The 112722-nt window shown below is 59.1% G+C and carries 97 protein-coding genes, 2 tRNA genes and 2 pseudogenes; 54 read left to right on the top strand and 47 right to left on the bottom strand.

Going from position 1 to position 112722, the window contains the following annotated elements:
- Positions 1-57: 57 nt before the first annotated feature.
- Positions 58-720, bottom strand: a complete 663-nt coding sequence (gene yrfG / locus IAI51_RS13425) for a GMP/IMP nucleotidase (protein ID WP_187678920.1) — start codon at positions 718-720, stop codon at positions 58-60.
- Positions 721-808: 88 nt separating this feature from the next.
- Here yrfG and nudE point away from each other — a divergent pair, with 88 nt between their 5' ends.
- Together nudE and cysQ are read left to right on the top strand one after the other, a co-directional pair.
- Positions 809-1378, top strand: coding sequence for an ADP compounds hydrolase NudE (nudE, locus tag IAI51_RS13420; protein ID WP_095190590.1), 570 nt, complete (start codon positions 809-811; stop codon positions 1376-1378).
- Between the two features lie 7 nt (positions 1379-1385).
- The gene (gene cysQ, locus IAI51_RS13415; RefSeq protein WP_187678922.1) at positions 1386-2213 is read left to right on the top strand and encodes a 3'(2'),5'-bisphosphate nucleotidase CysQ; all 828 of its coding nucleotides are present in this window, start codon (positions 1386-1388) and stop codon (positions 2211-2213) included.
- 76 nt (positions 2214-2289) lie between these two features.
- On the opposite strand, the gene IAI51_RS13410 is transcribed toward cysQ, so the two are convergent.
- The 4 genes from IAI51_RS13410 to rfbC are packed head-to-tail and all read right to left on the bottom strand — an operon-like array spanning position 2290 to position 6520.
- Positions 2290-2745 carry a YiiD C-terminal domain-containing protein gene (locus IAI51_RS13410; RefSeq protein WP_187678919.1) on the bottom strand — a complete coding sequence of 152 codons (456 nt, stop codon included), beginning with the start codon at positions 2743-2745 and terminating at the stop codon, positions 2290-2292.
- Positions 2742-4127, bottom strand: a complete 1386-nt coding sequence (locus IAI51_RS13405; RefSeq protein ID WP_187678918.1) for a sigma-54-dependent transcriptional regulator — start codon at positions 4125-4127, stop codon at positions 2742-2744. The genes IAI51_RS13410 and IAI51_RS13405 overlap by 4 nt, the downstream gene beginning before the upstream one ends.
- Entirely contained in the window at positions 4124-5932 is a 1809-nt protein-coding gene (locus IAI51_RS13400) for an ATP-binding protein (protein WP_187678917.1), read from the bottom strand. The genes IAI51_RS13405 and IAI51_RS13400 overlap by 4 nt, the downstream gene beginning before the upstream one ends.
- 42 nt (positions 5933-5974) lie before the next feature.
- Positions 5975-6520, bottom strand: a complete 546-nt coding sequence (rfbC, locus tag IAI51_RS13395) for a dTDP-4-dehydrorhamnose 3,5-epimerase (protein WP_047299314.1) — start codon at positions 6518-6520, stop codon at positions 5975-5977.
- A gap of 147 nt (positions 6521-6667) precedes the next feature.
- On the opposite strand from rfbC, the gene IAI51_RS13390 reads away from it, so the two are divergent.
- The 4 genes from IAI51_RS13390 (at position 6668) to IAI51_RS13375 (ending at position 12242) form a co-directional block, all read left to right on the top strand.
- Complete coding sequence (locus tag IAI51_RS13390; protein ID WP_187678916.1) at positions 6668-9580, top strand: aminotransferase; 2913 nt, start codon at positions 6668-6670, stop codon at positions 9578-9580.
- A 213-nt stretch (positions 9581-9793) separates the two neighbouring features.
- Positions 9794-10672 carry an N-carbamoylputrescine amidase gene (gene aguB, locus IAI51_RS13385; protein WP_187678915.1) on the top strand — a complete coding sequence of 293 codons (879 nt, stop codon included), beginning with the start codon at positions 9794-9796 and terminating at the stop codon, positions 10670-10672.
- 5 nt (positions 10673-10677) lie between these two features.
- Positions 10678-11784 (top strand): agmatine deiminase, encoded by a 1107-nt coding sequence (aguA, locus tag IAI51_RS13380; RefSeq protein WP_187678914.1) that lies wholly within the window; start codon positions 10678-10680, stop codon positions 11782-11784.
- A gap of 245 nt (positions 11785-12029) precedes the next feature.
- Complete coding sequence (locus IAI51_RS13375) at positions 12030-12242, top strand: hypothetical protein (protein WP_187678913.1); 213 nt, start codon at positions 12030-12032, stop codon at positions 12240-12242.
- A 97-nt stretch (positions 12243-12339) separates the two neighbouring features.
- On the opposite strand, the gene IAI51_RS13370 is transcribed toward IAI51_RS13375, so the two are convergent.
- The gene (locus tag IAI51_RS13370) at positions 12340-14433 is read right to left on the bottom strand and encodes a TonB-dependent receptor (RefSeq protein WP_187678912.1); all 2094 of its coding nucleotides are present in this window, start codon (positions 14431-14433) and stop codon (positions 12340-12342) included.
- Between the two features lie 256 nt (positions 14434-14689).
- Between IAI51_RS13370 and IAI51_RS13365 the strand changes: the two genes are divergently transcribed.
- From IAI51_RS13365 to IAI51_RS13340, 6 genes are all read left to right on the top strand, one after another.
- Entirely contained in the window at positions 14690-15358 is a 669-nt protein-coding gene (locus tag IAI51_RS13365; RefSeq protein ID WP_187678911.1) for a DsbA family protein, read from the top strand.
- A 297-nt stretch (positions 15359-15655) separates the two neighbouring features.
- On the top strand, positions 15656-16942 hold the full coding sequence (locus tag IAI51_RS13360) for an OprD family porin (RefSeq protein WP_187678910.1): 1287 nt from the start codon (positions 15656-15658) through the stop codon (positions 16940-16942).
- Positions 16943-17174: 232 nt separating this feature from the next.
- Entirely contained in the window at positions 17175-17921 is a 747-nt protein-coding gene (locus IAI51_RS13355; RefSeq protein ID WP_187678909.1) for a 2OG-Fe dioxygenase family protein, read from the top strand.
- A gap of 79 nt (positions 17922-18000) precedes the next feature.
- Positions 18001-18378, top strand: a complete 378-nt coding sequence (locus tag IAI51_RS13350) for a GNAT family N-acetyltransferase (RefSeq protein WP_016986309.1) — start codon at positions 18001-18003, stop codon at positions 18376-18378.
- Complete coding sequence (locus tag IAI51_RS13345) at positions 18375-19091, top strand: AzlC family ABC transporter permease (RefSeq protein WP_123529786.1); 717 nt, start codon at positions 18375-18377, stop codon at positions 19089-19091. Before IAI51_RS13350 ends, IAI51_RS13345 begins: the two co-directional genes overlap by 4 nt.
- Positions 19070-19387: an AzlD domain-containing protein gene (locus tag IAI51_RS13340; RefSeq protein ID WP_007909127.1), complete on the top strand. Its 318-nt coding sequence runs from the start codon at positions 19070-19072 to the stop codon at positions 19385-19387. Before IAI51_RS13345 ends, IAI51_RS13340 begins: the two co-directional genes overlap by 22 nt.
- Here IAI51_RS13340 and IAI51_RS13335 read toward each other — a convergent pair.
- Entirely contained in the window at positions 19304-20230 is a 927-nt protein-coding gene (locus tag IAI51_RS13335; RefSeq protein ID WP_187678908.1) for a LysR family transcriptional regulator, read from the bottom strand. The genes IAI51_RS13340 and IAI51_RS13335 overlap by 84 nt on opposite strands.
- A gap of 332 nt (positions 20231-20562) precedes the next feature.
- Between IAI51_RS13335 and IAI51_RS13330 the strand changes: the two genes are divergently transcribed.
- The 4 genes from IAI51_RS13330 (at position 20563) to IAI51_RS13315 (ending at position 24817) form a co-directional block, all read left to right on the top strand.
- A complete protein-coding gene (locus IAI51_RS13330) occupies positions 20563-20973 on the top strand; it encodes an MbcA/ParS/Xre antitoxin family protein (protein ID WP_187678907.1) in 411 nt (136 codons plus the stop codon).
- A complete protein-coding gene (locus IAI51_RS13325; RefSeq protein WP_187678906.1) occupies positions 20970-21650 on the top strand; it encodes an RES family NAD+ phosphorylase in 681 nt (226 codons plus the stop codon). Before IAI51_RS13330 ends, IAI51_RS13325 begins: the two co-directional genes overlap by 4 nt.
- 437 nt (positions 21651-22087) lie before the next feature.
- Positions 22088-24073 carry an ATP-binding protein gene (locus IAI51_RS13320; RefSeq protein WP_187678905.1) on the top strand — a complete coding sequence of 662 codons (1986 nt, stop codon included), beginning with the start codon at positions 22088-22090 and terminating at the stop codon, positions 24071-24073.
- Positions 24074-24562: 489 nt separating this feature from the next.
- Positions 24563-24817, top strand: coding sequence for an ogr/Delta-like zinc finger family protein (locus IAI51_RS13315; RefSeq protein ID WP_187678904.1), 255 nt, complete (start codon positions 24563-24565; stop codon positions 24815-24817).
- Positions 24818-24850: 33 nt separating this feature from the next.
- Here IAI51_RS13315 and IAI51_RS13310 read toward each other — a convergent pair whose 3' ends face one another.
- From IAI51_RS13310 to IAI51_RS13265, 10 genes are all read right to left on the bottom strand, one after another.
- The gene (locus IAI51_RS13310) at positions 24851-25234 is read right to left on the bottom strand and encodes a DUF6124 family protein (protein ID WP_187678903.1); all 384 of its coding nucleotides are present in this window, start codon (positions 25232-25234) and stop codon (positions 24851-24853) included.
- A 444-nt stretch (positions 25235-25678) separates the two neighbouring features.
- Positions 25679-25915, bottom strand: a complete 237-nt coding sequence (locus tag IAI51_RS13305; protein WP_187678902.1) for a hypothetical protein — start codon at positions 25913-25915, stop codon at positions 25679-25681.
- A gap of 127 nt (positions 25916-26042) precedes the next feature.
- The gene (locus tag IAI51_RS13300; RefSeq protein ID WP_187678901.1) at positions 26043-27200 is read right to left on the bottom strand and encodes an AAA family ATPase; all 1158 of its coding nucleotides are present in this window, start codon (positions 27198-27200) and stop codon (positions 26043-26045) included.
- Between the two features lie 237 nt (positions 27201-27437).
- Positions 27438-27513 (bottom strand) — tRNA-Thr (locus IAI51_RS13295).
- A 76-nt stretch (positions 27514-27589) separates the two neighbouring features.
- Positions 27590-28405 (bottom strand): FkbM family methyltransferase, encoded by an 816-nt coding sequence (locus IAI51_RS13290; protein WP_187678900.1) that lies wholly within the window; start codon positions 28403-28405, stop codon positions 27590-27592.
- A gap of 345 nt (positions 28406-28750) precedes the next feature.
- Positions 28751-29986, bottom strand: coding sequence for a methyltransferase (locus tag IAI51_RS13285; RefSeq protein WP_187678899.1), 1236 nt, complete (start codon positions 29984-29986; stop codon positions 28751-28753).
- Positions 29967-30656 carry an ABC transporter permease gene (locus tag IAI51_RS13280; protein WP_187678898.1) on the bottom strand — a complete coding sequence of 230 codons (690 nt, stop codon included), beginning with the start codon at positions 30654-30656 and terminating at the stop codon, positions 29967-29969. Before IAI51_RS13280 ends, IAI51_RS13285 begins: the two co-directional genes overlap by 20 nt.
- A complete protein-coding gene (locus IAI51_RS13275) occupies positions 30653-31348 on the bottom strand; it encodes an ABC transporter permease (RefSeq protein WP_187678897.1) in 696 nt (231 codons plus the stop codon). The genes IAI51_RS13280 and IAI51_RS13275 overlap by 4 nt, the downstream gene beginning before the upstream one ends.
- A 78-nt stretch (positions 31349-31426) precedes the next feature.
- Positions 31427-32173, bottom strand: coding sequence for an ABC transporter substrate-binding protein (locus tag IAI51_RS13270; RefSeq protein ID WP_187678896.1), 747 nt, complete (start codon positions 32171-32173; stop codon positions 31427-31429).
- Positions 32174-32186: 13 nt separating this feature from the next.
- On the bottom strand, positions 32187-32960 hold the full coding sequence (locus tag IAI51_RS13265) for an ABC transporter ATP-binding protein (protein ID WP_187678895.1): 774 nt from the start codon (positions 32958-32960) through the stop codon (positions 32187-32189).
- A 554-nt stretch (positions 32961-33514) separates the two neighbouring features.
- On the opposite strand from IAI51_RS13265, the gene gabP reads away from it, so the two are divergent.
- Positions 33515-34906 carry a GABA permease gene (gene gabP / locus IAI51_RS13260; RefSeq protein WP_187678894.1) on the top strand — a complete coding sequence of 464 codons (1392 nt, stop codon included), beginning with the start codon at positions 33515-33517 and terminating at the stop codon, positions 34904-34906.
- Between the two features lie 70 nt (positions 34907-34976).
- Here the strand turns inward: gabP and IAI51_RS13255 are convergent, their stop codons facing one another.
- From IAI51_RS13255 to IAI51_RS13190, 15 genes and pseudogenes are all read right to left on the bottom strand, one after another.
- On the bottom strand, positions 34977-35420 hold the full coding sequence (locus tag IAI51_RS13255) for a hypothetical protein (RefSeq protein ID WP_187678893.1): 444 nt from the start codon (positions 35418-35420) through the stop codon (positions 34977-34979).
- 6 nt (positions 35421-35426) lie between these two features.
- Positions 35427-35840 (bottom strand): hypothetical protein, encoded by a 414-nt coding sequence (locus IAI51_RS13250; protein ID WP_187678892.1) that lies wholly within the window; start codon positions 35838-35840, stop codon positions 35427-35429.
- Positions 35841-35868: 28 nt separating this feature from the next.
- On the bottom strand, positions 35869-36843 hold the full coding sequence (locus IAI51_RS13245) for an alpha/beta fold hydrolase (protein WP_187678891.1): 975 nt from the start codon (positions 36841-36843) through the stop codon (positions 35869-35871).
- A gap of 199 nt (positions 36844-37042) precedes the next feature.
- Positions 37043-37270 (bottom strand): annotated as a pseudogene (locus IAI51_RS13240) (DUF1016 N-terminal domain-containing protein); the annotation flags it as partial.
- Between the two features lie 85 nt (positions 37271-37355).
- On the bottom strand, positions 37356-37703 hold the full coding sequence (locus tag IAI51_RS13235; RefSeq protein WP_187678889.1) for a hypothetical protein: 348 nt from the start codon (positions 37701-37703) through the stop codon (positions 37356-37358).
- Between the two features lie 27 nt (positions 37704-37730).
- Positions 37731-39209, bottom strand: coding sequence for a PLP-dependent aminotransferase family protein (locus IAI51_RS13230; RefSeq protein ID WP_187678888.1), 1479 nt, complete (start codon positions 39207-39209; stop codon positions 37731-37733).
- Between the two features lie 27 nt (positions 39210-39236).
- Positions 39237-40661: an L-lactate permease gene (locus tag IAI51_RS13225; protein WP_187678887.1), complete on the bottom strand. Its 1425-nt coding sequence runs from the start codon at positions 40659-40661 to the stop codon at positions 39237-39239.
- Between the two features lie 17 nt (positions 40662-40678).
- Positions 40679-41293, bottom strand: a complete 615-nt coding sequence (locus IAI51_RS13220; RefSeq protein WP_187678886.1) for a glutathione S-transferase family protein — start codon at positions 41291-41293, stop codon at positions 40679-40681.
- Positions 41290-43071 carry an FAD/NAD(P)-binding protein gene (locus IAI51_RS13215; RefSeq protein WP_187678885.1) on the bottom strand — a complete coding sequence of 594 codons (1782 nt, stop codon included), beginning with the start codon at positions 43069-43071 and terminating at the stop codon, positions 41290-41292. The genes IAI51_RS13220 and IAI51_RS13215 overlap by 4 nt, the downstream gene beginning before the upstream one ends.
- The gene (gene sbnB, locus IAI51_RS28260) at positions 43065-44096 is read right to left on the bottom strand and encodes a 2,3-diaminopropionate biosynthesis protein SbnB (protein ID WP_410458003.1); all 1032 of its coding nucleotides are present in this window, start codon (positions 44094-44096) and stop codon (positions 43065-43067) included. The genes IAI51_RS13215 and sbnB overlap by 7 nt, the downstream gene beginning before the upstream one ends.
- A gap of 6 nt (positions 44097-44102) precedes the next feature.
- Positions 44103-45077 (bottom strand): 2,3-diaminopropionate biosynthesis protein SbnA, encoded by a 975-nt coding sequence (gene sbnA, locus IAI51_RS28255; RefSeq protein WP_410458002.1) that lies wholly within the window; start codon positions 45075-45077, stop codon positions 44103-44105.
- A 409-nt stretch (positions 45078-45486) separates the two neighbouring features.
- Positions 45487-45562 (bottom strand) — tRNA-Phe (locus tag IAI51_RS13205).
- Positions 45563-45665: 103 nt separating this feature from the next.
- Complete coding sequence (locus IAI51_RS13200; protein ID WP_187678884.1) at positions 45666-45938, bottom strand: oxidative damage protection protein; 273 nt, start codon at positions 45936-45938, stop codon at positions 45666-45668.
- Positions 45935-47002, bottom strand: coding sequence for an A/G-specific adenine glycosylase (gene mutY / locus IAI51_RS13195; protein WP_187678883.1), 1068 nt, complete (start codon positions 47000-47002; stop codon positions 45935-45937). The genes IAI51_RS13200 and mutY overlap by 4 nt, the downstream gene beginning before the upstream one ends.
- On the bottom strand, positions 46999-49221 hold the full coding sequence (locus IAI51_RS13190) for an AsmA family protein (protein ID WP_187678882.1): 2223 nt from the start codon (positions 49219-49221) through the stop codon (positions 46999-47001). The genes mutY and IAI51_RS13190 overlap by 4 nt, the downstream gene beginning before the upstream one ends.
- A gap of 492 nt (positions 49222-49713) precedes the next feature.
- Between IAI51_RS13190 and IAI51_RS13185 the strand changes: the two genes are divergently transcribed.
- The 7 genes from IAI51_RS13185 to IAI51_RS13155 all read left to right on the top strand — a co-directional run bounded on the left by IAI51_RS13185 (position 49714) and on the right by IAI51_RS13155 (position 55529).
- Entirely contained in the window at positions 49714-51378 is a 1665-nt protein-coding gene (locus IAI51_RS13185; protein ID WP_187678881.1) for an OFA family MFS transporter, read from the top strand.
- Between the two features lie 269 nt (positions 51379-51647).
- Positions 51648-52241, top strand: a complete 594-nt coding sequence (hisB, locus tag IAI51_RS13180; RefSeq protein ID WP_042557195.1) for an imidazoleglycerol-phosphate dehydratase HisB — start codon at positions 51648-51650, stop codon at positions 52239-52241.
- Positions 52241-52879, top strand: a complete 639-nt coding sequence (hisH, locus tag IAI51_RS13175; RefSeq protein WP_187678880.1) for an imidazole glycerol phosphate synthase subunit HisH — start codon at positions 52241-52243, stop codon at positions 52877-52879. The genes hisB and hisH overlap by 1 nt, the downstream gene beginning before the upstream one ends.
- Positions 52880-53140, top strand: a complete 261-nt coding sequence (locus tag IAI51_RS13170; RefSeq protein WP_187678879.1) for a DUF2164 domain-containing protein — start codon at positions 52880-52882, stop codon at positions 53138-53140.
- 42 nt (positions 53141-53182) lie between these two features.
- The gene (gene hisA, locus IAI51_RS13165; protein WP_007909210.1) at positions 53183-53920 is read left to right on the top strand and encodes a 1-(5-phosphoribosyl)-5-[(5-phosphoribosylamino)methylideneamino]imidazole-4-carboxamide isomerase; all 738 of its coding nucleotides are present in this window, start codon (positions 53183-53185) and stop codon (positions 53918-53920) included.
- Positions 53921-53929: 9 nt separating this feature from the next.
- On the top strand, positions 53930-54700 hold the full coding sequence (gene hisF, locus IAI51_RS13160) for an imidazole glycerol phosphate synthase subunit HisF (RefSeq protein ID WP_007897430.1): 771 nt from the start codon (positions 53930-53932) through the stop codon (positions 54698-54700).
- A gap of 73 nt (positions 54701-54773) precedes the next feature.
- Positions 54774-55529: a substrate-binding periplasmic protein gene (locus IAI51_RS13155; RefSeq protein ID WP_187678878.1), complete on the top strand. Its 756-nt coding sequence runs from the start codon at positions 54774-54776 to the stop codon at positions 55527-55529.
- Here IAI51_RS13155 and IAI51_RS13150 read toward each other — a convergent pair.
- The 5 genes from IAI51_RS13150 to gpmI form a co-directional block, all read right to left on the bottom strand.
- On the bottom strand, positions 55510-56883 hold the full coding sequence (locus IAI51_RS13150) for a Vps62-related protein (RefSeq protein WP_187678877.1): 1374 nt from the start codon (positions 56881-56883) through the stop codon (positions 55510-55512). The genes IAI51_RS13155 and IAI51_RS13150 overlap by 20 nt on opposite strands.
- Before the next feature lie 119 nt (positions 56884-57002).
- Entirely contained in the window at positions 57003-57779 is a 777-nt protein-coding gene (locus IAI51_RS13145; protein ID WP_187678876.1) for a divergent polysaccharide deacetylase family protein, read from the bottom strand.
- 2 nt (positions 57780-57781) lie between these two features.
- The gene (locus IAI51_RS13140; protein ID WP_187678875.1) at positions 57782-59101 is read right to left on the bottom strand and encodes a S41 family peptidase; all 1320 of its coding nucleotides are present in this window, start codon (positions 59099-59101) and stop codon (positions 57782-57784) included.
- Between the two features lie 35 nt (positions 59102-59136).
- Complete coding sequence (locus IAI51_RS13135; protein ID WP_187678874.1) at positions 59137-60423, bottom strand: murein hydrolase activator EnvC family protein; 1287 nt, start codon at positions 60421-60423, stop codon at positions 59137-59139.
- Positions 60424-60676: 253 nt separating this feature from the next.
- Positions 60677-62206 (bottom strand): 2,3-bisphosphoglycerate-independent phosphoglycerate mutase, encoded by a 1530-nt coding sequence (gene gpmI / locus IAI51_RS13130; protein ID WP_187678873.1) that lies wholly within the window; start codon positions 62204-62206, stop codon positions 60677-60679.
- Positions 62207-62359: 153 nt separating this feature from the next.
- Here gpmI and IAI51_RS13125 point away from each other — a divergent pair, with 153 nt between their 5' ends.
- Genes IAI51_RS13125 through secB form a run of 3 tightly spaced genes read left to right on the top strand, consistent with a single transcriptional unit; the run spans position 62360 to position 63571 of the window.
- On the top strand, positions 62360-62773 hold the full coding sequence (locus tag IAI51_RS13125; protein WP_187678872.1) for a rhodanese-like domain-containing protein: 414 nt from the start codon (positions 62360-62362) through the stop codon (positions 62771-62773).
- A gap of 1 nt (position 62774) precedes the next feature.
- Positions 62775-63029 (top strand): glutaredoxin 3, encoded by a 255-nt coding sequence (gene grxC, locus IAI51_RS13120; RefSeq protein ID WP_038359971.1) that lies wholly within the window; start codon positions 62775-62777, stop codon positions 63027-63029.
- Positions 63030-63085: 56 nt separating this feature from the next.
- Positions 63086-63571 (top strand): protein-export chaperone SecB, encoded by a 486-nt coding sequence (secB, locus tag IAI51_RS13115; protein WP_095190086.1) that lies wholly within the window; start codon positions 63086-63088, stop codon positions 63569-63571.
- A 101-nt stretch (positions 63572-63672) separates the two neighbouring features.
- Here secB and IAI51_RS13110 read toward each other — a convergent pair whose 3' ends face one another.
- Positions 63673-64128 (bottom strand): tRNA (cytidine(34)-2'-O)-methyltransferase, encoded by a 456-nt coding sequence (locus tag IAI51_RS13110; RefSeq protein WP_003220777.1) that lies wholly within the window; start codon positions 64126-64128, stop codon positions 63673-63675.
- Between IAI51_RS13110 and IAI51_RS13105 the strand changes: the two genes are divergently transcribed.
- Together IAI51_RS13105 and IAI51_RS13100 are read left to right on the top strand one after the other, a co-directional pair.
- Positions 64127-64567: a hypothetical protein gene (locus IAI51_RS13105; protein ID WP_187678871.1), complete on the top strand. Its 441-nt coding sequence runs from the start codon at positions 64127-64129 to the stop codon at positions 64565-64567. The genes IAI51_RS13110 and IAI51_RS13105 overlap by 2 nt on opposite strands.
- Positions 64568-64803: 236 nt before the next feature.
- The gene (locus IAI51_RS13100) at positions 64804-67275 is read left to right on the top strand and encodes a leucine-rich repeat domain-containing protein (protein ID WP_187678870.1); all 2472 of its coding nucleotides are present in this window, start codon (positions 64804-64806) and stop codon (positions 67273-67275) included.
- Positions 67276-67779: 504 nt separating this feature from the next.
- On the opposite strand, the gene ntrC is transcribed toward IAI51_RS13100, so the two are convergent.
- The 5 genes from ntrC to glnA form a co-directional block, all read right to left on the bottom strand.
- Positions 67780-69216 carry a nitrogen regulation protein NR(I) gene (gene ntrC, locus IAI51_RS13095; RefSeq protein WP_187678869.1) on the bottom strand — a complete coding sequence of 479 codons (1437 nt, stop codon included), beginning with the start codon at positions 69214-69216 and terminating at the stop codon, positions 67780-67782.
- Complete coding sequence (gene glnL, locus IAI51_RS13090) at positions 69213-70298, bottom strand: nitrogen regulation protein NR(II) (RefSeq protein WP_187678868.1); 1086 nt, start codon at positions 70296-70298, stop codon at positions 69213-69215. The genes ntrC and glnL overlap by 4 nt, the downstream gene beginning before the upstream one ends.
- 231 nt (positions 70299-70529) lie before the next feature.
- Positions 70530-71153 (bottom strand): DUF4124 domain-containing protein, encoded by a 624-nt coding sequence (locus tag IAI51_RS13085; protein ID WP_187678867.1) that lies wholly within the window; start codon positions 71151-71153, stop codon positions 70530-70532.
- Positions 71150-71662 (bottom strand): DUF4124 domain-containing protein, encoded by a 513-nt coding sequence (locus IAI51_RS13080; protein ID WP_187678866.1) that lies wholly within the window; start codon positions 71660-71662, stop codon positions 71150-71152. The genes IAI51_RS13085 and IAI51_RS13080 overlap by 4 nt, the downstream gene beginning before the upstream one ends.
- A gap of 210 nt (positions 71663-71872) precedes the next feature.
- A complete protein-coding gene (gene glnA, locus IAI51_RS13075; protein ID WP_150604017.1) occupies positions 71873-73279 on the bottom strand; it encodes a glutamate--ammonia ligase in 1407 nt (468 codons plus the stop codon).
- A gap of 327 nt (positions 73280-73606) precedes the next feature.
- On the opposite strand from glnA, the gene thiI reads away from it, so the two are divergent.
- Together thiI and typA are read left to right on the top strand one after the other, a co-directional pair.
- Positions 73607-75061: a tRNA uracil 4-sulfurtransferase ThiI gene (gene thiI, locus IAI51_RS13070; RefSeq protein WP_187678865.1), complete on the top strand. Its 1455-nt coding sequence runs from the start codon at positions 73607-73609 to the stop codon at positions 75059-75061.
- A gap of 139 nt (positions 75062-75200) precedes the next feature.
- The gene (typA, locus tag IAI51_RS13065; protein WP_187678864.1) at positions 75201-77021 is read left to right on the top strand and encodes a translational GTPase TypA; all 1821 of its coding nucleotides are present in this window, start codon (positions 75201-75203) and stop codon (positions 77019-77021) included.
- Between the two features lie 188 nt (positions 77022-77209).
- Here typA and IAI51_RS13060 read toward each other — a convergent pair whose 3' ends face one another.
- Positions 77210-77647, bottom strand: coding sequence for a YkgJ family cysteine cluster protein (locus IAI51_RS13060; RefSeq protein WP_064117051.1), 438 nt, complete (start codon positions 77645-77647; stop codon positions 77210-77212).
- Between the two features lie 260 nt (positions 77648-77907).
- Between IAI51_RS13060 and IAI51_RS13055 the strand changes: the two genes are divergently transcribed.
- The 5 genes from IAI51_RS13055 (at position 77908) to IAI51_RS13035 (ending at position 87424) form a co-directional block, all read left to right on the top strand.
- Entirely contained in the window at positions 77908-80358 is a 2451-nt protein-coding gene (locus tag IAI51_RS13055) for a glycogen/starch/alpha-glucan phosphorylase (protein ID WP_187678863.1), read from the top strand.
- Between the two features lie 166 nt (positions 80359-80524).
- A complete protein-coding gene (locus IAI51_RS13050) occupies positions 80525-84115 on the top strand; it encodes a DUF2339 domain-containing protein (protein WP_187678862.1) in 3591 nt (1196 codons plus the stop codon).
- The gene (locus IAI51_RS13045) at positions 84112-85476 is read left to right on the top strand and encodes a DUF3999 domain-containing protein (RefSeq protein ID WP_187678861.1); all 1365 of its coding nucleotides are present in this window, start codon (positions 84112-84114) and stop codon (positions 85474-85476) included. Before IAI51_RS13050 ends, IAI51_RS13045 begins: the two co-directional genes overlap by 4 nt.
- Positions 85477-85807: 331 nt before the next feature.
- Positions 85808-86818, top strand: a complete 1011-nt coding sequence (locus IAI51_RS13040; protein ID WP_187678860.1) for a class 1 fructose-bisphosphatase — start codon at positions 85808-85810, stop codon at positions 86816-86818.
- A gap of 3 nt (positions 86819-86821) precedes the next feature.
- Positions 86822-87424: a DUF924 family protein gene (locus IAI51_RS13035; protein WP_187678859.1), complete on the top strand. Its 603-nt coding sequence runs from the start codon at positions 86822-86824 to the stop codon at positions 87422-87424.
- A gap of 107 nt (positions 87425-87531) precedes the next feature.
- Here IAI51_RS13035 and IAI51_RS28250 read toward each other — a convergent pair whose 3' ends face one another.
- Entirely contained in the window at positions 87532-88296 is a 765-nt protein-coding gene (locus IAI51_RS28250) for a methyl-accepting chemotaxis protein (protein ID WP_410458004.1), read from the bottom strand.
- 93 nt (positions 88297-88389) lie between these two features.
- Positions 88390-89412 (bottom strand): annotated as a pseudogene (locus IAI51_RS28245) (cache domain-containing protein); the annotation flags it as partial.
- 293 nt (positions 89413-89705) lie between these two features.
- Here IAI51_RS28245 and IAI51_RS13025 point away from each other — a divergent pair.
- Together IAI51_RS13025 and IAI51_RS13020 are read left to right on the top strand one after the other, a co-directional pair.
- Positions 89706-89960: a hypothetical protein gene (locus IAI51_RS13025; protein ID WP_007952486.1), complete on the top strand. Its 255-nt coding sequence runs from the start codon at positions 89706-89708 to the stop codon at positions 89958-89960.
- Positions 89961-89990: 30 nt separating this feature from the next.
- Complete coding sequence (locus IAI51_RS13020) at positions 89991-90560, top strand: lipocalin family protein (RefSeq protein WP_099757755.1); 570 nt, start codon at positions 89991-89993, stop codon at positions 90558-90560.
- A 122-nt stretch (positions 90561-90682) separates the two neighbouring features.
- Here the strand turns inward: IAI51_RS13020 and IAI51_RS13015 are convergent, their stop codons facing one another.
- On the bottom strand, positions 90683-92047 hold the full coding sequence (locus IAI51_RS13015) for a formimidoylglutamate deiminase (RefSeq protein WP_187678857.1): 1365 nt from the start codon (positions 92045-92047) through the stop codon (positions 90683-90685).
- A gap of 145 nt (positions 92048-92192) precedes the next feature.
- On the opposite strand from IAI51_RS13015, the gene hutC reads away from it, so the two are divergent.
- From hutC to IAI51_RS12935, 16 genes are all read left to right on the top strand, one after another.
- On the top strand, positions 92193-92903 hold the full coding sequence (gene hutC / locus IAI51_RS13010) for a histidine utilization repressor (RefSeq protein WP_162130175.1): 711 nt from the start codon (positions 92193-92195) through the stop codon (positions 92901-92903).
- A gap of 9 nt (positions 92904-92912) precedes the next feature.
- Positions 92913-93482: a HutD family protein gene (locus tag IAI51_RS13005; RefSeq protein ID WP_187678856.1), complete on the top strand. Its 570-nt coding sequence runs from the start codon at positions 92913-92915 to the stop codon at positions 93480-93482.
- Between the two features lie 453 nt (positions 93483-93935).
- Positions 93936-95621, top strand: coding sequence for a urocanate hydratase (gene hutU / locus IAI51_RS13000; protein ID WP_187678921.1), 1686 nt, complete (start codon positions 93936-93938; stop codon positions 95619-95621).
- A 131-nt stretch (positions 95622-95752) separates the two neighbouring features.
- Entirely contained in the window at positions 95753-97225 is a 1473-nt protein-coding gene (locus IAI51_RS12995) for a purine-cytosine permease family protein (protein WP_187678855.1), read from the top strand.
- A gap of 69 nt (positions 97226-97294) precedes the next feature.
- On the top strand, positions 97295-98263 hold the full coding sequence (locus IAI51_RS12990) for an ABC transporter substrate-binding protein (protein ID WP_187678854.1): 969 nt from the start codon (positions 97295-97297) through the stop codon (positions 98261-98263).
- A 70-nt stretch (positions 98264-98333) separates the two neighbouring features.
- Positions 98334-99185: an ABC transporter permease gene (locus IAI51_RS12985; RefSeq protein WP_042557230.1), complete on the top strand. Its 852-nt coding sequence runs from the start codon at positions 98334-98336 to the stop codon at positions 99183-99185.
- Positions 99182-100012 carry a glycine betaine/L-proline ABC transporter ATP-binding protein gene (locus IAI51_RS12980; protein WP_187678853.1) on the top strand — a complete coding sequence of 277 codons (831 nt, stop codon included), beginning with the start codon at positions 99182-99184 and terminating at the stop codon, positions 100010-100012. The genes IAI51_RS12985 and IAI51_RS12980 overlap by 4 nt, the downstream gene beginning before the upstream one ends.
- A 133-nt stretch (positions 100013-100145) precedes the next feature.
- The gene (hutH, locus tag IAI51_RS12975) at positions 100146-101669 is read left to right on the top strand and encodes a histidine ammonia-lyase (protein WP_187678852.1); all 1524 of its coding nucleotides are present in this window, start codon (positions 100146-100148) and stop codon (positions 101667-101669) included.
- 117 nt (positions 101670-101786) lie between these two features.
- Positions 101787-103319, top strand: a complete 1533-nt coding sequence (hutH, locus tag IAI51_RS12970) for a histidine ammonia-lyase (protein WP_187678851.1) — start codon at positions 101787-101789, stop codon at positions 103317-103319.
- Positions 103320-103421: 102 nt separating this feature from the next.
- Positions 103422-104627, top strand: a complete 1206-nt coding sequence (hutI, locus tag IAI51_RS12965; protein WP_187678850.1) for an imidazolonepropionase — start codon at positions 103422-103424, stop codon at positions 104625-104627.
- A 10-nt stretch (positions 104628-104637) separates the two neighbouring features.
- On the top strand, positions 104638-105441 hold the full coding sequence (hutG, locus tag IAI51_RS12960; RefSeq protein ID WP_187678849.1) for an N-formylglutamate deformylase: 804 nt from the start codon (positions 104638-104640) through the stop codon (positions 105439-105441).
- A gap of 110 nt (positions 105442-105551) precedes the next feature.
- A complete protein-coding gene (gene pip, locus IAI51_RS12955) occupies positions 105552-106523 on the top strand; it encodes a prolyl aminopeptidase (protein ID WP_187678848.1) in 972 nt (323 codons plus the stop codon).
- Positions 106520-106957 carry a D-aminoacyl-tRNA deacylase gene (dtd, locus tag IAI51_RS12950; protein ID WP_187678847.1) on the top strand — a complete coding sequence of 146 codons (438 nt, stop codon included), beginning with the start codon at positions 106520-106522 and terminating at the stop codon, positions 106955-106957. Before pip ends, dtd begins: the two co-directional genes overlap by 4 nt.
- 351 nt (positions 106958-107308) lie before the next feature.
- Positions 107309-109093: a glucan biosynthesis protein G gene (locus tag IAI51_RS12945; RefSeq protein WP_187678846.1), complete on the top strand. Its 1785-nt coding sequence runs from the start codon at positions 107309-107311 to the stop codon at positions 109091-109093.
- Positions 109086-111656, top strand: coding sequence for a glucans biosynthesis glucosyltransferase MdoH (gene mdoH / locus IAI51_RS12940; RefSeq protein WP_187678845.1), 2571 nt, complete (start codon positions 109086-109088; stop codon positions 111654-111656). Before IAI51_RS12945 ends, mdoH begins: the two co-directional genes overlap by 8 nt.
- Positions 111657-111845: 189 nt before the next feature.
- Positions 111846-112643: a transporter substrate-binding domain-containing protein gene (locus IAI51_RS12935; protein WP_187678844.1), complete on the top strand. Its 798-nt coding sequence runs from the start codon at positions 111846-111848 to the stop codon at positions 112641-112643.
- Positions 112644-112722 lie beyond the last annotated feature (79 nt).

Below are 112722 nucleotides of genomic sequence, written 5' to 3'. Positions count from 1 at the left end.
CTTTTGATTTTAAAAACAAGATCAAAAGATCGCAGCCTCCGGCAGCTCCTACAGGAGTCAAAGGCCTGAGATCAGATCCCGATAATCCTCGACCGCTGCAAACTCCGCAGTATCTTTCGGCCCTTTGCGGCTGTCCGGTTCTTTGACCGCCAACAAGTGCGCCACGCCGAAATCCCGCGCACTGCGCAGAATCGGCAAGGTGTCGTCGATAAACAAACTGCGCGCCGGATCAAAACCGATATCCGTCTGCAAGGCATCCCAGAACTGCGGGTTCTCCTTGGGGTAACCGTAATCGTGCGAGCTGATCAACCGTTCGAAATAGGGCGCCAGTTCAATCCGCTCCAGCTTCAACGACAGCGAATCACGGTGCGCGTTGGTGATCATGATCACCCGTTTGCCGGCCCGTTTTATCGCCGCCAGAAAGGTATCGGCATCCGGGCGCAGGGCGATCAGGTGCGCGGTTTCCTGCTTCAATTCACGCACTGACAACTTCAGCTCCGTGCTCCAGAAATCCAGGCAATACCACTGCAATTGACCGGCATGGCGCTCGAACAGCGGCTGCAATTCCATCTCGGCCATGGCCCGGCTGATCCCGTGGAGATCGGCGTAACGTTGGGGCAGATGTTCCAGCCAGAAATGGTTATCGAAGTGCAGATCCAGCAACGTGCCGTCCATGTCCAGCAGAACGGTATCGATGTCGGACCACGGTAATGAAGGCATGGCAACGTCTCGAACGGTGAAAAGATATCCGACGTAAACAATCGGGAAAGCCGCGTTATAGTAGCGCGTTCACGCCAAGGAGCTTTGCATGCGCCAGAAACCCACTGTACTTGCCCGCGAAATCGTCGCCACCAGCCGCCTGTTTTGCGTCGAAGAACTGAAGCTGCGTTTTTCCAACGGCGTGGAGCGCACTTACGAGCGGCTGGTCGGCAAGGGGGCGGGATACGGCGCGGTGATGATCGTGGCGATGCTCGATGCCGAGCACGCGGTGCTGGTCGAGGAATACTGCGGCGGCACTGACGAATATGAGTTGTCCTTGCCTAAAGGTTTGATCGAGCCGGGCGAAGATGTGTTGGCGGCGGCCGAGCGTGAACTCAAGGAAGAGGCGGGTTTCGGCGCGCGGCAACTGGAACATCTGACCGAGCTGTCGCTGTCGCCCGGTTACATGAGCCAGAAGATTCAGGTGGTGCTGGCCACCGATCTTTACGAGGAACGTCTGGAGGGCGATGAGCCCGAGCCGATGCGGGTCGACAAGGTCAACCTGCGTGAGTTGTCGGCGCTGGCGCTGAATCCGCAGTTTTCCGAAGGGCGCGCCTTGGCGGCGCTTTATTTGACCCGCGACCTGCTGAGCCAGCGCGGTGTTTTCAGTTATGAGTGAGCGTTTGATGAATTTCCCGCACCCGTTGATGGCGCCAGTGATCGAGCTGGCATTGCAGGCAGGCGAAGCGATTTTGCCGTTCTGGCGCGCAGGCGTTGAAGTCACGGCCAAGTCCGATGACTCGCCGGTGACCGCTGCGGACCTGGCCGCGCATCACCTGATCGTTGCGGGTCTGACGGCGCTGGATCCGAGCATTCCGGTGCTGTCCGAAGAGGACGCCAATATCCCGCAAAGCGTGCGCGCCGGCTGGCAGCGCTGGTGGCTGGTGGATCCGCTGGATGGCACCAAGGAGTTCATCAGTGGCAGTGAAGAGTTCACCGTCAACATCGCCCTGATCGAAAACGGCCGGGTGGTGTTTGGTGTGGTGTCGATGCCGACCAACGGTCGTTATTACGTCGGTGGTAACGGGTTGGGCGCGTGGCGCTGTGACAAGGGCGGCACACTGGTTTCGATTCAGGTGCGCGACGTACCGGCGCCGGGCGAAGCGTTCACCGTGGTTGCCAGTCGTCGGCATTCCAGTCCTGAGCAGGAGCGCTTGCTCGCAGGACTCAGCGCCAGTCTGGGTGAGCTGCAATTGGCCAATATCGGCAGTTCGTTGAAGTTCTGCCTGCTGGCCGAGGGTGCGGCGGATTGTTATCCGCGCCTGGCACCGACTTCGCAGTGGGACACGGCGGCGGCGCAGGGTGTGCTGGAAGGTGCGGGCGGTGAGGTGCTGGATTTGCGTGGTGACGCGTTCTGCTATCCGGCGCGGGAATCGTTGCTGAACGAGTTCTTTTTGGCGCTGCCGGCGAAGGCAGCGTGGCGAGCGAGGTTGTTGGAGCTCGCTCGCGGTTAAGATCAAAAGATCGCGGCCTGCGGCAGCTCCCACATGGATAAGCCTGTAGGAACTGCCGCAGGCTGCAATCTTTGCTTTAACGATGCAAAACGTACTGCCCGCTAAACGTCACGGCGTCCTCATCATTCCCGGAATTGACGATCCGCGTATTCAACGTCAACCGCGCCCGTCCATAACGCTGATACATCGCCAGAAACTTCTTCCACACCGCCGCCTCCGGCGCCGGGCAAATCGCTGTGGCATCCCCCGTCACCGGCAGGGGATAACTGATCTGCCCCTCCTGAATCACGATGTGCCCGTCCTCGATCCCTTCTTCCTTCAGGCGCAAATGCAGCCAGCCCCAACCGGCCAGCACTGCCCCGCAGTAGAGACTGCCACCGAACATGGTGCTTTTGTGGTTGACGTTGGCATCCAGCGGCAAGTGCAGACTCAGCTGCTGCGCCTGCCAGTCGAGCACTTTGAGGCCCATCGCCTGAGTCAGGGGAATGTCGTGATGCAGGACCGATTCCAGATAGCGACTGTCGCGGTTCATTCGGCTTCATCTCCGTGGGCGCCGCTGTCGGCAAAGCTCAAGCCGTGCTTGCGCAGTTTGTCGTGCAGCGTCTTGCGCGGAATGCCCAGCGCTTCGGCAAGGCTGCGCACGGAGCTGTGGGCGCGCGACAGTTCGGCGGCGATCAGCGACTTCTCGAAGTTTTCCACTTGCTCGCTGAGGCCTCCGGCGATGACTTCAACGGTCGCGCCACCCCCTTCGGTGCCGGTGTTATCCAGCGCCAGTTCCAGGCCAAGGGCGAAACGTTCTGCCGCGTTCTGCAACTCGCGCACGTTGCCAGGCCAGGTGTGACGCAGCAGCAGGGCGCGTTGTGCCGGTTGCAGTTCGTGGGGCGGCAAGCCGTGGCGGGCGCTGGCTTCATCGGCGTAATGCTGGAACAGCACCAGCGCATCTTCGCCACGTTCTCGCAGCGGGGGAATGCGTAATGGCGCGACGTTAAGACGGTAATACAAGTCGGCACGGAAGCGGCCCTGATCAGCGGCCTGGCGCAGGTCTTCCTTGGTCGCGGCGATCACGCGGATATCCAGCGGAATCAGCTGATTGCCGCCCAAACGTTCAACGACGCGCTCCTGCAGCATGCGCAGCAACTTCACCTGCACGTCCATGCTCATGCTTTCGATTTCATCGAGGAACAACGTACCGCCATTGGCGAATTCGAACTTGCCGATTCGGCGTTTTTGCGCGCCAGTGAACGCGCCCGGCTCATGACCGAACAGTTCACTTTCCACGACTGATTCAGCCAGCGCCCCGGCATTGATCGCCACGAACGGGCCGTTGCGGCGGCTCGATAGATCATGCAATGCCCGAGCGACGACTTCTTTGCCAGCCCCGGTTTCGCCAAGTATCAGCACGTCAGCCTTGGTCGCCGCCAACGCGCCGATCTGCTCGCGCAGGCGCAACATCGGTGTCGAGTGGCCGACCAGACGCGCGCTCAGTTCATTGCGATCGCTGAGGGCCAGACGCAGACTGCGGTTGTCCAGCACCAGGCGGCGCACGGCCAGGGCGCGGCGCACGCTGTCGAGCAGAGCATCGCTGGCGAACGGTTTTTCGAGGAAGTCATAAGCCCCGGCACGCATCGCCTGCACGGCCAGCGGCACATCGCCGTGGCCGGTGATCAGCAGCACTGGCAGCTCGGGATCCTGGGCGTGCAACTCGCTCAGCAATTCGAGACCGTCCATGCCCGGCATGCGGATGTCGCTGACCACCACACCCGGCCAGTCGCGCTCCAGTTGTCCGGCCAGCCCTTTGGCTTCAGACAGCGGGAGGATTTTCAGCCCGGCCAGATCCAGGGTCTGGCCGAGGGCCTGACGCAGGTGCGGATCGTCGTCGATCAACACCACCTGAATGCGATTGTCGATGGTCATGCACTTCGATCCTCGGACGGTTGCAGGCTGACCCCGGGCGCGCCGGCGCGCAGCCGCAGGGTGATCAAGGCGCCACCTTGTTTGTGGTTGGAGAACGACAGTTCACCACCGAAGGCGCGCATCAGGGTTTCACAGATCGCCAAACCCAGACCAAGGCCTTGAGTACGGGTCTTGGTGGTGTAGAAGGGCTCGCTGGCGCGACCGAGGGCTTCCATACAGAACCCCGGGCCGTTGTCGCGAATGTACAGATTGACGCCTTCGGCAGTGGATTCGGCACTCAGCCACAATTTGCGCGGCGGGCCCTTTTCGGTGAGGGCGTCGAGGGCGTTGGCCAGCAGATTGCCGAGTACCTGGCGCAGGCGGGTTTCCCCGGCTTCGACCCACAGGGTGGCGGCGGGCAGGTCGCGGATCAGCTCGACTTCCATGCTGCGCCGACGCTTGGCCAGCAAGGCCAGAGCATCGTCCAGCGCCGGTTGCAGGGCGACGCTTTCCGGGGCGTGGCGATCGCGGCGGGCGAACGCACGCAGGTGGGCGATGATCGACGCCATGCGCCCGGTCAGTTCGCTGATCAGTTTGAGGTTGCCGCGCGCGTCGTCAGTACGCTCATGGTCGAGAAGCACTTCAGCGTTCTCCGCGTAGCTGCGGATCGCCGCCAGCGGCTGATTGAGTTCGTGGCTGATGCTTGCAGACATGGTTCCCAACGCTGACAACTTGCCGGCCTGTACCAGATCATCCTGAGCACGAACCAGTTCTTGTTGCGCCTGTTCGCGCTCCAGCACTTCCTGTTTCAAGCGGCGGTTGAGGCCTTCGAGGTCGCTGGTGCGTTCGGCGACGCGACCTTCCAGTTCACGACGGGCCTTGGCTTCAAACGCGATGCGCTCCAGATAGTGGCGACGGCGCTGCATCATCAGGCCGAGAAGCAGCATCATAACCAATAGCGTGGCGCCACCGATGGCGACCACCGTACGCACCGGGCGGTCGATCAGCGTGCGCGGCGCAAGAATGCTGACGCTCCAGCCGGTTTCGGCGATGTCGTGGGTTTGTGTCAGCCAGGCATCGGGGCTGAGGTTCAGCGGACGCGGTTCACGGGTCGGGTAGGGCTGGATTGCGGTGATCGCTGCGCGCTCGGTATCGCTCAAGACGCGGGTCGAGCGGAAGCGCCATTCAGGACGCGAGGTGAGGATGACCACACCGTTATGGTCGGTCACCAGCAGTTGTTCCGGGGTTTTGCCCCAGAGACTTTCGGTGTGGTCGAGATCGACTTTGATCACCAGCACGCCAGTGATCTTTTCACCATTACGCACCGCAGCGGCGAAGAAGTAGCCGCGCTTGGCCGATGTCGTTCCAAGACCGAAAAAGCGCCCGAGACGCCCGGCCATGGCTTCGCTGAAATACGGGCGGAAGGAGAAATTGCGGCCCACGAAGCTATCGTGTTTGTCCCAGTTCGACGCCGCGAGTGTTTTCCCGGTAGTGTCCATCAGGTACATGACTTCGGCGCCAGTCTGTGCGGCGATGTTTTTCAGCAGACGGTTGGCATTACCTTGGGTAACACCATCGTCTGGCGCTCCAAGCACGGTACGCAGGGCCGGCAGGTCGCCGAGGATCTGCGGCAACACTTCATAGCGGTGCAGGGTGCCCAGCAGGTTGGCGACGTAGAGGTCGAGGGTCTGGCGATTCTGTCCGGCCAGTTCGCTGCGGTAATAGCGCTCGGCCAGATGCTCCAACGGCCACAGTAAAGGCGCCAGACACAGGGCCAGAAGGGCGAGGCTGCGCCAGCGGGGTCTGCGGGGAAGGGATGGTTTCATGAGCCGGATGCGCCTGAGGGAACAGGCGCATTATGCCCGGCCTCAGGAAAAGACGTCAGCGTCCTTGAGCAACGCTGCAGCTTGATCCTTCGCCGAGAGTTTCGGCGCTTCGTCCAACTGCCAGTCGATACCCAGAGCAGGGTCGTCCCAGCGAATGCTGCGCTCGGACGATGGGTCGTAGTAGTTGGTGGTCTTGTAGAGGAACTCGGCGAACTCGCTCAGCACTACGAAGCCATGGGCGAAACCTTCCGGTACCCACAGCTGACGATGGTTTTCAGCCGACAGGCGCACCGCCACCGACTTACCGAAGTGCGGCGAGCTGCGGCGAATGTCCACGGCCACATCAAGCACTTCACCGACCGTGACGCGCACCAGTTTGCCCTGGGTGTTTTCCAACTGATAATGCAGGCCACGCAGCACGCCTTTTTGCGAGCGCGAATGGTTGTCCTGAACGAATTGGGTGTCCAGGCCGGTCGCGTCCTGGAACGCCTTGGCGTTGAAACTCTCGTAGAAGAAACCGCGCTCGTCACCGAACACCTTGGGTTCGATGATCAGAACACCGGGCAAATCGGTGGTGATTACATTCATTGGGATTTCCATAGGCAGGTGTGAATGGTCGACATTCTTGCGCAAAGTGCCGGCGGATGCGAGCGCTCGAATAACCACGATCAGGGGTTGCGTATCCTCCGAAGCAGTGGCGATATAAGCGCCTAATAAAATTTCAGGGGTCGTTTCATGCCGCTCGCCACGTTGATTCATCGCGCCAGTTTGCCCAGCCCGCAGGTTTCAGAGGCGCAGGCCTTGCAATGGCTCGCCGAACATTACGGGCTCGGCGGCACGTTACAGGCCCTCGGCAGTCAGCAAGATCTTAACTATCGCGTAGACAGTGAGCGCGGGCGGTTTGTGCTGAAAATCTGCCGTGGCGATTACGCCCTTGTCGAGTTGCAAGCCCAGCATGCCGGCCTAAAGTATCTGGCCGAACACTGCACAGTAAATGTGCCGCGGGTGATTGCCGCCAATAACGGTCAGGACCTGCTGACGCTGCAAGTCGATGGCGAGCCGGTACATGTGCGGCTACTCGATTACATCGAAGGTCAGCCGCTGACCCATCTCGATCACTTGGGCCATGACGTGGTGGCCGGGTTTGGCCGGCTCTGCGGTGAGATGGACCTGGCACTGGCCGGATTCGACCACCCGGGCCTTGAGCGCACATTGCAATGGGACGCGCGCCATGCCAGCGCACTGATCAGTCATTTGCTGCCAGTGATCAAGGACGACCAGCAGCGCGCATTGATCGCCGACGCCGCCGAGCAGGCCGAGCGCCGCTTGCAGCCACTGGTGGACAAACTGCCGGTGCAGGCGATTCACATGGACATCACTGACGACAACGCCGTCTGGCAGCGCGACGCACAGCGCCATTGGCAATTGCAGGGTGTGATCGATTTCGGCGACCTGATCCGCACCTGGCGCATTACCGATCTGTCGGTGACATGCGCCGCATTGCTGCATCACGCCGACGGCGATCCGTTTGTGATTCTGCCGGCGGTTCAGGCTTATCACGCCGTCAATCCGCTGCAACACGAAGAACGGCAAGCCCTGTGGCCACTGATCGTCGCCCGGGCGGCGGTGCTGGTGCTCAGTGGCGAGCAGCAGGTCAGTATCGACCCTTCCAATACCTACAGCCGCGACAACCTCACCCACGAGTGGGAAATCTTCCGCGTCGCGACATCCGTGCCGCTGGCGTTGATGGAGGCGGCGATTCTCAGCGCGGTCGGGCAACCCTTGGCGGCGATCAACGGCGAAGACTTTGCGCCGTTGCTGCCAAGTCTGGTCGGGCGTGAATTTGCTCTGATCGACCTTGGCGTTCTCAGTCCGCATTTCGAGGCCGGCAACTGGGAGCAGGAGGGCATCGACCAGCGATTGCTGAATGAAGCGGCTGCCGCGCATGGTCTGGCGGCGAGTCGTTATGGCCAATACCGTTTGTCGCGTACTCAACCGGACAGTGCCGCTGAGCCGGACACCTTCCCGCTGCACGTTGAATTACGCGTGCCCAATGGCACGCCTGTGGAATCGCCGTTTGCCGGTGTGGTTCATCAGCGCCCAGAGGGTGCGCTGCAACTGGACGGCCCACAGCTCAGCGTACGTTTGTGGGGCGTGACACCATCGCTGCAAAGCGGGGCGGCGCTGGTCAAAGGTCAGGTGCTGGGTTCGGTCAGCGGGCCGTTGATTGTACAACTGAGTCGCGGTGCGCAATGGGATGCGCCGCTGTTCTGCACGCCGTCCCGTGCGGCCGCCTGGCAGGCGCTGTGTCCGTCACCGGCAGCTTTGCTTGGATTGGCCTGCGATGCCGAGCAGGAGCTGGATGCGAAGACCTTGCTTGAGCGCCGCGACGCCAGTTTTGCCCGCACGCAAAAACACTATTACGTGGATCCGCCGCGCATTGAGCGCGGCTGGCGCAATCACCTGATCGACATGCAGGGCCGTTCCTACCTCGACATGCTCAACAACGTGGCGGTGCTCGGTCACGGTCATCCGCGCATGGCGGCGGTCGCTGCCCGGCAGTGGTCGCTGCTCAACACTAACTCACGCTTCAACTATGCGGCGGTGGCCGAGTTCTCCGAGCGCTTGCTCAAGCTGGCGCCGGAAGGCATGGATCGGGTGTTTCTGGTCAACAGCGGCAGCGAGGCCAATGACCTGGCGATCCGTCTGGCGTGGGCCTACAGCGGCGGTCGCGACATGGTCAGCGTGTTGGAGGCTTATCACGGTTGGACGATCGGTGCCGATGCGGTGTCGACCTCGATTGCCGACAACCCGAAAGCCCTTGAAAGCCGTCCGGACTGGGTGCATCCGGTGATCGCGCCGAACATTTATCGTGGCGAATTCCGTGGCCTCGATTCGGCGCCGGACTATGTGCGCAGCGTCGAGCATCATCTGGCGAAAATCGCTGAGCAGAAGCGTCAACTGGCCGGGTTTATCTGCGAGCCGGTGTATGGCAATGCCGGCGGCATCTCGCTGCCACCCGGTTACTTGAAGCAGGTGTATGCGTTGGTCCGCGCGCAGGGCGGTGTGTGCATCGCCGATGAAGTGCAGGTCGGTTACGGGCGCATGGGCCATTTCTTCTGGGGTTTCGAAGAACAAGGTGTGGTGCCGGACATCATTGTCATGGCCAAAGGCATGGGCAACGGCCAGCCACTCGGTGCGGTCATTACTCGCCGGGAAATCGCCGAAGCGCTGGAGGCTGAGGGTTACTTCTTCTCGTCAGCCGGCGGCAGTCCTGTGAGCTGCCAGATCGGCATGGCCGTGCTGGATGTGATGGAAGAAGAAAAACTCTGGGAGAACGCCCAAGTGGTCGGCGGCCACTTCAAGGCGCGGCTCGAAGCGTTGATCGATAAACATCCGCTGGTGGGCGCGGTGCACGGCTCCGGTTTTTATCTGGGGGTTGAGCTGATCCGTAATCGCGACACACTGGAACCGGCGACAGAAGAAACCACATCGCTGTGCGATCGCCTGCGCGAGCTGGGGATTTTCATGCAACCGACCGGCGATGACCTGAACATCCTCAAGATCAAACCGCCGATGGTGACCTCGCGGCGCAGTGTGGATTTCTTTGTCGACATGCTGGATCGGGTGCTTACCGAAGGCCTGTAAGCCACGGATTCCCAACCGCTCCTACACAAAGCAGATTTATATCGGCTATTTGTGATTATTTTTCGATGAAAGGTTGGTAGATAGCTTCTAAAGCCGATATTTATCGGCTATAAAGTCGCCATTGCTCCGGCATGGCGATTTTTTGTCCGGTGCGCGCGTTTTTTCTCTTCGGTCGAATCCTCGACCGTCAAAGCACTTGCCCGGAGATGATTCATGAGCCGTATCGTTACCGTCGCCGCCACGCAGATGGCCTGTTCGTGGGATCTGGAAGCCAACCTCGAAACCGCTGAAAGACTGGTGCGCGAAGCTGCCGCAAAAGGCGCGCAGATCATCCTGATCCAGGAGCTGTTCGAAGCGCCGTACTTTTGCCAGAAGCCGAACCCGGACTATCTGCAACTGGCCACTACGGTGGAAGAAAACGTCGCGATCAAACATTTCCAGAAAATCGCCAAAGAGCTGCAAGTGGTGCTGCCGATCAGCTTCTACCAGCTGGCCGGTCGTGCGCGTTTCAACAGCATCGCGATCATCGATGCCGACGGCAGCAACCTCGGGATTTATCGTAAAAGCCACATCCCGGATGGCCCGGGTTACCACGAAAAGTATTACTTCAACCCGGGCGATACCGGCTTCAAGGTCTGGAATACCCGTTACGCAAAAATCGGCGTGGGCATCTGCTGGGATCAGTGGTTCCCGGAAGCGGCGCGGGCGATGGCGCTGCAAGGTGCGGAAATCCTGTTCTACCCGACCGCCATCGGCAGCGAGCCGCACGACAAGAGCATTTCGTCCCGCGATCACTGGCAGCGCGTGCAGCAGGGCCATGCCGGCGCCAACCTGATGCCGCTGATCGCCAGCAACCGCATCGGTAACGAAGAACAGGACGGCTACGACATCACGTTCTACGGCTCATCGTTCATCGCCAACCAGTTCGGCGAAAAAGTGCAGGAGCTGAATAAAACCGAAGAAGGTATTCTTGTGCACACTTTCAACCTCGACGAGCTGGAACATATTCGCAGCGCGTGGGGTTCATTCCGCGACCGCCGGCCGAATCTGTACGGCGCGTTGAAAACCCTCGACGGTTCCCTGGAGTCCTGATCCCGATGACCACATTGAAAAGCACCCCGCGCGCCGACGGCTTCCACATGCCGGCCGAGTGGGCACCCCAAACGCAAACCTGGATGATCTGGCCCGAGCGCCCGGACAACTGGCGCCTGGGCGGCAAACCTGCACAAGCAGCCCACGCGGCGGTGGCCAAGGCCATCGCCCGTTTTGAACCGGTGACCGTTGCGGTGTCCGCCGGCCAATACGAAAACGCCCGCGCCCGTCTCGACGTGTCGAATATCCGCGTGGTCGAGATGTCCAGCGATGACGCCTGGGTTCGCGACAGCGGTCCGACCTTCGTTATCAATAACAGCGGCGAAGTGCGCGGTGTGAACTGGGACTTCAATGCCTGGGGCGGCTTTGACGGCGGCTTGTACTCGCCGTGGAACCGCGATTCGCAGGTCGGCGGCAAGATCCTCGAGATCGAGCGCAGCCCGCGTTATCGCACCGAAGGTTTTGTGCTGGAGGGTGGTTCGATTCACGTCGACGGCGAAGGCACGCTGATCACCACTGAAGAATGCCTGCTCAACCGCAATCGCAACCCGCACCTGAGTCGCGAAGAAATCGAAGCAGTGCTGAGCGCCAATCTGGCTGTGGATAAAATCATCTGGCTGCCGGACGGTTTGTTCAACGACGAAACCGATGGCCATGTGGATAACTTCTGCTGCTACGTGCGTCCGGGCGAAGTTCTGTTGGCGTGGACCGATGATCCACAGGATCCGAACTACCCGCGCTGTCAGGCCGCGATGAAGGTGCTGGAAAGCAGCATCGACGCCAAGGGGCGCCCGTTCACGGTGCACAAAATGCCGATTCCGGGGCCGTTGTTCGCGACCGAAGAAGAGTGCGCCGGGGTCGATCCGGTGGATGGCACTCAGGAGCGCAATCCGAGCGTGCGTCTGGCCGGTTCCTACGTGAATTTCCTGATCGTCAACGGCGGCATCATCGCACCGAGCTTCGACGATCCGATGGACGCCCCGGCTCGGGAAATCCTGCAGAACCTGTTCCCGCAACACGAAGTGGTGATGGTGCCGGGCCGCGAACTGTTACTGGGTGGCGGCAATATTCACTGCCTTACCCAGCAGCAACCCGCGCCGCACAAAGAGTGAGTTGAGTCGTAACAGCCTGAGTTGATTAATAAATCAGCCGGGCGACGATTAGCGCGCGATGTACCTGAAGAAGCCCGCAGCCCGGTTGGACTGCGGGCTTCTTTGTATCCGCTTGTCGACAAATCGGAAACCTTGGCATAGCTCTTGTATCGGACAAAGGGCACTAGGGAGGGAGGCGAACTTCAACAGTTCTGTCATAAACCTTGGATAACGTAGCCGCTCATGACCGGGGAGAGAGCGCTGAAATGAACGCCGAAGTGAACGTAGTCAGCGAGCGGACGTTGCATCCCATGGCCGTAAAAGGCGAATCGCTCCAGATTGTCGCGCACTTTTTGAAGTCCAATGGAACGCGTCAGATCAGGGAACCTGATCCGCGCCGGATGATGATCGAGCGCTACCCCGCTGACCTGTTCAGCGAGGCCGAACTGGAAGCGTTGTGGGCTGTGATGCAGGGATAAGAAAAACAACAGGGATTGGTAAAAGCGCTGCCGGGATGGCGGCGCTTTTTTATGCAAAACCGAAAAGATCGCAGCCTGCGATCTTTTGATCCCGCTTTTAAAAACTATAGGTGCCCGTCATCACGACGCTACGGGGCGCGCCCGGCTGGATTTGATACTGGCTCGTCGCCGATTCGTAATACTCGCGATCGCTGATGTTGTTCAGCGCTGCGCGCAAATCCCAGTCCTTGAAGCGATAACCGACCAGCGCATCCCAACGGCCATAACCCGGCAGCACGGTGGTGTTGGCGTTATCGGCATAACGCTGGCCAACCAGGGTCAGACCGGTTTCGCCGTACCAGCCCATTTCCGGCTTCCAGGTCAGGAACAGGCTGCCGTTGCGTTTGGCAACGTTGTTGATGCGTTTGCCTTCCAGACCGTTGTTGTCCTTCTCGATCTTCGCATCCTGCACACCGACGCCACCGCGCACGTACCAGTTGCCGACGATGTTGCCGGTGGCGGTCAGCTCGATCCCGCGTGAGCGCTGTACGCCGGTCATGATGGTCAGGGTCGGATCATTCGGATCGGTGGTGCGGCGGTTGTAGAGTTCAAGATCATAGATCGCCAGGGTGGTGCTCAAACGGTCATCGAGCCAGTCACTCTTCACGCCGATTTCTTTCTGCTTGGTCAGCTCGGGGCTCAGATCGTTGGTGTTGCCGGCCGCGCCCGGTGTGATGCCGATCAGGCCTCCGCCCACCGGCGAGAAAGTTTTCGACCACGAGGCGTAGAAGGAGTGATTCTGCAGCGGCGTCCAGACCAGACCCACGCGCGGGCTGGTACTGTGGCTGTCGCGATCTTCGGAAAGGTTCCTGAGCTTGTTGGTCGACTCGATATCAAAGGTGTCGTAGCGCAACCCGGCGAGCAGTTGCCATTGATCGTTCAGGCGCAGTTGATCCTGAACATAGACCGCGCGGCTTTCGACCTCGGTGTGGCTGCTGCTGTTGAGCTGCATGCTGCCGGTGTGGCGCAGGTCGCGGTTGGGGTTGAACAGGTCCAGCGACGGCACAGGTTGCGCACCCGGTGTTCTGCCGGTGGCGGCGTTATACAGTTTTGGATCGCGGCGCTGACTGCCGATCTCGACACCGGTCAGCAGGCGATGCTCAAGGCCGAACGTATCGAAACCGCCTTCAAGTTCGAGGTTGTTGTAGACGTTGCGGGTGTTCAGATCCTGCTGCCAGTGCTGACGCGTGACCTTGTTGGTCGCTGGGGTGTAGCCGGTGAGGTAGGTGTTGTCGAAATCACTGTCGAGCTTGAACACGCCTAGGGTCTGGCGCAGTTGCCAGTTGTCGTTGATCTCGTAGGTGAGTTTCGAGCGCAGGGATTGCGACTTGTCGTCGATGAAATCGTGATCATTGCCGTAGGTTGTGTCGCGGCCGACATCCGCCGGACGCCCGTTTACCCCAGGAATGCCGCGATCCGGTGTGCGGTTGTAACGGCTGTATTCGTACTGCACCAGCCAGTTCAGGTCGGGCGTCAGTTGCCAGCTCATCGACGGCGCGAACAGTTGGCGGTTGCCGCTAACGCCGTCGCGGAAGCTGTTTTCATCCATGTTGCCCATGTTCAGGCGCAGGCTGATGTTCTCGCTCGGGTCGGTGCTGAGGTCGGCGTACAGGCTGCGCAAGTCTTCGCTGCCGGCCTGGGCTTCTATGGTTGAGCGACGTCCGGCCTCAGGCGCTTTGCTCACCCGATTGACGATCCCGCCCTGACTGCCACGGCCATACAGCACGGCGGCCGGACCTTTGAGCACTTCGACGCGCTCGATGTTGTGCAGGTCGCGCTTGTATTGGCTGTCGTCGCGGATGCCGTCCAGATAAAAGTCGTTGCTGGCGTCGAAGCCACGAATGCGCAAGCTGTCGAAGCGGGTGTCGGCGCTGCTGCTGACGTTGGGCATGCCACTCAGGGCATCGCCGATGTCATTGGTGCCGTAGTCGGCGACGTTCGACGTCTTGATCGAATCAATGGCCTGCGGCACATAACGCACTGGGGTCGAGGTGCGGGTCGCGGTATTACTGACTTTGACGCGCGGGTCATCGGCTTGCGCTTCGGCGCTGATGGCGGTGGCGGGCAACTCAGTGGCCGACCAGGCAAAACCGCTGGACAGGAAAGCAGAAAGCCCAAGGGTGACGGGCGTAAGACGGAACGGGGCAGGCATTGAAAAGCGCATCCGAAAGGGTGGAAGAATTCGATCGTGCGAATGGTAATGCTTTGCATTTGCTCCCGTTAATTATTCCTTAAAAGTTCCCTTGTCTGATTGTTTCAAGTTGTGTCGGTCTGGACACAATCTGACCGTTCAGACAATTCGACCGATTCACGAAACAGTCTGAAAGCCATTCCAGCGTTTTTCCCCCACGCTCCGAGGACTAGTCTGCCGGCATTGATTTTTCCCACTTTCAGGCCGGAGTTTTCCGATGATCCTTCATTACATCTATGACCCGCTGTGCGGCTGGTGTTATGGCGCCAAACCGCTGGTACAGGCCGCGCAGCAAGTGCTGCCGGTAATCGCTCATGCCGGCGGGATGATGAGCGGTGCCAACCGCCAGCGTGTTTCCACGCAATTACGCAATTACGTCTTGCCCCACGACCGGCGCATCGCTGAATACACCGGGCAGCCGTTTGGCGAGGCCTATTTCGAAGGCTTGCTGCGCGATCACACGGCTGTGTTCGACTCGACGCCACCCATTGCTGCCGTCATGGCGGCCGAGGCAATCGATGACCGTGGTTTGCAGATGCTCGGGCGGTTGCAGACCGCACACTACGCAGAAGGGCGGCGGATCGCCGATGAATCCGTACTTTTGCTGTTGGCGGATCAGATGGGCTACGCCGAGGAAACTTTCCGGGCCGCGTTTAAATCCGTTGATACCGAGCAGCATGTAAAAACCAGTCGCGCATTGTTGGCGCGCCTTGGCGGTCAGGGGTTTCCGACGTTCGCCTTGGAGCAGGACGGCCAGTTCACCTTGATCGACATCAGTGCCTGGCTGGGCAAACCGCAGGCCTTTGCCGATTGGTTGGGACAGGCCTTGGAGATTAATGAGAAGGGTGAATCGTCAGCGCTCTGCGGCCTCGACGGCTGCTTTTGATAGGCGCTGGATTCACTAGCTGCCGGCATTTCCGTGCAAGGAGTCAGCGCAAAATTTACGTTTCTTAGACGATTTTTGCCTATTTAAAGACGATTCTTGAAATTGACACAATGTTCAAGGCGCGGCTACGATTCGGCCCAACGCCTGTGGCCAACCGCCATGACTCAAAAATAATAAGAAGGCCCGCCACGACTTTGTCGTGGGCGGGCCTTTTTGTTTCGGGGTGAAAAAAGAGTGCATCAGCGCCGTTTCAGCCGTTCGACACAGCGCGTTTCAACCCGTAATAAGGAAAATAAAATGTTGAACAAGCGTATCAGCCTGATCGCTCTGGGGATGTTGAGCGCCACACAGGCCATGGCTAACGACCAGGCCGAATCCAAGGGTTTTGTAGAAGACAGCAGCCTGAAAGTGCTGCTGCGCAACGCCTACATCAATCGAGATTACAAAGACGGAAACGACGACAAGGCCGAATGGGGCCAAGCGGCCATCGGTACGTTCTCGTCCGGTTTCACCCAAGGCACCGTCGGTGTCGGCGTTGACGCCTTCGGTCTGTACGCACTGCGTCTGGACGGTGGCAAGGGCCGCAGCGGCGCTGGTGGTATCGACTTCTTCAAACAGGGCGACAGTGGCAACGCGGCGGACGATCTGTCCAAGTTCGGTGCAGCGGTCAAGTTCCGCGTGTCCAACACCGTGCTGACCTACGGTGACCAGATGCCGGCCCTGCCGGTGCTGAGCTACGACAACGTGCGTCTGCTGCCGGAAAGCTACACCGGTACTTTGATCACCTCCAAAGAGATCAAAGGCCTGGAACTGAACGCCGGTCGTTTCACCGCCGAATCGCGTAAGAGCGCTGAAGGCCGTGACAGTGGTGGCCTGAAGTCGATCAACGTGATTGGCGGTAGCTACCAGTTCACCGAACAGTTCAAGGCTGCGCTGTACGCTTCCGACGTCGAAGACGTCCTGAAGAAGCAATACGTGAACGCCAATTACGTTTTCCCGATCGATAAGGATCAGTCCCTGACCCTGGACTTCAACGGCTATCGCACCAAGCTGGACAACTCCTATGTCCGCGAAAACGGTGTGACCGGTGACGACAACAAGATCTGGAGCCTGGCTGCGACTTTCGCCACCGGCCCGCACTCGTTCACCGTGGCGCACCAGCGCTCCACTGGCGACAGCAACCTGGGCTACGCCTACGGCGGCTATCAGAAAGGTCAGGGTCGCGTCGGCGATGGTGGCAACTCCATCTACCTGGCCAACTCCTACTGGTCGGACTTCAACGCCGAAGACGAACGCAGCTGGCAGTTGGGTTACGGCCTGGACTTCGGCGCATTCGGCGTACCGGGTCTGAGCTACAACTTCGCTTACGTGCGTGGCGACAACATCACCACCTCCACCAGCGAAGGCGGCACCGAGCGCGAAATCTTCAACCAGTTCAAGTACGTCGTGCAAAGCGGCCCGGCCAAAGACCTGAGCGTGAAACTGCGCAGCTCGATCCTGCGTGTTTCGCAGAAATCCAGCGAATACAACGTCAGCGGCAACGAGCTGCGTGTGTTCGTGGACTACCCGATCAACATCTTCTAATGCCTGATAGGGTGTAACAGATGTGAGAAAAGTCCCGACTGGTTCGGGATTTTTTTTCGTCGATTTTTCAGTGAAAACCGGAAAAAACCCGTGTTTTTGTCATGTAAAAGTTGTTTTTAAGTCGCTTCAAACGCCGTTTCAAATAGCCCTTTAAATGCCTGAAATTCTTTCTCATGGACGCAAATTCTCCACCTAATAGATTAGGCCGCTCAACGCAGCGGAGAATTTGGTAATGATCGTTTTGAACAGAGAAGTGGGCGAATCGCTACGGCGCGACAAATATGTCAACGTCCAGGGTGGTGACTTCAATCTCTACGGTCATTTTGCCGACTTCGTCAGACTGACCAAAAGTTGGGAAAACATGGAGCCTGACAGTTACTACGGTCAGGCCGAAGCCGGCATGCGTTACCGTCGTTACAGCGACTTTGAGTACAACCCCAAGACGCGCGAACTGAAGCAACTCGAACATCGCGCGTATGTGCAATCCAAGGAAAACAACGCCTATGTGGGCGGCCTTTTGCGGCACTTCCAGGACTTCTCCGATGAAGTCATCAAGTCGCCGGTGATGCGCAGCCTCATCGACACCGATTTTGAAGTGTACAAAAGCGTGTTGCCGGAAGAATTGCACGATGAAATCTGGCAGTGCCAGATCCACCAGATCCGCATCGAGATCAAACCGGGCAAACAGCTTGAGATCACACCTGAAGGAATTCACTGCGACGGCTACCCGTTCAGCGGTGTGCACTTCTGGGGCCGCAACAATGTCGAGGGTGCCGAGAGTCGTTTGTATGACATCCACGAGCATCAATTGGCGTCGACCACCTACCAGGAGATTCTCGACACCACCTACTTCCTCGATCGTGACATGCGTCACTACGTGACCCCGGCGCGCAATACGCACACCCATGCCATGGCGTACCGGCAGATTCTGGCGATTTCCTTCTCGCGGCCCGGGACCGCTTTCGACATTGTTCGCTAATCAGATCACCCCAATCGACGGCGTCGAGTGCTCGACGCCGGTGGTGCTGCGCCGCGCCACGGCCAAGGATGCGCAGCGCATGGAGCGCTTCTTCCGTCAGTTCGACGAAGTGTCGTTCTGCGAATGGCAGGATGCCAAATGCCTGCGCGGCGTATTGATCCAGAAAACCACCACGGCCTATCTGGCCTTCGACGTGGCGGGTGAAATCGTCGGCGCGGTGTTGGGCGGCATGCTCGGCAGTCGTGGCACGATCAATCATCTGGCGGTCAGCCCGCGTTATCGCAGCCAGGGCGTTGGTCAACGTCTTGTTGAAGCGGCGTCGTCCGACATGAAGCGGGTCGGTGTGCTGCGGATGTTTCTGTTCGTCGACGATGCTAACCTCGCGGGCAAGCGATTCTGGGCTGCCCAGGGTTTTTGCGAGCCTCATGGCGAACGGACATTTGAGAGGGATCTATGAATGAAACGTCCGGCAGCGCGCCGCTGATGGTCAACCATCAGCCGTCGCGTACATTTGCCGAAGCCAGCCCGGTGGTGGCCGGTTACTTCACGGTTGCGTTTGTGTTCGGCTTGATGGCCGTCAACGCCGGGCTGCCATTGTGGCTGCCGGTAGCGATGTGTTTATTCGTGTATGCCGGCGCTTCACAATTCGCCGCGCTCGCGCTGATCTCCAGCGGCGCGTCGCTGACCACCATTGTGCTAACCACTTTCCTGATCAACGCACGGCACATGCTGATGTCGGTGTACATGGCCAAGGCCCTGCGCGCGTTGGGGCTCAGCCGCATGGAGCGCTGGTGCTACGCGGGTGGCCTGACCGACGAATCCTTCGCCTTCCACAGCGTGAAACTCGGCACTGGCGCGCCGGTCAACGTACGCTACCTGATTGGCTTCAACCTGTTCTGCCACACAGCGTGGGTACTCGGCGGTTTGCTGGGCGCGGTGTGCGCGCAATACGCAGCACACTTGATCAAATACCAACTCGACTACGCGCTGACCGCGATGATGCTCTACGTGCTGGTGTCGCTGTGCAATACCCGCAACAAGCTGATCGCCGCCGCCGCGGCCGTCATCTGCATGGGCGCACTGAGCCTGGTCGGCAACTCGCCGTTTAATGTGTTTATCGCCACGTTTGTGGGCTGCGGAGTGGGTGTATGCCTGACCAAACGTTCCTGATTCTGGTGGTCGCGCTGATGATGGCGGTGACTTTCCTGCCACGCGCCTTGCCACTGCAAGTGAATACCGAGCACTGGCCGCCGTTCATCGCGCGCGCGCTGGAATACCTGCCGGTGGCGATCGTCGCTGCGATCAGCCTGACACCCTTGTTGATCAAGGATCAGCACATACAGCTCGATCGCCCGGAATTTTATGCAGCCATTCCGACGCTGTTATGTGCGTATTTCAGCAAAAACCTCTTTCTCAGTGTGGCGGTTGGGACGGCTGCGTACATTGCGCTCGGCTCGTTCATGTAACGGCAGATCGACGACGTCGCTCAACGCCTGATTGGACAACTCCGGATTGTTCACCGCCAGGCGTACTTCGAGGAAATCCTCGAACCCGGGGAAAATCGTCAGGCCGTTTTTCTGCGCGGCCTCGCGCGAGACCATGCCCACCGCATCCATCTGTGTGATCAGCGACAGCGTCAGGGTTTCGCTGCACGAGTAGACCATGCGCTGGCCGTTCTCGTGATTGCCCAGCCCGGCGTCGAGAAAACGCAAAAAGCTGTGGGAATACGGACAATCTTCTGCAGGACGCACCTGAAATTTGTTGCCCAGCAACGTCAACGGATCGTTTTCCTGCCCGCAATGCGCGCCAACCACCTGCACCTGCACATCCGGCAGGACGATGCTCGGCAAACCCGGACGCTGCGGGCCGATCAGCACCGCCAGATCAAAGTCTTCATTCTTCAGCTTGCTGAGGTTTTCCATCGACTCGGCGTAGCTGAACTCCATCTGATAATCGGGAAACACCTCGATCAGGCGTCCGATCATTCGCCGGTTGAAGTCAGGCGCCAAGGTGTTATTCAACGCGACCTTCAACGTGCGCTGCCCGGGCACTTTCAGTGCCTCGACTTTTTCTTCCATCTGTCGCGTGGCAATCAGCACTTTGTCGATATACGGCGTCAGCTCAGTGCCTTGCGGCGTCAGCGTCAGCCCTTTGTTGGAACGACGAAACAAGCGGAAACCGAACTGCTCTTCGACCTTGTTCAACTGCGCGGCCAACGCCTGCACAGTCAGGCACGAATGCTCGGCTGCGGCCGACAACGAGCCGGTCTGCACGATGCGCATGAGGTTGCGTAAGGTTCTGCTATCCATGGGTAATGCCCTCTGAAGTGGGCTGGGTATTGTTGTTTACGAGACTGCCGATCCGGCGCCATATGCCGGCTATATTCCTGCACCTGAGCATAGTTGTCGCGGGTTTAGTAGCGAATTGATGTCCCTGCCGATGGCTGGAAGCTGACACAGGATCGGGTTTTTTGATGACTTGGGGGTGATGAAGGTCAAAAAAACTCACGCGAAATAACAAATCACGGCGTTTTTAACATGCATATTGGGTTAACGAGCTGATTCGTTAGCGGATTAAAAGAAAACAAATATCCGTATCTGTACTAGGCTTGAAGTCATGTCAGCTAACAATGGAGGCGGTCATGCCCACCTCAACCCCAGCCCTCACCCCACGCGAACAACTCGACGCCCCCGAAGCCGGTCGCGTCGCACTGAAGTTTTTCTTCAACCTCATGGAGCGATGGGGCTGCAATGCCGATCAGCAACGCACGTTGCTCGGTGGAGTCGGCAACACCACGTTCTACAAGTACAAACACCTGCCGCCGAACGTGCGCCTGCCCCACGACACCCTTGAGCGCATCTCCTATCTGATGGGGATTCACAAGGCGTTGAGCATCATCTTCAGCAACAGCCGTGAGCGCGCTTATACGTGGGTCAGTAGTCCAAACACCGCCGCGCCTTTCAATGGTCGAACCGCGCTGGATTACATGCTGGCCGGGCGCGTTGTGGACATTGCCGATGTACGGCGCTACCTCGACGGAGTGCGCGGTTGAACGCGCCAGCGCTGGCCGATCCGCAGTGGCCGCGGGCTTACCGGATCGTCAACAGCAGCTTCCCGCCGATTGCGTTGTTCGAAGACGTACTCGACCCCAAAGACCTGGAAATCGCCTACGCCATCGAGGCACTGACCAATGATCGCCTGACCGAACAGGCCGGCGTGCTCGCCCGAGTGCGCCCGGAAGATCGACTTTCCGGCCTCGGCTCGACCCCGGTCATGGCTGCGTTCACCCACATCGGCAAAAGCAGCCGCTTCTGCGACGGCACCTTCGGCGTCTACTACGCCGCCAGCAGCCAGGCAGCCGCCATCGCCGAAACCTGTTATCACCAGGAGCGTTTTCTCGCCGCGACGCAGGAAGCGGATCTTGAGTTGACCATGCGGACTTACGTCAACACGGTCGTCAAACCGCTGCACGATATCCGCCACGATTACCCGGACCTGCACAACCCGGATCCCGACGCTTACAGCCCGTCCCAGGCATTCGCCCGGCAACTGCGTGAGGCCCAATCCTGGGGGCTGCTCTACAACAGCGTGCGCTTACCCGGCCACGAATGCGTCGCCGCGTTCCGGCCACCGGCGGTATCGATTCCCAAGCAGGGCAAGCATCTGCGTTATGTGTGGAGCGCGAGCCAGCGCAGGATTTCGTTTGTGTTTGAGGTCAGTGAGATTTGACTATTCACTGTGGACGAAAAGTGGACACCCCAGAAACAACAAAGCCTCTGCATTTCTGCAGGGGCTTCGTTTTGTATGGTGCGGCACCAAGAGTCGAAAAAGAACGTAAACTTATGATACTAATACATTAATTATTAGGCTCATTGCTAGGCTATCTCTAAAAATATCCTTCTTTTCTTCCTGGACTCCCGGGTGTGATCAACTTAAGCAGTCGAAGGAGATATTTACAATGTACGCCCAGCAGATTAATACTATTGAATTCCGCAACTTTATTACGTTTTTATGTAGTGGTGCGTATTTCTACATGCCTAGAGATGGATGGAAAAGTTGTAGTTGTTAAGTGTAGGTGTGGCCAAGGCTTCAAGGTGGTGCTATATTTGCACGCATATAACGTCGTGCTATGTTGTCTATATCAGTGAGAGTGTAAGGCGGGGATAATGGCTAAAGTTGAAGTCAAAGCAAAAGGGATTAAAAATAGGCTTAAGGCTATCAAGCCCTATAGGACTGTAGCTGAATATATATGGAATGGCTTTGATGCGGGTGCGACTTCTGTTGATGTTAGGTACGAAGTTGATGATCTGGGGGGAGTCAAATATCTCACTGTGCAGGACAATGGATCGGGAATTCCACACCTTCAGGTTGAGAATAAGTTTAAGCCTATTCTATCTTCTGAAAAAAGAGATCTTGAGGTGCAACACTCGCTTGTGCATGGTAAAAATGGCCTTGGGCGCTTGACCTTTTTCCATTTTGCACAAAGAGCAATATGGAGAACCCGATATGCCAGCGGTGATGAAGTATATGAGTATGAAATTAAAGTAAGCGATGATGATATTGATAACTACAGCTTCTCTTCTGAGGAAAAAGTTTCCGGTAGAGAGGTAGGTACGTGTGTTAGTTTTGAAAATATTATCGGCCTGTCTGAGTCTTACATTAAGGATGAGTTGACTTCATATCTGATTAAGGATTTCGCATGGCTGTTGGAACTGAAAAGAGATCAAGGTTTTGCGATTCGCATTAATGGCGCTGATATACCCTGTGAGTCTCTCGTTAGAGATTCGGAGAAATTTACTCTAAATATTACTGATCACCTCTTTGATGTTAAGTTTGTAAGGTGGTCTAGAAAGTTGAATCGCCATTTCTCCAGGTTCTATTGTTCAGATCTTGTGGGTGGATTTAAGTACTCACGTCCGACGACTCTTAATAATAAAGGTGATGAGTTTTATCATAGTGTTTTTGTGGTGAGTGATTACTTCAAAGATTTTAGTGTTGGCAAGGAATGCGGGCAAATTGATCTGTTATCCTCTAGGACGGATCAATCTGAGGAGTTCAAGGAGCTGATAAAGAACATTAATTCATTTTTGAGAAGTAAGCGTAAACCTTTCATTGTTGATCATGCTAAGAAACTAGTAGAAGAGTTTGAGGCTAAAGGCTACTTTCCTGATTTTAATTCGAAGAATAATTGGGAGCTAGCGCGGCATGAAGATTTAAAAGAGATCATTACTCAACTCTATCAGGTAGAGCCAAAAATATTTTCCAATTTGAACCCTACTCAAAAGGTGACCTTCATAAGATTTATATCTTTAATTGTTGACAGCGGTGAGGTTGAGGACTTATTTAAAATACTTGACGGTGTAGTGGAATTGTCCTCAGGGGAGAGGGAGCGCTTTGCGCGTCAACTGCAGACAACCAAAATGTCATCGATAGTAAACACCATCGAGTTGATAAGCGACCGATATAAGTCTGTCGCGGAATTTAAAAAGCTGGTATTCGATCCGAATATGTATGCCGGAGAAGTCCCGCATCTACAGAAGATGATGGAGAAGAATTACTGGCTTATAGGTGAGGAGTACCAACTTCTAACCGCAGCTGAGCCAAAATTTGAAGAGGCTTTACGCCGATATACATATTTGCTGCATGGGATAGATAGTAAGGGCGCAGTTGATCATGAGAGCAAAAACAGAGAAATGGATTTGTTCCTTGTTAGGCAAGGGAAGAAGCAAAGCATAGTAGAGAACATTGTTCTTGAGTTAAAGCATCCTACGAATATTCGTCTGGGCAAGAAAGAGTTTGATCAGGTTTATGATTATTACCAGGTAATTAGATCGATTGATCAGTTTAATGGATCCAATATGGATTGGAAATTTTATTTGATAGGAAATCAATTTGACTCAACTGGCTATATTGAAAGCCAGATAAAGAGTCATAAAAATCATGGTGAGCCTGGATTGATGTTTATTGGTGAGTATCGGGTGTACGCATTTAGATGGAGTGAGATTTTTACTGAATTTGAGTTGAAACACGATTTTTTAAATAAAAATCTCCAACTCGAATTGGAGCGGCTTAATGATGGCAGGCATGATTCTGCAGACGACATAGTGGCTGCGGTGAGAACCTCTGATGCTCCGAAAGAAATGGTCGCCTAGCTGCATATCTAGGCTTCTTAAAGTCAGGCTGCCGGGGTGGTGCCCGCTCTCAGAAATAACACTGTTTTTGTGCCGACTTACACGAGTGGGGTCGTCGGTCCCTGCCGTCGGGTTTGGTGAAGAGATCGGTGACCACAGATCCAGATCTCATCCAAGTTCATAATGCTTTGCCATCAAGGAATTCTTTTCTGTAGATGGCTGCATGCTCCACAATATCTCAGCTTTCGAGGGCGCGATTGGGTTGCTCGGTATTTCAGAAAAGGGCGGGACCAGAAAAGGGGGGTAGCAGTTAATTCTAATCAAGTGATGGTGATCTGAGTTGCAAGGTTATTGTTGCTAAATAGTCTGCTGTTGGCCACTGTCAGATCTGACAGGTTTTTATGATTAATTGGAATAAGTCATCTGAAAATAAGTAATTGAAATTTTGCGCGACCTTGCAATGGTAGATGATAAAGTTGGTGCTTCTTAACTACTTGTATGGGGGCGCTAATGCGAGTGCACTGCAAATCATGTGGGGAGAAAGGAAGGATTGTGTCTTGCGACGATCTGTCATTAGAGTTCGTTCGACTTTACTGCCAATGTGGCTCTGTAAAGTGCGGGCACACTTGGGTGGCTAGTCTTACGTTTTCACATACGCTCAGCCCTTCATCTCAGGCTGTTGATCGACTTTTATTCGACCGCTTGCGAACACTTTCCCGCGACACACAGCGTGATCTTTTTGATCAACTGGGCTCATTGAAGTAGCGGCGAGAGATGAACTCTCGCCGCTACGCTTTGCTACTCAGTCGGTACTAACTTATCCAGCACCTGATTGACCGCCAGTTCTGCCCGCATCACGATTTGGGCGATGCCCTGCAGCGTTTTACGATGGTGGCCCTCCAGTACACCGGCGAAGTCGCCGAGCATCACGCTGGCGGATCCCAGGGTTTCAGTCGCATCCACTAACAAGGATTCGGCGCCGGACTCTGGGTTGGCCATGTAGAGGCGGTTGGGTCGATATGGTGTGGCCATGATCTGGGCCGTGGGTGGGAGTAAATAATGATCAAGCGCGCGATTGGCCGCGTCGTTGAGTTTTTTCGAATCGGGCGATTCGTAGGGGGATGTTGGATCTGCGATGGCTGCCGGATCAGTGCCCGGCGGGTTTGGCGTTATCTTGAACATACTCTGGGTCCTAAAGTAGGAGCCAACACCGCTTCTCTACTAAAAGGAGAGGTGGCAGCTGTGCGCAGGTTAGTAGACCGGGGACCCAGGGAGCCGGCGCGCTCGAAAGCGCCCTACGCACAGCTACCATAAAGTGCAAGCGAATAAATGCCTGACTGTCTGATGCGCTATGCGCCCTGGGTGGACCACGGGCTACTAAACCCGATCACTGATGGGCAGTGACAGGCTCAAGGTACCGGTGGGTTCCAAGGCGCACAAGCCGGCGGATTCTGGCGTACGCGTAGGCAGCGGCGCAAGGTTTTGTGGGCCTTTGGGCGTAACCCAGAGTGTTTTTAAACGTGTGCGCCAATCGATGTGTAACTCCGGATTATGGGTGTGGGAGTGTCTGTCAGATAACGGCGTGACGCCGCGTCTGGTGACGCGAGCGCCTGCGGCGGGCGTATTTTAAGCGGTGCGCCGCAAGGGCTGGGGCGCATCGGTTTGCGCTTCGTTTTGGCTGCGAAGCAGGTTTTCAGCGTCTTCAAAGGCCTCCATGCAGTTTTTTCCGTATTCTGACAAGGCCAGTTTGCTGCGTTGATTGAGATGTACATCGGCGGTGCAAAGGTCGATGAACAATGAAAGTGAGTGTCCACACTCCTCAATTTTTTCGCGTAATTCAATGGTGTTCTTGTGGTGTGACATCACTTGACTCCTCGATCTTTCGCCGCGCTCAGGCGCGCGTCGATTTGGTTTACGAGTCAGTGTGGACTCACATGATGCTCCCGAGCTGCCTCGCAGATGTCTTAACTGATCAAGATCAGCCTGCGGCCTAACTTCCTTCAATCAAAGCCCGTTCTTCCAGCCAGATCTCTTGAACAAACTGATCTGTAATCGCGTAAATCCCATGCCCGCGTCGCATGATGATGTTCTCGGCAACCAGCGCAATCACTACCGGTTGAATCTCTTCGACCCGCACCTCTCGCCCGACTGACTTTGAATATTCAGCCGCTGCGTCTGTGGAAAAAATTCCGCGAGCATCGCCTTCTGTAGATGCGATCTTGTTGAAAACGGCTTGAGCCAGGCTACCCAGTTGCTCGACTTTTTCCAGCTCGATACTCGCCGCCGCCGAACGCAGTGTGCTGGCTATTACGGGTAGAAACAGATCGGGTTCACCCTCTTGCTGCAGAAGTTGACGTAGAGCCTTCAGCATTTCTTCAGGTCGATTTCCCAAAGTGTTGAACGCTTCGACAGCGGTTTCGAGGGACGGCAACTTGTCCTTCTTCACTGTCATTGCGAGTCGGTTGAGCAGGAATTCAACGTAATCGCCTTTCAGCAATGGATAGGCTGCTGACGTGGCCCCGGAAAAGGCGTGGTTGCGTTTGGCGGTCAGTTCGCTGACTTGCGCTCTGTGGGAGCCGGTTCCGATGAACAGAAAGTAGCCGGGAGTATTGGGGCGGGGGTTGATTGCATCGCGGGCGGCTTTGAGTGCCAGCAGCAGTTGATTACCGTCGTCTGAGGAAATGGCGTGCTGCACTTCGTCAATGATCAACACCAGATCAGTCTTGGCTTGATCTACTACTTCGGTGAGTGCTTGGGCCAGTGTCGGGCCGTCGGCGCTGCCAATGCTGTCGAGTTTGAAGCCGAACTTAAATCCAGCAGCGCCGATTTCAACATTGCTGACGCGCTTGAAGGTTTCCAAGGCAGAGGAGCCCGGCGTTTGCAGGTCTTTCAGGGTTTTCCGGATGGCGTTGTGCACCAGCGTTGCCGGGTTGGCCAGAGTGTCGCTCCATAAGTCGACATAGATGACTAAAGCACCTGCATCTTCCAGTGATGGGATGAGGTCGTTTCTCAGAAAAGTCGTTTTGCCTGTGCGGCGCAGGCCAGATAGAAATAGGCCTGAGCGCAGACCTTCGTCGAGTACGCCTGGATTGAGAAGCTGGTTTGCCATTGACTCAGCCAGTTCAGGACGCTGAAAAATGCTGCTCATACGATTACACCTTTTTATGTGTACACCATAATTATTGCTATTTCATAATTTAGCATAAAGACGGAAATGTGAACCGTCGGTTCAGAGTCCGCGCTTTCGAAGTGTGTAAGAGGAAGTGTGGCTAATCGCGCGAAGTGCGAGGGGAGAAGTTATTTTCACTGAGGGTGAAACTGCCAGGAATATAAACACACCAGAAACAACAAAGCCCCTGCATTTCTGCAGGGGCTTTGTTTTGTATGGTGCCGGCACCAGGAGTCGAACCCGGGACCTACTGATTACAAGTCAGTTGCTCTACCAACTGAGCTATACCGGCGTGTGGGCGACGATTATAGCGATTGGGAAGATCCTGTAAACCCCTGAATTCAGACTATTTTTGCGCAGGCTTCGAATCAGGCTCTGCGCAGGACGTTGCGCAGTTTCTGAACGGTGCGCCAGGCGCGACTGTTTTGCATGGCGCGTAGCTGTGCTTCGGCGTGTTCGGCCCGTTGCAAGGCGGTTTCAAGGTCGGGATTGACGGGGTGGGCGAGGGCGTGGCCCTTGCAGAGCTGGAAGTTGTCGAGGTTGCAGGGCGGGAGGTCGAAAGCGGGTTTGAGGTTGAGGTGTTCGTCTGCAAGGAAAAAGCTGTTGAGGCCGTCGAACAGTACATTCTGATAGCCCGCGTCGGTGACCAGATGTTCCCAGGTATGGTCGCGCTCCCACGGTGTTTCGATGAGGATGATCCATGGGCGGAAGCGGTTGAAGTCCATGCCGCGCAGGACTGTTTCTTCGTGGCCCTCAACGTCGATTTTCAAAAAGTGTATGGGACGGTCGGCCGCATGCTCTTCGCAGATAGAGCTGAGGGTGCGGGCCTTGACGGTGAGACTGTGCACGTCCATGCCGAGATTCTTGCGTTCTTGTGCAACGGCGGGGTCGGCAGTGGAGAGTCCGGTATCCGGGATGCTGTAGAACGTTACTTCGCCGGGCTGATCACTGGCAATGCATTGCAAGGTCTCGTCCCGTGGACGCTGTTGACGTAAGGCGTCGTGGTAGTTCTGCACTGGCTCGACATTGATCCCGTGCCAGCCGCGATCATAGAAGGCTTTGGTGACCGAATCGTGGGTCGGATCGTTGGCGCCGACATCGATATAGAAGCCATTTTCAAAGTATCTGAGGGCGCGCCACAGGCGGATGTCTTCGAAATTCTGTGCGTAAGAAATGAACGTCACGGTCGCTTCCTGTCGGTCTGATTTTTTCTTGTTCGTGCGTGCGCTGGTGGCACGTTGTGATCCTGTATAGCAAGGGTCTCAGGCGGCTGCAATTATTCACTTTACCGACCTACTAATAGGCGGTTATGCCGTTTTGGTTGGCCGCTTATGCACAACACGCTCGGCATCAAACGTGCTTGGCCACGATTTTGTGGACATGTTTTCAATTTGTTCGCAAATCACTGTTTTACAGGTTTTTTATCTATGTGAACAAAAAATGACCAGCAGTGATAATGCCCCGAAACAGGCAGGGATATTGGATCCACAAGAATTCTATCAACAGAGTTATCCACAGGCGCTGCGTGTTTAAGCGCGTTCGGCCAGCAGCAGGAAATTGCGGGGGGTAAGCGCGGTTTCACAGAAGACGCCGAGGCGTACGACATATCCCTGCTCGACGAGGAAAAGTGCGCGATCCAGATTCAGCCAAAGCTCCAGTGGCCGTCGGAATAATCCTCGCAGTAATTCCAGGTTGCGAACTTCGGCTAACCGCTTCCAACCAGCAGCTTCAAACGCTGGCCAGTCTTGCGTCCCGATTGTGGATAACTCTTTGAGCGCAGCCAGATCGCGGCAGTAGTCAGCAAACGGTTTGTCCAGCCACGCGCTCGGTAGCGAGGGGGTTGGCAGGTATTCATCAATGCCGCGCAACTGCCGTTGTAACAGGTCGAAGGCCAGGCGTCGGGCCATCGACGTGTCGCGTTGGCGCCTGACGCGTGCGCCGGCGGTGACGGTTTCGCTCATTGGCAGTGCCAGATCGTCCCGCGACAGCTGTAGGGCGGACTTCAAACCCGCGCAGGACAATGCCTGATACGTAGTGCGATTGATCCGGTTGAAGCAGCACGGGGCGATGGCCAGTTGGCGGCAGCCGCTGGCGGAGGCGAGTTGCATCAGGCGCACATGCAGATCGCCGCAGGCGTGCAAGGCGACTGGTGTGTGTTCAGCGTTCAATAAAGACGCGGCGTCCGACGCGGTCACGTCCTGTTCGATGTGCAAGGCATGCAGATGATGGCGCTGACTCAATGCCTGGCCGCTGGCGACCAACGAAGGATCGTATTCAACGCAGGTCAGTTGTTGGCCGTCACCCAACAAACGTCGACCCAAGTGCCCCTTGCCGGAACACCAATCGAGCCAGTGGGTCGGTTGCGACGCGAAGGACAGTCGACTGGCAAACGCTTCAATCTGCTGCCATTTGCGCCCCGGCACATCGACATTCAAGCGATGGCCCGCAGCTTCCAGCGCATATCCGGGCAACTCACCAACCTCACCCAACTCAGCCGACAGCGCTGCCAATGAAGCGAACGGCTCCGGCGCATCGGCAAGATCAGCGGGTTGGTTATGAGCGTTTTCCGCATCCTCCAGCGACCGCCCGCGTAGCCACAAGGCCAACTCCGGGTAGGACACTTCCCATGGAAGCTGCAAGTAAGTGAACGGTCGAGGTTTCCACAACGCCTGATGCGTCGTGAGAAATGCGTCCAGTGCCGTGAAGCGGGCGAGTAAGTCCTCGCCCGTCAGCACGTAGGACGTTTCAGCGCCCTTGGCAGGCATCGACGCGCAGCCAGCGCTCCAGCAGCTTGAAGCCGCGCACCAGCACGTAGGACATCAGCAGATAGAACACGCCCGCCGCGAAGAAAATCTCCACCGGCAGATAGGTGCGGGCAATGATCGTGCGCGCCATGCCGGTCAGTTCCAGCAGGGTTACGGTGCTCGCCAGCGCGCTGGCCTTGAGCATCAGGATCACTTCGTTGCTGTAGGCCGGCAGGCCGATGCGCGCCGCACGCGGCAGGATGATGTAGAACATCGCTTTGGGTTTGGACATGCCCAGGGCGCGTGCTGCTTCGATCTCGCCCGGTGGAATCGCCTGGATTGCGCCGCGCAGGATTTCGGCGATGTACGCCGCCGTATGCAGGGTCATGGTCGCGGTGGCGCACCAGAACGGATCGCGCAGGTACGGCCACATTGAGCTGTTGCGCACAGCGTCGAACTGCGCGAGGCCGTAGTAGACCAGGAACAACTGAACCAGTAACGGCGTGCCACGGAAAAAGAAGATGTAGGCGTAAGGCAAAGCGCGCACGTACCACAGCTTCGAAGAGCGGGCGATGCCTAGCGGAATCGCCAGCAGCAACCCGGCGATCACGGCGATGGCCACCAGTTCCAGCGTCAGGGTCGCGCCCTGCGCCAGTTTCGGCAGCCACTTGATGATGACTTCCCAGTTCATTGGGTGCTCCTCGCGAAGCCGCGAGCGGCGCGTTTTTCCAGGAAGTGCATGCCGGTCATCGCCAGCACGGTCAGGCCGAGGTACATCAGCGCGGCGACCATATAGAAGGTGAACGGCTGTTTCGATACGGTCACGCCGATCTGCGCGTGACGCATGATTTCTTCCAGGCCGATTACCGACACCAGTGCGGTGTCTTTCATCAGGATCATGAACAGATTGCCAAGGCCCGGCAGGGCAATGCGCCACATCTGCGGCATGATCAGTTTGGTGAATATCCGCCATTTCGACAGGCCCAGGGCCACGCCGGCCTCACGGTGACCTTTGGGAATGGCGAGTATCGCGCCACGAAACACTTCCGTGGCGTAGGCGCCGAAGCACAGGCCCAGCGCAATGACGCCGGCAGCGAAGGCGCTGAGTTCCAGATCGGGATTGCCGAAAAACTCACCGAGCGCGCGCATCAGGTTGACCGTACCGAAGTAGATCAACAGCACCCAGAGCAATTCCGGGATGCCGCGCACCAGCGTTGAATAAAAGCCGCCAAGCCATTGCAGCGGCTTGTACGGCGAAGTCTTGGCCAAGGCGCCGAGCAGACCGAGCACCAGCCCCAGGCACAGGGCCGAGAGTGCCAGTTTGACGGTCATCAGCGCGCCGGCGGCGAGCGCCGGGCCGAATCCGTAGAGGTCGATAATCATGGATTTCTGTTCAAATCGCGGCAGGCAGGGCCGGGAGCCGACGCCGTCAGATCACGGCGCCAGTCCGGCAGGTCAGGATCAGTAGATGCTGAACGGGAAGTACTTGTCGTTGATCTTCTTGTAGGTACCGTCAGCGACGATTTCCTTCAGCGCAGCGTTCAGCTTCTCGCGGATCGGGTCGCCTTTGCGTACAGCGATACCGATCTTGTCGCTTTCTTCTACCGGGTCGCCCTTGAATTCGTAGGCTTTGCCGGCGGCGCTTTTCAGCCACTCGTAGTTGACGTATTTGTCAGCGAGGATGCCGTCCAGACGACCGGAAGTCAGGTCGAGATAGGCGTTTTCCTGGGTGTCGTAGAGTTTCACTTCGACGTCCGGCATGTTGTCTTCCAGGAAGGTGCCGGCCAGGGTCGCGCGCTGGGCGCCGATCACTTTGCCTTTGAGGGAGTCCTTGTCAGTCTTGAACTCTTTGTCCTCCGGCGCGATGAATTGCAGCTTGTTGGAGTAGTACGGGTCGGTGAAGTCCACCGCGCCCTTGCGCTCTTCGGTGATCGACATCGAGGAGATCAGGAAGTCGAATTTCTTGGCGTTCAGGGCCGGGATGATCCCGTCCCAGTCGGAAGTGACCACGGTGCATTCGACTTTCATCTTGGCGCACAGGGCGTCGCCGATGTCTTTGTCGAAGCCGACCACGTTGCCGCTGGCGTCTTTATTGTTGAACGGCGGGTAGGCCGCTTCGATGCCCATCTTCAGGGTTTCGGCCATGGCACCGGCGCTGAACGCCAGGGTAACGGCGGCGGCCAGGAAGACCTTTTTAAAATTCTGCATGCATGTTGCTCCGTTAGCGGTTGCTGGACATGAATTGTTTGCAGCGCGCCGAAAGCGGGTTTTCGAACACCTGCTGTGGCGATCCTTGCTCTTCTACCAAGCCCTGGTGAAGGAACACCACTTCGCTGGAGACCTGACGGGCGAAGCCCATTTCGTGGGTCACGAGCAGCATGGTGCGGCCTTCTTCGGCCAATGCGCGGATGACACTAAGTACTTCCTGAACCATTTCCGGGTCAAGGGCGGAGGTGGGCTCGTCGAACAGAATCACCTTCGGTTGCATCGCCAGCGTGCGGGCGATGGCCGCGCGTTGCTGCTGACCGCCGGACAATTGCGCCGGGTAAGCATGGCGCTTGTCAGCGATGCCGACCTTGGCCAGCAGCGCTTCGGCGACTTCGATGGCCTCGGCTTTGCTCTGGCCGAGCACGCGGCGCGGGGCTTCGATGATGTTGTCGAGCACGCTCATATGCGGCCACAGATTAAAGTTTTGAAATACAAAACCAATCTCGGAGCGCAGGCGATTGATCTGCTTGCCGTCGGCAGCAACCAGTTCGCCATTCTTGGTGGCTTTGAGCTTGAGTTCTTCACCGGCGACCAGAATCTGGCCCTGGTGCGGGTTTTCCAAGAGGTTGATGCAACGCAGGAACGTCGACTTGCCGGAACCGGAGGAACCCAGGATCGAGATCACATCGCCGTCGCGGGCGGTCAGCGAGATGCCTTTGAGCACCTCAAGCTGTCCGTAGCGTTTGTGCAAGTTGCGGATTTCAAGCGCGGGCGTGGCCTCAGCCATGTGCGTTCCTCATATATGTTGCGCTCCTGCTGTTGGTTGGCCTTCCTGGCGAGGCGGCCAAGCTAGCATAGCGTTTCAATGGCAGCCAACAGCGCTACGAGCGGTAAACGGATGGCGTGTGGCAGGTTGTCGCATCGGCGCAGCAGACTGTCGCCCCATCAACAACCGAACGGCTGTTTGAACGTGCAAACCCGTGGGTGTCGCGTAAAAAAAGGCGCGATGTTGCCAGCTTTGGCGGGGTGTTGGAAGCGCTATCCGGCCGAACGTTCCCGATTCGCCCTTTTATTGTGCATCCCACACTTTTTCAGTGTGTTTCTGGTGCGCTGTTTCGTTTGGAAAGTGAGTCGCTGGGTAACGCTCTGGCGGATTGCCATTAAATCCAATGACTTGCGATGACTGTCCGGTCGCGCGCAAAGCCCCAGCCCAGAAGAGTTTGAAACATTTTGGCGCAAATATTGCGTGCAGAATAAGGAACGCCCCGTTGGATTCTTTTTACGAAGAAGGAAAAACCAGACGGGCCGGACGCAATCGCTTTCCTTGCAAAGGTAGTTTCGATGAGCAGTACCCCAAGCTCCAATGGCCTCGAACAGGGGCTCAAACCGCGTCATGTGACCATGCTGTCGATCGCCGGTGTTATCGGCGCAGGTCTGTTCGTTGGCTCCGGCCACGCCATCGCTGCCGCCGGCCCTGCCGTGCTGTTGGCCTATGCGGCCGCCGGTACCCTCGTGGTTTTGGTCATGCGCATGCTCGGCGAAATGGCGGTTGCCTCGCCGGACACCGGCTCGTTCTCGACCTACGCTGACCGTGCCATCGGCCATTGGGCCGGCTTCACCATCGGCTGGCTGTACTGGTGGTTCTGGGTATTGGTGATTCCGCTGGAAGCCAACGCCGCCGCGACCATCCTGCACGCGTGGTTCCCCGATGTGGGCATCTGGGCGTTTGCTCTGATCATCACGATGTTGCTGACCGTGACCAACCTGTTCAGCGTGAAGAATTACGGCGAGTTCGAATTCTGGTTCGCCCTGATCAAAGTGTTGGCGATCATCGGCTTCATCATTCTCGGTCTGGCAGCAATCTTCGGTTACCTGCCAAACAGCCAGGTCAGCGGCGTTTCGCACCTGTTCGACAGCGGCGGCTTCCTGCCAAACGGCATGGGTGCAGTGCTGGGCGCGATCCTGACCACGATGTTCTCGTTCATGGGTACCGAGATCGTGACCATCGCGGCTGCGGAATCGAAGAACCCGGGCAAGCAAATCTCCAAGGCCACCAACTCGGTTATCTGGCGGATCGGCCTGTTCTACCTCGTGTCGATCTTCATCGTTGTGGCCCTGGTGCCGTGGAACGATCCTACCCTGGCCAACCTCGGTTCTTACCAGACCGTGCTTGAGCGCATGGGCATCCCGAACGCCAAGATGATCGTCGACATCGTGGTGCTGGTCGCGGTAACCAGTTGCCTTAACTCGGCGCTCTACACTTCGTCGCGCATGCTGTTTTCTCTTGGCAAACGCGGTGACGCCCCAGCCATGTCGACTCGGGTCAACAAAAGCGGTACGCCTTACTGGGCGGTGATGTTGTCCACTGGTGCTGCGTTCCTGTGCACATTCGCCAACTACGTGGCGCCGGCTGCGGTGTTCGAATTCCTGCTCGCCAGTTCCGGCGCCATCGCATTGCTGGTGTACCTGGTGATCGCGTTCTCGCAACTGCGTATGCGCAAACAGCGCATGGCTCGCGGCGAGAAAATCGTCTTCAGCATGTGGCTGTTCCCGGGCCTGACCTATGCGGTGATCATCTTCATCGTGGCGGCCCTGACCATCATGCTGTTCCAGGAAGCGCACCGCGTGGAAATCCTCGCCACCGGTCTGTTGAGCCTGCTGGTAGTCGCTACCGGCCTGCTGGTGGCACGCCGCCGCAAGCTGGAAAAACGCGGCGCGGTGGTGTTGAACTGATCCGTAACGCGTAATGCAAAACGGCCGCTGTCAGTGATGACGAGCGGCCGTTTTTGTTTGTGAGCGGTGTTTATTCGCTCTTCTCTTCCTGCGACTTGCCATAAGTATCCAGCGCAATCCCGAAGTCAGTGATGAACTGCGGTTCGCTCAGCCAGGCCTGGGCGGTCTCGATGTCCATGCCGTCGGCCCACATGCGGTAGTCGATCAGCATGTCGGCGGCCAGGTGGGTGGCGGCCATGCCTTCGTTTTCGGCGTTTTCCATGTCCAGCAGTTCAGGGTGATCGACGATGATGAACGCCAGTTCACGCAGCAGTGTCAGCAGCATCTCGTTACGGCTGACGGCTTCGGCGTCGCGCATTTTGCTGAACATCGCCAGGGTGTATTCCGGGATCGGCTCGGCGAGGTGGCCGAGGTCGTCGTCCTGATCCAGCGGTTTGCGGCCGACCATACGGATTTGCTTGGCTTTGGCCTTGGCGCGTTTGGCGCGTTTCTGTTGCTTGTTCAGGGATGCCATGGGAACTCAGTTCTTCTGTTGGGTTTGTGCAGCGATCGCATCGGATGCCGCCACATAGTCGGCCTGGAAGGCCGGGGATTCGATCCACGCCAGCGCGCCGGCCTCGTCGGTTTCCTGCGACCACTGGCGATACTCGATCAGCGCGGCGAGGATGAAATCCATCGCACCCTCTTCGCCTTCCTGTTCAAAGACCAACTCCAGCAGCGGGTCTTCGAGGAACGCGATGCACAGGGCTTGCTGGCTGATCTTCTCGGCGTCGATCATTTTCTTGAACAGCTCGGTCAGGTCCACCGATTCGAAGTCGATGCGATCATCGTTCGGGTCCAGCTCGACCGGTGCTTCGGCGCGTTTGGTGCGGTTCTGCTTGGCCTTGGTTTTGGCCCGGACGGCGCGTTTTTGCTGCTTGTTGGCGGAGGCCATGATGTGTTCCGTCGTGCGTTGGAGGGGCTCAGCTGCGCGGTACTTGCCGCCCGGGTGTGTCGGGGGCCAGTTCGCCGGTTTGCAGCCAGGTCAGAGCGATGGGCCATAGTGTGGCTTGGTATGCGCTGCGAAAAAAGGCGAAATGTCCGACTTGTTGCTCGCCGATGTCCTGCGGTTCGATGCGCAGATGGGTTTTCGAGGCGTTGCTGAAGTAATTGAGCAGGCGTTCGATGGCCGCAATTGTGCCGTAGGGATCGTCGCTGATGCTGATCGCCAAGGTTTGCGCACGCAGGTTTGAGAAGGGCAGATGCCCGGTTTTCGCCAGCATCACCCGGCCGCTTGGCCGCCCTTCATAACGCGGCGAGGGCGTGCTCCAGTCGCGTACAACGCCGGCCGGCGTGTCTTCCAGCCAGCCGAGACGTTTACCGGGGAAGTAGCCGCAAACCAGCGTCAGCAGCGGCATCAGCACATGCCATTTGCCGAACATGCGCCAGCGCTGTTCGGGTGCGTAATCGCGCCAGTAGGCGAACTGCGCGCCGACCGTTACCAACCGTCGGATAACCTTTCCTGACTCGCCCAAGCCTGCCGCGCAGCCACCAAAACTATGCCCGACCACATCGATGGGCTGTCCGGGACATTCCCGCTGTGCGCGTTTGAGCATCGCTTCGAAATCCAGTGCGCCCCAGTCTGTCCACGAAGCGTGCAACCCTTTCATTGAGCCGGGACGCGATTCGCCGATGCCACGGTAGTCGTAGGTCATCACATCGAAACCATTGGCAAACAGATAAGCGGCGAACCGCGAGTAATGACGACAGCGTACCGACGTGGCCGCGTTGATGATCACCACCGGGCGCTGGACATCGGGCAGGGTATGCCGCCAGGTGAAACCGCCAAGGACAAAACCGTCGGCGGCTGTTTCCTTGATGGGTTCACCTTCTAACTGCGCTGCCGATGACGACGTTTGCTGCACATCTGCCAATTCGGGCGTGTCCTGAAAACTCATGGCGTTCGACCTTCGCGGGTAGCTGCCAACAATAATCTCGGTACGCCCAAGGGACAATCCGCAGTTCTTCCACACTTGGGAGCACCGTTTTGTAGCTGCTGGCGAACAGTTACTCATTACCTTTGAAGATCGAGTAACGCGCGACCGCCTCGTTGTCCTGCGCGCACAAAGTGATCCCGACGGTCGGCTTGTCGCCCTCACTGAGATTGAGGGTCGCGCATTCATCCATGTACCACTGGCGTGCCTTGTCGTTTTCGACCCGTAATAACCGGCGATAGTGGGTCCAGCTCAATTCGAGACGCAGTGCGTCACGAATTGGAAATGCTTGATAAAACAGGCGCATATACCGAAGGTTGGAGGCATCAAAGCCCTTCCCGAAATGAGCCGTCAGCTCTTTCGCCAGTGTCGGCAGTAACTGCTTGCCATACCCCCTGATCACTGTCGTATCCCTGTCCGTAGACGCCGCGCTGGACACCGTTCTGCTGCCTGTGGACTACGTCAACCCGATCTGATTAGCGTCGCGCGCGCTTGCCCTTCGGCTTCTCCGCAGGCGCCTGCACTTTGCGATAAATCCACAACCCGAACACGCCAATCAGCAGCAGAAACACGGTACCTATGCACTGCGACACGAACTCTATCCAAAATCGCCGTGGTTGTAGGGCCAGGGTATAGGTGTCCTTCGGGCCGCGGTTGGTTGTGGTGATCGAGCCGTTGATCCAGTTTTCGATCAACGTATAAATCGATGCACTGATAGCGAAGGCAATCAGCACGCCAACGAACACGGTCAGCCAGAAGGTCGCACGGCTCTGGCGATACGGTGGCGGGTGGGGCAGGGGGATGCGGGTTCGTTTCTGATTCATGGCAATTCTGCGAACGTCCTTGTACGGTCAGGAAACTGCCGGCTCTTCTCGTTGTTGAGTCACTTGGCCTTGCGTTTTTGGCGGTCGCCCGGCGAGGTGCGCACACTCGGCAATCACCTTCAAGATCTCGATCACCCCCGGGGTCAGTGCTGTGCCAAGACAGATGCGCACGCCTGTGGTTGCATGGCCGTCGGCGAAAAAGATCCCGCTGCCGGCCACGTGGCAACCGCGTTCGGTGGCCAACTGTTGCAGTGCCGGCATGTCGGTGTGCCCGGGCAGTTCGATCCAGTGGATGAAGCCTCCGCGCGGTGGCACGTACACGGTTCCCGTGGGGAAGTCCGTGCGCACCAGTGCTTCGACAAAGCTCGCCAGCGAAGACAGTTGCGAGCGGAGCCTGGCGCAGTGTTCTTCCATGTAGCCGCGCCCGATAAATTCGTTGAGAACGTTTTGCGCAAGGCTCGATACCGCCAGGTTGCGCGAAAACATTTGCGCCAGAATGGCATTGCGGTATTTGCCGGCCAGGCACCAGCCAACGCGATAACCGGGCGCGACGGTCTTGGAGAATGACGAGCAGTAGATCGTCTGGCCGCTGGTGTCGTAACTCTTGATGGCGCGCGGGCGCTCTGCTTCCGGTACTAGGTCGAAGAAAATGTCGTCCTCGATAATCGGCACGTCTGCTTCGCGGGCGATCTGTGAAAGTCGTGCGCGGGTTTCATCGGGCATGATGAAACCACGGGGATTCTGCAGCGTTGGGTTGAGAAAGATCACCGCGACCTTTTTCAGCTTCAGCGCTTCTTCGAGATGATCCACGTCCAGGCCCAGTCTGCCGTGCGTGCGGATCGGCAAGGCGCGCATGCCCAGGCGTTCGATGGTCTGCAAGATGCCGTAATAGGTCGGGGTTTCGATTGCCACCGTAGCGCCTTTTGGCGCGACGGCTTCGAGGGCCAGTTCCAGGGCAATGGTGTCGCCCGAGGTCACGAGGATATCGTCCGGCCCGCAGACTACGCCGCGGGTCAGCATCAGCCCGGCGATGCGCCGTCGCAGCGCCGGCAGGCCGGGTGGCGCGACGAGTCCTGTCAGCGAGTTGTCAGCCTTGCCGGCCAGCACTGAAAGGCATTTGTTGAGGAGCACATTCGGCGTGAGGTCGCTGTGCAGGACCGCAGAGTTCAACGACGCGGTGGTGCGCGAGGCCGCTTGGGAGAGCATCGCGACCACCGCATGATTGACGTTGACGGTGACGCTTGAGAAATCGAAACCACTGGCGGGTTTTGCGTGTCCCGAGGCCGAAACAAAATAGCCGATTCGGGGTTTGGTCGAAACATAGGCATCGGCTTCCAGATCAGCCAAGGCGCGCTGAACGGTGGTGATGCTGGTTTCAAACATTCGTGCCAGGGTGCGGATCGAGGGCAGTTTTGTTTCGGCTGCCCAATCACCACTTTCGATCTGACGAATAATCCAGTCCTTGACGATCCGCCAGCGTTTGTCCGGTAAATCAAACCTGTCCATAAGTTCTCTGTTATTTCTCGAAACAATTCAGAGAAAGTAGAGCAAAACGACTCCCGTTGCAGCAACTATGACGATGTTGAGGGCGACCAGGCCGAAGGCGAATCGGATCAGGTTGTTCTCTTCATGCCGATTGGCGCCTGCCAGTCCGGTGATCAGCGACAGAATCGACAGTGATCCCAGCGCACCATGTCCGGCGGCACTGTTGACCATTGCGGCCAGCCACGCGCCGTGTTCGCTGGTCAGGGCGGCAATGGACGGCATGACGAGGGTGTTGCCGCCGACGTTGGAACCGGTGACGTAACCGGCGATACCCGCCAGCAAGGCGATCGTTGGCGCCAGGGAAAGCCCCGACAGTGATTGCAGCGTGCGCTGCGCCTCGACGAGGAATCCGGCATTGACCATCACCTGAGAAAGCAGCAGGAACAGGAAAATCGTCGTGACCGGAAACTTCGCCCGATTGAACAGCGCGCGCCAGGGGAAACCCGCTGCGGCGCTTTGTTTGATGGCCATCAGCAGGGTGACGATCAGTAGCGCCAGGCCCGGGGATGCCAAAGGCTTCCATGAAACGTGCTCGCCCTTGATGATCCACAGCGCATCCCAGCCCGACAGCACAAACAACCCGCGCGACGCCACGATCACCCCCAGCAAGGCCAGATAAGGCCATGCCGCGCTCGGCCAACGCACCAGTTTCTTGCGTTGCGCGTATGAGATGCCCATACCCACGCAGGCCACGGCGAGACCGGCCAGCACACCGGAAACTTCCGGGCCGATCCACAGGTTGATGGAAAACAGTACCGCGACGAACAATGCCGTCACCACGATCAGCCCAAGCCACGGCGTAACAGTGCGGATGCCGCCCTGCCACATGGCGATGGCGGCCAGGCAGAGGAACACCGGCGCGCTGATCAGCGCCGAATGACTACCGAGGGTTTGCGCCGGTAAATGCGCCAGCAACGCGCCAATCACAGTGGCCAGACCCAAGGTGCCCCACGGCATGATGACCATGCCGGCCAAGGCAATTTTCATCCCCGACTGGCGGGTGAACAGGCCCATGAGCAAGGGCACGGTAGCGATCAGCGAGACGCCGAAACCGGTCATTGCTTCGAGCAGTGGCGCCAGGCCCAGCACGATGAAGATGACTTGTGCCGGTGGCGTCCAGCCGAGCTCCTTGACCCAGGCGCCGATGGCCTGCGGCGCACCTCCGCGCTCGACCAGAATGACGAAGGCCAGCCCCGGTACGATCACGCACGCGGTGCTGAGAAACAGGATCGTGGTGTCCTGAAAGATCGCCGAGGTAATCGCGGCGGACACAGGTCCGGCCGCGCCCAGTGCCCACAGCACCAGCACCAGCACCACACCCGCCAGCGCGGCTTGTACCGGCGGCCGGCGGACGATCAGGATCAATGCGATGACCAGAGCGATGGGTGACATTTGCAACAAGAGAGAGCTCATACACAGTTTTCCTTAACTTAATCGTGAGTCTGCCCGCTGTACTCGGTCGCCCGCATGGAAGCGCGCTCACAAAAAGTCTGATACCACTCGGTCAGGCGTGCTTGAGCGGAAAAGTCTGATAGCTGGCGAAAGGCAATCCAGTCGAGCGCGGTCGCCAGGGCAACGTGGCCGATAGTGATCGGGCCATTGAGGTCCACGTGTTCTTCGATGAAGCGGTAAGCCTCTTTGAGTTTGAAAGCCTGACCGTCGGCGTAGGCCGGGTAGCGCAAGGCCTCCGGGCGACGCTCGACTTCCCAGCGCAGCTTGATGCCGACATCGCACATGCCCTGCGCCAAGGCCTGAAGGCGCAGCGCCTTATAGCGCTCGGGGCCGCTTGCCGGGATGAGTTTCGGCCCGTCACTCAGGTCGTCGAGGTATTCACAAATCACGATGGAGTCGAACAGCGCCGTGTCGTCGGGCAGCATCAGCACCGGGACTTTACCTGGCGGGTTGGCCTTGTAGATGACCGCGTTCGGCGACGTCGGGCTGGTCTCGTGGTGGATGACTTCCAGGTTCGAAGCCATTCCGAGTTCGTGAGCCAGCACCAGTACTTTGCGGGCGTAGGGCGAATGCGTCTGGTAGAAAAGTTTCATGCTGGAGTACCTGCCTCAAGGATTGCAGTGGCCGCGCGATGAGCGTCCATGAACAGGCGCGAGGGCGCACCCGCCGAAGTGACGTAGTGGTTGTAGTAGCAAGAGCCTTCGGCGAGCGGACCGAGCACCCAGATGTTGCGTACCGGTTCGCCCGAAATCGATTTGGGGTGGCACGCCGCGTCGACATCAATGCCGTCGATGCCCGGCTCGTTGGTCCGTGGGCGGATCAGGCCCAGACGCGCCAGATCACGCACCGGCGCGCAGTCGCTGTTGTTCACGCCACTGCCCTGGACATAACCGGCGACACGCCGGAAGTTGTCTATCACCGGTCGTGAGCCGGGTTTGAGAAACGTCAGCAGGCCTGCGTCACACAGGGCGAGCAGGTCGGCGTGGCGCTCTTTTTGCGGGCCGGCAACGAGGCGGTTGATCGCCTTGTGCCAACGGCCGTAGAACTGGCGATGCGAGGCGTCGGTCAGCCCGTCGAAATCCACGGCTTCGCGCAGTCGGTCACGCAGATCGCGCCAGACCTCGATGGCCGCTTTGATCGCCGATTCCCCACGCCCAAGCCGCGATTCGTGCAGGTCGGCTTCGATCGTGTCGTAGATCCAGGCGTGATAGTTGTAAGGCGTCACGTCGTCGGGCAGTGCGTGCCAGATCAGCGCTAGCGGGTTGATGGAGCCGCCGGTCGCTTCGTAATCGCGCAGCAGCGCCTCGCAAGCGACAACACCGGGATTGCCCGCAACACTGACGGCTCTGAGCTTTGTCAGCACCTGCTCCCGCCCTGATTCGCCAAGTACCACGGCGACGGCCGCCGCCCGCATCTCAAGCAGCATGAGCGGCAGGATGTCCTGCTCGAAATCCAGCTGCCGGTGTTGTGCATTTGCCCGCAAGGCTTCGATGCGCGCACTCGTCAGCAGCACGGCGTGGTGGCGGGGATTTTCTATCAGACCATTGGGACGGGTTCGAAACGGCAGCCCGTCCCGTGACTGGATAAAGATCACCGGCTCTTGACCTGAGGGTTCATAGGCGTGACTGGCGTCGGCCATCCGCTTGTAGTGTCCGCCTCGTCCAGAGGTGAGGGCCGCCAAGGTGTCCATTGCGCCCAGCCCCAGCCCTTCGATCAGTACGGTCTCGCCGGGCTCGATGGTGTCGAGGCTGCCGGGCAGTGGATAGATGTTCTCAACGCGTTGGTGATCAGCCGTTTGCAGGCGACCGGTGTGGCCGACCGTCAGGATCAGCCGATCCACCGTCACCGCAGCACCTGAAGCGGTTTTCAGAACGTACTGAGAACCCTCGTTGCGCTCAACAGCCGTCACGGCGTGCTGATGCAGATTCACCGTCACCCAATGAGGGGCGGTGGCGAGGATTCGCGCAAAGGCGTCGGCCAGGTAAGCGCCGAGCAAGTAGCGCGGCAGGAAGTCCTCTGGCTCGACATCGCGTCCATTGGCGGCGAGCAAACCGCTGTCCGGATCGACCTTGAGCCGCTGCGCGCGGCACCACGTCAGGAAGTCCGGTCCCGATCGTTCCCGTGCATCCGCAAGGTTGCCGAATGCCGCCGCGTCCGGAAATACCCCGAGCTGACCGGCAACGGTGTTGAGCAGCAGGTAGTCCGGTTGGTTTGGCCAGTGCGCGCCGCTACCGAGCACATTGGGATCGAAGATGTCGATCACGACGTGTTGCTCCGGGCGCTCTTCAGCAAGGCTCAACAGGCGTTCGAAAATCGACAGCCCGCGCGATCCGCAGCCGACCAGGCCGATGTGCAGAGGCGAATTCACCATCTGCGCTCCTCCCCGAAGAAGGACGGGATGGCGACCGCCGAGCCGTCCTTGACCGCGATGTCGTGGATCATCCGGCCAATCGCCAGATCAAGAATGCCCATGCCGAACGGCGAATAGATCAGCGGTTTGTCTGTGGCGACTTGCAGATCGCCGCGAATCAATTGCGCCACGGTGCCGGTGACGAACTCGCGATGACCGTACTTTTGCTCGGCCAGATGCGGCGATGTATTGGCCTTCAGGCAATGGGTCACGTCGTCGAAGTAGTTGTAACTTTCCTCGATGATTTCTGCGCCGATATCACGCAGCGAGATATTCAACACAATCTGCCCTGGGCGGAATGTCCCGCTGCCTTTGACATAGGGCTCGCCGGCGCTGGTAGCGAACACCACGATGTCGGCGGTCAGTGCGTCCTGCAGCGACAACTGTTGCACATCCGGTAATCCGAGTTGCTTGCCGAATGCCGACAGCGCTTGAGCTGATTCTGCGTTGAGATCGTGAATGCCAACGCTATCGAAAGACCAATCGTCAGCGATGAACGTCTCAAGGATGTTGCGCGAGATCACCCCGCCACCAATGATCGACAGCCTTGGCGCGCTGCGACTTTGGCCATTGAGCCACCAGGCGCCGAGCACCGCCGACGCCGCCGTGCGCACAGCACTGATCAACGCACCTTCCAGTAAGGCGTAGGGATAACCGGTGACCGGATCGTTGAGGATCAGCACCGCCGAAGCGCGCGGGATACCCGACTTGATGTTGTCGGGATAGCTGGCAATCCACTTGATCCCGGAGACCGATTGATCACCCTCGCTGTCGACGATCGCCGCCGGCAGGGCAATGATCCGGTTCGCCGGCTCCGCCGGAAAACGCAGGAAGTAACTGTCGGGGTTAACGGTCTCGCCACGTTCATGGGTGAGGTAAGTCTGCGCGACGATCTCGATGGCTTCCTGACGAAGTCCGTTGAGGATGTCCTTCACGACTGCACCGGGAATGACGTGGAACGGTTGAATCGAAGTTTGAGTGGTCATTGGGGATTACGCCGAAAGTGCCAGAGCGATTTCTGGGAAAAGGGGATGCAGCGCTGCTGCGCCGATGCGCTGGGAAACCCAGTCGTCGGAATAGATGGTTTCGAGGTAGCGCTCACCCATGTCCGGTGAGATCGCCACAACGACATCGTCGGGACGAATGTGCGGCGCCCACTGCTGGATGCCGGCGAGAACAGTGCCGGTGGAGCCGCCGAAGAGCAGGCCGTAGCGTTGCGCCAGCCAGCGGCAGACCTTGATCGTCTGTTCCTCGGGAATAGACAGGAAGTCGTGAATACCGGACGGCTCGAATATCTCCGGCAGGCGGCTGGTGCCGAGCCCCGGAATATGTCGCGTTCCTCCCGGCAAACCGAACGTGACGGAGCCGACGGTATCGACGGCGATGACTTTGGTGTGCGGATGATGTTCGGCGAAGTAGTTCTTGCAGCCCATCAGCGTGCCGGTCGTGCCGGCGCCGACAAACAAGTAATCCACGTGCGCAAACTTACGGGCGATGGACTTGGCCGTCGCTTGATAGTGGGCGAAGGGATTGGTTGGATTCTTGTATTGATTGAGCCAGATGTAGTCGGGGTTTTCCGCGACCATTTGCTCGATCAAACGAATACGTGAATTCAGGTAACCGCCGTTTTCGTCACGCTGATCAACCATGATCATCTCGGCACCCAGTGCCTGCATGAGCTTCCTGTTCGGCGCAGAGATATTCGGATCGATCACACAGACAAACTTGTAGCCCTTGGCAGCGCAGACCATGGCCAGCGCGACCCCCAGATTGCCCGACGAAGACTCGACCAGTAGGGTTTTATGGGAAATCCGGCCCTGGTTTTCCAGATCCGTAACGAGGGCGTGCGCGGTTTTGAGTTTTATCGATCCGGCAGGATTCAGTCCTTCGATTTTCAGTTGGATCGTCGCGCTGCAAAGATCCCCAATCTGCACATAACTGTCTTCATTGATAAGTTGCTTGATCATACGTCGTCCGTTTCGTCTCTTTTGCCGGGCGCACGGGGGCGCCAGCATTCATCCTGGAATGTTTGAAAAGCAGTAAATGCAGTTCGCCTGTTGGGTCTGTTTTCAGATTTTTTAGCTGGACGGGAAGTGACCTTGCGGTAGACGCCGATCTATTCAAAAAATCAGGTATTGCGCTCTGAGGGCTTCAGGAGCCCAGAGTTTTGCGGGGCGCAAAGTAGAGCCAGTCATTGGCTCGCCAAGGCTTGGAGAAATACTGGCGAATTTTCCTACACGGGGAGAGATACAGATTTCGGGTTTTTTCCAGTACAGCGGGGGTTGGGGTGTACCGGGAGAAGGGGGGAGAAGGCGGGGGGATTAAATCGCAGGCATAAAAAAACCCTGAATCTTGCGATTCAGGGTTTTCGGTATTTGGTGCCCAGAGACGGAATCGAACCGCCGACACGGGGATTTTCAATCCCCTGCTCTACCGACTGAGCTATCTGGGCAACGGGGCGCATTAAAAGGGTTTTTCGGATTCTCGTCAACGACTTTTTTAAAATTTCTTAAATTAATTCCGTCGCTTACGATCCGCCCCCCGATTTTGCGGGGTTACTCCGCAGGCGGAACGTAACCTTCGGCCTTGGCGTATTCCTCGCCGGAGAAGTACTTGTCCATTTCGCCCTGAAGATATTTGCGGTCTTCGGCGTTCATCATGTTCAGGCGTTTCTCGTTGATCAGCAGGGTTTGGTGTTTCTGCCAGTCTGCCCAGGCCTGGGCCGAGACGTGGTCGAAAATGTCCTGACCTTTTGCGCCCGGGAAAGGAGCGCGCTCCAGAGCGGGCAGTTCTTCTTTGTACTTACGGCACATGATGGTGCGGGTCATGCTGACTCTCCTGCATTCAATACGGCGGCCGCGCGTTCGAGCAAGGTTTTGACCGGGGCGGCGAGGCCCAGGCGCGGCGGGGTGGCGAGGTTATACCAGAGCCAGTCGGCCTCGGCCACGTGATGGCTGGCCTCCTGTACCTGAACCAGCCAGGGTTCGATGGACAGCTGGAAATGGCTGAACGTGTGGACGAGGCTCGGCAGCGCCTGCTGCTCGCCCAGTGCCAGCGAGTGCTGATCGGCGAGATGTTGCAAGTCGTCGAGGTCGTCAAGTTCCGGCAGGCTCCACAATCCGCCCCACAGACCGGTCGATGGGCGGCGATAGAGCAGAATCGCGCCGTTGCCATTGGCGAGCATCGGCATCAGCGTGCGTTTCTGCGGGATAGCCTTGCGCGGTTTGGGAATCGGGTAGCGTGTTTCCAGGCCGAGCATGTGCGCCTCGCAGCCACGCTCCAGCGGGCAGAGCAGGCAACTCGGCTTGCTGCGCGTGCACAGCGTAGCGCCGAGATCCATCATCGCCTGGGTGTAGGCGTTGACCCGATCATGCGGCGTAAAGCGCTCTGCGTTGGCCCACAGCTGTTTGGCGACCTTCGGCTCGCCGGGGTAGCCCTCTTGCGCGGTAAAGCGCGCCAGCACGCGTTTGACGTTGCCGTCGAGGATCGGCGCGCGCAGGCCCATGCTGATGCTGGCAATCGCGCCCGCGGTGGACAAGCCGATGCCCGGCAGATCCGTTAACTTTTCTACATCGCGCGGAAACTCGCCGCCGTACTGGCTGACGACTATTTTCGCGGTCTTCTGCAAATTGCGCGCGCGGGTGTAGTAGCCCAGGCCCGTCCACAGGTGCAGCACTTCGTCTTCTGGCGCCTCGGCCAGCGCTTCGACCGTTGGCAGCGCGGCCATGAAGCGGTCGAAGTAATTGAGCACAGTGCTGACCTGAGTCTGCTGCAACATGATCTCCGACACCCACACCCGATACGGGTTGATGTCCTGCTGCCAAGGCAAGTCGTGGCGGCCGTGGCGGTCGAACCAATCCAGCACCGCCTCTGAAAACTGCTCCGCTCTCATCGCTTGAACAGCCCCTTCAGTGCGTTTTTCAGTTCCGGGCTGACCTTGTCGCCCAGTTTTTCGTCGATTTTTTCGCTCAACTTGTCGCCGGCGAGTTTGCTTGCGACCTGGCCAAGGCGTTCGTTATCCAAGCGGCAGGCTTTGGCGCCCAGCTCCAGCGGGCCGCGGCAGCGCAGCGGCCACTCGACACCGACGAATTTATCGCCGACCTGGCAGGCCGGGTCCGGCATGGCGCTGGTGTCGCCTTCGACGATGATGCCGACGCGGTAATCCATGCCCAGCACGCGCAAATCGATATCGCCGTCACCGTTGACGGTCATGCCCGGGATTCGCACTTTCAGATCCGGGTTGCTGGCGATGCCGTTGCGGAACGTCAGGTTGCCCTTGAGCTCCTGGAACGGCGTGTCCTTGCCCCGTGGCTCGCCGCTGAGGGTTTTACGATTAAGCGTGGCGATGCCTTTGCACAGTTGCTGCTCAAGGTTGGCGTTGAGCAACACGCCGTTGTTGATCACGAAACTGGCGTTGCCGTTGAGGGAGTCGATCAGCGCCTGTTGGCTGTTGCCGCTGCCGGTAACGTTGCTGGTGAGGTTCACCAAACCTTTGACCGGAGGGGTCTTGCCTTGGCTTTCGAGGATTTTTTCCACCGGCACGCGGTTGATCCGGGTTTGCAGGTTCAGCACCGGTGCCGTTGGGCGCACGTCGAGAGTGCCTTTGGCTTCGAAGTCGCCGTTGTACAACTCACCGCGCAGGTTCTCCAGGGTCAGCAGGCCGCTCTGACCGGTGGCCTTGAGCGCGGCATTCTGGATTGGCAACTTGTCGAGGGTCAGTTGGCCGAAGGTCAGGTCGGCGTCGACGTCGAGTTTGGCCAAACGCTCAACCGGCAGCAGGCGCTCGGTGCTCCAGGCGCTTTTGCTCGGTTTGTCCGGCAGCGGCGTGGAACCTGCACCGGCCAAGGCATCAGCTTCGGTGCTGGCGACTTCGGCCTGACGCACTTGCGTGGCGCTGGTAGCTTTTTCCGATTTCGGCGGCAGGTAGCGGTCGACGTCGAAGGTGTCGGCCTTGAGGATCGCCCGCAGCGATTGTTTGGCGAAGTCTTCGACGGCGATGCGGCCGCTGAAGCTGCTGTCGTCGAGTTTCAGGTTGATGTTGTCGAAAGCGACGCTGGTCGGCGTGGCGGCAACGCGGCTGACCAGTTCGACCTTGCTCAGGCTGCCCTCGGCCATGGCTGGCAGTTTCTGGCCGATGCTGTCGACGAATTTCGCTAGATCAAACTGGGCGATCGAGATGCCGCCAGTGATCTGCGGAGTCTTGTCGAGATCGTTAGCCTTCAGTTCACCCAAGGCGCGCAACTGATTGGCGGAGATCTTGATGCCAGTCCATTCGGCGACGTTCGCCGCTTTATCCAGCAGCAACTGGCCCTGGGCGGAGAAAGTCATGGTCTTGCCTTGCAGCGGATCACCGGCTACTTCGCCGGAGAGCTTCATGTCTTCGAACTTGTAGCGTTGCAGGGCGCGCTCGAAGCGCAGTTCGCCGCTGAGTTCGGTACGCACCCGCAATACCGGCTGATTGGTGCCTAGGAAGGCGGTGGCCTTGATCGGAATGTTGGTCGAATCGTGCACCGGGCCGGTGCTCAATTGGATGCTCTCGGCGCTGAACTGCTTGCCGGTGAGTTCGTCGTTGTACTCAACGCGGGCGTTGTTGACGGTCAGGCTGTCGATGTCGAGGCGGATCGGCTGGGCCGGTTTTTCCACCGCTACCGGGGTGTCGCTGGCCGGTTGGCTTGGGGTGGCGGGTGGCGTGGAACCAGCCGCTACAGGCACCTTGCCGATGTCTTCCCAGTTGCCGTGGCCATTCTTGTCGCGGTTCAGGCGCAGATTCAGACCTTCGACACGTACGTCACTCATCTGCACTTCGCGGCGCAACAGCGGCAGCACGCGCACGGACAGGCCGAGCATCTGCAAATCGGCAAAAGGTTCGGCAGGCTTGGCCAGGGTGGCAACGCTGGCCTCGTGCAGTTCCAGGCCGAGCCACGGGAACAGGCTCCAGCCGATATCGCCATTGAGCGTCAGCTCGATGTGGGCCTTGTCGCGGGCTATCTGGCGGATCTCGTCTTTGTAATCGTTGGGATCGAAGAGGTGGGTCAGGGCAAAGCCTGCCGCCACAATGATCAGCAACAGCCCGAGAAGTACCAGACCCAGGATTTTGCCGAACGCTTTCATGGGCGAGTCCTTGTAATTTAGTCGAATTCGTAATTTAGCCGGGGAGTATAGCGCTGCAACGGCCCGGTCCGGTGTGGCGTCATGTTGCCGTTATCGTCAGCAGCACCTGAAACTTCGCGGCCAGCGCCTGAATCTCAAGTTGCCCCGCAGGCGCTAGCAGGCATAGTCCTGGCCTCGCTTGCGACGCCATTTTCTGCGTTTGGTTCACCCGTCTCTCGGCGAGACGATCTTCTGATTTTGAAAAAACCGGTTCAAAAGATCCCGGCGTTTCCTTGCTTCTTCAGAGGAGGAGATCAGATGACACGAAAAAAGGTGATATCAGTTTGGTTTTTCTGTCACGTGCAAATGGTAACCTTCGCCGGTTCGTCCGTCCTTCTGCGACTTAACGTCGCGCCTTCAAGGAGCTTCACCCAAAAAAAGGTCATGCCTGCGTGCATAAGGCCAAGGGTGAACAGTGGCTGGCGAACCATTCTAATAATTGGGGGATACACAATGAGCACGAGCATCACGGCGGACGGCCTTCGCGCCGACCAGCCTGCGTTCCTGTCCAAGGAGCGCATCATCGCCAAGCCCGGTTTCAACCGTTGGCTGGTTCCACCGGCCGCTCTGGCCATCCACCTGTGCATCGGCATGGCCTACGGCTTTTCGGTGTTCTGGTTGCCACTGTCCAAGGCGCTGGGCGTCACCAAACCGGTAGCCTGCGCGCCGGACATGAGCTTCATCGCACAAGTCTTCTCTTCGCAATGCGACTGGCCGATCTCGATGCTCGGCTGGATCTACACCCTGTTCTTCATCTTTCTCGGCTGCTCGGCCGCGATCTGGGGTGGCTGGCTTGAACACGCAGGGCCGCGCAAGGCTGGTGTTGTATCGGCATTGTGCTGGTGTGGCGGTCTGCTGATCTCGGCGCTGGGGATTTATACCCACCAGATCTGGCTGATGTGGATCGGCTCCGGCGTGATCGGTGGTATCGGTCTGGGTCTGGGCTACATCTCGCCGGTGTCGACCCTGATCAAGTGGTTCCCGGACAAGCGCGGCATGGCGACCGGCATGGCGATCATGGGCTTCGGTGGTGGCGCGATGGTCGGTGCGCCGTTGGCGACGGCGCTGATGAGTCACTTCGCCTCGCCTGAAGGTGTCGGCGTGTGGCAAAGCTTTGTGGCCATGGCTGCAATCTACTTTGTGTTCATGATCGGTGGCGCCCTGGCCTACCGCGTGCCGCCTACCGGCTGGAAGCCTGAAGGCTGGACTGCACCGGCGAAGAAAGCGTCGAACTCGATGATCACTCATCGTCACGTGCACGTGAATGTGGCTTGGAAAACTCCGCAATTCCGTCTGGTGTGGCTGGTGCTGTGCCTGAACGTATCGGCGGGTATCGGCATCCTCGGCATGGCTTCGCCACTGTTGCAGGAAGTGTTCGGTGGCAAGTTGCTCGGTGTTGATGTGCCGTTCGGTCAACTGGATGCCGGGCAACTGGCTTCGATTGCCGCGATTGCTGCCGGTTTCACTGGTTTGCTGAGCCTGTTCAACATCGGTGGCCGGTTCTTCTGGGCTTCGTTCTCGGACTATCTGGGTCGTAAAAACACCTACTTCGTGTTCTTTGCGCTGGGTTTTGCCCTGTACGCATTGATCCCGAACCTCGGCCACTTGGGCAACGTTGCGCTGTTCGTGGCGGCGTTCTGCATCATTCTGTCGATGTACGGCGGTGGTTTTGCGACTGTTCCGGCATATCTGGCTGACTTGTTCGGCACGCAGATGGTCGGTGCGATTCACGGTCGTCTGCTGACTGCCTGGGCTGCGGCTGGCGTGCTCGGCCCGGTGCTGGTGAACTACCTGCGTGAGTATCAACTGAGCATCGGCGTTGAACGCGCCGCCGCTTACGACATCACCCTGTACATCCTGGCAGGCCTGCTGGTGTTGGGCTTCCTGTGCAACCTGCTGGTGCGCCCGGTGGCCGACAAGTACTTCATGACCGACGCCGAACTGGCTGCCGAACAGGCACTGGGTCATGACAAAGGTGCTGATGCGAGCACCGTTCTGGAGTGGAAAGCTGCACCGGGCAGCAAGCCATTGGCTATCGCTGCGTGGCTGGCTGTCGGTATTCCGTTGGCGTGGGGTGTGTGGGTGACCCTGCAGAAAACGGCGGTATTGTTTCACTAAGTAAACGCTAAAACGCAGTACCCCTGTAGGAGTGAGCCTGCTCGCGATAGCGGTCTGACAGTCACAGAAATGTTGCCTGTCAGGCCCTCATCGCGAGCAGGCTCACTCCTACAGTTGTTTCTGGGTGTCCAAAATGAGTTGTATGGACATGTCTACCCGCGACAGCCGGGCGTTCTATCCGTCTGCCATATCACCTCGCGTGTTTCTGTTTCGGCCCCGCGCCCCTATAATGGCTGCCTTTTTCGCCCAATGATTTTGCGGAGCTGGTGATGGCCGAACGTAAGGCGTCTGTCGAGCGCGACACTCTGGAAACCCAGATCAAAGCCTCGATCAACCTTGATGGCACCGGAAAGGCCCGATTCGATATCGGTGTTCCTTTTCTTGAGCACATGCTGGATCAGATCGCCCGTCACGGGTTGATCGACCTGGATATTGAATGCAAGGGCGATCTGCATATCGACGACCACCATACGGTGGAAGACGTCGGTATCACTCTCGGCCAGGCCTTCGCCAAAGCCATCGGCGACAAGAAAGGCATCCGTCGCTACGGCCACGCCTACGTGCCGCTCGATGAAGCGCTGTCGCGCGTGGTGATCGACTTCTCCGGTCGTCCAGGCCTGCAGATGCACGTGCCGTACACCCGCGCCACCGTTGGCGGCTTCGACGTTGACCTGTTCCAGGAGTTCTTCCAGGGCTTCGTCAACCACGCGCTCGTCAGCATGCACATCGACAACCTGCGCGGCACCAACACTCACCACCAGATCGAAACCGTGTTCAAGGCTTTCGGCCGCGCCCTGCGCATGGCTGTGGAGCTGGATGAGCGCATGGCCGGGCAGATGCCATCGACCAAAGGCGTTCTGTAATGCAGACGGTTGCAGTTATCGACTACGGCATGGGCAACCTGCACTCGGTGGCCAAAGCCCTCGAGCACGTCGGTGCCGGCAAGGTGCTGATCACCAGCGATGCGGACGTGATCCGTGAAGCCGACCGCGTGGTCTTCCCCGGCGTTGGCGCGATTCGCGATTGCATGGCGGAGATCCGTCGCCTCGGTTTTGACTCGCTGGTGCGTGAAGTCAGCCAGGATCGGCCGTTCCTCGGTATCTGTGTCGGCATGCAAGCCTTGCTCGACACCAGCGAAGAGAACGACGGCGTCGACTGCATCGGCCTGTTCCCGGGCGCGGTGAAGTTCTTCGGCAAAGACCTGCACGAAGACGGCGAACACCTGAAAGTCCCGCACATGGGCTGGAACGAAGTGAAGCAGTCGGTGAGTCACCCGCTGTGGCATGACATTCCGGACATGGCGCGTTTCTACTTTGTGCACAGCTATTACATCGCCGCCGCCAATGCGCGGCAGGTGGTGGGCAGCGGTCATTACGGCGTCGATTTCGCTGCAGCACTGGCCGAAGGCTCGCGCTTCGCCGTGCAGTTTCACCCGGAGAAGAGCCATACCCATGGCCTGCAATTGCTGCAGAACTTCGCCGCGTGGGACGGTCGCTGGTAAATGGCCGCCAAGAAGTCCAAGCCGCCGATCCTGACCCTCACTCCCGAGCAGGAGAGCGAGGCCAATCACAAGATCAAACGCTTTATGGAAGATCGTTTCGAACTCGACCTCGGGTCATTCGAAGCGGCCGAGATTCTTGAGTTGTTTACTCGCGAAATTGCTCCGCACTATTACAACAGGGCGATTTTCGATGTGCAGACCCACCTCAAGGAGCGGTTTGACAGCATCGAAAGTGACCTGTGGGCGCTCGAGAAAAACTGATTTCCGAGCCAAGCTGAACATTCAAATTTGAAGGTTTGCCAGATGCTGATTATTCCCGCTATCGATCTTAAAGACGGTGCCTGCGTACGCCTGCGTCAGGGCCGCATGGAAGATTCCACAGTGTTCTCCGATGACCCGGTGAGCATGGCTGCCAAGTGGGTGGAGGGCGGTTGCCGTCGTCTGCATCTGGTCGATCTGAATGGCGCATTCGAAGGCCAGCCGGTCAACGGCGAAGTGGTCACGGCCATCGCCAAGCGTTACCCGACCCTGCCGATCCAGATTGGCGGCGGCATTCGCTCGCTGGAAACCATCGAGCACTACGTCAAGGCTGGCGTGAGCTACGTGATCATCGGCACCAAAGCGGTGAAAGATCCGGCGTTCGTGGCTGAAGCCTGCCGTGCGTTCCCGGGCAAAATCATTGTCGGTCTGGATGCCAAAGACGGTTTTGTCGCTACTGATGGCTGGGCTGAAATCAGCACCGTGCAGGTGATTGATCTGGCCAAGCAGTTCGAAGCCGATGGTGTGTCCTCGATCGTTTATACCGACATCGCCAAAGACGGCATGATGCAGGGCTGCAACGTGCCGTTCACCGCCGCGCTGGCGGCGGCCACGAAGATCCCGGTGATCGCTTCCGGCGGCATCCACAACCTCGGTGACATCAAGTCGCTGCTCGACGCCAAGGCGCCGGGCATCATCGGCGCGATCACCGGCCGGGCGATCTACGAAGGCACTCTCGATGTCGCCGAAGCGCAAGCTTTCTGCGATTCGTACAAAGGCTGAGGACTGACCATGGCGCTGGCCAAACGCATCATCCCTTGCCTGGACGTGGACAACGGCCGGGTCGTCAAAGGTGTGAAGTTCGAGAACATCCGCGATGCCGGCGACCCGGTGGAAATCGCCCGTCGCTATGACGAGCAGGGTGCCGACGAGATTACCTTTCTCGACATCACCGCCAGCGTCGATGGCCGCGACACTACGCTGCATACCGTCGAGCGCATGGCCAGCCAGGTGTTTATCCCGCTGACCGTCGGCGGTGGCGTGCGTACCGTGCAGGACATTCGCAATCTGCTCAATGCCGGTGCCGATAAGGTTTCGATCAACACCGCTGCGGTGTTCAATCCGGAATTCGTTGGCGAAGCGGCGCAGCATTTCGGCTCGCAATGCATCGTCGTCGCCATCGACGCAAAGAAGGTTTCCGGTCCGGGCGAAACCCCGCGCTGGGAAATCTTCACCCACGGCGGTCGCAAGCCGACCGGCCTCGACGCGGTCGAGTGGGCAAAGAAAATGGAAGGCCTCGGTGCCGGTGAGATCCTGCTGACCAGCATGGATCAGGACGGCATGAAAAACGGTTTCGACCTCGGCGTGACCCGTGCCATCAGCGATGCACTGGGCATTCCGGTGATCGCTTCCGGTGGTGTCGGCAACCTGCAGCATCTGGCCGACGGCATCCTCGAAGGTCACGCCAGCGCGGTGTTGGCGGCGAGTATTTTCCACTTCGGCGAATACACCGTGCAGGAAGCCAAAGCGTATATGGCGCATCGTGGGATTGTAATGCGCTAAACCATACAGGCCAGTGGACAGCATGGCGTACCCAAGGCACTCTTGGGCACGCCATGGATTTCGGTAGCCCGACATGATCAAACGCCTGCTTCTTGTTCTCGCCAGTGCCTCTGTGTTGCTGCTCAACACGGCCCGTGCGGAAAACAGTCCCGACACCGATCTGGTGCTGCTCACCGAAAACTTCCCGCCGTACAACATGGCGAAGAACGGCAAAAACTTCGCCCAGGGCGAGAACATCAACGGAATTGCGACCGACATCGTGCGCGAGATGTTCCAGCGTGCCGGTGTCAGCTACAGCCTGACACTGCGCTTCCCTTGGGAGCGGGTCTACAAACTGGCGCTGGAAAATCCCGGTTACGGTGCCTTCGTGATGGCGCGGTTGCCGGATCGCGAGAAACTCTTCAAATGGGTCGGCCCGATCGGCCCCGACGACTGGATTTTGTTGGCCAAGGCTGACAGCAAGATCACCCTCGAAACCCTCAATGACGCGCGCAAATACAAGATCGGTGCCTACAAGGGCGATGCGATTGCCGAGACGCTGACCAAGCAAGGCCTGAAGCCGGTAGTCGTGCTGCGCGATCAGGACAATGCGAAGAAGCTGGTCAACGGTCAGATCGACCTGTGGGCGACGGGTGATCCTGCCGGCCGATATCTGGCGCGACAGGATGGTGTGACCGGGCTCAAGACCGTGCTGCGCTTCAACAGTGCCGAGTTGTACCTGGCACTGAACAAAGACGTCTCCGACGACGTTGTCGCCAAGCTTCAGGCCGCGCTCGATCAACTGCGCAAAGAAGGTGTAGTTGACGACATCATGGCGCGGTATCTGTAGCGCTCGGCAAATCTGGCTCCGGTGGCGAGGCGATGACGTCGTTGTCTGCTCCGGGAGTCCGTGTGTCCATTTCCACTTCTGGCTCCTGTTGCGCAACGACAGTGACTTCAGGCTCCGCGGGCGTGTACTGGCTGATGTGCAGGCTGGCGCCATCGGTGTAACTGAAACCACCTGTCACCGGCGTACCGTCTGCGCGCATTAGCCGGTAGTCGCTCTGCTTCAGATAAACCGCCACGGATCTGTTTTTGTCCACGACAGCGACCACGTCAATGGCTGCTGTGTTTAACCATTCGTTGGCGTGAATTTCACATTGGGTGAAATCGTGGCTCAGTCGCGCCGAAAACAGGAGCGGGTTGGGCAGGCTGGTTTGCCATTGAGCGCCAAACTCGACAGAGGTGATGTGGGTGAATGTGCGCAGGCTTGCAGTTCGTTGCGCACGGGGAGACGTCCATCTGAACGTCTTGCTCTGGTCATCTGTGTTGTGGCCATGGCCGACCAGCACATACTGATCCGTGCGTTCCAGAAGATAGAAAGGTGACAGGCGTAGCTGCTCAAGGGGCGGGAGTTGCGGGTCTTTTACTGCAAACCAGGGAAGTCGAACAGTGTAAGTGGGCTTGTCCGCAGCCTCCGCAAGCGCTGGCGTTTCCCCGCAAAGCACAGGTGCTGTTGGCTGCGGGTTGACCTGAAGCGGGATCTGCATGCGCAACGAGTAGACGGGAGCATTGGCCGGCCTTGAGTAGCCGCTGAAGCCGGTAAAGGTGCCCGGTGCCAGATGGATTTCACCCGATGCGGCGGCTGGTGGTACGGCAGTCCAGACGCTCACACTTTGTCGGGCACCGCTGCTTTTGTCGTTCCAGACCGGTTCGGTGCCGCTCGATGCAATCACCAGATCCTCACGGACACAACGGACCGCATTGAACGAAGGTTTTTCGTGGTCGCTTGAGCAAACCGATCCCAGTGCCACGTAGCCGTCTGGGGGGATTGGTTTCCAGATCGATAGGTCTCTTTTCGATCCTGAGCCGGAATCTTTCCAGATCAACTGGTAATCGTCGGGGCGACACAGCGCCTTGCCCTTGGCGGGATCGGTGCTGGGTGTGTCTGCTTCGCAAACCACAGCCACCACGCGCGTGCCGTTGATATTGCCGTGACCGACAGAGGCGACGTCGCCCAGAGGGAAATAGCCTGGCAGCAGATCAGGGGCAGGGGTGGGGTGCCAGAAGGCTGCAGGTTTTGCCTGCAAACCGCTGGTATCCCAGATTCGCAGAAATTCTGTCGTGAAGTTGATCAGCAGGTTGTCGATTTTTATGGAGTTCATTCGCCCGGCAGACGAAGTGATTTGTTCATCGGTCGTCATAGTCAGTCCTGATAGTTTATGGGCGACTCAAGGGGAGTCGCGACCTGTTGCAGGTCTCACTATCAGCAAGTGCGCCAGACCTCTGGCGGTAACTATGTATTTACATTCGTGACCGGGTGTTACCGATACACGCCGTCTTTGCCATGACCGGCCATGGCGCGATTGCTGCGCACGCTGATCATCTGCTTGATGTCGATCCACTCGATGCCTTGGGCCTTGAGCTTGGGCAACTCGCGCTCGAGTACCGCCAACGTCTGTGGATAAGGATGTCCGATCATCACGGCTGAACCTTGTTTGTGCGCAAGGCTGATCGCTGTCTGCAACTGGGTGAAGATCGCCGCTTCAGTGCGCTCGTCATCAAGGAATACGTCCCGCGACACACTCGCCAGATCGATCTTCTGCGCCTGTTGCGCAGCCACGGTCTGCGCGCTGGTGCGGCTGTCGACGAAGAACTTGTGGCGGCGCTGCAACTCCGCCATCAACCATGCCATCGCTACCGGTTGCGCAGTCATGCGACTGCCCATGTGGTTATTGATGCCGGCGGTGAAGGGGACTCTTTTGAACGCAGCGTTGAGGCGTTTTTCGAGTTCTTCGATAGGTAGTTCCGGATGCCAGGCAAACGGACCGGTGGCCGGGTCCATCGGCATGTGCAGGATGACGATCTTGCCGGCGCGATGGGCCTCTCGGGCGAATTCGGTGGCGTGCGGGGTGTCGGGCATGATCGCCGTGGTCACCGGGCCGGGCAGGGCCAGCACACGGCGGTCCCGGGGCAGGTTCTGCCCCAGGTCGTCGATGATCAGCGTCAGGTAGGCTTTGTGCGGTGTCGGTTTGGCGGGCTCTGCGTGAGCAGTACCCGCCAGACAACACAACAGGACGAAGAGGAAACGCAAACCCATCCTCAACGGCCGGAGGTGATGCTCAGGCCTTTGAGCAGGCTGAGGGCCTGGGCCAACTGGTAATCGTCATCCTGCGGCATCGCTTTGGCCTTGCTGCCGGAACCGGTCGGTTTGTCGGCGCCGCCGTTGCCATTGCCCAGGTGACCTTGCAGATCGGCTTCCTTGAAGTAATCGCCGTCCGCCTCGTTGGTGATCTTGGCCTTGCGTACTTCGATGTCCGGGACGATGCCCTGGGCCTGGATCGAGCGACCATTGGGCGTGAAGTACAGCGCGGTGGTGATCTTCAGCGCGCGGTCGTTATTCAGCGGCAGCACGGTTTGTACCGAGCCTTTGCCGAAACTGGTGGTACCCATGACCACAGCGCGTTTCTGATCCTGCAGGGCGCCGGCGACGATTTCCGAGGCCGAGGCGCTGCCACCGTTGATCAGCACGACCATCGGCACGGCTTCGCTTTCGTCCTTGCCGGTGGCGGAGAAGCGCAGCTCGGAGTTGGCGATCCGGCCTTTGGTGTAGACGATCAGGCCTTTGGTGATGAAGTGGTCGACCACTTCCACCGCCGCCTGCAACACGCCGCCCGGGTTGTTGCGCAGGTCGAGAATGATGCCGTTGAGCTTCTTGCCGTTGTCCTTGCGCATCTTGGCCAGGGCCTTGGAGACCTCTTCACCGGTCTTGACCTGGAACTGGGTGATGCGGATGTAACCGTAGCCCGATTCGAGCAACTGCGACTTGACGCTCTTCACCTGAATCACTGCGCGCGCCAAAGTCACGTCGAACGGCGTGCCACCGTCACGGACCAGGGTCAGGGTGATTTTCTGGCCGATCTTGCCGCGCATCTTGTCCACGGCTTCGGTCATGGTCTGGCCGCGCGTCGGCGCGCCGTTGATCTTGACGATGAAGTCGCCGGCCTGAATACCGGCCTTCGACGCAGGCGTGTCGTCGATTGGCGAGACGACTTTGATGAAGCCGTCTTCGGCACCGACTTCGATACCCAGACCGCCGAACTCGCCGCTGGTGCTTTCCTGCAACTCGGTGAAGTCTTCAGGGCCCAGATAAGCGGAGTGCGGATCAAGGTTGCTGAGCATGCCCTTGATCGCGTTCTCCAGCAGGGTCTTGTCGTCCACCGGCTCGACATAGGCGGCTTTGATCCGGTCCATGACCTCGGCAAAGGTGCGCAACTCTTCCAGCGGCAGCGGGGCTTTGGAGGTCGCGGCAGTGCCTGCCGGCGCGACGGCCGGGGCCGGTTGAGCGGCGAACGCCAAAGGCGCGCCTATCACCAGGGCGATCGTCAGGGCCAGCGAGGTAAGGCGGGACAAATGCAGCATGTCGAACGAACTCCTGAAATTTGGTGACTCAACGCCTATCCTTGCGCGCGGCACCATTGCGCCGGATCACTCGGGTGACCCTGCTGACGAATTGCAAAATACAGCGCTGATGTGTCCTGGCCGCCACTGTTACCGACAGTGGAGATGGACTCACCGGCTTTAACCACGTCGCCGGCTGACTTGAGCAGCGTCTGGTTGTGACCGTAAAGACTCAGAAAACCATTGCCGTGATCGAGGATCACCAGCAGCCCGGCACCGCGCAACCAGTCGGCAAACACTACGCGCCCGCCGTGTACGGCGTGCACCTGGCTACCGGCAGAGGCGCTGATCATCACGCCATCCCACTTGGTCCGGGCATCGTCGCCACGACTTTCACCGAAGCGTGCCAGCAGTCGACCATCAACTGGCCACGGAAGTTTTCCCCGGGTTGCAGCAAAAGGCCCGCCAAAGGTCTCGCCGCTGCTGGAAACCAGCGCGCCGGCTGTTGATCTGGCTGGTTTTCGTGGGGCGTCGCTGTTTTCAGCCTGCGCCTCACGCAAGCGCTTTTTTTCCGCTTCCTGCTGGGCGATCAGCGCTTTCTGCCGCGCTTCTTCTGCCTCACGAGCCTGGCGGGCCAGGGTTTCTTCAATGGTTTTAAGGACTTTAGACAGGTCTGCCTGATCCTGCTCGCGAGCGACGAGTTTCTGGTCGCGGGCCTTCACGTCATCGTTGAGCTTGGCGAGGACTTGCTGGCGTTCCTTGCGAACCTTGTCGAGCTCGTCACGCTGGCTGTCGAGGCTGCTTTTCTGCACGAGCAATTGCGCTTGCTGCAAGCCGATGTCTTTTTCGACATTAGCCAGTTGGCGCAGGGTTTCGTTGAAGTTCTTCAGCTGCTCCAGGCGGGCCTGGCTCAGGTAATCGTAATAGGTGAGGGTGCGGGCGAATTTCTCGGGGTTCTGCTGGTTGAGCAGCAACTTGAGGTATTCCTGACGGCCGTTCTGGTAGGCAGCGCGGGCCTGGATGGCGATCAGTCGCTGCTGTTCAGTGCGCGCGCTCTGGAGTTTTTTTTTCTCCGCATCGAGTCGCTGCAGCTCGGATTCGCTCTTTTGCAGTTCTTTCTGCAGGGCATCGACCTGTTTCTGCAGCTTGCCCATCTCGGTTTCAGTGCCCTTGAGCTCTTTCTGCACGCCGGATTTTTCTTCCTGGAGCTTGCCCAGCAGCTTTTTCAGCTCGGCAATATCCTGACGCGTGGCATCCAACTGTTGTTGGGTTTGCGCGCGCTCGTCAGCGAAGGCCGGTTGGAGCAGGCAGGTCAGAGCGAGGGCAATCAGGACGCGAAGCATAGGGGCGGGCGGCACCAGGGTAAGGGACGGCCTAGTATGCCCGCCCGACGCTGCAAAAAAAACGCCCAATTGGAGCTGTGTGATAACTGGAGCGCCAGACAGGCGTAATTCCATTTCGAAAACCCCATAAACCACTGTGGGAGCTGGCTTGCCAGCGATGGCGTCTGCACATTCAACATAGATGTTGGCTGTCAGATTGCTATCGCTGGCAAGCCAGCTCCCACAGGGTTTTACGGTGTTTTGGCGATTCGGGTCAGACCAGAATCGAAGTCCCGGTCATTTCCGCCGGTTTTTCCAGACCCAGCAGTTTCAGCATGGTCGGCGCCACGTCCGCCAGTACGCCGCCTTCACGGACCTTGAGGTCACGCTTGCCGACATAAATGAACGGCACCGGCTCGGTGGTGTGCGCGGTGTGCGCCTGCCCGGTGGACTCGTCAGCCATTTGCTCGACGTTGCCGTGGTCAGCGGTGATCAGTGCTTCGCCATCGACCTTCTCCAGCGCTTCGACGATGCGGCCAACGCAGGTGTCGAGGCATTCAACCGCCTTCACTGCCGCGTCGAACACGCCGCTATGACCCACCATATCGCCGTTGGCGTAGTTGACCACGATCACGTCGTAGCGCTGGTTTTCGATGGCTTCGACGATGCGGTCGGTCACCTCAGGCGCGCTCATTTCCGGCTGCAGGTCGTAGGTGGCGACTTTCGGCGACGGGATCAGGATGCGCTCTTCGCCCGGGAACGGTTCTTCGCGACCGCCGGAGAAGAAGAAGGTCACATGGGCGTATTTCTCGGTTTCAGCGATGCGCAGCTGGGTCTTGCCGTTTTTCGCCAGGTAGTCGCCCAGCACGTTTTCCAGGCTGCCGGCGGCGAAGGCGCAAGGCGCGGGAATGCTCGCCGCGTATTGGGTCAGCATGACGAAACCGGCAAGTGCAGGCTGGCGTGCGCGTTCGAAGTCGTTGAAATCGTCTTCGACGAATACGCGGGTCAGCTCGCGGGCGCGGTCGGCGCGGAAGTTCATGAACACGACGGCGTCGCCGTCTTCGACTTTCACCGGCTCGCCGATGGTGGTGGCTTTGACGAATTCGTCGCTCTCGCCGCGAGCGTAAGCGGCTTCCAGGCCTTCCTGAGCGGTGGCGGCGTTGTATTCGCTGTTGCCGTCGACGATCAGGTTGTAGGCCTGATCCACGCGGTCCCAGCGGTTGTCACGGTCCATGGCGAAGTAGCGGCCGACGATACTGGCGATGCGGCCCTTGCCGAGTGCCTGGAACGTCGCGTCGAGCAGTTCGATCGACGACGCGGCGCTTTTCGGCGGGGTGTCACGGCCATCGAGGAAGGCGTGCAGGTAGATTTTTTCGGCGCCGCGCTTGAAGGCCAGTTCGGCCATGGCGATCAGGTGGTCCTGGTGGCTGTGCACGCCGCCATCCGACAGCAGGCCCATGAAGTGCACGGCTTTGCCCGCAGCCACGGCTTTATCCACAGCGGCACAAATGGTCGGGTTCTCGAAGAACTCGCCGTCGCGGATCGATTTGGTCACACGGGTGAAGTCCTGATACACCACGCGACCGGCGCCAAGGTTCATGTGGCCGACTTCGGAGTTGCCCATCTGGCCGTCCGGCAGGCCGACGTCCATGCCGCTGCCCGAGATCAAGCCGTTCGGCACTGTGGCCCACAGGCGATCCAGCACGGGCTTCTTCGCCGCGAAAACGGCATTCGATTCGGGGCTGTCGCTGTGACCGAAGCCGTCGAGAATGATCAGGACCAAAGGTTTAGGCGTGGTAGTCATGGAATCCACTCGTGGCTAATAAAGAAGAAGGCGATGGAAAAGGGAGTTGGAGTTTAAAGCCAAGTTCAATCCACGTCACCGCCGGACGGGGTTTGGCCCACCATAGTGGCTGTGTATACTGGCCGACATTTTAACGCCCTGGAACCTCCTTCGATGGTTGCTCACCTGATTGAATTTGCCACTAACCACTACATTCTTGTCGGTATCTTCGTCGTACTGCTGGCTCTGCTGCTGGCGCACACGATGCAGGGTGGCGGTAAAAGCCTGAGCACGGGCGAGCTGACCGCGCTGGTCAACAAAGAAGCAGGCGTGGTGGTGGACATCCGTCCGGCCAAGGATTTCGCTGCCGGCCACATCGTTGGCGCGATCAACATTCCTCAAGACAAGCTGGCCGCGCGCACTGGCGAGCTGGAAAAACACAAGGCCAAGACCATCATTCTGGTTGATGCCCTGGGCCAGACCGCCGGTACCCATGCCCGCGAACTGATGAAGACCGGCTTCACCGCCGCCAAGCTGTCCGGCGGGATCTCCAGCTGGAAAGGCGACAACCTGCCGTTGGTGAAGTGATATGAGCGAAGTCATCGTCTACTCCAGCGATTACTGCCCTTACTGCTCGCGAGCCAAGTACCTGCTCGAGAACAAAGGCGTGGCCTTCAAAGAGATCAAGGTCGATGGCAAGCCGCAGGTGCGCGCCGAAATGACCCAGAAGGCCGGCCGCACATCCGTGCCGCAGATCTGGATCGGCAGCAAGCACATCGGCGGTTGTGACGATTTATATGCCCTGGAGCGCGCCGGCAAGCTCGACGCGCTGCTCAAGGCCTGAACGGCTGCACCCACGTACAGCAATCCCTAAAGACCCAAGATCAGAAAGGATCTGAGATGACTGACCAACAGAACACTGCAGCCAGCGAAGAAGAAACCGCACCGCAATTCTCCTTGCAGCGCATCTACGTACGCGACTTGTCCTTCGAAGCCCCGAAAAGCCCGGCGATCTTCCGCCAGCAGTGGGATCCGAGCGTCGGTCTGGATCTGAACACTCGCCAGAAAGAGCTGGAAGGCGATTTCTTCGAAGTCGTGCTGACCCTGTCCGTTACCGTGAAAAACGGCGACGAAGTGGCCTTCATCGCTGAAGTGCAACAGGCCGGTATCTTCCTGATCAAGAACCTGGACCCTGCTTCGATGAGCCACACCCTGGGTGCGTTCTGCCCGAACATCCTGTTCCCGTACGCTCGTGAGACTCTGGACAGCCTGGTGACCCGTGGTTCGTTCCCGGCGTTGATGCTGGCTCCGGTGAACTTCGACGCCCTGTACGCGCAAGAGCTGCAGCGCATGCAGGAAAGCGGCGAGACGCCAACCGTTCAATAAACGGTCTGAGCAACAACGAAAAAAGCGCCGTAACAGGCGCTTTTTTCTTGGCTGATCGTTCCCACGCAGAGCATGGGAACGATCGGTCAGGGGCTTGCGTGTTATTTGAAGTCGTTTTGGCGCCACGCTTCGTACACGGCCACGGCCACCGTGTTGGACAGGTTCAGGCTGCGGCAGCCTTCGCGCATTGGCAGGCGCAAGCGTTGTTCGGCGGGCAGGGCGTCCAGTACCTCTGGCGGCAGGCCACGGCTTTCCGGGCCGAAGATGAACGCATCGCCCGGGACGAACGCGGCATCATGAAACGGTCGCGAGCCCTTGGTGGTGAAGGCGAACAAGCGCGGGTTGCCCAGGCTTTCCAGGCAACTGGCGAGGTCGGCGTGGCGTTGCAGCGTGGCATATTCGTGGTAATCGAGACCGGCACGACGCAAGCGCTTGTCGTCCATCTCGAAGCCCAGCGGTTCGATCAAATGCAGGTGGCAGCCGCTGTTGGCGCACAGCCTGATAACGTTGCCGGTATTCGGCGGAATTTCTGGTTGAAAAAGGATGACGTGAAACATGCACGGCTCCGAAGGTAAAGATGACGCGCATTCTACGCCGCAAGCGGACTCGCGTTCGAAACTATTCCCACGGGTGATCGGTTCACTGGCGATTGTCGGACTGATGATCGGTTTGATGATTGGTCGCCTGACCACGCCCGACCCGAGCGTGCTGCAGCAGATCGAGGCGACTGACGGCGGTCTGGTGGCCTGGTTCAACAACGAGCCGAAGCTGCACGGTGAAATCATCGACGGCACGGTGGCGCTGTTGTTCCAGGCTGAGGGCAAGGCGCAGAAGGGCCAACTCAAGCTCAACGGCAAGGACGTTAACTGGCGGACGCGAGTGAGTGATGGCGGGCTGTTGCTGACGGTGCTGGCAGCGCGGCCGCTGCGGGGAGACTGGACTGGCAGCGAGGTCGATGACCGCTGGCGGCTGGAGATCCGGCTGCAAGCGGACTGACCGGAAATTCATCGCCTTCCGTGTGTTCTCCCACGCTCCTTGACGTCATTTCCTACTGACGAAATCTGTCTTTCCGATCTCATTCATCTTCTCCAGACGATATCGTCCAGCTCCTCGTTCGCAGATGGAGCTGTTCGTATGCAAAACCGTCTGCGCAGCATGTAAACCGGCAGGATGCCAAAAAAACCATCGCCCTTGGCTCGGATGCCGGGGCAACTTTTCAAGGATGAAGAAACATGGCAGTAAAACCACCTCGCGGTGGCGGCACCCACGTGGACGTGGATGTCCAGATCAACACGACTCGACCGATAGACGGGAGCACATCAAAGCCCGATGTTCCGGGCCGTGTAAGTCTCGATCCATGGGGCTCTGTCGAAAGTCAGAAACCACGGGTCAGCCCACCGGGCGATGCTGACCTTGATGCAATCCTGCCGGCACCGACCGTCACGGTTCAGCAGACGCCGCTCCCCACTGAAATGCGATCCGGTGTGCGCCAGCCGTTGGAGAGTTACTGGATCAGCACTGCGGCACAGCTGCCGGAGGCCGACAGCGAAGGCTTCAGGCTGTACAAAACACGCAAATATGTCGATGTGCTCGATGGCGGCACCGTTCTGGTCGGGGTAGACCCGGACACGGGACGTTATCGGGCTCGACTTTCAAACGAATTGCTTCCCAGCGGCCCGGTGCTGCTGCGCGAAGTCGACAGCGGTCTTTGGCGCCCGCTCAATGAAATTAACGCCAATTCCGTGCCGCTGACCGATGCAAGTCTGCATGCCTTTCGCACAGGTCTGGATTTCAACGGCGTTGAACCTGGCAGCGATGGCTTGGTTCGCCACGATGGCAAGCTCTATTTGGTTTTCCACGAACATGCATATCAGGTAATGCATGATCTTGATGCGTCGAGCCCGGCGTATAAGGTGTGGCGCATTGTTAACCCCGAGGATCCCGTAGCCACTGACAGCGCGAATATTTATCGCGCCAGCCGCAGCGGCGAAACCCGCGCCATCACTCGCAACGACATGAACACCTGGGTTTCTATCTTCGTCGGGCTAAGGGGCGGCATGCACCGCAATGAGCCTGCGCAAGCCAACATCGCTAATCTGCATCGCCCCTGGCTCACCCGTCCGTCTGGCCCCCCAGGGGGGCAACCGGCGGTTGTTATCGCAACCACACGAGCGCAGGTGAAAAGTTATTTTCCGGAAGCGACCGATCTGCACGCGGATGACTTTATCGCGCACTTTGGTAACAGAGATGCGGCAGAGGTGGAACTCAAGCGATTGCAGCTTGAGTTTCCTCAACTGAACCGTGAGGTCACAGCCTGGGAGGTTTCCTATAAAGGCAATGACAGCACGGAACGCAGTCGGCGAACTGAAATCGCCGGCAAGATTCGTCGATTGTACAAGTGGCAAGCCGAACCCTCGGAGAAAGTCTATCGCGATGGGCAACTGGTGGGCTTCAAGTTGGAAATGAACCTGGGGAGCAGGGCAAACCTGAAGCCGCCGGCTTTTTCCAAACGACTCGACTCCGTTGTTGCTCTAAGTTTAACGGGGAAGGCTGTCCTGAAACTGGATGATTTATTCTCGACGTTTTCCCATGTTGAAAGTCTCGAAGTACGGGCATTGGGGGGAACCGGCAAGGAACTGCTTGGCGCAATCAACAAGCTTACAGAATTGAAGATCCTGGAGATTCATCAAACCCAGCTTTGGCCTCAGCCAGGCAGAATTACGGACTTCACCGGGTTGCCCCGTTTGCAGGAGTTGAGCCTGACAAATTGCCATGTTTGGCATAACGTTTCGGTGCGTGGCATGACCGAGTTGCGGGTTTTGAGGATCAGGTCGACGGGTTTGATGTGGTTGCCTGAAGGGCTTACTGACTTGCCAGGACCCTCACGTTTGCAGGTGCTTGATCTTTTCCACAATCCGGAAATACGAGTTGCGCCTGACCTGACCCATATGTCCGAGTTGCGGGTATTGGATATGTCACATACCCGCATAAACCTGCCGCCTGCCGGGCTTGGTTCCCAGAGCGGGCCGTTGCGGCTTGAGGTATTGAATTTCGCGGATTGTCCGCTTGTTGTCGCTCCGTCGCTCAGAGGAATGACAGCGTTGCGGGAGGTAGATCTTAGCCGTACTCAGATAAACAGGTTTCCGGAAGGCGTCACATCCGAGATCCCCAAGACAAGCCTGAATATGGTCTACAGCAGAATCGTATCGATCCCCGAAACCATTGAACTCAGAAAAGGCTTTGAGTTGAGGGGGACCCCGATCACCGACCCGGCTTCCCTTCGGCGACTGATTGCTGCACGTCGACAAACAGGCACCGATATCTGGCTGGGAATATTCCTGAACGATTTGGGGATAAATCATTGGCTGCATAATGTTCCACAGGCGCAACAGTCTGGAAAATTTGCCCTTTGGAACTCGTTAAACAGTCAAGCGAACTCCACGATGATGGAGCAAATCAGGCATCTGGTTCGCACGCCCGAATTCCAGGTTGAGCGCCAACTTTTGCAGCGTCGGGTCTGGTCGTTTCTTGAGCGTTTCGAAAAGGCCAGCCTTGGTGAGCAAGGAAGTTTGCTGGAGATAGCGGCCACTGAGCCCAGTCCCGGAAAAATGCTGGAAAGGCTGGAAGAGGAGATAAGGAAATTTGACCATACGTGGCAAAACCAACCGCCGCATCATTTGCCCAAGCGCCCGAAGCTTGAATAACCCCAGGGCTTGGGCAGAGGTGTAAAAGCGGGAATCCCTGACCTGCCTGTATCAGGGTTCCCAAAAAGCTGGGCTGCGCAGATAGCGTCAGCCCGGTGTAAAGAGGGAACCCCCGGCCTGCCTGTACCAAGGATCCCAAAAGGGTGAGCTCGTCGCGTTGCGTGGTGAGCCCGATGTAAAGAGGGGAATCCCCGGCCTGCCTGTACCAAGGTCCCCGAAAGGGATGGTGAATCGAATCACCTGTAGGAGGTATTGCAGGGGGCGTGCCAGGTTTTCATTTTTTGAAACAAAAACAGTCGTCAGAAACCCGAAAGCCCCGGAACCCGGGGCTTTCGTGATTTTAAGATTCAAGTTTTACGGTGATTCCAAGGGCGGTTTGGTACTGAGGGCTGTGCGCAATCGCGGGTCAACGTGCATTGTGGTGGTGCACGAAGCCCCCTCACCCTAATCTCTCCCAGAGGGAGCAGCCATTGAGCACAAAGCAGAACTCAAGCAAACGACGCTTCAGCCCTCATCCCCCTCATCATCATCCCCAGCATCCACCTTCATCCCCAGTTCCTTGATCTTGCGCGTCAGGGTATTACGCCCCCAACCCAGCAACACCGCGGCATCACGACGACGCCCGGCGGTATGTTTCAACGCCGTTTCGATCATGATCCGCTCAAACGCCGGCACTGCACTGTCGAGCAGACTCGACTGGCCACGCGCCAACGCCTGATCCGCCCACTGGCGCAACGCCTGCTCCCAGTTGGTTACTGGCGCCGAATCCTGCGGCAGGCTCAGCAGTTCCGGCGGCAGGTCGCTGATGTGTACTTCGCGACCCGAAGCCATCACCGTGATCCAGCGGCAGGTGTTCTCCAGCTGGCGCACGTTGCCGCCCCACGGCAGATTCTTCAGGTATTCCTCTGTCTCGCTTTTCAGCAGCTTCGGCTCCACCGCCAGCTCCTGCGCGGCACGGCTGAGGAAGTGCTTGGCCAGGGTCGGGATGTCTTCGCGACGATCCGACAGGCGCGGAATGTGGATGCGGATCACGTTTAGGCGGTGGAACAAGTCCTCACGGAATTTCCCGGCGTGGACCAGTGTTTCCAGATTCTGGTGGGTCGCGGCGATGATCCGTACGTCGACCTTGACCGGAACATGACCACCGACGCGATAGAACTCGCCGTCGGCCAATACGCGCAGCAGACGGGTTTGGGTGTCCGCCGGCATATCGCCGATTTCATCGAGGAACAGCGTGCCGCCGTCGGCCTGCTCAAAGCGGCCGCGACGCAGGTTGGCCGCGCCAGTGAACGCGCCCTTCTCGTGGCCAAACAGCTCGGATTCCATCAGATCCTTGGGAATCGCCGCCATGTTCAGCGCGATGAACGGCGAGGCCGCGCGCGGGCTGTGTCGGTGCAGGGCGTGGGCGACCAGTTCTTTACCAGTACCGGATTCGCCGTTGATCAGCACGGTGATGTTGGAGTGGCTCAAGCGACCGATGGCGCGAAACACTTCCTGCATCGCCGGCGCTTCGCCGATGATTTCCGGAGTGCGAGTCAGCGCCGGCACGACTTCCAGACCTTGCTGCTCTTGCGCATGCTGATTGGCGCGCTTGACCAGCGACACCGCCTCATCAACGTCGAACGGCTTGGGCAGGTATTCGAACGCGCCGCCCTGATAAGAGGCGACAGCGCTGTCCAGATCGGAATGAGCGGTCATGATGATGACCGGCAAGCGTGGGTGCTGCTCGCGAATCCGCGCCAACAGGTCCAGGCCACTGGCGCCCGGCATGCGGATGTCGGAAATGATCACATCCGGTTGCTGACGGGCCAGCCGACTCATCACGCCATCGGCGCTGTCGAAGCTCTGGGTGGTCATGCCTTCCTGCTGCAAGGCTTTTTCCAGAACCCAACGGATAGAACGGTCGTCATCGACGATCCACACAGTTTCACTACGGCTCATGTCGATGTGGCTCCTTGTTCCAGTGGCAGAAAGATCGAGAACGTGGTGTGGCCTGGGTGGCTGTCACACTCGATCAGACCCTGGTGCTGGCTGATGATGTTCTGGGTAATGGCCAGGCCCAGCCCGGTACCGTCCGGACGGCCGCTGACCATGGGAAAGAAAATGGTTTCCTGGAGTTCCGCCGGAATGCCCGGACCGTTGTCGATGATCTCGATCTTGGTCACCAGACGATGGCGGACGTGGCCGATGGTGAACTGACGCATGGTCCGGGTACGCAAACTGATGCGACCCAGGCGCAGCTCGTTCTGGCTGCTGATCGCCTGCATCGCATTGCGCACAATGTTCAATACGGCCTGAATCATCTGCTCGCGGTCGATCAACACGTCGGGAATGCTTGGGTCGTAATCGCGCACCAGCGTGATGCAGCCCTGACTTTCCGCTTCGACCAGTTGGCCGACGCGTTCGAGCACTTCGTGAACGTTGCACATAGCCAGTGACGGCAACTTGTTCGAACCGAGCATGCGGTCGACCAGATTGCGCAGACGATCAGCCTCTTCAATGATCACGTTGGTGTAGTCGCGCAGGCTGTCTTCCGGCAGTTCGCGGGCCAGCAGTTGCGCCGCGCCCCGGATACCGCCGAGGGGATTCTTGATCTCGTGGGCGAGGCCGCGCACCAACATCTTGCTGGTTTCCTGCTTCGACAACTGCGCCTCTTCCTTGGTGATCCGCAGCAATCGGTCACGCGGGTGGACTTCCAGCAGCAGCATGGTTGCGCCATTGCTGAGGATCGGCGTCACCGCGTAATCCACGGTCAGGGTCTGGCCGGTGAGGGCCGTGAGCATCGCTTCGCGCTTGGTGAATGGATGCGCCTGTTCCACTGCCTGGCGCAAAGAGTTGAGCGCCTCGGTGGATTCGGTGAACAGCTCGCTGATGAACTGCCCATGGCTTCGCTGACCGCTGATGGCCAGCAGCATCTCTGCCGCCGGGTTCATGTACTCAAGGCGCAATTCGGCGTCGAGCAGAATGGTAGCGGTGGTCAGGTTGTCGAGCAGCAAACGATGAATTGCGTCACTTATAGTCATCAGAGCCTCTTTTGGGGGCGGAGCGTGCGCAAGAAGCAGGCGTCGTTAAACGGAAAATGCAAAAACCAAACCAAGGCTCCGAAAAGAAGCGCTCAACCCATGAAACAGGCGTTTGACGCTCGTTTGCGTGGCAGTTCGCCAGCGCTTGCGGGTACTTTCGAACCAAAATGGGTTGGAATGTGTGAAGAGTGCAGCTTGTTGCACCAATATAGTGCGCAAAGCTGATAGGCGTTAGAAGAAACGCAGGAAAGGGTTTTTCGGCTCTTCAGGTTTGTCTTTCAGCGGGCATTCCGGGCGGACGCCGTAATCGTCCTTTGTGCAGGGTTTGACCTGGCGCTTCTGCGCCAGCGAGATGCGCAGCATGTGGAAGGGCTGATTAGCAGTGCGTTCGACGGTGCGGCCCTGCGCATCGAGAATCTTGACCGATAGGCTATGGCTACCGCGGTCGATATTGCTCAGCGGGAACACCGGGCTCAGGCCGGGCTTGCCGGTGGCCTTGCCGTCCAGCAACAGGCGATAGCGATGGCCCGCTTGCAAGCCGGGTTCGCTGGTCACGCTGACGATCACTTCGCCAGCGCTGCTGCGAATGGTTGCGTCAGGCTCGGGCACCAGAACACGGAGCATGTCGTAGTGGAACAGTGGTTGCTCCGAAGATTTTTTCGCCGTGGTGATCGGCGCGGCGCCGGTTGGATTGGCCGACATTCGGTTGCTGGTTGCCAGCGGCACTCGCTTGGCGTTACCGCGCGGCTGGTCGGTGTAGACGCGATTGCCCTGCGCATCGACGTAAGTGAACACCTCTGCCGAGGCTTGCAGCGCCGTCAGTGCCAACACGGCGACCAGCCATTCACTGATCATGGCTTGTGCACCCGCTGCACGGTAAAGACCACTGGCGGACTTTGCTGAATGATCATCTGACCATCGATCACCTGCACGGCGAGTCGATGATCACCTCGGTCGACGTTAACCAGTTGCAGGATCGGCACGTTGCTCGGCTGGCCGTAGGGTTGATCGTCGAGCAGCAGTCTTAATTGATGCGGCGGTTGCAGGCGCGGCTTGATCAGCACATTGACCGTGAACGTGCCGTTGTTCGCGCGCAGGGCTTCCTCGGTGGGCAGGCCGGCGAGCTCGAGGATGGCGTAGGCATTACGCGGCTGCTCCCGGTTGGCGGAGGTGGGCGCGGCGGGTGCGCCTGGTGACTGAGGCTCGACCGTGTTGAGCGGCGGCAACTCCACCGACTGCGCGTTTACGCCGTCCGGCGAGTGATCGCTGTACACCGTGTTGCCGTTGGCGTCGGTGTACTTGTAGATCTGCGCGGCGGCGGGCAGGGCGATCAGCAGCAGGATGTAGAGAAAGGTGCGACCCATGAACTCGACCGGGGAAGAAAACGATGGGTTGCAGCATAGGTCAGGTGCGGCAGTTGTCCCAACTCAGGACGCATTTTGCCAAGCATTACTGAAACCTTTCATACGCCTCAGTTCCCACAGTACTCATCGTCCGCCATAAAGCCGAGCAATAAAAAAGGCCTCCCGAAGGAGGCCTCTTTTTGTCACGCCGCTTAGCGCGGCGCTACCGGATCAGCAGCTGTAGTACAGCTCATATTCCAGTGGGTGTACGAAGGTGCGGACCTTGATTTCTTCTTCGGATTTCAGCGCGATGTAAGCGTCGATGAAATCGTCGGAGAACACGCCGCCCTTGGTCAGGAACGCACGGCCCTTGTCCAGCTCTTCCAGGGCTTCTTTCAGGCTGCCGCAAACTTGTGGGATCTCTTTCGCCTCTTCAGGCGGCAGGTCGTACAGGTTTTTGTCAGCGGCATCGCCTGGGTGGATCTTGTTCTGGATACCGTCCAGGCCGGCCATCAGCAGTGCTGCGAAAGCCAGGTACGGGTTGGCAGCCGGATCCGGGAAACGCGCTTCGATACGACGGCCTTTAGGGCTGTTGACGTAAGGAATACGGATCGAGGCGGAACGGTTACGAGCCGAGTAGGCCAGCATGACCGGAGCTTCGAAGCCTGGCACCAGACGCTTGTACGAGTTGGTAGCCGGGTTGGTGAAGCCGTTCAGGGCCTTACCGTGCTTGATGATGCCGCCGATGAAGTACAGAGCGGTTTCGGACAGGCCGGCATAGCCTTCGCCAGCGAAGGTGTTCTTGCCATCTTTGGAGATGGACATGTGTACGTGCATACCCGAACCGTTGTCGCCGTACAGCGGCTTCGGCATGAAGGTAGCGGTGCGGCCGTAAGCGTCGGCAACGTTGTGTACAACGTATTTCAGAGTCTGAACTTCGTCAGCTTTCTTCACCAGGGTGTTGAACTTGACACCGATTTCGTTCTGACCGGCAGTCGCCACTTCGTGGTGGTGAACTTCAACGGTCTGGCCCATTTCTTCCAGTGCGTTGCACATGGCAGTACGGATTTCGTGGTCGTGGTCGAACGGCGGAACCGGGAAGTAGCCACCTTTGACGCCTGGACGGTGACCCTTGTTACCACCTTCGATGTCCTGGTCGGACATCCACGAACCTTGTTCGGAGTAGATTTTGAACATCGAGCCGGAGATATCCGACTTGAACTTCACTTCGTCGAAGATGAAGAATTCTGGTTCTGGACCGGCGAAGACGGTGTCACCGATACCGGTGGTCTTCAGGTATTCCTCGGCGCGGTGAGCGATGGCGCGCGGGTCGCGATCGTAACCTTGCATGGTCGACGGTTCGATGATGTCGCAGACCAGGATCAGGGTCGCGTCTTCGGTGAACGGGTCGAGAACGGCAGTTTCGTCGTCCGGCAGCAGGATCATGTCGGAGGCTTCGATGCCTTTCCAGCCAGCGATGGAGGAACCGTCGAACATCTTGCCGACTTCGAAGAAGTCGTCTTCCAGCGCATCGCGAGCCGGCATGGTCACGTGGTGCTGAGTGCCTTTGGTGTCCGTGAAGCGCAGATCAATCCACTTGACGTCATGATCTTTGATGAGTTGAACCGACTTCGACATAGTGTCCTCCGGGTGAATTAGGGCTGGTAGTGGATGCCCTTAATAGTGGTGATGCCGGCGCGAATACTCTGCCAAGGCAACCTGCCTCACAAGGGAGCAAATTGCATGCCAGTGCCCCAGCATGGGTTTTTTGCCCCAAATTCACGCTTATAAACGTGCAAAGCGCCCTGATGATGAAAATCTCGCCCTCTAATGTAGCGTCTTAATCCATAAATGACCCGTTTTGGTGCGCGCAAAACCTTCTGCACATTAACTGGTTAAACCTTGAGCAATTTCCGCTATAATCCGCGCCCCCCTTTTTCGGCTGGCCCTGCGCGCGCTGTTTTCATGAAACTAATCGTAAAAGTCTTCCCCGAGATCACCATCAAAAGCCGACCTGTCCGGACGAAATTCATCCGCCAGTTGGCCAAGAACATCCGCGCCGTGCTCCGCGATCTGGACCCGGCTGTGGTGGTGAACGGTGTGTGGGACAACCTCGAGCTGGAAACCCGCGTTACCGACCCCAAAGCCTTGAAAGAGATGGGGGAGCGCCTGACCTGCATGCCGGGCATCGCGCACTTTTTGCAGATCGACGAGTACCCGCTGGGTGACTTCGACGACATTACCGAGAAGTGCAAACAGCACTACGGCGATGCGCTGGCGGGGAAGGTTTTCTCGGTGCGCTGCAAACGTGCAGGCAAGCACACGTTCAGCTCGATGGACGTCGAAAAATACGTCGGCAGCAAGCTGCGCCGTGAGTGCGGTGCCGCCGGCATCGACCTGAAAGCACCGCAAATTAAAGTTCGCATGGAAATTCGCGACAAACGGTTGTTTGTCATCCACAGCCAGCACAACGGCATCGGCGGCTACCCGCTCGGCGCGTTGGAGCAGACGCTGGTATTGATGTCCGGCGGCTTTGATTCGACCGTTGCGGCCTACCAGATCATGCGCCGCGGCCTGATGGCGCACTTCTGCTTCTTCAATCTCGGCGGACGTGCACACGAATTGGGCGTGATGGAAGTCGCGCATTTCATCTGGAAGAAGTACGGCAGCTCGCAACGCGTGCTATTTGTCAGTGTTCCGTTTGAAGAAGTGTTGAGCGAAATTCTCGGTAAAGTCGATAACAGTCATATGGGCGTCGTATTGAAGCGTATGATGTTGCGCGCGTCCTCAGCGATCGCCGACCGCCTGCATATCGATGCGCTGGTCACCGGCGAAGCGATCTCCCAGGTTTCGAGCCAGACGCTGCCGAACCTGTCGGTGATCGATTGCGTGACCGATAAACTGGTCCTGCGCCCGCTGATCGTCGCCCACAAGCAGGACATCATCGACACGGCCAACGAGATCGGCACCGCCGATTTCGCCCGGCACATGCCGGAATACTGCGGCGTCATCTCGGTCAATCCGAAGACCGCCGCCAAGCGTGGCCGCGTTGAGCACGAAGAGAAAGAATTCGACATGGCGGTGCTCGAGCGTGCGCTCGCCAACGCCAAACTGGTCGCGATCGATCGAGTCATCGACGAATTGGGCCAGGATTTGCAGATTGAAGAAGTCGGCGAAGCACTGGCCGGTCAGATCGTCATCGACATCCGTCACCAGGATGCCGCTGAAGACGAACCGCTGGAGCTTGCCGGCATAGAGGTACAGACGATGCCGTTCTATGCAGTGAACGCACGTTTCAAGGAACTGGACCCTACTCGCCAGTACCTGCTGTATTGCGACAAAGGCGTGATGAGTCGCCTGCATGCCCACCATTTGCTCAGTGAGGGGCATGCCAATGTGCGCGTTTATCGACCGAGCTAAGTGCCCGGGGCTGTTTGCCTGTGGCCTGCGTCACCGGCCCCCCGACACCGCCGTCAAGCTGTAACGGCCATGCCGGACACTACTGCTAATCGCTGCCAAGACTTGTCAGCAAACCGAATCCTCTGATCGAGATACACAAGTGATCGAAAATCTACGCAACATCGCCATCATTGCCCACGTTGACCATGGTAAGACCACCCTGGTAGACAAACTCTTGCGTCAATCCGGCACTCTGGAGCGCAACGAGCTCAACGACGAGCGCGTGATGGACTCCAACGACCAGGAAAAAGAGCGCGGTATTACCATTCTGGCGAAGAACACCGCCATCAACTGGAACGGCTACCACATCAACATCGTGGACACCCCGGGCCACGCCGACTTCGGCGGCGAAGTTGAACGCGTAATGTCGATGGTTGACTCCGTTCTGCTGCTGGTTGACGCTCAAGACGGCCCTATGCCGCAAACCCGTTTCGTGACCAAGAAGGCTTTCGAAGCCGGCCTGCGTCCGATCGTGGTCATCAACAAGGTTGACCGTCCAGGCGCGCGTCCGGACTGGGTTCTGGATCAGATCTTCGACCTGTTCGACAACCTCGGTGCTACCGAAGAACAACTGGACTTCCAGGTTGTTTACGCCTCGGCCCTGAACGGCATTGCCGGTCTGGATCACACCGACATGGCTGAAGACATGACCCCGCTGTACCAAGCGGTTGTCGATCACGTTCCGGCTCCTAAAGTCGACCGTGAAGGTCCGTTCCAGATGCAAATCTCGGCACTGGACTACAACAGCTTCCTGGGTGTTATCGGCGTTGGCCGTATCGCTCGTGGTAGCGTCAAGCCGAACACCCCGGTTGTTGCTATCGGTGCCGACGGCAAGAAGCGTAACGGTCGTATCCTGAAGCTGATGGGTCACCACGGTCTGCACCGTATCGACGTTGAAGAAGCTTTCGCAGGCGACATCGTTTGCGTCAGCGGTATGGACTCGCTGTTCATCTCCGACACTCTGTGCCACCCGGACACTGTCGAGGCGATGAAGCCTCTGACCGTTGACGAGCCAACCGTTTCCATGACCTTCCAGGTAAACGACTCGCCATTCTGCGGTAAAGAAGGCAAGTTCGTGACGTCCCGTAACATCAAGGACCGTCTGGACAAAGAGCTGCTGTACAACGTTGCCCTGAAAGTTGAAGAAGGCGACACCGCTGACAAGTTCAAGGTTTCCGGCCGTGGTGAGTTGCACCTCTCGGTACTGATCGAAACCATGCGTCGCGAAGGCTTCGAACTGGCCCTGGGCCGTCCGGAAGTGATCATTCGTGAAGTGAACGGCGTCAAGCAAGAACCGTTCGAAAACGTGACCATCGACATCCCTGAAGATTCGCAGGGCAAGGTCATGGAAGAGATGGGTCTGCGTAAAGGCGACCTGACCAACATGGTTCCGGATGGTAAGGGCCGTGTTCGTCTGGAATACAACATCCCTGCTCGCGGTCTGATCGGTTTCCGTAACCAGTTCCTGACCCTGACCAACGGTGCTGGCATCCTGACCTCGATCTTCGATCGCTACGACACCGTCAAGTCGGGCCACATGTCCGGCCGTCAGAACGGCGTTCTGGTTTCGGTTGAAACCGGTAAGGCTCTGACCTACTCGCTGGAAACCCTGCAGGCGCGTGGCAAGCTGTTCGTTGAACACGGTCAGGAGATCTACACCGGTCAAATCGTCGGCCAGAACAGCCGCGACAACGACCTGGGTATCAACCCAACCAAAGGCAAGAAGCTCGACAACATGCGTGCTTCGGGTAAAGACGAAACCATCGCTCTGGTTCCACCAGTGAAGTTCACTCTGGAACAGGCTCTGGAATACATCCAGGAAGACGAGCTGTGCGAAGTTACTCCTAAGTCCATCCGTCTTCGCAAGAAGATCCTGGACGAAAGCGAGCGTACCCGCGCTGCCAAGAAAGCCAAGATCTAAGTAATTAGTTCAGGCTGAATGAAAACGCCCCCGGTCGAGAGACCGGGGGCGTTTTTGTTTGTCTGGGGTTTGATGATCTCGTTCCTACGCTCTGCGTGGGAATGCCTCAACGGACGCTCCGCGTTCGGCTTTTTGGGACGCAGAGCGTCCCGGGCTGCGTCCCACGCGAAGCGTGGGAACGATCAGCATCAGAACTTCTCGATCGCCCGGAAATTCTGCACCCGCTCGACTTCCTTCGGCTTGTAAGCGCAGTATCCCGGGCGCGGGCCGATTTTCGGGTGGTTGCGGCAAGTGTCGGGGCGCTTGTCATAAATGGTGCACAGGCGGCTCTTACGATCCAGGTAGTAGCAATCGTTGTTGCTCATGCGCTGGAGGGTGAAGATGCCCGACTTCTGATTGAAGCGCTCGACCAGCCCTTCCTTTTGCAGGCGCTTGGCGATGTTCTTCGGCGGATCGCCCAGCTCGAATTCATCGACCACGCCGATGCGCACCAGATCCTTGATCTTCACCTCGACCGGCAGCGTGCAGCAGCTGGAGATACAAGAGCCGCACATCGGGGCCGAATATTTGGCCCACGTATCGAGACGATCGATCTCGGCGGCGGCAATCAGGTTGGGCTTCATCATCGGGAGTTACCAGGCGTGTGTGCATCAGGGCGCGCGATCATACCGGGACTGGTGGATTTTTGAACAACCTTTCGCCAGATTTTTTCTGCGTGCGGCCAATCGGCTGGACAAATCGGCACGGCCCCTGCATTCATTGGGGCAGATGCCAAGCGTTTGCCGGGCTATCTCACAGTCCCGGGAAAAACTGCCGAACCAGAGCCGTTACCGTCGGTCAGACCGTCTAGGCTCAGACAATTCCCCGCTCGCCCGAGGTCCTATCGATGACTCAAGAACCACTAGTTCGCGAAGCAGAGGTGGCCGCATTTCGCGACGCCGTCCTGACCAAACTCACCTACGCGGTGGGCAAAGACCCTGATCACGCCTTCGACCATGACTGGTTCGAAGCCATTGCCCTGGCAGCGCGAGATCACATGGTCGAGCACTGGATGGACCACACCCGGCAGATCTACCGCAAAGGTCAGAAGCGGGTGTATTACCTCTCGCTGGAGTTTCTCATCGGCCGGCTGCTCTACGACAGCCTGAGCAACCTCGGCCTGCTCGACGTCGCCCGTGAAGCCCTGACCGAGCTCGGTGTCGATCTGGAGCGCATCCGTCTGCTGGAGCCTGACGCGGCGCTCGGCAACGGTGGCCTCGGACGACTGGCGGCATGCTTCATGGAAAGCATGTCGACCCTCGGCATCGCCGGCCACGGTTACGGCATTCGTTACGAGCACGGCTTGTTCCGGCAGGCCATCGTCGATGGCTGGCAACAGGAGCAGACCGAACACTGGCTGGATTTTGGCAACCCGTGGGAGTTCGAACGGCCGGAAGTCGTTTACTCCATCGGCTTCGGTGGCAGCGTTGAAACCGTCACCGATGCCAGCGGCAAAACCAAACAAGTCTGGTCTCCCGCCGAAACCGTCCGCGCGATTGCCTACGACACGCCGGTAGTCGGCTGGCGCGGGGCGAGCGTCAACACCCTGCGCCTTTGGCGTGCGCGGGCCATGGAAGATTTGCACCTTGAGCGCTTCAACGCCGGTGACCACCTCGGGGCCGTTGCCGAAGTGGCCCGCGCCGAAAGTATCTCGCGTGTGCTTTACCCGGCGGACAGCACCGAGGCCGGGCAAGAGTTGCGCCTGCGTCAGGAATACTTCTTTGTCGCCGCGTCGTTGCAGGATTTGCTGCGTCGCCACCGCAACATGCACACCTCGGTGTTGACCTTGGGCGATCATGCCGCGATCCAGCTCAACGACACCCACCCCTCGATTGCCGTCGCCGAACTGATGCGCCAATTGGTCGACGTCTACGACGTGGCCTGGGATGCGGCGTGGCAAGTCACCGTCGACACGCTGTCGTACACCAACCACACGCTGCTGCCGGAAGCGCTGGAAACCTGGCCGGTAGGTTTGATGGAGCGCATGCTGCCACGGCACATGCAGATCATTTACTTGATCAACGCCCAGCACATCGACTCGCTGCGGGCCAAGGGCATCCACGATTTCGACGTGCTGCGCGCGGTGTCACTGATTGAGGAGGACAACGGTCGCCGGGTGCGCATGGGTAACCTCGCATTCCTTGGTTCGCACAGCGTCAACGGCGTGTCCGGATTGCACACGCAACTGATGCGCAGCACGGTGTTCTCCGAGTTGCACAAGCTGTATCCGGAGCGGATCAACAACAAAACCAACGGCATCACTTTCCGCCGCTGGTTGTATCAGGCCAACGCCGAGCTGACCTCTATGCTGGTCGACGCCCTCGGCCCGGACTTGCTCGACAACCCTGAAGAGCGCCTGCTCGATCTCGAACCGTTTGCCGAGAAACCCGCGTTCCGAAAAGCCTTCGCCGAGCAACGCCTGCACAGCAAGAAGGCCTTGGCCTATCTGATTCACGAGCGGCTGGGGATCGCAGTCAACCCGGCGGCGATGTTCGACGTCCAAGTCAAACGGATCCACGAATACAAACGCCAGTTGCTCAACTTGCTGCACACCGTGGCGCTGTATCAGGCGATTCGCGCCGAGCCGGAAGTGGACTGGGTGCCGCGCGTGAAGATCTTCGCCGGTAAAGCGGCGGCCAGTTATCACCAGGCCAAACTGATCATCAAGCTGACCAACGACATCGCCCGGGTGGTGAACAACGACCCGACCGTGCGTGGCTTGCTGAAAGTGGTGTTCCTGCCCAACTACAACGTCAGCCTGGCGGAGAGCATTATTCCGGCGGCGGATTTGTCCGAGCAGATTTCCACCGCCGGTTTCGAGGCCTCGGGCACCAGTAACATGAAGTTCGGCCTCAACGGTGCGCTGACCATCGGCACCCTCGACGGCGCCAACGTGGAAATGTGCGAGCGCATCGGTGCCGAGCACATGTTTATCTTCGGCCTCAGTGCCCAGCAGGTTGAAGCGCGTAAACAGAACCACGAGTTCAGCGCGGCGCCGGACATCGCTGCGTCCCATCGCCTCAACGACGTGCTGCAAGCGATCCGCAGTGGCGTGTTCTCGCCGGATGACACTTCGCGCTACACCGGGTTGATCGATTCGCTGGTGGACTACGACCGCTTCCTGGTCTGCGCCGACTTCGACTCCTACTGGGAAGCACAGAAGCGCGTCGAAGAGCATTGGCACGACAGCAACAACTGGTGGCGTTCGGCGGTGCTCAACACTTCGCGAATGGGCTGGTTCTCCTCTGACCGGACGATTCGCGAGTACGCCACGGATATCTGGAAAGCGCTGGAGTAACTTTCCGCTCGGCTCGATATACTGGCGCCCCGGAAAAGATCGCAGCCTTCGGCAGCTCCTACACAGGTTATGTGAACCCCTGTAGGCGCTGCCGAAGGCTGCGATCTTTTTCGATCAGGCTGCGCTAATCTTCCCGGATTGGCCTTCGCGCTTAGGGATATCGACCATGCAATGGATGTTCATGTTGATCGGGCTGGTGCTCGGCTGGCTGCTCGACGAGTCGTTCAGCTCGGCGCTGTTGGGCGCGCTGCTGGGGCTGGTGATCGGGCAAGCGCTGCGCATCGCGCGGCTTGGCTCGCAGGCTGCGCATCAGCAGCATCAACTTGAGCAGGCGAAGGTTGCCTTGCAGGGCATTGAACAGCGCCTGTTCCTGCTCGAAGGCGCACCGGTTCGTGCTGCGCCTCCACCGAGTGTGGCACCGGTCAGCGAGCCATTGGCCGAACCTGTCAAAGTCGTCGAAGAGGCCCCGGCCCCCGAACTGGTCTGGGAACTGCCGGCCGATCTGGAACCACTGTCCGCCGTCGCTCGCGAAACCAGCCAACCGTTGCCGGACGATGTCTGGCGTCTGGACGCCGTCACGCCCGAACCTGAAACACAACAACCCGCCGAACCCCGTGGCCCGAACCTCATCGAGCGCGGAATCAGCGCCGCGCGCAACTGGCTGTTCGGCGGCAACACGGTGCTGCGGGTCGGTGTGGTGCTGTTGTTCTTCGGTCTGGCATTCCTGCTGCGCTACGCCACTGAAGGCATGGTCGTACCGATCGAATTGCGTTACGCCGGGGTCGCGGCTGCGGCGCTGGGCTTGCTGGCGTTGGGCTGGTGGCTGCGGCACCGCAACAACAGCTATGCGTTGATGCTGCAAGGCACTGGCATCGCGGTGTTGTACCTGACGGTGTTTGCAGCGATGCGTCTGCATCCGTTGCTGGATCCGTCCGCCGCACTGGGCTTGCTGGTAGCGGTGACGGTGTTCTCGGCGATCCTGGCGATTACCCAAGACTCTCTGGCGCTGGCGTGTGTCGCCGCGCTGGGCGGGTTTGCCGCACCAATCCTGACGTCCACCGGCGCCGGCAACCATGTCGCGCTGTTCAGTTATTTCGCTTTGCTTAACGCCGGCATTCTCACCATCGCCTGGTTCAAGGCCTGGCGGCTGCTCAACCTGATCGGCTTCGTCGGCACCTTCGGTATCGGCTTCGCCTGGGGGCTGCGTTCGTACGCGCCGGAACTTCTGTGGAGCACCGAGCCGTTCCTGATTCTGTTCTTCCTGATGTATCTCGCCATCGGCCTGCTGTTTGCCCGGCGAAAACTGCTGGATATGCCCGATGCCCCGGCGGATGACGATCGTGAAGCGCTGCTGAAATGGTCGGCGCGCAAGGGCGATTATGTCGACGGCACGATGCTGTTTGGCCCGCCGATTATCGGCTTCGGTTTGCAGTTCGCGTTGGTCCAGCATCTGGAATTTGCCGCCGCGTTCAGCGCCCTCGCGCTGGGCATGATCTACATGGGCCTGGCCAAGGTGTTGATGGGCGGGCGCGCCGTGTTGCTGGGCGAAACCTGTCTGGCGCTGGGGGTGATTTTCGCCAGTCTGGCGATTCCGCTGGGTCTCGATGCGCGCTGGACTTCGGCAGCCTGGGCCGTCGAAGGTGCGGGGATTTTCTGGCTCGGTTTGCGTCAGCATCGACCGTTTGCCCGGGCCTTTGCCTTGCTCCTGCAATTGGGTTCGGCGCTGGCGTTCATCAGTCAATTGAATGTCGGCGAAAGCAGCCTGCTCGACGGTGCTCCGCTGGGCGCGCTGATGCTCGGCATGGCGTTGCTGTTCAGTTTCTACCAACTGCGTCAGGCCTCGCCGGAACACGTGTCGCCGTGGGAGCGTCAGGCCTTGCCGGTTTTGGCGTGTCTGGGCCTGACCTTCCTTTATCTGCTGGCGCCGTTGTTCTTCTTCGTCCAAGGCACCGCGATCAGTTGGGCGCTGGCGGGTCTGGCGACGTTGTTTGTCGGCCTGCGCCTGCAATCGCGGACCTTCCTGTTTACCGCGTTTGCCGTGCAACTGCTGGGTGGCGCGTTGTTCCTGCTGCGGCTGCAAGGTGCGGGCGAGGATTCGGCGGCGGTGTTCAGCGCCGGTTGGAGCGGTTTACTTAGCGCATCCTTGATCGGTCTCGCATTGGTCGCCGGCATGCTGCTGGCCGCTCGCGACGAGATGGTGCGCGGCGATGTGCGCCTGTTGCGCGGCTTGTCGGTGGTGCTGCTGGCCGGTCTGGTGCTGATCAATCTGGCGGTGTTGTTTGTCCTGCCTTGGCAGACCGCGAGCGCGGTGTGGGCGGCCAGTGGTTTGCTGATCATCTGGTTGAGCCTGTACCTCAAGCAGCGCGTGAGTTTTGTCTTCGGTTTGCTGTTGCAGGTGATCGGCGGTGCGGCGTTCTTGCTGGCCGGTCCCGAGTTGCTTGGGCCGCTGTCTGGTGAGGGTTTGAAACCGTTGGCACATGGCGGATTCTGGACGCCGCTGGTGCTGGGTCTGGCCGCCATGATCGGTGCGTGGCGCCTGCAACTGGGCAATCACGCCTCGGCGTTCGATGCGCTGAGTTTGGAGCGCTTATCCGAGGTGTTGCTGGTGTGGGGCGCCGGTTGGTGGGTGCTGGCGTGGGTCAGTGAGGTGCTGCGTTTTGCCCCGGTGAATCTGCAAGGCACTCTGCTGTTGCTGGTTGCGGCGCTGAGCGTGGCGTTGTGGACGCTGCTGTCGCTGCGCTTGAAATGGCCGGCGCTGGGCCTGCTCTGCACGCTGCTGATTCCGGCGACCGGGCTGGTGCTGCTTGCGGCCTGGCACTCGCGTTATCACCCGGCGGCGGACTTCGGCTGGCTGGCGTGGGCGTTGGTGTTCGCAGTGCATTTCTTCAGTCTGCGGCGTTTGGCGCCGATGCTGCCGGCGCGGGCCTTGAGCACTGCGCATGTGCTCGGCTGCTGGCTGCTGATCGGCGTGTTGGCGCTGGAGTTGCGCTACGGCTTGCTGCTGTTGTCCGAGCAATACAACGCCTGGCGTTGGCTGGGCTGGGCGATTCTGCCGAGCCTGTATCTGTTGCTGGCAGCCGCACCGCGCAACTGGCCGTGGCCGGTCGCGGCGTTTGCCCGCGAGTACCGCTTGTACGCCGCCGCGCCGCTGGCGGTGTTGATGCTCGGCTGGTTCTGGCTGGCCAACGGCGTCAGCGATGGCAATGCCGAACCGCTGCCGTATGTGCCGCTGCTCAACCCGTTGGAACTGGGCCTGTTGTTCGCATTATTCGGGGTTTACGTGTGGTCGCGCAGTGCAGTGTCGCAGCTGTCGATCCGCCAGGACTACGCCGATTACGCCACACAACTGGTCGCCGGGGTGTCGCTGTTCGCCTTCTGCACCGCGTTGGTGACCCGCGCCGCGCACCACTGGGCGGGGATTCCCTTTGAGCTTGATCAACTGCTCGCTTCCATGCTGGTGCAGGCCGGGTTGTCCATCGTCTGGACGTTGATGGCGCTGGGGCTGATGATTGGCGGGCATCTGCGCCATCGTCGCGAGGTCTGGCTGATCGGCGCGGCGCTGATTGCGCTGGTGGTGGCCAAACTGATTTTTGTCGAATTGAGCAACCGTGGCGGCCTCGCCCGGATCGTCTCGTTTATCGGCGTTGGCGTGTTGTTGCTGGTGGTCGGCTACTTCGCGCCGCTGCCACCCAAACGTGCTGAAGCTGAGCCGGCGGCGAACAAACCGGCCCCGGACACCGAAGGAGTTTCATCTTGAGTCGCATGCGTAATCTGGGGTGGTTGGCGTTGGGCGTGGTGATGGCTGCCGGCGCCCAGGAAAAACCGGCGGACTTCGCCACGCAGGTGCCGCTGACGGTCACGGGCGATGGCCCGTGGTATCGCCTCGAACTGCCGCTGAGCGTGCAATTGCAGGCGCGCCAGACCGATCTCGGCGATCTGCGCGTCTTCAACGCTGCCGGCGAAGCTCAGGCCTATGCCTTGGCCCGCGAATCGGCGCAAACCCGCGACGACGGCCAGTTGCACGACGTGAAGTGGTTCCCGCTGTACAACGCCGCCGACGCCACTGAGCGCGCGCCGAATGTGCGCGTGCAATCGACCACCACTGGCACGCTGGTGGAAGTGCAACCGTCCAGCCAATTGGAGGCCGGTGAAGAAGTGCTGCGCGGCTGGCTGCTCGATGCCAGCGCGATCAAGGCGCCGTTGCAGCAACTGATCCTCGACTGGACCAGCGAGCGCGACGGCTTTCAGCGTTTCAGCATCGAGGCCAGCGACGATTTGCAGCGCTGGCAGCCGTGGGGCGAAGGGCAGGTCGCGCGCCTGACCTTCTCCGATGAGCGCATCGAACAGCACGAAGTGACGTTGCCAGGGCATTCGGCGCGTTATTTGCGCTTGCTGTGGGATTCGCCGAGTTCGGCGCCGATCCTCACCTCGGCGCAACTGAAAAGCAGCGATCCGCGCAACCTGCCGCTGCCGTTGGTCTGGTCGCAGGCATTGGCCGGCAGCAGCACCAAGGCCGGGGAATACACCTGGCAGTTGCCGATGGGGCTGAATGTCGAGCGGGTTCAGGTTGAGTTGAAACAACCGAACAGTCTGGCGCCGGTGGCGTTGGCCGGTCGGCGTGAGAGCAGCCTGCCTTGGCAGACGCTGAGCAGTGGCTTGCTCTATCGCCTGACGCAGAATGGTCAGGACGTGGTGCAGAACGAATTGCAACTGTACGGGCAGACCGTGCAGCAGTTGAAGCTGACGGTGGATGAGCGCGGTGGTGGTTTGGGCGAGCAGGCGCCGAGTTTGAAATATGCGGTGCGGGGCACGCAGGTGATTTTCCTTGCGCGTGGGGCAGGGCCTTACAGTCTGGCGCTGGGCAGTCCAAGTGTGAAAACCGCTAACTTGCCGTTGTCGACGCTGATCCCGGATTTCAAACCGGAGAAACTGGCGACGTTGGGTAAGGCGACGGTTCAGGGGGAAGCAATAATCACGCAGACCTCAACCGCCACTACGGCGGCCGTGGCCGAAACCAATTGGAAGAAGATCGGTTTGTGGGCGGTGTTGCTGCTGAGTGTGGTTTTTCTCGGGACGATGGCGTTCAGTCTGCTGCGTAAGCCTCCCGCTAATTCCTGAAAAAGGCGGGTGCTGCGCACCCGATCGCGAGCAGGCTCACTCCTACAGGGATCGCATTCCATCTGAAGAAATGCGCTCCCTGTAGGAGTGAGCCTGCTCGCGATCGCGGTCTACCAGCCAGCAAAAATCTTCGAACTGTTGCCGTCAGCCAAGCACCACCCGTCTCGAACCGGTCTACGCTAAACCCCGTACCTGAACTCTCCCGACCCAATCACGTCTGATGCAAGCAATTGCGCCCCAACGCACGTTACCGGGCGTCTTCGCTCGCTACGTTTTCAGACTCCCTGTAAACTGCGCGGGTTTTTAGCCCCCCATTCCACCGGAGCCGTCCATGTCCCGCGTTACCTTGAGTCGCTATTTGATTGAGCAGACCCGCAGCAACAACACTCCTGCCGATCTGCGCTTCCTGATCGAAGTGGTGGCGCGTGCCTGCAAGGAGATCAGCCACGCCGTGTCCAAAGGCGCCCTGGGTGGTGTTCTGGGCAGCATGGGCACTGAAAACGTACAAGGCGAAGTGCAGAAGAAGCTCGACGTGATCTCCAACGAGATCCTGCTCGAAGCCAACGAATGGGGCGGTCACCTGGCCGGCATGGCGTCCGAAGAAATGGACAATGCCTACCAGATCCCGGGCAAATACCCGAAAGGCGCGTACCTGCTGGTATTCGACCCACTGGACGGTTCGTCGAACATCGACATCAACGCCCCGGTCGGCACTATCTTCTCCGTGCTGCGTTGCCCGAACGAATACCTGAGCCAGAACGAAGCGCTGAATGAAAAAGCCTTCCTCCAGCCAGGCACCGAGCAGGTCGCTGCCGGTTACGCGATCTACGGCCCGCAGACCATGCTGGTACTGACCCTGGGCGACGGCGTCAAAGGCTTCACCCTGGACCGCGAAATGGGCAGCTTCGTGCTGACCCACGAAGACATCACCATTCCTGAGTCCACCCAGGAATTCGCCATCAACATGTCCAACCAGCGTCACTGGGAAGCCCCTGTGCAGCGCTACGTTGACGAGCTGCTGGCTGGCGAAGAAGGTCCGCTGAAAAAGAACTACAACATGCGTTGGGTCGCGGCGATGGTTGCCGACGTTCACCGCATCCTGACCCGTGGTGGCCTGTTCATGTACCCACGCGACAGCCGCGAGCCGTCGAAGCCGGGCAAACTGCGTCTGATGTACGAAGCCAACCCGATGTCGTTCCTGGTGGAACAGGCGGGCGGCGCGTCCACCGACGGTCACCAGCGTATCCTCGACATTCAGCCAGAAGGTCTGCACCAGCGTGTTGCGGTATTCCTCGGCTCGAAAGAAGAAGTCGCCCGCGCCACGGCCTACCACAAGGCTTAAGCCATGAACGCGCCCTGGCAGCCGTTGCTCGATTGGTGGTTCGGTCAAGCCGAATCACCGGACGAAGTGGCGGCTGACAAGGGCAAGTTGTGGTTCGGCAAGCGTGACAGCCAAGACCTCGAAGCGCGAACGCGTTTCGGGGTCTTTGTCGATCAGGCCCTGGCCGGCGAATTGACCGAGTGGACGCAATGTCCCGAAGGTTGGCTGGCGGTGGTGCTACTGCTCGATCAATTACCGCGAATGATCTTTCGCGACTCTCCCAAAGCATTCTCCGGTGATCTGCGTGCGCAGAAGCTCGTCGCGCAAGGCATTGCTGCGGATTTCGACCGGCAGTTGAAGCCGATTCAGCGGGTATTCATCTACCTCGTCTTCGAACACTGCGAAAACCTCGCGGTGCAGAACGAAGCGGTTTCGCGGTTTATCGATCTGGTCGCTGAGCAGCCGCAAGCGCAGCGCGCGGTGTTTGCCGACAATCTGGATTATGCCGAGCGGCATCAGAAAGTGATTGCGCGGTTTGGACGGTTTCCGCATCGCAATGCGGTGTTGGGGCGCGAGTCTACGGCTGAGGAGTTGGAGTTTCTGTCTGGGCCGGGGTCACGGTTCTAAAACTTCATCGCGACTGAATCCCTCTTCGCGAGCAGGCTCGCTCCCACAGTTGAAATGCATTCCAATGTGGGAGCGGGCTTGCCCGCGAAGAGGCCTGTGGCAGCGCCTTAAATCCTGAAACTACCCACCAACTGCTTCAACCGCGCCGCCTGCTGCTCAAGGTCCGAGCACGCCCGCAACGTCGCCTGCAAGTTCTCCACGCCTTCCTGATTCAGCGTGTTGATCTCGTTGATATCAACGTTGATCGACTCGACCACAGCAGTCTGTTCTTCGGTGGCGGTGGCTACCGACTGGTTCATCCCGTCGATCTCGCCGATGCGCTGGGTCACGCTGCCCAGACGTTCACCGGCCTGGTTGGCGATGCCGACGCTGCTTTCGCTCTCACGCTGGCTCTCGGTCATGATGCTGACCGCCTGACGTGCGCCGACTTGCAGTTCTTCGATCATCTTCTGCACTTGCTGCGCCGAATCCTGCGTGCGGTGCGCCAGATTTCGCACTTCGTCAGCGACCACGGCGAAACCACGGCCAGCCTCACCGGCACGGGCCGCTTCAATCGCGGCGTTCAGCGCGAGCAGGTTGGTTTGCTGGGAGATGCTGGTGATCACTTCCAGAATCTGGCCGATGTTCACTGTGTTGCTGTTCAGGGTTTCGATGTTGCCGCAGGAGTCGCTGATCTTCGCCGAGAGCTGCTGCATCGCGTGGATGGTTTTATCCACAACCTGTTGGCCCTCGACCGCGAGGCTGCGCGCATCACTGGAGTGCTGGGAGGCGAGGGCGGCGTTCTGGGCGATTTCCTGGGCGGCGGCGCCGAGTTGGTTGATCGCCGCGGCAACGCTGTTGGTGCGGCTCGATTGCTGATCGGAGTTGTACATCGACGAGTTCGACGCGGCGACCACGCGCAGGGCGACTTCGTTGACCTGGCCGGTGGCCGAGGCCACTTCGCGGATCGAGGTGTGGATGCGTTCGACGAAGCGGTTGAACGATGTGCCCAGCGCGCCGAACTCGTCGTTACCGTGGATCACCAGACGCTTGGTCAAGTCGCCTTCACCTTCGGCGATGTCATGCATGGCTCGGCCCATGGTCAGCAGCGGTTGCATCAGCACGCGGATCAGCATGCCGAGCAGGGCGATGATGATCACCACGGCAATGACCATGGCGATCAGCGCCGAGGTGCGGAATTCGCTGAGCATCGAAAACGCGGTGTCTTTATCCAGCACCAGCGCCACATACCAGTCGGCCGATGGCACGCCGTTGACGTGGGTGAAGGAGATCAACTGAGTCTTGCCGTCGAACTCGACTTCCTTCAGGCCCGGGCTGACTTTTGGCGCACCGTTTGGATAGGCCTCGGCGAGGGTCTTGAGCACCAGTTTGCTGTCCGGGTGGATCAGGATTTTGCCGTCGGCACTGACGATGAACGCATGGCCGTGGCCGCCGAAGTTCAGCGAGTTGATGATCGCGCTGACGCTGGTCAGGTCGATGTCGGCACCGGCGACGCCGAGCATCTGGCCCTGACGCTGTACCGGGGTGGCCACGGTGATCACCAGTTTGCCCGAGGAGGCGGCGATGTACGGTTCGGTGACGATGGTTTGCTGGGCGCTGTTGGCCGCTTTGTACCAGCCACGGGCACGCGGGTCGTAATCCGGCGCGCGGTTGCCGGCGGGCACGGAGAACATCACGCCGTCGGCACCGCCAAAGTAGCTGAGCTGGAAATTGCCGGTGTAGGCGGGCAGGTCAATGATGCGTTTCAGGCTGGCAGGCGCATTGCCGTCGACGGCCACCTGCTGTGATAGCGATTGCAGCAATTGAATGCGGCTTTCCAGCCAGGTCTGGATGTTGCTGGTGGTCAGGCTGCCAAGTTCCTGCATGGTGGACTCGGTGCTGCTGCTCAGGGCTTCGCGTTGTCGATAGTCATTGAAAAAGATGAAACAGGCGAACGCAACGGCCACCACGAGGGCGGCAGCCAACAAGATTTTGTGGCTGAATTTCATATTTCTGGTCATCGAATGAACTACCGCGAAGGTGCTGGTCAAGAAAGGGCGGCAATTTGCCACACTCGGGGGCTTTGCGCTGCTCTTATTTCGACCGCCGCGCGCCAAAGATTAGGCTGCTTTGGTGAAATACGACGAAATGCTCAATAGCCCTACAAAGTGTCTGATTTAAAGGCAAAAGCCAGACGGGCGGGCTAATAAATAGCCGTCCGCCCACGGAACCAGATGAGGGTTTTCTCTTCTAAGCTTCTGGTTGGCACCATGCCATCCCCCCTCGTTCCAGGAGTTACACCATGTCGCTGCGATCTATCGCCCTTCTGTCGTTTTGCGTGCTGTTGGCCGCATGCAGCAAGGTCAATCAGGAAAACTACTCGAAGCTTTCGGCTGGCATGGCCAAGGCTGAAGTCGAGACACTGCTCGGCAAACCCACTGACTGCTCGGGTGCGCTCGGCATGTCCAGTTGCACTTGGGGCGACAAGAACAGCTTTATCAGCGTGCAATACGCCGGTGACAAAGTGCTGATGTTTTCCGGCCAAGGCCTGAAGTAAACCGGGGCTTCGCGCCCACGGAGAAGAAAAATGAAGCGGTTATTGCTAATCCTTTTTGCCGGCCTGGTACTGGCCGGCTGCGCCACTTCCGGCGTAGATCCGTTGGCGCCGAAAACCGTCAACAGCGTCAATCTCAAGCGTTACCAGGGCACCTGGTATGAGCTGGCGCGCTTGCCGATGTACTTCCAGCGCAATTGCGCGCAATCCGAAGCCCATTACACCCTCAAGCCTGACGGTAATGTCGCGGTGCTCAATCGCTGCCTGACTCCGGACTGGCAATGGGAAGAAGCCAAGGGCACGGCTTATCCACAGGTGCCGGGCAAGACCGACAAGCTGTGGGTCGAGTTCGATACCTGGTTCTCACGCCTGATTCCGGGTGTGGCGAAGGGCGAATACTGGGTGTTGTACGTCAGCGATGACTACAAGACCGCCATCGTCGGCGACCCGAGTCGCAAGTACATGTGGTTGCTGTCGCGCACGCCGACCGTCAACGGTGTGGTGCGCGAAGAGCTGCTGAGCAAGGCGCGTCAGCAGGGTTATGACACCACGCGATTGATCTGGCGGGCGACGGACCGGCAGATGGCCAAGACTTCGAATTAAGCATCGCCACAAAATCGAAATGTGGGAGCGAGCCTGCTCGCGAAGAGGGCGTGTCAGTTAACGAAAATGTTGACTGATACACCGCTTTCGCGAGCAGGCTCGCTCCCACATTTGGTTTTGGGTCAGCCCAGAAGTTCGCGCAGGACTTGGGTGAACGCCCGAGCGCTTTCTTCTTCTGCCGCATGCCGCCCATCGCGCACCACCCACTGGCCATTGACCAGCACATCACGCACCTGACGATCGCCGCCGGCAAACAGCCAGCGATTCAAAATCCCGTCGCCAGTGGCTGTCGCCAGATACGGATCGTTGCCATCGAGCACAATCCAGTCCGCGCGTTTGCCGACTTCCAGCGCACCAATCGGCTGCCCCAGCGCCTGAGCGCCGCCATCCAGCGCCGCGTCGTACAGCGTGCGCCCGACCATTGGCTGATCTGCGTCATACAAACGGTTACGCCGCTGATCACGCAGACGCTGGCCGTATTCCAGCCAACGCAATTCTTCCACCACGCTGAGCGACACATGGCTGTCGGAACCGATACCCATGCGCCCGCCCTGAGCGAGGAAATCCACCGCCGGGAAAATCCCGTCGCCGAGATTCGCCTCGGTGGTCAGGCACAGGCCGGCGATGGCGCGACTCTTGGCCATGAGCGTGACTTCTTCCGGGTTGGCGTGGGTGGCGTGAACCAGGCACCAGCGCTGATCGACCTCAGTGTTTTCGTACAGCCATTGCAGCGGACGACGACCGCTCCAGCTCAGGCAGTCGTCGACTTCCTTCTGCTGTTCGGCGATGTGAATGTGCACCGGGCACTGCTTGTCGCTGGCCGCCAGCACTTCGCTGATCTGCTGCGGGGTGACCGCGCGCAACGAGTGGAAGCACAGGCCCAGGGATTGCGCCTTCTGTTGCGCCAGCAGCGGCTGTAAGCGTGACTGCAGATTCAGGTAGTTTTCGGTGCTGTTGATGAAGCGGCGCTGGCCGTCATTCGGGATCTGCCCACCGAAACCTGCGTGGCTGTAGAGCACCGGCAGCAGGGTCAGACCGATACCACTTTCACTGGCGGCCTGACTGATGCGTAACGCCAACTCGGCCGGATCGGCGTAAGGCTGGCCGTTGCTGTCATGATGCACGTAGTGAAATTCGGCCACCGAGGTGTAACCGGCCTTGAGCATTTCGATGTACAGCTGTCGGGCGATGACGCCGAGTTGATCGGGGCTGATTTTTCCGACGAGCCGATACATCAAGTCGCGCCACGTCCAGAAACTGTCGTTGGGATTACCGGCCACTTCGGCCAAACCGGCCATTGCTCGCTGGAACGCGTGGGAGTGCAGATTGGGCATCCCCGGCAGCAGCGGACCGCTTAACCGTTCGGCGCCATCTGCGGTGGAATCGGCCTGGATTTGGGTCAACACGCCATCGGCGCTGACCTCAAGACGTACATTGTTGGCCCATCCGTTAGGCAGCAGCGCGCGCTCGGCAAAGAAAGCGGACATGGTTCAGCACCCCATCGTGTGTTATTTGTATATACATATACAGACGTTTGCCTGCCCGGTAAACTCCGGCAAGCTAGCAACCTCTACCGACGAACAAGGATTCACCGTGCCGACTCCGCCTCCAGTTTCCCCGTTGGCCGCGAACATGGGCGACAGTCCGGCGCCCTTGTACGCCCGCGTCAAACAGATGATCACCCAGCAGATCGACAGCGGTAACTGGCCGCCGCACTACCGCGTACCGTCGGAAAGCGAACTGGTCAATCAGCTCGGTTTCAGCCGCATGACCATCAACCGCGCGCTGCGCGAGATGACCGCCGACGGCCTGTTGGTGCGTATGCAAGGCGTCGGGACTTTTGTCGCCGAACCGAAGAGCCAGTCCGCGCTGTTCGAAGTACACAACATCGCCGACGAGATCGCCTCGCGCGGTCATCGCCACACCTGCCAGGTCATCACCCTCGAAGAAGAGGCCGCCGGCTCCGAACGTGCGTTGGCACTGGACATGCGCGAAGGGCAGAAGGTCTTTCACTCGCTGATCGTGCATTACGAAAACGACATTCCGGTGCAAATCGAAGACCGTTTCGTCAATGCGCTGGTCGCCCCGGAATACCTCAAGCAGGACTTCACCCTGCAAACGCCTTACGCCTATCTCAATCAAGTCGCGCCACTGACCGAGGGCGAGCACGTAGTCGAAGCGATCCTCGCCGAGTCATCCGAGTGCAAGTTGCTGCAAATCGAAAAAGGCGAGCCATGCCTGCTGATTCGCCGTCGCACATGGTCGGGCCGTCAGCCGGTGACCGCCGCGCGATTGATTCACCCGGGTTCCCGTCATCGTCTGGAAGGCCGGTTCCATAAATAGAGAGCATAAATGAATGGTTTGAAGGTTTTACGCGCCGAAGGCTACCCGCGCATGCCGTGGAAAAACGGCGGCGGCAGCACTGAAGAAATCACCCGCGACTCGGGGGCTGGTCTTGATGGTTTTGGCTGGCGTCTGTCGATTGCCGATATCGCCGAGTCCGGCGGCTTTTCGACCTTCGCCGGTTACCAGCGGGTGATCACTGTGCTGCAAGGTGACGGTATGACTTTGTGCGTCGACGGTGACGACACTCGGCCACTGTTACCCCTCGACCCGTTCGCCTTCAGCGGTGAGAGCCAGGTTTCCTGCACGCTGCTCGGCGGCGCAATCCGTGACTTCAACCTGATCTACGCGCCGCAGCGCTACAGCGCGCGCTTGCAGTGGCTGGACGGTGAGCAGCGGTTTTTCAGCTCGGCGGGGACCGTGCTGGTGTTCAGTGTCAGTGAGTTGCTGCAGGTGCGGGTCGGTGACAGCGTTGCGCAACTTGGCCGACACGATTGCCTGCAACTGGACGGTAACACCGGGCTGGTTGAAGTCGCCGTCGATGCGGTCTGCTGCGTAATCGAACTCACTGCGCGCTAATCCAGAAACAATCAAAAAATCGCAGCCTTCGGCAGCTCCTACAGTGGGATTGATGACCACCCTGTAGGAGTTGCCGAAGGCTGCGATCTTTTTGCTTTTGGGGTGTTCCCAACCCACGCACCAACTTGTTACCGAACGCCCCAGCGTGGCGCAAAACCACGCTCTCGTAACAACTCCCCAACTTCCAAAACCACCCCCGCGAAAAATTTCACCCACGCCAGAACCCTTGATTCAGGCGCCCTCCAGTCGTATCCGCAATTTTTATTGAGCACTCCACCAGCAAGTTGGCCGCTTGATTGCATATGCTTGTATGTACAAGTAAAGACGTATGCGTATAAGTCCGCAGCGTCCACTGATTCGCTTGTCGCGCATTGAAGCGCACAGGCTGCTTGCCCACTGCCAGGGTTGGTTTGAATTGATCGCTGAGGAGTCTTTTTCGTGACTGACAACAAGATGACCACTGCTACTACCTTTACGAAGCACCGTGACGTCGAAATCCGTGCATCGCGCGGCAACAAGCTGACCGCCAAGAGCTGGCTGACCGAAGCGCCGCTGCGCATGCTGATGAACAACCTCGACCCGGAAGTCGCCGAGAACCCGAAAGAGCTGGTGGTCTACGGCGGTATCGGTCGCGCCGCGCGGAACTGGGAGTGCTACGACAAGATCGTCGAGAGCCTGACCAACCTGAACGACGACGAGACCCTGCTGGTGCAATCCGGCAAGCCGGTCGGCGTGTTCAAGACTCACAGCAACGCCCCGCGTGTACTGATCGCCAACTCCAACCTGGTTCCACACTGGGCGAGTTGGGAGCACTTCAACGAACTCGACGCCAAAGGCCTGGCCATGTACGGCCAGATGACCGCAGGCAGCTGGATCTACATCGGCAGCCAGGGCATCGTTCAAGGCACCTACGAAACCTTCGTTGAGGCGGGTCGTCAGCACTACAACGACAACCTCACCGGCAAGTGGGTCCTGACTGCAGGTCTGGGCGGCATGGGCGGTGCTCAGCCTCTGGCCGCAACCCTGGCCGGCGCCTGCTCGCTGAACATCGAATGCCAGCAGGTCAGCATCGATTTCCGCCTGAAAAGCCGTTACGTCGACGAGCAAGCCACCGATCTCGACGACGCGCTGGCGCGCATCGCCAAGTACACCAAAGAAGGCAAAGTGATTTCCATCGCCCTGCTGGGCAACGCTGCAGAAATCCTGCCGGAACTGGTCAAGCGCGGCGTGCGCCCGGACATGGTCACCGACCAGACCAGCGCCCATGACCCACTCAACGGTTACCTGCCGGCCGGCTGGACCTGGGACGAATACCGCGCCCGCGCCAAGACCGAACCGGCCGCTGTGATCAAAGCCGCCAAGCAGTCGATGGCCGTGCACGTCAAAGCGATGCTGGAATTCCAGAAGCAAGGCATCCCGACCTTCGACTACGGCAACAACATCCGTCAGATGGCCCAGGAAGAAGGCGTCGAGAACGCATTCGACTTCCCGGGTTTCGTACCGGCTTACATCCGTCCGCTGTTCTGCCGTGGCATCGGCCCGTTCCGTTGGGCGGCGCTGTCGGGTGATCCGCAAGACATCTACAAAACCGATGCCAAGGTCAAAGAGCTGGTCCCGGACGACGCCCACCTGCACAACTGGCTGGACATGGCCCGCGAGCGCATCAGCTTCCAGGGTCTGCCGGCACGTATCTGCTGGGTTGGCCTGGGCCTGCGCGCCAAGCTCGGTCTGGCATTCAACGAAATGGTCCGCAGCGGTGAGTTGTCGGCGCCGATCGTGATCGGTCGCGACCACCTCGACTCTGGCTCGGTCGCCAGCCCGAACCGTGAAACCGAATCGATGCAGGACGGTTCCGACGCCGTGTCCGACTGGCCACTGCTCAACGCTCTGCTCAACACCGCGAGCGGCGCGACCTGGGTTTCCCTGCACCACGGCGGCGGCGTCGGCATGGGCTTCTCCCAGCACTCGGGCATGGTGATCGTCTGCGACGGTACTGACGAAGCGGCCGAGCGTATTGCGCGCGTGCTGCACAACGACCCGGCCACCGGCGTCATGCGTCACGCCGATGCCGGTTACCAAATCGCCATCGACTGCGCCAAGGAACAGGGCCTGAACCTGCCGATGATTACCGGTAAATAAACGCAAAAACCTGTAGAAGCTGCCGAAGGCTGCGATCTTTTGATCTTCAAAAAGATCGCAGCCTCGTTTCACTCGACAGCTCCTACAGGGGTACGAACCAACCCAGAATAACAATCCACAGAGGTTGAACCATGGCTGTCAGTCCCGATCGTGCAGGCAACAAACCGTTGATCGAAAGGCGTTCGATTGACTACATCCCGGAAGCGGAAAGACACGGTCGTCTGTTCAGCCAATTCACCCTTTGGATGGGTGCCAACCTGCAAATCACTGCGATTGTCACCGGGGCGTTGGCCGTGGTGCTGGGCGGTGATGTGTTCTGGTCGTTGATCGGTCTGTTGATCGGTCAACTGCTGGGCGGCGGCGTCATGGCGTTGCATGCGGCGCAAGGGCCGAAGCTTGGCCTGCCGCAGATGATCTCCAGCCGCGTGCAGTTCGGGGTTTATGGCGCAGCCATCCCGATCGTGCTGGTGTGCCTGATGTACCTGGGCTTCACCGCAACGGGCACGGTGCTTTCCGGCCAGGCGCTGGGCCAGTTGTTTGGCGTCAGCGACAGCATCGGCATTCTGATTTTCGCCAGCGTAATCGTGTTGGTGACGGTGATGGGTTATCGGGTCATCCACTGGATTGGCCGCGTCGCCAGCGTCATTGGCGTGATTGCGTTCGTTTTTCTGTTCTGGCGCCTGATGAGCCAGACCGACGTCGGCGCACTCCTGCAAATCCGCCACTTCAGCTGGAGCAGTTTCCTGCTGGCGGTGTCGCTCGCGGCGTCCTGGCAGATCGCTTTCGGCCCTTATGTGGCTGACTATTCGCGCTACCTGCCGAGCAAGACGTCAGCGGTGAAAACCTTTTTCGCCGCCGGCGCCGGTTCGGTGATTGGCGCCCAAGTGGCGATGATCCTTGGTGTGTTTGCTGCCGCTTCGGCCAACGGCCAGTTCGCCGGCCATGAAGTGGCTTACATCGTCGGTCTGGGCGGAACCGGTGCCACCGCTGCGCTGCTGTACTTCAGCATTGCGTTCGGCAAGGTGACCATCTCGACGCTGAACTCCTACGGCAGCTTCATGTGCATCGCCACCATCATCAGCGGTTTCAAAGGTCATCTGCAGGTCTCGCGCATGCAGCGTCTGGTGTTCGTGCTGTTCATCGTCGGGGCGGCGACCCTGATCGCGTTGCTCGGTCAGCACTCGTTCCTCGGTGCGTTCAAGTCTTTCATCTTGTTCCTGCTCGCGTTCTTCACGCCGTGGAGCGCGATCAACCTGGTGGACTACTACTGCATCACTCGCGAGCGCTATGACGTGCCGGCGCTGGCCGATCCGAACGGTCGCTATGGCCGCTGGAACCTACTCGGTATCAGCGTTTATGTCTTCGGGGTACTGGTGCAATTGCCGTTCATCTCCACCAAGTTCTATACCGGTCCGCTGGTGGCCGCTCTCGGTGATGTGGATATCTCCTGGATCATCGGTCTGGTGCTGCCTGCCGCCGTGTATTACGTGTGCGCAAAAAAATGGCACAGCCCAGTACCCGATCAACTGATTCTGCCGGTCGAGCAGGACAGCGTTGTACAACCTAAAACAAGTGGGGCCGTTCGCGCTGCGGCGCAGGCCTGATTGGACGTGGACAGGGCTGGATGCCTCTTGACTGCCGTAAGCCAATTCATGATTAGGAGCGTCGCAACAATGAAATCGAACAAGACCCTGCTGACTACATTGCTGTCCATGGGCCTGTTGGCCAGCGCTGGCGCAACTCAAGCCGCCGGCTGGTGCGAATCGGGCAAACCGGTGAAATTCGCCGGTCTGAACTGGGAAAGCGGCATGCTGCTGACCGACGTGCTGCAAGTGGTGCTGGAAAAAGGTTATGACTGCAAGACCGACAGCCTGCCGGGCAACTCCATCACCATGGAAAACGCCCTGAGCAGCAACGACATTCAAGTGTTCGCCGAAGAGTGGGTCGGCCGCAGCGAGGTCTGGAACAAGGCCGAGAAGGCCGGCAAAGTCGTCGGCGTTGGCGCCCCTGTAGTGGGCGCTATCGAAGGCTGGTACGTGCCGCGTTACGTGATCGAAGGCGACGCCAAACGCAAACTTGAGCCGAAAGCCCCTGACCTGAAAAACATCGCTGATCTGGCCAAGTACTCTGCTGTGTTCAAGGACGCCGAAGAGCCCTCCAAAGGCCGTTTCTACAACTGCCCGGCCGGCTGGACTTGTGAGCTGGACAACAGCGAAATGCTGAAAAGCTATGGTCTGGAAAGCAGCTACACCAACTTCCGTCCGGGCACCGGCCCGGCGCTGGATGCGGCGGTGCTGTCGAGCTACAAGCGTGGCGAGCCGATCCTGTTCTACTACTGGTCGCCAACCCCGCTGATGGGCCAGGTCGATCTGGTCAAACTGGAAGAAAAGCCGGGCGTCGACAAGCGCGTGACGATCAAGGTCGGCCTGTCCAAGACCTTCCACGAGCAAGCCCCGGAGCTGGTGGCCGTGCTGGAGAAGGTCAACCTGCCAATTGACCTGCTCAACCAGAACCTCGGCCGCATGGCGAAGGAACGTATCGAGTCGCCAAAACTGGCGAAAATCTTCCTCAAGGAACATCCTGAAGTCTGGCACGCATGGGTGAGCGAAGACGCAGCCAAAAAGATCGACGCGGCCTTGTAGGTCCAGCTTCTCCGGCTGCCGGCCACGGCAGTCGGATGCTTGATCGCAACCCCTTGATTGAGAGTCTCTTATGTTTCCCGAAAGCTTTACCTTTTCCATCGCCGACTGGGTCAACGGTTGGGTCGATTCCCTGGTCACCAACTATGGTGATGTGTTCCGCCAGATCTCGGACACCCTGCTGTGGGCCATCGTCAATCTTGAAGGCCTGCTGCGTGCAGCGCCGTGGTGGTTGATGCTGGCAATCGTCGGTGTCGTCGCCTGGCACGCAACGCGCAAAGTGGTGACCACGGCGGTGATCGTCGGTCTGCTGTTCCTCGTTGGCGCTGTCGGCCTGTGGGACAAACTCATGCAAACCCTGGCGCTGATGATGGTCGCGACGATCATTTCGGTGCTGATCGGCATACCGCTGGGGATTCTCTCGGCGCGCAGCAATCGCCTGCGTTCGGTGCTGATGCCGCTGCTCGACATCATGCAAACCATGCCGAGTTTCGTGTACCTGATCCCGGTGCTGATGCTGTTCGGTCTGGGCAAGGTGCCGGCGATTTTCGCGACCGTGATCTACGCCGCGCCACCGCTGATTCGCCTGACCGATCTGGGCATTCGCCAGGTCGACGGCGAAGTCATGGAAGCGATCAATGCGTTCGGCGCCAACCGCTGGCAGCAACTGTTCGGTGTGCAACTGCCGCTGGCCCTGCCGAGCATCATGGCCGGGATCAACCAGACCACCATGATGGCCCTGTCGATGGTGGTGATCGCCTCGATGATCGGCGCCCGTGGCTTGGGTGAAGATGTGTTGGTGGGGATTCAGACCCTCAACGTCGGACGGGGTCTTGAGGCCGGTCTGGCGATCGTGATTCTCGCAGTGGTCATCGACCGCATTACTCAGGCGTATGGTCGGCCACGGCATGAGGTGAGCAAATGAGCAACGCAACCGTGAGCAAGATCGAAGTCAAAAACGTCTTCAAGATTTTCGGCAACCGCGCCAAGGACGCCCTGGCCATGGTTGGTCAGGGCAAGACCAAAGATCAGGTGCTGAACGAAACCGGTTGCGTGGTCGGGGTCAACGACCTGTCGCTGAGCATCGGCACCGGCGAGATCTTCGTGATCATGGGCCTGTCCGGCTCCGGCAAGTCAACGCTGGTGCGCCATTTCAATCGCCTGATCGACCCGACCAGCGGCGCGATCCTGGTGGACGGCGTGGACATCCTGCAATACGACATGGAAGCCCTGCGCGAATTTCGCCGGCACAAGATCAGCATGGTCTTCCAGAGCTTCGGCCTGCTGCCGCACAAGACCGTGCTCGACAACGTCGCCTACGGCCTGAAAGTGCGCGGCGAGAGCAAGCAACTGTGCGCCGAGCGGGCGCTGCACTGGATCAACACCGTGGGCCTCAAGGGCTACGAAAACAAATACCCGCATCAGCTTTCCGGCGGCATGCGTCAGCGTGTCGGCCTGGCCCGTGCCTTGGCGGCGGACACTGACATCATCCTGATGGACGAAGCGTTCAGCGCGCTGGATCCGCTGATCCGCGCCGAGATGCAGGACCAGTTGCTGGAACTGCAAAAGACCCTGCACAAGACCATCGTCTTCATCACCCACGACCTCGACGAGGCCGTGCGCATCGGCAACCGCATTGCGATCCTCAAGGACGGCAAGCTGATTCAGGTCGGTACGCCGCGCGAGATCCTGCATTCGCCGGCGGATGAGTATGTCGACCGGTTCGTGCAGCGGCGTGCGGCGGTGGTTTAAGTAAATTTGTGTTGGCTGAGCTGGCCTCTTCGCGAGCAGGCTCGCTCCCACAGGGGAGTGCATTCCAATGTGGGAGCGAGCCTGCTCGCGAAGGCGCCGGTGAAGCTGCATCAATATTTGGTTGAGGTTAGTGATGTCCCAGGCTGAAAAAATCGTGATCACCGGCGACCATCTGCGTTGGCAGGACGTGGTCGCCGTCGCGCGGCACGGCGCGCAACTTGAGCTGTCGGGCGAGGCCTGGGCGCGCATCGAAAACGCTCAGGCCATCGTCCAGCGCATTGTCGTCAGCGGCGAGCGCGCTTATGGCGTCAACACCGGTCTGGGCGGGTTGTCCAACGTCTCGCTGAAAGACGAACAACTCAGCCAGTTGTCGCGCAACACCTTGCTCAGCCACGCCTGCGGCGTCGGCCCGGTACTGCCTGACGAACAGACCCGCGCCATCCTCTGCGCAGCGATCCGCAACTTCAGCCAAGGCAAATCCGGCCTGCACCGCCGGGTCGTCGAAGCACTGCTGGCACTGCTCAACCGTGGCATCACCCCGCAGGTTCCGTCGCAAGGCTCGGTGGGCTACCTGACCCACATGGCGCACATCGGCATTGCGCTGCTGGGCGTGGGCAATGTCAGCTATCGCGGGCAGATTGTTTCTGCACAACAGGCCTTGGCCGAAGAGGGCCTGCAACCGGTGCAACTCGGCGCGAAAGACGGTTTGTGTCTGGTCAACGGTACGCCGTGCATGACTGGCCTCAGCTGTCTGGCCATCGCCGATGCCACGCGTCTGCTGCAATGGGCCGACGTCATCGGCGCCATGAGTTTCGAAGCTCAGCGTGGTCAGATCGATGCGTTCGATGCCGAGATCATTGCGCTCAAACCGCACCCGGGCATGCAGCAGGTTGGTGTCAATCTGCGCGCGTTGCTTGATGGCAGTGAAGTGATCGCGTCGAGCAAAGGCATTCGCACTCAAGATGCCTTGAGCATTCGTTCGATCCCGCAGGTGCATGGCGCCGCGCGCGATCAACTCGAGCACGCAATCAAACAGGTCGAAGCCGAACTCAACGGCTGCACCGACAACCCGTTGCTGTTGGGTACGCCGGACGATTTCCGCGTCATGTCGCAAGCCAATCCGCACGGCCAATCGGTAGCGATGGCCGCTGATCTGCTGGCGATCGCAGTGGCGGAAATCGGCTCGATTGCCGAGCGCCGTCTCGATCGTTTGGTCAACCCGCACGTCAGCGGTTTGCCGGCGTTTCTGGTGGCCAATCCGGGGGTGAACTCGGGGATGATGATCGTGCAATACGTCGCCGCGTCGCTGTGTGCGGAAAACCGCCAATTGGCGCAACCGGCGGTGCTCGACAACTACGTCACCTCCGGTTTGCAGGAAGACCATCTGAGCATGGGTACCAGCGCCGCGCTGAAGCTGCATCGCGCGCTGGAAAACTGTACGCAGATCCTCGCCATCGAATATCTGCTGGCGGCCCAGGCGTTTGAATTCTTGAAAGCGCAGCGCTTTGGCGCGGGCACCGATATCGCGTGGCGCCTGCTGCGTGAGAAAGTCCCGGCCTACGATCAGGACCGCTGGCTGGCGCCGGATATCGCCGCCGCTGCGAGCGTTTTGAAAGCCCCGAATTTGCTGCACAACGTATTACCGAATTTGCACTGATTTCTTAAACGCCAGCGTGCCAAGGCGCGGATCGCCCAAAAAGCGAAATGCGACGGATAACGGAATGCTCCGGAGCGACTGGCGAGCCAATAACAATCTCTCAAAAGGAGCATTTAAATGACTGCGCTAAACCTGATCCCCGGCCAACTGAGCCTGGCTCAACTGCGTGACGTTTTTCAAAACCCGGTCAAGCTGACCCTCGACAACAGCGCATCGCAGCAGATCGAAGCCAGTGTGGCCTGCGTCGAACAGATCCTCGCCGAGAACCGCACCGCCTACGGCATCAACACCGGGTTCGGCCTGCTGGCCTCGACTCGTATTGCCAGCGAAGACCTGGAAAACCTCCAGCGCTCGCTGGTGTTGTCCCACGCCGCCGGCGTCGGCGAGCCGATCAGCGATGCGCTGGTGCGTCTGATCATGGTGCTCAAGGTCAACAGCCTCAGCCGTGGTTTCTCCGGGATTCGTCGGCAGGTGATCGATGCGCTGATTGCGCTGATCAATGCCGAGGTCTATCCGCATATTCCGCTGAAAGGTTCGGTGGGTGCTTCCGGTGACCTCGCGCCACTGGCGCATATGTCGCTGGTGCTGCTGGGCGAGGGCAAGGCGCGTTACAAAGGCGAGTGGATGGAAGCGACTGAAGCGCTGAAAGTCGCCGGTCTGACACCACTGACGCTGGCGGCGAAAGAAGGTCTGGCGCTGCTCAACGGGACTCAGGTCTCGACTGCGTTCGCCTTGCGTGGCCTGTTTGAAGGTGAGGATCTGTTTGCCGGTGCGATCGCGTTGGGCGGTCTGACCGTTGAAGCGGTGCTCGGCTCGCGCTCGCCGTTTGACGCGCGTATCCACGCCGCCCGTGGCCAGAAAGGCCAGATCGACGCCGCCGCTGCTTACCGTGATCTGCTGGGTGAGCGTAGCGAAGTGTCCGACTCACACCAGAACTGCGAGAAGGTTCAAGACCCGTACTCGCTGCGTTGCCAGCCGCAAGTCATGGGCGCCTGCCTGACCCAATTCCGTCAAGCGGCTGAGGTGCTGGCGGTCGAAGCCAACGCCGTGTCGGATAACCCGTTGGTGTTCGCCGCTGAAGGCGATGTGATTTCCGGCGGTAACTTCCACGCCGAACCGGTGGCCATGGCCGCTGACAACATGGCCCTGGCCATCGCTGAAATCGGCTCGCTGAGCGAACGCCGCATCTCTCTGATGATGGACAAGCACATGTCGCAACTGCCGCCGTTCCTGGTGGCCAATGGCGGGGTCAACTCCGGTTTCATGATCGCCCAAGTGACGGCGGCGGCACTGGCCAGTGAAAACAAGGCGCTGTCCCATCCGCATTCGGTGGACAGCCTGCCGACCTCGGCCAACCAGGAAGACCATGTGTCCATGGCCCCGGCTGCCGGCAAACGCTTGTGGGAAATGGCGGAGAACACTCGCGGGATTCTCGCGGTGGAATGGCTCGCGGCGGTACAGGGGCTGGATCTGCGTAACGGCCTGAAGACTTCGGCGAAGTTGGAAAGGGCTCGGGCGATTCTGCGTAAGGAAGTGCCGTTCTATGAGAAGGACCGGTTTTTTGCGCCGGACATCAATGCGGCAACTGAGTTGTTGGCTTCGCGGTGTTTGACTGAGCTGGTTCCGGCGAAATTGCTGCCTAGCCTGTAAGGGCCTCTTCGCGAGCAGGCTCGCTCCCACAGTTGGAATGCGTATCCCTGTGGGAGCGAGCCTGCTCGCGAAATCGATTTTGAATAGTGTGGAGACTAAGGGATGAAAACCCTCTGGCAACACTGCCACGTCGCAACCATGGCGCAAGGTGTCTACTCGATCATCGAGGACGCGGCCATCGTGACGTCCGGTGCGCATATCGAGTGGATCGGCCCGCGTCATCAATTACCGTCGGGCGAATACCCGGCGGTCAACGATCTGCAAGGCGCGTGGGTCACTCCGGGCCTGATCGACTGCCACACCCACACCGTGTTCGGCGGCAACCGCAGCGGCGAATTCGAAAAGCGCCTGCAAGGTGTCAGCTACGCCGAGATCGCGGCGCAGGGCGGTGGCATTGCCAGTACCGTACGCGCCACTCGTGAAGCAACCGAAGACGAACTGTTCGCCAGCGCCGCCAAACGCTTGAAAAGCCTGATGCGCGACGGCGTGACCACGGTGGAAATGAAGTCCGGCTACGGTCTCGATCTAGCCAATGAACGCAAAATCCTCCGGGTCATCCGTCGCCTGGCAAAAGAGCTGCCGATCAGCGTGCGCAGCACCTGCCTGGCCGCCCACGCGTTGCCACCGGAATACAAGGATCGCGCCGACGACTACATCGATCACATCTGCGCCGAGATGTTGCCAGCGCTGGCCGCTGAAGGCTTGGTAGATGCCGTGGATGCCTTCTGCGAATACCTGGCGTTCTCGCCGGAGCAAGTCGAGCGCGTGTTCATCACCGCGCAAAAACTCGGTCTGCCGGTGAAACTGCACGCCGAGCAATTGTCGTCGCTGCACGGCTCCAGCCTGGCCGCGCGCTACCACGCGTTGTCCGCCGATCACCTGGAGTTCATGGACGAAGCCGACGCCATCGCCATGGCCGCATCCGACACCGTCGCGGTGCTGCTGCCGGGCGCGTTCTATTTCCTGCGTGAAACCCAGTTGCCGCCGATGGACGCCCTGCGCAAGCACAAGGTGAAGATCGCCATCGCCAGCGATCTCAACCCCGGTACCTCGCCGGCGCTGTCGTTGCGCCTGATGCTGAACATGGCTTGCACCTGCTTTCGTATGACCCCGGAAGAAGCCTTGGCCGGCGCGACGATTCATGCCGCGCATGCGTTGGGCATGGCCGACACTCACGGCTCACTGGAAGTCGGCAAGGTCGCGGATTTCGTCGCCTGGCACATCGATCGTCCGGCGGATCTGGCCTATTGGCTAGGTGGTGATCTGGACAAACGCGTCGTGCGTCACGGCGTTGAATCAAGTCTGTAGGAGAGCGGTTGTGGATAAGGTTCTGAACTTCAAACAAGGTCGCGTGCCGCTGCTGATCAGCATGCCCCATGCCGGTGTACGTCTGACCCCGGTGGTCGAGGCCGGCCTGATTGGCGATGCGAAAAGCCTGCCGGACACCGACTGGCATATTCCGCAGCTCTACGACTTTGCCGAAGAACTCGGCGCCAGCACGCTGGCGGCCGAGTACTCGCGTTTCGTCATCGACCTCAACCGGCCGTCCGACGACAAGCCGCTGTACGCCGGCGCCACCACCGGGCTGTACCCGGCGACGCTGTTCGACGGTATCCCGTTGTTCAAGGAAGGGCTGGAGCCGTCGAAAGAAGAACGCGCGACATATCTGGAGCAGATCTGGACGCCGTATCACCGCACCTTGCAAGAGGAGCTGGCACGGCTGAAGGCCGAGTTCGGTTACGCGTTGCTGTTTGACGCACACTCGATCCGCTCGATCATCCCGCACCTGTTCGACGGCAAATTGCCGGACTTCAACCTCGGCACCTTCAACGGCGCGAGTTGCGATCCGCAACTGGCCGCGCAACTGGAAGCGATCTGCGCGCGTCATGGCGATTACAGCCATGTGCTCAACGGTCGCTTCAAGGGCGGCCACATCACCCGCCATTACGGCAACCCGGCCGAGAACATCCACGCCGTGCAACTGGAACTGGGGCAGAGCACGTACATGGAAGAGTTCGAACCGTTCCGCTATCGCGCCGATCTGGCCGAGCCGACACGGGTGGTGCTCAAGGAGTTGCTGCAAGGCTTCATCGCCTGGGGCAAATCCCGCTACAGCGCATAAACCTCTTTCTGTGGGAGCATGCTCATTGACGTAAATCGGGTTTATGATGCCCAACGGCAGAATAATAGAAGTCCCCCCAGGGATGACCTCGACCCCTTACGGAGCGCGCAATGCAGACTTTGTTTCCGCAGATCAAACCACACGCCCGGCACGATCTGGCTGTCGATGACACGCATACGCTGTACGTCGACGAAAGCGGTTCGCCGGAAGGCTTGCCGGTCGTGTTCATCCACGGCGGCCCCGGTGCCGGGTGCGATGCACAGAGCCGCCGTTATTTCGATCCGAACCTGTACCGCATTGTCACCTTCGACCAGCGCGGCTGCGGACGCTCCACCCCGCACGCCAGCCTGGAAAACAACACCACCTGGGATCTGGTCGCCGACCTTGAGCGAATCCGCAAACACCTGGGCATCGACAAATGGGTGCTGTTCGGCGGCTCGTGGGGTTCGACCCTGGCACTGGCCTACGCGCAAACCCATCCGGAGCGCGTTCACGGTCTGATCCTGCGCGGGATCTTTCTCTGCCGTCCGCAGGAAATCGAGTGGTTCTACCAGGCCGGTGCCAGCCGTCTGTTCCCCGATTACTGGCAGGACTACATTGCGCCGATCCCAGTGGACGAGCGCGACGACCTGCTCAACGCTTTCCACAAGCGCCTGACCGGCAATGATCAGATCGCCCAGATGCACGCGGCCAAAGCCTGGTCGACCTGGGAAGGGCGCACCGCGACCCTGCGGCCGAACCCGCTGGTGGTCGATCGTTTCTCCGAACCGCAGCGCGCCTTGTCTATTGCGCGGATCGAATGCCACTACTTCACCAATAACGCCTTCCTTGAACCGAACCAACTGATTCGCGATATGGGCAAGATTGCTCACTTGCCTGGCGTGATCATCCACGGCCGTTACGACGTGATCTGCCCGCTCGATAACGCTTGGGAATTGCACCAGGCCTGGCCGAACAGTGAGCTGCAAGTGATCCGCGATGCCGGCCACGCTGCGTCCGAACCGGGTATCACCGACGCATTGGTGCGTGCCGCCGGTCAAATGGCCCGACGCCTGCTCGACCTGCCGCCCGAAGAAGCATGAAGGGGCTTTTACAACGCGTGCGTGGCGCGCGAGTCGAAGTGGCGGGAGAGGTGGTTGGCGCGGTAGATCACGGTTTGCTGGTGCTGGTGGCGGTCGAACCCGACGACACGCGTGCCAGCGCCGACAAACTTCTGCATAAGCTGCTTAACTATCGGGTATTCAGTGACGCCGAGGGCAAGATGAACTTGTCCCTCGCGGACGTTGGCGGCGGGCTGTTGCTGGTCTCTCAGTTCACCCTCGCGGCCGACACCAAAAGCGGGTTGCGGCCGAGCTTTTCGACCGCCGCCCCTCCGGCGCTGGGCGAGGAATTGTTCGACTATCTATTGAGCAAAGCGAAACAGGTGCATGGCACTGTGGCATCAGGTAGATTCGGCGCCGATATGCAGGTGCATTTGGTCAACGATGGCCCTGTTACCTTTTTGTTACAGACCTGAAAGCACCTGAAACACCTTTTTAGGAAATTTCGACTGTTTTTAGGGTGTTTTCGCGATAAATACTTTGTTACCCCTGATGCGTTGTCACGCGGGCTACTAGATAATCGCGCGCTATGGGGATCAGCGTTCGTTGGTCCATTTTTGACTTAGGTAGAGACTTGTCTGGATCCGATTGGGGAATCATTTTGCCCTAGCGGAGTCGGAACAATGCTCGCCAACTTGGCAAGGGTGCTCTGGTAGGTCGGCTTTTCAATGCCGATACCTTTAAAGACACTTCATCTGGCCGTTGGTTTTTTGATCTGTTTTCGGCGAGGGTTGCTCGTGATCGTTAGTCCCTGTAATGCAGCAAAAATGTCTGCCAAACGCATGCGAAGTGCCCTGGTAGCGGGTTCGGCGCTCCTGTGCCTGCTCAGCGCCGGTCAGCTTTGGGCGTTCAATCTTGACGATGTATCCGCCAAGGCTAAAGAGCTGGCCGGGCAGAAGTTCGAAGCCCCGCGCAGCAACCTGCCGAACGAGTTCCGCGACATGAAGTTCGCGGATTATCAGAAAATCCGTTTCCTCACCGAAAAGGCTGAGTGGGCTGATCAGAAGACGCCGTTCAAACTGTCCTTCTATCACCAGGGTATGCACTTCGATACACCGGTGAAAATCAACGAAATCACGGCGAACACCGTCGAAGAGATCAAATACGATCCGACGCGTTTCGATTTCGGCGATTTGAAATTCGATCCTAAAGCCACCGAACAACTGGGTTATGCCGGTTTCCGTGTGCTGTACCCGATCAACAAAGCCGACAAGCAAGACGAAATCATGACCATGCTCGGCGCGAGCTACTTCCGCGTCGTCGGCAAGGGTCACACCTACGGTCTGTCGGCCCGTGGTCTGGCGGTCGATACCGCGCTGCCGTCGGGTGAAGAATTCCCGCGTTTTCGCGAATTCTGGATTCAACAGCCGAAGCCGGGCGACAAGCACCTGGTGATCTTCGCTCTGCTGGATTCGCCGCGTGCCACCGGCGCCTACCGTTTGATCCTGCGTCCGGGCAGCGACACCATTGTCGACGTCAAGGCGCAGATGTTCCTGCGTGACAAGGTCGGCAAACTGGGCATCGCGCCACTGACCAGCATGTTCCTGTTCGGCGCCAACCAGCCGTCGAAAGTCCTCAACTATCGTCGTGAGCTGCACGACTCCAGCGGTCTGTCGATCCATGCCGGCAACGGCGAGTGGATCTGGCGCCCACTGAACAACCCGAAACACCTGGCCGTGAGCAACTTCAGCGTCGAAAACCTGCGTGGTTTCGGTCTGCTGCAACGTGGCCGTGACTTCAGCCACTACGAAGACCTCGACGACCGCTACGACAAGCGCCCAAGCGCGTGGATCGAACCGAAGGGCGACTGGGGCAAAGGCACCGTCGATCTGGTCGAAATTCCGACTGCCGACGAAACCAACGACAACATCGTTGCGTTCTGGAGCCCGGAAAAAATGCCGGAGCCAGGCCAGCCGCTGGACTTCGCTTACCGCATGCACTGGACCATGGACGAAGCGGCGATTCACGCGCCGGACAGCGCCTGGGTTGCGCAGACTCTGCGTTCCACCGGTGACGTCAAACAATCGAACCTGATCCGTCAGCCGGACGGCAGCGTTGCCTATCTGGTCGACTTCGAAGGCCCATCGCTGGCCGCTCTGGCCCCGGATGCCGACGTGCGCAGTCAGGTCAGCGTCGGCGACAACGCTGAACTGGTCGAGAACAGCGTGCGCTACAACCCGGAAACCAAGGGCTGGCGCTTGACCCTGCGGATGAAGATCAAGGACGCGAGCAAGTCGACCGAGATGCGAGCCGCCCTGGTGCAGCCAATCGTGACCGCTGATCTGGCCAAATCTTCGGTGCCGGCGTCCAACTCGTCCGTCGCCAAGGCCGACAAGGTTGCCGCCAAGCAGCAAGAGAAGCTCGACAAGGAAGCCAAGGCCGCCGAGGCCAAACAGGCCGACGCCAAGCCAGTTGCAGATGCCAAGGACAAGGCCAACAAAGACGCCAAGCAGCCAGTCGCTGCGGACGCGGCCCCAGCCACACCGGAATCGGCGCCGACTGAAGAAGTCCTGACCGAGACCTGGAGCTATCAGTTGCCTGCCGATGAGTAACTCTCAAGTACAGCCAGAGACTCTGTCCGAGTATCTGGCGCATCTGCCGATGACCGACCAGCAGCGCGCGGAACTCGCGGGTTGCCAGTCGTTCAGCGAGCTGCATCAACGCCTGTCGTCCTCGACGTTCGACGCCCCCACCGAAGCCGCCCAGGCTTCGGTGGGCAAGCGCCTGACCCTGAGCACCGCCGAAGAGCTTGAAGAGGCGGAAATGCTGGTGCTCGACGCCAGCGGTCGAGTCAGCCTCAAGGCCACACCGCCGATTCGTCGGACAAAAGTCGTTCCGGAGCCATGGCGCACCAATATTCTGGTGCGTGGCTGGCGTCGTATGACCGGCCGTACCAATCCACCGCAACCGCCGAAGGACGAGAACGTCCTGCCGGCCGCGCGCTGGCGCACTGTCGGTTCGATCCGCCGCTACATCCTGTTGGTGTTGATGCTCGGCCAGACCATCGTTGCCGGCTGGTACATGAAAGGCATCATGCCGTACCAGGGCTGGTCGTTCGTCGATCTGGACGAAGTCCTGCACCAGCCGCTGCTGCAAACCGCCACGCAAGTGCTGCCGTATGCGCTGCAAACCAGCATTCTGATTCTCTTCGGTATTCTGTTCTGCTGGGTGTCGGCCGGTTTCTGGACGGCACTGATGGGCTTCCTCGAGTTGCTCACCGGTCACGATAAATACCGCATTTCCGGCAAAAGCGCCGGCAACGAGCCGATTGCCAAAGACGCTCGTACCGCGCTGGTCATGCCGATCTGCAACGAAGACGTGCCACGGGTATTTGCCGGTCTGCGTGCGACGTTTGAGTCGGTCGCTGCTACCGGTGATCTGGATCGCTTCGACTTCTTCGTGCTCAGCGACAGTAACGACACCGACATCTGCGTGGCCGAGCAACAGGCCTGGCTGGACGTCTGTCGCGAAGCCAAGGGCTTCGGCAAGATCTTCTATCGCCGCCGTCGCCGTCGCGTTAAGCGCAAGAGCGGCAACCTCGACGACTTCTGCCGTCGCTGGGGCGGTGACTACAAGTACATGGTCGTACTCGACGCTGACTCCGTGATGAGCGGTGAGTGCCTGACCAGTCTGGTGCGCCTGATGGAAGCTACGCCGGACGCCGGGATCATCCAGACCGCGCCGCGTGCGTCGGGCATGGACACTCTGTATGCGCGCATGCAGCAGTTCGCCACTCGTGTTTATGGGCCGCTGTTTACCGCGGGTCTGCACTTCTGGCAGTTGGGCGAATCCCACTACTGGGGTCACAACGCGATCATCCGCATGAAGCCGTTCATCGACCACTGCGCCTTGGCGCCGTTGCCGGGCAAGGGCGCGTTTTCCGGTGCGATTCTGTCTCACGACTTCGTTGAAGCCGCGCTGATGCGTCGTGCCGGTTGGGGCGTGTGGATTGCCTACGACCTGCCAGGCAGCTACGAAGAACTGCCGCCGAACCTGCTCGACGAACTCAAGCGTGACCGTCGCTGGTGCCACGGCAACTTGATGAACTTCCGTCTGTTCCTGGTCAAAGGCATGCACCCGGTACACCGCGCGGTGTTCCTCACCGGCGTGATGTCGTACCTGTCGGCGCCGTTGTGGTTCTTCTTCCTGGTGTTGTCGACTGCGCTGCTGGCGGTGAACACGCTGATGGAGCCGCAGTACTTCCTTGAGCCGCGTCAGCTCTATCCGCTGTGGCCACAATGGCACCCGGACAAGGCGATCGCGCTGTTCTCGACGACCATCGTGCTGCTGTTCCTGCCGAAACTGTTGAGCATCATCTTGATCTGGGCCAAGGGCGCGAAAGAGTTCGGCGGCAAGTTCAAGGTAACGCTGTCGATGCTGCTGGAGATGCTGTTCTCCATGCTGCTGGCGCCGGTGCGGATGATTTTCCACACCCGTTTCGTACTGGCCGCGTTCCTCGGCTGGGCCGCGACCTGGAACTCGCCACAGCGTGACGACGACTCCACACCGTGGAGCGAGGCGGCCAAGCGCCACGGCCCGCAGACCCTGCTGGGCTTCTGCTGGGCGCTGTTGGTGATCTGGCTGAACCCGAGCTTCCTGTGGTGGCTGGTACCGATTGTCGGTTCGCTGATGCTGTCGATCCCGGTGTCGGTGATTTCCAGCCGTGTCGGTCTGGGCCTCAAATCCCGTGACGAGAGCCTGTTCCTCATCCCTGAGGAATACAATCCGCCACAGGCGCTGCTGGCGACGGATCAGTACACCCACGAGAACCGTTGGCATGCGCTGAATGACGGCTTTATCCGTGCAGTGGTCGATCCGCAGCAGAACGCTTTGGCGTGCTCGCTGGCGACTTCCCGTCACGGTCAGGCCGAGCCGATCGAATGGCTGCGTCAGGAGCGTGTTCGTCACGCGATCAAGGTTGGCCCTGCCGGGTTGAATAACCATGATCGTCTGCAACTGCTGAGCGACCCGGTTGCGCTGGCGCGCTTGCATGAGCAGGTCTGGGGCGAAGGTCACGCCGAGTGGCTGGACGCATGGCGGGCTTCGGTGAAAGCCGATCCGCATGCGCCGCTGCTGCCGCTGCGACCGGTGAGCATGCAAGCTCAACCGGCCTGATAAGAAGCCCCGCGAAAGCGGGGTTTTTTTTGCCCTGACGACAGAGGGCGCTGATCTGCAATCGATCAAAAAACCTTGTGCAAACGAACGAGTGCGTTAGCATCCGTCCCCGAATTGGCGCACCCGGGCATTTTTGCCCGTCTCTGTTGGTTTTCGCGCCGCAAACGCAATGGTTTTGGGGACTTGAAGATGAAGAAGTATCTGTCGATGCTGCTGGTCGGCGTCACGGCACTGGTTGCAGTCACTGCGGCGCAGGCTGGCGCAATTGATGAAGCGGTCAAACGCGGCACGTTGAAAGTCGGTATGGATCCGACCTACATGCCGTTCGAGATGACCAACAAGCGCGGCGAGATCATCGGCTTCGAAGTCGACATCCTCAAAGCCATGACCAAAGCCATGGGCGTCAAGCTGGAGCTGGTTTCGACCGGTTACGACGGGATTATCCCGGCGCTTATGACCGACAAGTTCGACATGATCGGCAGCGGCATGACCCTGACTCAGGAACGCAACCTGCGCCTGAACTTCAGCGAACCGTTCATCGTCGTCGGCCAGACCCTGCTGATCCGCAAGGAACTGGAAGGCACCATCAAGTCGTATAAAGACCTGAACACCGCCGACTACCGCATTACCTCAAAACTCGGCACCACCGGTGAAATGGTCGCCAAGAAGCTGATCTCCAAAGCCAAGTACCACGGCTACGACAACGAGCAGGAAGCCGTGCTCGACGTGGTCAACGGCAAGGCCGACGCCTTCATCTACGACGCGCCATACAACGTTGTCGCGGTAAACAAGGTCGGCGCCGGCAAACTGGTGTTCCTCGACAAGCCCTTCACCTACGAGCCACTGGCCTTCGGTCTGAAGAAGGGTGACTACGACAGCCTCAATTTCATCAACAACTTCCTGCACCAGATCCACGAAGACGGCACCTACGATCGCATCCATGACAAGTGGTTCAAGAGCACCGAGTGGCTCAAGGACATGGAATAACGCCGGTCTGCAAGACCGCGTTACCCCTTTCGCGAGCAGGCTCGCTCCCACATTGGAATGCATTTCAAATGTGGGAGCG

It is taken from the genome of Pseudomonas sp. N40(2020) (assembly GCF_014472415.1).
Classification (GTDB): Bacteria; Pseudomonadota; Gammaproteobacteria; order Pseudomonadales; family Pseudomonadaceae; genus Aquipseudomonas.
The sequence above is the reverse complement of the archived record's forward strand: the minus strand, read 5'-3'. Positions and strand labels throughout refer to the sequence as shown.

Bases quoted from the DNA above. Each gene is read 5' to 3' on its own strand.
- hutU (WP_187678921.1), top strand. From the start codon at position 93,936: ATGACCACTGCTACTACCTTTACGAAGCACCGTGACGTCGAAATCCGT.
- hisF (WP_007897430.1), top strand. From the start codon at position 53,930: ATGGCGCTGGCCAAACGCATCATCCCTTGCCTGGACGTGGACAACGGC.
- IAI51_RS13190 (WP_187678882.1), bottom strand. From the start codon at position 49,221: ATGAAAGCGTTCGGCAAAATCCTGGGTCTGGTACTTCTCGGGCTGTTG.
- IAI51_RS13015 (WP_187678857.1), bottom strand. From the start codon at position 92,047: ATGTCCGCTTTCTTTGCCGAGCGCGCGCTGCTGCCTAACGGATGGGCC.
- IAI51_RS13370 (WP_187678912.1), bottom strand. From the start codon at position 14,433: ATGCCTGCCCCGTTCCGTCTTACGCCCGTCACCCTTGGGCTTTCTGCT.
- IAI51_RS13185 (WP_187678881.1), top strand. From the start codon at position 49,714: ATGAGCACGAGCATCACGGCGGACGGCCTTCGCGCCGACCAGCCTGCG.
- IAI51_RS13060 (WP_064117051.1), bottom strand. From the start codon at position 77,647: ATGATGAAGCCCAACCTGATTGCCGCCGCCGAGATCGATCGTCTCGAT.
- IAI51_RS12945 (WP_187678846.1), top strand. From the start codon at position 107,309: ATGTCTGCCAAACGCATGCGAAGTGCCCTGGTAGCGGGTTCGGCGCTC.
- hisB (WP_042557195.1), top strand. From the start codon at position 51,648: ATGGCCGAACGTAAGGCGTCTGTCGAGCGCGACACTCTGGAAACCCAG.
- hutH (WP_187678851.1), top strand. From the start codon at position 101,787: ATGACTGCGCTAAACCTGATCCCCGGCCAACTGAGCCTGGCTCAACTG.
- IAI51_RS13355 (WP_187678909.1), top strand. From the start codon at position 17,175: ATGATCGTTTTGAACAGAGAAGTGGGCGAATCGCTACGGCGCGACAAA.
- IAI51_RS13050 (WP_187678862.1), top strand. From the start codon at position 80,525: ATGCAATGGATGTTCATGTTGATCGGGCTGGTGCTCGGCTGGCTGCTC.
- IAI51_RS13400 (WP_187678917.1), bottom strand. From the start codon at position 5,932: ATGAAACCATCCCTTCCCCGCAGACCCCGCTGGCGCAGCCTCGCCCTT.
- hisH (WP_187678880.1), top strand. From the start codon at position 52,241: ATGCAGACGGTTGCAGTTATCGACTACGGCATGGGCAACCTGCACTCG.
- nudE (WP_095190590.1), top strand. From the start codon at position 809: ATGCGCCAGAAACCCACTGTACTTGCCCGCGAAATCGTCGCCACCAGC.
- IAI51_RS13245 (WP_187678891.1), bottom strand. From the start codon at position 36,843: ATGAGTTTTCAGGACACGCCCGAATTGGCAGATGTGCAGCAAACGTCG.
- IAI51_RS13150 (WP_187678877.1), bottom strand. From the start codon at position 56,883: ATGACGACCGATGAACAAATCACTTCGTCTGCCGGGCGAATGAACTCC.
- IAI51_RS13335 (WP_187678908.1), bottom strand. From the start codon at position 20,230: ATGGATAGCAGAACCTTACGCAACCTCATGCGCATCGTGCAGACCGGC.
- hutI (WP_187678850.1), top strand. From the start codon at position 103,422: ATGAAAACCCTCTGGCAACACTGCCACGTCGCAACCATGGCGCAAGGT.
- cysQ (WP_187678922.1), top strand. From the start codon at position 1,386: ATGAATTTCCCGCACCCGTTGATGGCGCCAGTGATCGAGCTGGCATTG.
- IAI51_RS13005 (WP_187678856.1), top strand. From the start codon at position 92,913: ATGAATGGTTTGAAGGTTTTACGCGCCGAAGGCTACCCGCGCATGCCG.
- secB (WP_095190086.1), top strand. From the start codon at position 63,086: ATGACTGACCAACAGAACACTGCAGCCAGCGAAGAAGAAACCGCACCG.
- IAI51_RS13145 (WP_187678876.1), bottom strand. From the start codon at position 57,779: ATGGGTTTGCGTTTCCTCTTCGTCCTGTTGTGTTGTCTGGCGGGTACT.
- IAI51_RS13360 (WP_187678910.1), top strand. From the start codon at position 15,656: ATGTTGAACAAGCGTATCAGCCTGATCGCTCTGGGGATGTTGAGCGCC.
- IAI51_RS13020 (WP_099757755.1), top strand. From the start codon at position 89,991: ATGAAGCGGTTATTGCTAATCCTTTTTGCCGGCCTGGTACTGGCCGGC.
- IAI51_RS13285 (WP_187678899.1), bottom strand. From the start codon at position 29,986: ATGCCTGCCAAGGGCGCTGAAACGTCCTACGTGCTGACGGGCGAGGAC.
- IAI51_RS12985 (WP_042557230.1), top strand. From the start codon at position 98,334: ATGTTTCCCGAAAGCTTTACCTTTTCCATCGCCGACTGGGTCAACGGT.
- IAI51_RS12995 (WP_187678855.1), top strand. From the start codon at position 95,753: ATGGCTGTCAGTCCCGATCGTGCAGGCAACAAACCGTTGATCGAAAGG.
- IAI51_RS13215 (WP_187678885.1), bottom strand. From the start codon at position 43,071: ATGGTGAATTCGCCTCTGCACATCGGCCTGGTCGGCTGCGGATCGCGC.
- IAI51_RS12980 (WP_187678853.1), top strand. From the start codon at position 99,182: ATGAGCAACGCAACCGTGAGCAAGATCGAAGTCAAAAACGTCTTCAAG.
- IAI51_RS13170 (WP_187678879.1), top strand. From the start codon at position 52,880: ATGGCCGCCAAGAAGTCCAAGCCGCCGATCCTGACCCTCACTCCCGAG.
- IAI51_RS13110 (WP_003220777.1), bottom strand. From the start codon at position 64,128: ATGTTTCACGTCATCCTTTTTCAACCAGAAATTCCGCCGAATACCGGC.
- IAI51_RS13100 (WP_187678870.1), top strand. From the start codon at position 64,804: ATGGCAGTAAAACCACCTCGCGGTGGCGGCACCCACGTGGACGTGGAT.
- IAI51_RS13410 (WP_187678919.1), bottom strand. From the start codon at position 2,745: ATGAACCGCGACAGTCGCTATCTGGAATCGGTCCTGCATCACGACATT.
- IAI51_RS13220 (WP_187678886.1), bottom strand. From the start codon at position 41,293: ATGAAACTTTTCTACCAGACGCATTCGCCCTACGCCCGCAAAGTACTG.
- IAI51_RS13125 (WP_187678872.1), top strand. From the start codon at position 62,360: ATGGTTGCTCACCTGATTGAATTTGCCACTAACCACTACATTCTTGTC.
- hutC (WP_162130175.1), top strand. From the start codon at position 92,193: ATGGGCGACAGTCCGGCGCCCTTGTACGCCCGCGTCAAACAGATGATC.
- IAI51_RS13365 (WP_187678911.1), top strand. From the start codon at position 14,690: ATGATCCTTCATTACATCTATGACCCGCTGTGCGGCTGGTGTTATGGC.
- yrfG (WP_187678920.1), bottom strand. From the start codon at position 720: ATGCCTTCATTACCGTGGTCCGACATCGATACCGTTCTGCTGGACATG.
- IAI51_RS13275 (WP_187678897.1), bottom strand. From the start codon at position 31,348: ATGATTATCGACCTCTACGGATTCGGCCCGGCGCTCGCCGCCGGCGCG.
- aguB (WP_187678915.1), top strand. From the start codon at position 9,794: ATGAGCCGTATCGTTACCGTCGCCGCCACGCAGATGGCCTGTTCGTGG.
- mutY (WP_187678883.1), bottom strand. From the start codon at position 47,002: ATGAGAGCGGAGCAGTTTTCAGAGGCGGTGCTGGATTGGTTCGACCGC.
- IAI51_RS12935 (WP_187678844.1), top strand. From the start codon at position 111,846: ATGAAGAAGTATCTGTCGATGCTGCTGGTCGGCGTCACGGCACTGGTT.
- IAI51_RS13080 (WP_187678866.1), bottom strand. From the start codon at position 71,662: ATGGGTCGCACCTTTCTCTACATCCTGCTGCTGATCGCCCTGCCCGCC.
- IAI51_RS13255 (WP_187678893.1), bottom strand. From the start codon at position 35,420: ATGGCATCCCTGAACAAGCAACAGAAACGCGCCAAACGCGCCAAGGCC.
- IAI51_RS13350 (WP_016986309.1), top strand. From the start codon at position 18,001: ATGGAGCGCTTCTTCCGTCAGTTCGACGAAGTGTCGTTCTGCGAATGG.
- IAI51_RS13345 (WP_123529786.1), top strand. From the start codon at position 18,375: ATGAATGAAACGTCCGGCAGCGCGCCGCTGATGGTCAACCATCAGCCG.
- IAI51_RS13155 (WP_187678878.1), top strand. From the start codon at position 54,774: ATGATCAAACGCCTGCTTCTTGTTCTCGCCAGTGCCTCTGTGTTGCTG.
- IAI51_RS12990 (WP_187678854.1), top strand. From the start codon at position 97,295: ATGAAATCGAACAAGACCCTGCTGACTACATTGCTGTCCATGGGCCTG.
- aguA (WP_187678914.1), top strand. From the start codon at position 10,678: ATGACCACATTGAAAAGCACCCCGCGCGCCGACGGCTTCCACATGCCG.
- pip (WP_187678848.1), top strand. From the start codon at position 105,552: ATGCAGACTTTGTTTCCGCAGATCAAACCACACGCCCGGCACGATCTG.
- IAI51_RS13025 (WP_007952486.1), top strand. From the start codon at position 89,706: ATGTCGCTGCGATCTATCGCCCTTCTGTCGTTTTGCGTGCTGTTGGCC.
- gpmI (WP_187678873.1), bottom strand. From the start codon at position 62,206: ATGACTACCACGCCTAAACCTTTGGTCCTGATCATTCTCGACGGCTTC.
- gabP (WP_187678894.1), top strand. From the start codon at position 33,515: ATGAGCAGTACCCCAAGCTCCAATGGCCTCGAACAGGGGCTCAAACCG.
- IAI51_RS13055 (WP_187678863.1), top strand. From the start codon at position 77,908: ATGACTCAAGAACCACTAGTTCGCGAAGCAGAGGTGGCCGCATTTCGC.
- IAI51_RS13140 (WP_187678875.1), bottom strand. From the start codon at position 59,101: ATGCTGCATTTGTCCCGCCTTACCTCGCTGGCCCTGACGATCGCCCTG.
- IAI51_RS13200 (WP_187678884.1), bottom strand. From the start codon at position 45,938: ATGACCCGCACCATCATGTGCCGTAAGTACAAAGAAGAACTGCCCGCT.
- IAI51_RS13250 (WP_187678892.1), bottom strand. From the start codon at position 35,840: ATGGCCTCCGCCAACAAGCAGCAAAAACGCGCCGTCCGGGCCAAAACC.
- IAI51_RS13390 (WP_187678916.1), top strand. From the start codon at position 6,668: ATGCCGCTCGCCACGTTGATTCATCGCGCCAGTTTGCCCAGCCCGCAG.
- IAI51_RS13340 (WP_007909127.1), top strand. From the start codon at position 19,070: ATGCCTGACCAAACGTTCCTGATTCTGGTGGTCGCGCTGATGATGGCG.
- IAI51_RS13315 (WP_187678904.1), top strand. From the start codon at position 24,563: ATGCGAGTGCACTGCAAATCATGTGGGGAGAAAGGAAGGATTGTGTCT.
- thiI (WP_187678865.1), top strand. From the start codon at position 73,607: ATGAAACTAATCGTAAAAGTCTTCCCCGAGATCACCATCAAAAGCCGA.
- IAI51_RS13085 (WP_187678867.1), bottom strand. From the start codon at position 71,153: ATGATCAGTGAATGGCTGGTCGCCGTGTTGGCACTGACGGCGCTGCAA.
- IAI51_RS28250 (WP_410458004.1), bottom strand. From the start codon at position 88,296: ATGTACAACTCCGATCAGCAATCGAGCCGCACCAACAGCGTTGCCGCG.
- IAI51_RS13280 (WP_187678898.1), bottom strand. From the start codon at position 30,656: ATGAACTGGGAAGTCATCATCAAGTGGCTGCCGAAACTGGCGCAGGGC.
- glnL (WP_187678868.1), bottom strand. From the start codon at position 70,298: ATGACTATAAGTGACGCAATTCATCGTTTGCTGCTCGACAACCTGACC.
- rfbC (WP_047299314.1), bottom strand. From the start codon at position 6,520: ATGAATGTAATCACCACCGATTTGCCCGGTGTTCTGATCATCGAACCC.
- hisA (WP_007909210.1), top strand. From the start codon at position 53,183: ATGCTGATTATTCCCGCTATCGATCTTAAAGACGGTGCCTGCGTACGC.
- mdoH (WP_187678845.1), top strand. From the start codon at position 109,086: ATGAGTAACTCTCAAGTACAGCCAGAGACTCTGTCCGAGTATCTGGCG.
- IAI51_RS13230 (WP_187678888.1), bottom strand. From the start codon at position 39,209: ATGGACAGGTTTGATTTACCGGACAAACGCTGGCGGATCGTCAAGGAC.
- IAI51_RS13310 (WP_187678903.1), bottom strand. From the start codon at position 25,234: ATGTTCAAGATAACGCCAAACCCGCCGGGCACTGATCCGGCAGCCATC.
- grxC (WP_038359971.1), top strand. From the start codon at position 62,775: ATGAGCGAAGTCATCGTCTACTCCAGCGATTACTGCCCTTACTGCTCG.
- IAI51_RS13270 (WP_187678896.1), bottom strand. From the start codon at position 32,173: ATGCAGAATTTTAAAAAGGTCTTCCTGGCCGCCGCCGTTACCCTGGCG.
- IAI51_RS13225 (WP_187678887.1), bottom strand. From the start codon at position 40,661: ATGAGCTCTCTCTTGTTGCAAATGTCACCCATCGCTCTGGTCATCGCA.
- IAI51_RS13235 (WP_187678889.1), bottom strand. From the start codon at position 37,703: ATGAATCAGAAACGAACCCGCATCCCCCTGCCCCACCCGCCACCGTAT.
- sbnB (WP_410458003.1), bottom strand. From the start codon at position 44,096: ATGACCACTCAAACTTCGATTCAACCGTTCCACGTCATTCCCGGTGCA.
- dtd (WP_187678847.1), top strand. From the start codon at position 106,520: ATGAAGGGGCTTTTACAACGCGTGCGTGGCGCGCGAGTCGAAGTGGCG.
- IAI51_RS13375 (WP_187678913.1), top strand. From the start codon at position 12,030: ATGAACGCCGAAGTGAACGTAGTCAGCGAGCGGACGTTGCATCCCATG.
- IAI51_RS13265 (WP_187678895.1), bottom strand. From the start codon at position 32,960: ATGGCTGAGGCCACGCCCGCGCTTGAAATCCGCAACTTGCACAAACGC.
- IAI51_RS13040 (WP_187678860.1), top strand. From the start codon at position 85,808: ATGTCCCGCGTTACCTTGAGTCGCTATTTGATTGAGCAGACCCGCAGC.
- IAI51_RS13300 (WP_187678901.1), bottom strand. From the start codon at position 27,200: ATGAGCAGCATTTTTCAGCGTCCTGAACTGGCTGAGTCAATGGCAAAC.
- IAI51_RS13405 (WP_187678918.1), bottom strand. From the start codon at position 4,127: ATGACCATCGACAATCGCATTCAGGTGGTGTTGATCGACGACGATCCG.
- IAI51_RS13330 (WP_187678907.1), top strand. From the start codon at position 20,563: ATGCCCACCTCAACCCCAGCCCTCACCCCACGCGAACAACTCGACGCC.
- ntrC (WP_187678869.1), bottom strand. From the start codon at position 69,216: ATGAGCCGTAGTGAAACTGTGTGGATCGTCGATGACGACCGTTCTATC.
- IAI51_RS13135 (WP_187678874.1), bottom strand. From the start codon at position 60,423: ATGCTTCGCGTCCTGATTGCCCTCGCTCTGACCTGCCTGCTCCAACCG.
- IAI51_RS13320 (WP_187678905.1), top strand. From the start codon at position 22,088: ATGGCTAAAGTTGAAGTCAAAGCAAAAGGGATTAAAAATAGGCTTAAG.
- glnA (WP_150604017.1), bottom strand. From the start codon at position 73,279: ATGTCGAAGTCGGTTCAACTCATCAAAGATCATGACGTCAAGTGGATT.
- sbnA (WP_410458002.1), bottom strand. From the start codon at position 45,077: ATGATCAAGCAACTTATCAATGAAGACAGTTATGTGCAGATTGGGGAT.
- hutH (WP_187678852.1), top strand. From the start codon at position 100,146: ATGTCCCAGGCTGAAAAAATCGTGATCACCGGCGACCATCTGCGTTGG.
- IAI51_RS13305 (WP_187678902.1), bottom strand. From the start codon at position 25,915: ATGTCACACCACAAGAACACCATTGAATTACGCGAAAAAATTGAGGAG.
- IAI51_RS13105 (WP_187678871.1), top strand. From the start codon at position 64,127: ATGCACGGCTCCGAAGGTAAAGATGACGCGCATTCTACGCCGCAAGCG.
- IAI51_RS13035 (WP_187678859.1), top strand. From the start codon at position 86,822: ATGAACGCGCCCTGGCAGCCGTTGCTCGATTGGTGGTTCGGTCAAGCC.